94 protein-coding genes and 4 pseudogenes (2 of these 98 running past the window's edge) are annotated in these 113842 nt (G+C 70.3%); 43 read left to right on the top strand and 55 right to left on the bottom strand.

The genetic code is table 11. The annotated features are described in order from the left end of the window. The 5 genes from QE438_RS15855 to QE438_RS15835 all read right to left on the bottom strand — a co-directional run. Positions 1-864: the 5' portion of an MFS transporter gene (locus tag QE438_RS15855; RefSeq protein WP_307184084.1), read on the bottom strand. Its footprint begins 375 nt before the window's first position; 864 of the gene's 1239 nt are visible here — the first part of the coding sequence; the start codon lies at positions 862-864; the stop codon falls past the left edge of the window. Positions 865-940: 76 nt separating this feature from the next. Beyond that, positions 941-3160, bottom strand: a complete 2220-nt coding sequence (locus QE438_RS15850; RefSeq protein ID WP_307184085.1) for a TonB-dependent receptor — start codon at positions 3158-3160, stop codon at positions 941-943. Between the two features lie 79 nt (positions 3161-3239). After that, a complete protein-coding gene (locus QE438_RS15845) occupies positions 3240-4094 on the bottom strand; it encodes a nitrilase-related carbon-nitrogen hydrolase (protein WP_306994282.1) in 855 nt (284 codons plus the stop codon). Then, the gene (locus QE438_RS15840) at positions 4091-5014 is read right to left on the bottom strand and encodes a proline iminopeptidase-family hydrolase (protein ID WP_306994284.1); all 924 of its coding nucleotides are present in this window, start codon (positions 5012-5014) and stop codon (positions 4091-4093) included. The genes QE438_RS15845 and QE438_RS15840 overlap by 4 nt, the downstream gene beginning before the upstream one ends. A 183-nt stretch (positions 5015-5197) precedes the next feature. Next, positions 5198-5980 (bottom strand): LuxR family transcriptional regulator, encoded by a 783-nt coding sequence (locus QE438_RS15835; protein WP_306994286.1) that lies wholly within the window; start codon positions 5978-5980, stop codon positions 5198-5200. A 477-nt stretch (positions 5981-6457) separates the two neighbouring features. Between QE438_RS15835 and QE438_RS15830 the strand changes: the two genes are divergently transcribed. From QE438_RS15830 to eutC, 5 genes are read left to right on the top strand one after another with little or no spacing between them, the layout of a single operon-like run. Next, a complete protein-coding gene (locus QE438_RS15830; RefSeq protein WP_306994289.1) occupies positions 6458-7144 on the top strand; it encodes a hypothetical protein in 687 nt (228 codons plus the stop codon). After that, positions 7137-7940 carry an aldolase/citrate lyase family protein gene (locus tag QE438_RS15825; RefSeq protein ID WP_306994291.1) on the top strand — a complete coding sequence of 268 codons (804 nt, stop codon included), beginning with the start codon at positions 7137-7139 and terminating at the stop codon, positions 7938-7940. The genes QE438_RS15830 and QE438_RS15825 overlap by 8 nt, the downstream gene beginning before the upstream one ends. Then, positions 7937-8623: an RraA family protein gene (locus QE438_RS15820; protein ID WP_306994293.1), complete on the top strand. Its 687-nt coding sequence runs from the start codon at positions 7937-7939 to the stop codon at positions 8621-8623. Before QE438_RS15825 ends, QE438_RS15820 begins: the two co-directional genes overlap by 4 nt. Then, positions 8620-10023, top strand: a complete 1404-nt coding sequence (locus QE438_RS15815) for an ethanolamine ammonia-lyase subunit EutB (protein ID WP_306994296.1) — start codon at positions 8620-8622, stop codon at positions 10021-10023. The genes QE438_RS15820 and QE438_RS15815 overlap by 4 nt, the downstream gene beginning before the upstream one ends. After that, positions 10020-10799 (top strand): ethanolamine ammonia-lyase subunit EutC, encoded by a 780-nt coding sequence (gene eutC, locus QE438_RS15810; RefSeq protein ID WP_306994298.1) that lies wholly within the window; start codon positions 10020-10022, stop codon positions 10797-10799. The genes QE438_RS15815 and eutC overlap by 4 nt, the downstream gene beginning before the upstream one ends. Before the next feature lie 28 nt (positions 10800-10827). Here the strand turns inward: eutC and QE438_RS15805 are convergent, their stop codons facing one another. After that, entirely contained in the window at positions 10828-12831 is a 2004-nt protein-coding gene (locus tag QE438_RS15805) for a bifunctional 2',3'-cyclic-nucleotide 2'-phosphodiesterase/3'-nucleotidase (RefSeq protein WP_306994300.1), read from the bottom strand. 161 nt (positions 12832-12992) lie between these two features. On the opposite strand from QE438_RS15805, the gene QE438_RS15800 reads away from it, so the two are divergent. From QE438_RS15800 to QE438_RS15790, 3 genes are all read left to right on the top strand, one after another. After that, positions 12993-13625, top strand: coding sequence for a LysE family translocator (locus QE438_RS15800; protein WP_306994302.1), 633 nt, complete (start codon positions 12993-12995; stop codon positions 13623-13625). A 103-nt stretch (positions 13626-13728) separates the two neighbouring features. After that, a complete protein-coding gene (fabV, locus tag QE438_RS15795) occupies positions 13729-14934 on the top strand; it encodes an enoyl-ACP reductase FabV (protein WP_130553966.1) in 1206 nt (401 codons plus the stop codon). A gap of 323 nt (positions 14935-15257) precedes the next feature. Continuing rightward, entirely contained in the window at positions 15258-16547 is a 1290-nt protein-coding gene (locus tag QE438_RS15790; protein WP_130514642.1) for an MFS transporter, read from the top strand. 63 nt (positions 16548-16610) lie between these two features. On the opposite strand, the gene QE438_RS15785 is transcribed toward QE438_RS15790, so the two are convergent. The 5 genes and pseudogenes from QE438_RS15785 to QE438_RS15765 form a co-directional block, all read right to left on the bottom strand. Further along, positions 16611-17492, bottom strand: coding sequence for an ABC transporter permease subunit (locus QE438_RS15785; protein ID WP_306994304.1), 882 nt, complete (start codon positions 17490-17492; stop codon positions 16611-16613). A 44-nt stretch (positions 17493-17536) separates the two neighbouring features. Further along, positions 17537-18295 (bottom strand): annotated as a pseudogene (locus QE438_RS15780) (ABC transporter ATP-binding protein); the annotation flags it as partial. Between the two features lie 19 nt (positions 18296-18314). After that, a complete protein-coding gene (locus QE438_RS15775) occupies positions 18315-19385 on the bottom strand; it encodes an ABC transporter substrate-binding protein (protein ID WP_306994306.1) in 1071 nt (356 codons plus the stop codon). Positions 19386-19435: 50 nt separating this feature from the next. Further along, a complete protein-coding gene (locus tag QE438_RS15770) occupies positions 19436-20326 on the bottom strand; it encodes a TauD/TfdA family dioxygenase (protein ID WP_306994308.1) in 891 nt (296 codons plus the stop codon). A gap of 138 nt (positions 20327-20464) precedes the next feature. Further along, entirely contained in the window at positions 20465-20818 is a 354-nt protein-coding gene (locus QE438_RS15765) for a hypothetical protein (protein WP_306994310.1), read from the bottom strand. A 139-nt stretch (positions 20819-20957) separates the two neighbouring features. Here QE438_RS15765 and QE438_RS15760 point away from each other — a divergent pair, with 139 nt between their 5' ends. Further along, positions 20958-22784: a family 43 glycosylhydrolase gene (locus QE438_RS15760; RefSeq protein WP_306994312.1), complete on the top strand. Its 1827-nt coding sequence runs from the start codon at positions 20958-20960 to the stop codon at positions 22782-22784. Positions 22785-23257: 473 nt separating this feature from the next. Here the strand turns inward: QE438_RS15760 and QE438_RS15755 are convergent, their stop codons facing one another. After that, a complete protein-coding gene (locus QE438_RS15755) occupies positions 23258-23575 on the bottom strand; it encodes a hypothetical protein (protein ID WP_306994314.1) in 318 nt (105 codons plus the stop codon). A 234-nt stretch (positions 23576-23809) separates the two neighbouring features. After that, positions 23810-25978 (bottom strand): diguanylate cyclase, encoded by a 2169-nt coding sequence (locus QE438_RS15750; protein WP_306994316.1) that lies wholly within the window; start codon positions 25976-25978, stop codon positions 23810-23812. A gap of 332 nt (positions 25979-26310) precedes the next feature. Here QE438_RS15750 and QE438_RS15745 point away from each other — a divergent pair, with 332 nt between their 5' ends. Both QE438_RS15745 and QE438_RS15740 read left to right on the top strand, forming a co-directional pair. Next, on the top strand, positions 26311-26910 hold the full coding sequence (locus QE438_RS15745) for a nitroreductase family protein (RefSeq protein WP_306994318.1): 600 nt from the start codon (positions 26311-26313) through the stop codon (positions 26908-26910). Between the two features lie 164 nt (positions 26911-27074). After that, complete coding sequence (locus QE438_RS15740; protein ID WP_306994319.1) at positions 27075-28166, top strand: HDOD domain-containing protein; 1092 nt, start codon at positions 27075-27077, stop codon at positions 28164-28166. Positions 28167-28176: 10 nt separating this feature from the next. On the opposite strand, the gene QE438_RS15735 is transcribed toward QE438_RS15740, so the two are convergent. Together QE438_RS15735 and QE438_RS15730 are read right to left on the bottom strand one after the other, a co-directional pair. Beyond that, a complete protein-coding gene (locus QE438_RS15735) occupies positions 28177-29664 on the bottom strand; it encodes a porin (RefSeq protein WP_306994321.1) in 1488 nt (495 codons plus the stop codon). A 43-nt stretch (positions 29665-29707) separates the two neighbouring features. Continuing rightward, positions 29708-30661 (bottom strand): alpha/beta hydrolase, encoded by a 954-nt coding sequence (locus QE438_RS15730; RefSeq protein WP_307184087.1) that lies wholly within the window; start codon positions 30659-30661, stop codon positions 29708-29710. A gap of 628 nt (positions 30662-31289) precedes the next feature. Here QE438_RS15730 and QE438_RS15725 point away from each other — a divergent pair. After that, positions 31290-31997: an outer membrane beta-barrel protein gene (locus QE438_RS15725; RefSeq protein WP_130523985.1), complete on the top strand. Its 708-nt coding sequence runs from the start codon at positions 31290-31292 to the stop codon at positions 31995-31997. Positions 31998-32280: 283 nt separating this feature from the next. On the opposite strand, the gene QE438_RS15720 is transcribed toward QE438_RS15725, so the two are convergent. Beyond that, positions 32281-33114, bottom strand: coding sequence for an oxidoreductase (locus tag QE438_RS15720; protein WP_307184088.1), 834 nt, complete (start codon positions 33112-33114; stop codon positions 32281-32283). A gap of 91 nt (positions 33115-33205) precedes the next feature. On the opposite strand from QE438_RS15720, the gene QE438_RS15715 reads away from it, so the two are divergent. Next, entirely contained in the window at positions 33206-34168 is a 963-nt protein-coding gene (locus QE438_RS15715; RefSeq protein ID WP_306994328.1) for an AraC family transcriptional regulator, read from the top strand. Positions 34169-34273: 105 nt separating this feature from the next. On the opposite strand, the gene QE438_RS15710 is transcribed toward QE438_RS15715, so the two are convergent. From QE438_RS15710 to QE438_RS15695, 4 genes and pseudogenes are all read right to left on the bottom strand, one after another. Next, positions 34274-34555 (bottom strand): hypothetical protein, encoded by a 282-nt coding sequence (locus QE438_RS15710; protein WP_306994330.1) that lies wholly within the window; start codon positions 34553-34555, stop codon positions 34274-34276. A 71-nt stretch (positions 34556-34626) separates the two neighbouring features. After that, positions 34627-35010 carry a hypothetical protein gene (locus QE438_RS15705; RefSeq protein ID WP_306994332.1) on the bottom strand — a complete coding sequence of 128 codons (384 nt, stop codon included), beginning with the start codon at positions 35008-35010 and terminating at the stop codon, positions 34627-34629. 64 nt (positions 35011-35074) lie between these two features. Continuing rightward, a complete protein-coding gene (locus QE438_RS15700) occupies positions 35075-35569 on the bottom strand; it encodes a hypothetical protein (protein WP_307184089.1) in 495 nt (164 codons plus the stop codon). Positions 35570-35744: 175 nt separating this feature from the next. Continuing rightward, positions 35745-36729, bottom strand: a pseudogene (locus QE438_RS15695) (AI-2E family transporter). A 200-nt stretch (positions 36730-36929) separates the two neighbouring features. Between QE438_RS15695 and QE438_RS15690 the strand changes: the two are divergent. After that, positions 36930-39470: a DEAD/DEAH box helicase gene (locus tag QE438_RS15690; protein WP_306994336.1), complete on the top strand. Its 2541-nt coding sequence runs from the start codon at positions 36930-36932 to the stop codon at positions 39468-39470. Between the two features lie 317 nt (positions 39471-39787). After that, positions 39788-40645 (top strand): ribonuclease H-like domain-containing protein, encoded by an 858-nt coding sequence (locus QE438_RS15685; RefSeq protein WP_306994339.1) that lies wholly within the window; start codon positions 39788-39790, stop codon positions 40643-40645. Between the two features lie 12 nt (positions 40646-40657). On the opposite strand, the gene QE438_RS15680 is transcribed toward QE438_RS15685, so the two are convergent. Together QE438_RS15680 and QE438_RS15675 are read right to left on the bottom strand one after the other, a co-directional pair. After that, positions 40658-41989 carry an XVIPCD domain-containing protein gene (locus tag QE438_RS15680; RefSeq protein ID WP_306994341.1) on the bottom strand — a complete coding sequence of 444 codons (1332 nt, stop codon included), beginning with the start codon at positions 41987-41989 and terminating at the stop codon, positions 40658-40660. An 8-nt stretch (positions 41990-41997) separates the two neighbouring features. After that, positions 41998-42645 (bottom strand): hypothetical protein, encoded by a 648-nt coding sequence (locus QE438_RS15675; protein WP_306994343.1) that lies wholly within the window; start codon positions 42643-42645, stop codon positions 41998-42000. A 419-nt stretch (positions 42646-43064) separates the two neighbouring features. Here QE438_RS15675 and QE438_RS15670 point away from each other — a divergent pair, with 419 nt between their 5' ends. From QE438_RS15670 to QE438_RS15660, 3 genes are all read left to right on the top strand, one after another. Beyond that, a complete protein-coding gene (locus tag QE438_RS15670) occupies positions 43065-43862 on the top strand; it encodes a DUF4198 domain-containing protein (protein WP_306994345.1) in 798 nt (265 codons plus the stop codon). A gap of 20 nt (positions 43863-43882) precedes the next feature. After that, a complete protein-coding gene (locus QE438_RS15665) occupies positions 43883-44791 on the top strand; it encodes an EF-hand domain-containing protein (protein ID WP_307184090.1) in 909 nt (302 codons plus the stop codon). 202 nt (positions 44792-44993) lie between these two features. Next, positions 44994-47339, top strand: coding sequence for a TonB-dependent hemoglobin/transferrin/lactoferrin family receptor (locus tag QE438_RS15660; protein ID WP_306994350.1), 2346 nt, complete (start codon positions 44994-44996; stop codon positions 47337-47339). A gap of 76 nt (positions 47340-47415) precedes the next feature. On the opposite strand, the gene QE438_RS15655 is transcribed toward QE438_RS15660, so the two are convergent. From QE438_RS15655 to QE438_RS15600, 12 genes and pseudogenes are all read right to left on the bottom strand, one after another. Continuing rightward, the gene (locus QE438_RS15655; RefSeq protein ID WP_306994352.1) at positions 47416-47862 is read right to left on the bottom strand and encodes a glyoxalase superfamily protein; all 447 of its coding nucleotides are present in this window, start codon (positions 47860-47862) and stop codon (positions 47416-47418) included. After that, positions 47859-49250: an MATE family efflux transporter gene (locus QE438_RS15650; RefSeq protein WP_306994354.1), complete on the bottom strand. Its 1392-nt coding sequence runs from the start codon at positions 49248-49250 to the stop codon at positions 47859-47861. The genes QE438_RS15655 and QE438_RS15650 overlap by 4 nt, the downstream gene beginning before the upstream one ends. Positions 49251-49735: 485 nt before the next feature. Continuing rightward, positions 49736-51568: a M56 family metallopeptidase gene (locus tag QE438_RS15645; RefSeq protein ID WP_306994356.1), complete on the bottom strand. Its 1833-nt coding sequence runs from the start codon at positions 51566-51568 to the stop codon at positions 49736-49738. A gap of 2 nt (positions 51569-51570) precedes the next feature. Then, entirely contained in the window at positions 51571-51957 is a 387-nt protein-coding gene (locus tag QE438_RS15640; RefSeq protein WP_306994358.1) for a BlaI/MecI/CopY family transcriptional regulator, read from the bottom strand. 99 nt (positions 51958-52056) lie between these two features. Beyond that, on the bottom strand, positions 52057-52839 hold the full coding sequence (locus tag QE438_RS15635) for a DOPA 4,5-dioxygenase family protein (protein WP_306994360.1): 783 nt from the start codon (positions 52837-52839) through the stop codon (positions 52057-52059). A gap of 237 nt (positions 52840-53076) precedes the next feature. After that, on the bottom strand, positions 53077-53790 hold the full coding sequence (locus QE438_RS15630) for a response regulator transcription factor (RefSeq protein WP_306994362.1): 714 nt from the start codon (positions 53788-53790) through the stop codon (positions 53077-53079). Then, positions 53774-56431, bottom strand: coding sequence for a sensor histidine kinase KdpD (locus QE438_RS15625; RefSeq protein WP_286576124.1), 2658 nt, complete (start codon positions 56429-56431; stop codon positions 53774-53776). The genes QE438_RS15630 and QE438_RS15625 overlap by 17 nt, the downstream gene beginning before the upstream one ends. A 333-nt stretch (positions 56432-56764) precedes the next feature. Further along, positions 56765-57355, bottom strand: a complete 591-nt coding sequence (gene kdpC / locus QE438_RS15620; RefSeq protein ID WP_306994366.1) for a potassium-transporting ATPase subunit KdpC — start codon at positions 57353-57355, stop codon at positions 56765-56767. A 56-nt stretch (positions 57356-57411) separates the two neighbouring features. Further along, positions 57412-59455 (bottom strand): annotated as a pseudogene (kdpB, locus tag QE438_RS15615) (potassium-transporting ATPase subunit KdpB). A gap of 12 nt (positions 59456-59467) precedes the next feature. Beyond that, positions 59468-61171 carry a potassium-transporting ATPase subunit KdpA gene (kdpA, locus tag QE438_RS15610; protein ID WP_306994368.1) on the bottom strand — a complete coding sequence of 568 codons (1704 nt, stop codon included), beginning with the start codon at positions 61169-61171 and terminating at the stop codon, positions 59468-59470. A 13-nt stretch (positions 61172-61184) separates the two neighbouring features. Next, positions 61185-61277 carry a potassium-transporting ATPase subunit F gene (locus tag QE438_RS15605; RefSeq protein ID WP_130514578.1) on the bottom strand — a complete coding sequence of 31 codons (93 nt, stop codon included), beginning with the start codon at positions 61275-61277 and terminating at the stop codon, positions 61185-61187. 216 nt (positions 61278-61493) lie between these two features. Further along, positions 61494-62237: a transporter gene (locus QE438_RS15600; RefSeq protein WP_306996257.1), complete on the bottom strand. Its 744-nt coding sequence runs from the start codon at positions 62235-62237 to the stop codon at positions 61494-61496. Positions 62238-62674: 437 nt separating this feature from the next. Between QE438_RS15600 and QE438_RS15595 the strand changes: the two genes are divergently transcribed. The 4 genes from QE438_RS15595 to QE438_RS15580 all read left to right on the top strand — a co-directional run bounded on the left by QE438_RS15595 (position 62675) and on the right by QE438_RS15580 (position 64176). Further along, positions 62675-63076 carry a type II 3-dehydroquinate dehydratase gene (locus QE438_RS15595; RefSeq protein ID WP_130530036.1) on the top strand — a complete coding sequence of 134 codons (402 nt, stop codon included), beginning with the start codon at positions 62675-62677 and terminating at the stop codon, positions 63074-63076. 11 nt (positions 63077-63087) lie between these two features. After that, complete coding sequence (locus QE438_RS15590) at positions 63088-63534, top strand: 3-dehydroquinate dehydratase (protein WP_306994372.1); 447 nt, start codon at positions 63088-63090, stop codon at positions 63532-63534. Beyond that, the gene (locus QE438_RS15585; RefSeq protein ID WP_306994374.1) at positions 63521-63760 is read left to right on the top strand and encodes a hypothetical protein; all 240 of its coding nucleotides are present in this window, start codon (positions 63521-63523) and stop codon (positions 63758-63760) included. Before QE438_RS15590 ends, QE438_RS15585 begins: the two co-directional genes overlap by 14 nt. A gap of 101 nt (positions 63761-63861) precedes the next feature. Next, positions 63862-64176 (top strand): hypothetical protein, encoded by a 315-nt coding sequence (locus tag QE438_RS15580; RefSeq protein WP_130524008.1) that lies wholly within the window; start codon positions 63862-63864, stop codon positions 64174-64176. A 69-nt stretch (positions 64177-64245) separates the two neighbouring features. Here QE438_RS15580 and QE438_RS15575 read toward each other — a convergent pair whose 3' ends face one another. Further along, the gene (locus QE438_RS15575) at positions 64246-65295 is read right to left on the bottom strand and encodes a DNA topoisomerase IB (RefSeq protein ID WP_306996259.1); all 1050 of its coding nucleotides are present in this window, start codon (positions 65293-65295) and stop codon (positions 64246-64248) included. A gap of 165 nt (positions 65296-65460) precedes the next feature. Between QE438_RS15575 and QE438_RS15570 the strand changes: the two genes are divergently transcribed. The 5 genes from QE438_RS15570 (at position 65461) to QE438_RS15550 (ending at position 74802) form a co-directional block, all read left to right on the top strand. Then, positions 65461-65823: an I78 family peptidase inhibitor gene (locus QE438_RS15570; protein ID WP_165394609.1), complete on the top strand. Its 363-nt coding sequence runs from the start codon at positions 65461-65463 to the stop codon at positions 65821-65823. 222 nt (positions 65824-66045) lie between these two features. Next, the gene (gene gltB / locus QE438_RS15565) at positions 66046-70503 is read left to right on the top strand and encodes a glutamate synthase large subunit (RefSeq protein ID WP_306994377.1); all 4458 of its coding nucleotides are present in this window, start codon (positions 66046-66048) and stop codon (positions 70501-70503) included. Positions 70504-70618: 115 nt separating this feature from the next. After that, entirely contained in the window at positions 70619-72064 is a 1446-nt protein-coding gene (locus QE438_RS15560) for an FAD-dependent oxidoreductase (protein ID WP_306994380.1), read from the top strand. A 303-nt stretch (positions 72065-72367) separates the two neighbouring features. After that, positions 72368-73549 (top strand): benzoate/H(+) symporter BenE family transporter, encoded by a 1182-nt coding sequence (locus QE438_RS15555; RefSeq protein WP_306994383.1) that lies wholly within the window; start codon positions 72368-72370, stop codon positions 73547-73549. Between the two features lie 194 nt (positions 73550-73743). Further along, on the top strand, positions 73744-74802 hold the full coding sequence (locus QE438_RS15550) for a glycoside hydrolase family 5 protein (RefSeq protein ID WP_306994385.1): 1059 nt from the start codon (positions 73744-73746) through the stop codon (positions 74800-74802). Positions 74803-74850: 48 nt separating this feature from the next. On the opposite strand, the gene bphP is transcribed toward QE438_RS15550, so the two are convergent. The 3 genes from bphP to QE438_RS15535 all read right to left on the bottom strand — a co-directional run bounded on the left by bphP (position 74851) and on the right by QE438_RS15535 (position 78699). Then, positions 74851-76758: a bacteriophytochrome BphP gene (bphP, locus tag QE438_RS15545; RefSeq protein WP_306994388.1), complete on the bottom strand. Its 1908-nt coding sequence runs from the start codon at positions 76756-76758 to the stop codon at positions 74851-74853. Then, positions 76755-77348, bottom strand: coding sequence for a biliverdin-producing heme oxygenase (locus QE438_RS15540; RefSeq protein ID WP_306994391.1), 594 nt, complete (start codon positions 77346-77348; stop codon positions 76755-76757). Before QE438_RS15540 ends, bphP begins: the two co-directional genes overlap by 4 nt. A gap of 94 nt (positions 77349-77442) precedes the next feature. Further along, positions 77443-78699 carry an ATP-binding protein gene (locus QE438_RS15535; protein WP_306994393.1) on the bottom strand — a complete coding sequence of 419 codons (1257 nt, stop codon included), beginning with the start codon at positions 78697-78699 and terminating at the stop codon, positions 77443-77445. Positions 78700-78992: 293 nt separating this feature from the next. Between QE438_RS15535 and QE438_RS15530 the strand changes: the two genes are divergently transcribed. Beyond that, complete coding sequence (locus QE438_RS15530; RefSeq protein ID WP_306994395.1) at positions 78993-79589, top strand: hypothetical protein; 597 nt, start codon at positions 78993-78995, stop codon at positions 79587-79589. A gap of 88 nt (positions 79590-79677) precedes the next feature. Further along, the gene (locus QE438_RS15525; protein ID WP_306994397.1) at positions 79678-80100 is read left to right on the top strand and encodes a hypothetical protein; all 423 of its coding nucleotides are present in this window, start codon (positions 79678-79680) and stop codon (positions 80098-80100) included. A gap of 50 nt (positions 80101-80150) precedes the next feature. On the opposite strand, the gene QE438_RS15520 is transcribed toward QE438_RS15525, so the two are convergent. The 6 genes from QE438_RS15520 to folE all read right to left on the bottom strand — a co-directional run bounded on the left by QE438_RS15520 (position 80151) and on the right by folE (position 84735). After that, on the bottom strand, positions 80151-81008 hold the full coding sequence (locus QE438_RS15520; RefSeq protein WP_307184092.1) for a D-hexose-6-phosphate mutarotase: 858 nt from the start codon (positions 81006-81008) through the stop codon (positions 80151-80153). 67 nt (positions 81009-81075) lie between these two features. Continuing rightward, positions 81076-82137: an NAD(P)-dependent alcohol dehydrogenase gene (locus QE438_RS15515; RefSeq protein WP_306994401.1), complete on the bottom strand. Its 1062-nt coding sequence runs from the start codon at positions 82135-82137 to the stop codon at positions 81076-81078. Between the two features lie 166 nt (positions 82138-82303). Further along, positions 82304-82702 (bottom strand): YchJ family metal-binding protein, encoded by a 399-nt coding sequence (locus QE438_RS15510; RefSeq protein ID WP_306994403.1) that lies wholly within the window; start codon positions 82700-82702, stop codon positions 82304-82306. Further along, positions 82695-83279 carry a manganese efflux pump MntP family protein gene (locus tag QE438_RS15505; RefSeq protein WP_130530005.1) on the bottom strand — a complete coding sequence of 195 codons (585 nt, stop codon included), beginning with the start codon at positions 83277-83279 and terminating at the stop codon, positions 82695-82697. The genes QE438_RS15510 and QE438_RS15505 overlap by 8 nt, the downstream gene beginning before the upstream one ends. A gap of 238 nt (positions 83280-83517) precedes the next feature. Further along, positions 83518-84057 (bottom strand): cytochrome b, encoded by a 540-nt coding sequence (locus tag QE438_RS15500; protein ID WP_306994406.1) that lies wholly within the window; start codon positions 84055-84057, stop codon positions 83518-83520. 75 nt (positions 84058-84132) lie between these two features. Next, entirely contained in the window at positions 84133-84735 is a 603-nt protein-coding gene (folE, locus tag QE438_RS15495; RefSeq protein WP_130514534.1) for a GTP cyclohydrolase I FolE, read from the bottom strand. Positions 84736-84956: 221 nt separating this feature from the next. Between folE and QE438_RS15490 the strand changes: the two genes are divergently transcribed. Then, positions 84957-86774, top strand: a complete 1818-nt coding sequence (locus tag QE438_RS15490) for a glycoside hydrolase family 15 protein (protein WP_306994408.1) — start codon at positions 84957-84959, stop codon at positions 86772-86774. Between the two features lie 380 nt (positions 86775-87154). On the opposite strand, the gene QE438_RS15485 is transcribed toward QE438_RS15490, so the two are convergent. Genes QE438_RS15485 through QE438_RS15475 form a run of 3 tightly spaced genes read right to left on the bottom strand, consistent with a single transcriptional unit; the run spans position 87155 to position 90912 of the window. Beyond that, positions 87155-87958: an SDR family oxidoreductase gene (locus QE438_RS15485; protein ID WP_130514531.1), complete on the bottom strand. Its 804-nt coding sequence runs from the start codon at positions 87956-87958 to the stop codon at positions 87155-87157. A gap of 30 nt (positions 87959-87988) precedes the next feature. Beyond that, positions 87989-89512 carry a GMC family oxidoreductase gene (locus QE438_RS15480; protein WP_306994411.1) on the bottom strand — a complete coding sequence of 508 codons (1524 nt, stop codon included), beginning with the start codon at positions 89510-89512 and terminating at the stop codon, positions 87989-87991. Next, positions 89509-90912: an alpha/beta hydrolase gene (locus QE438_RS15475; protein WP_306994413.1), complete on the bottom strand. Its 1404-nt coding sequence runs from the start codon at positions 90910-90912 to the stop codon at positions 89509-89511. The genes QE438_RS15480 and QE438_RS15475 overlap by 4 nt, the downstream gene beginning before the upstream one ends. 416 nt (positions 90913-91328) lie before the next feature. Here QE438_RS15475 and QE438_RS15470 point away from each other — a divergent pair, with 416 nt between their 5' ends. Beyond that, positions 91329-92435, top strand: a complete 1107-nt coding sequence (locus QE438_RS15470) for a catalase family protein (protein WP_306994415.1) — start codon at positions 91329-91331, stop codon at positions 92433-92435. A 513-nt stretch (positions 92436-92948) separates the two neighbouring features. Here the strand turns inward: QE438_RS15470 and QE438_RS15465 are convergent. Next, positions 92949-93809 carry an SDR family oxidoreductase gene (locus QE438_RS15465; protein ID WP_307184093.1) on the bottom strand — a complete coding sequence of 287 codons (861 nt, stop codon included), beginning with the start codon at positions 93807-93809 and terminating at the stop codon, positions 92949-92951. A 281-nt stretch (positions 93810-94090) separates the two neighbouring features. Beyond that, complete coding sequence (gene glgX / locus QE438_RS15460) at positions 94091-96217, bottom strand: glycogen debranching protein GlgX (RefSeq protein ID WP_130520580.1); 2127 nt, start codon at positions 96215-96217, stop codon at positions 94091-94093. A gap of 228 nt (positions 96218-96445) precedes the next feature. Here glgX and QE438_RS15455 point away from each other — a divergent pair, with 228 nt between their 5' ends. Continuing rightward, entirely contained in the window at positions 96446-96856 is a 411-nt protein-coding gene (locus tag QE438_RS15455) for a MarR family transcriptional regulator (protein ID WP_309735224.1), read from the top strand. Between the two features lie 605 nt (positions 96857-97461). Here QE438_RS15455 and QE438_RS15450 read toward each other — a convergent pair. Together QE438_RS15450 and QE438_RS15445 are read right to left on the bottom strand one after the other, a co-directional pair. Continuing rightward, positions 97462-99411 carry a peptidase M61 gene (locus QE438_RS15450; RefSeq protein ID WP_306994418.1) on the bottom strand — a complete coding sequence of 650 codons (1950 nt, stop codon included), beginning with the start codon at positions 99409-99411 and terminating at the stop codon, positions 97462-97464. A gap of 543 nt (positions 99412-99954) precedes the next feature. After that, positions 99955-100656: an SDR family NAD(P)-dependent oxidoreductase gene (locus QE438_RS15445; RefSeq protein WP_306994420.1), complete on the bottom strand. Its 702-nt coding sequence runs from the start codon at positions 100654-100656 to the stop codon at positions 99955-99957. Between the two features lie 131 nt (positions 100657-100787). Between QE438_RS15445 and QE438_RS15440 the strand changes: the two genes are divergently transcribed. From QE438_RS15440 to QE438_RS15430, 3 genes are all read left to right on the top strand, one after another. Then, positions 100788-101696 carry a LysR family transcriptional regulator gene (locus tag QE438_RS15440; protein ID WP_306994422.1) on the top strand — a complete coding sequence of 303 codons (909 nt, stop codon included), beginning with the start codon at positions 100788-100790 and terminating at the stop codon, positions 101694-101696. A gap of 247 nt (positions 101697-101943) precedes the next feature. Beyond that, positions 101944-102561, top strand: a complete 618-nt coding sequence (locus QE438_RS15435) for a glutathione S-transferase N-terminal domain-containing protein (RefSeq protein WP_306994424.1) — start codon at positions 101944-101946, stop codon at positions 102559-102561. A 130-nt stretch (positions 102562-102691) separates the two neighbouring features. Further along, positions 102692-103645: an IS5 family transposase gene (locus QE438_RS15430; protein ID WP_306991040.1), complete on the top strand. Its 954-nt coding sequence runs from the start codon at positions 102692-102694 to the stop codon at positions 103643-103645. An 828-nt stretch (positions 103646-104473) separates the two neighbouring features. On the opposite strand, the gene QE438_RS15425 is transcribed toward QE438_RS15430, so the two are convergent. After that, complete coding sequence (locus QE438_RS15425) at positions 104474-106138, bottom strand: diguanylate cyclase (protein ID WP_306994426.1); 1665 nt, start codon at positions 106136-106138, stop codon at positions 104474-104476. 385 nt (positions 106139-106523) lie between these two features. On the opposite strand from QE438_RS15425, the gene QE438_RS15420 reads away from it, so the two are divergent. The 4 genes from QE438_RS15420 to QE438_RS15405 all read left to right on the top strand — a co-directional run bounded on the left by QE438_RS15420 (position 106524) and on the right by QE438_RS15405 (position 109822). Continuing rightward, positions 106524-107417, top strand: coding sequence for a type II toxin-antitoxin system RelE/ParE family toxin (locus tag QE438_RS15420; protein WP_130524032.1), 894 nt, complete (start codon positions 106524-106526; stop codon positions 107415-107417). Between the two features lie 278 nt (positions 107418-107695). Beyond that, on the top strand, positions 107696-108235 hold the full coding sequence (locus QE438_RS15415; protein ID WP_306994428.1) for a GNAT family N-acetyltransferase: 540 nt from the start codon (positions 107696-107698) through the stop codon (positions 108233-108235). A 230-nt stretch (positions 108236-108465) separates the two neighbouring features. After that, positions 108466-109437, top strand: coding sequence for a peptidoglycan recognition family protein (locus QE438_RS15410; protein WP_306994430.1), 972 nt, complete (start codon positions 108466-108468; stop codon positions 109435-109437). 52 nt (positions 109438-109489) lie between these two features. Next, positions 109490-109822: a hypothetical protein gene (locus tag QE438_RS15405; protein WP_306994432.1), complete on the top strand. Its 333-nt coding sequence runs from the start codon at positions 109490-109492 to the stop codon at positions 109820-109822. Between the two features lie 275 nt (positions 109823-110097). Here QE438_RS15405 and QE438_RS15400 read toward each other — a convergent pair whose 3' ends face one another. After that, positions 110098-110841 (bottom strand): SDR family NAD(P)-dependent oxidoreductase, encoded by a 744-nt coding sequence (locus QE438_RS15400; protein WP_306994433.1) that lies wholly within the window; start codon positions 110839-110841, stop codon positions 110098-110100. 52 nt (positions 110842-110893) lie between these two features. Here QE438_RS15400 and QE438_RS15395 point away from each other — a divergent pair, with 52 nt between their 5' ends. Continuing rightward, positions 110894-111082: a hypothetical protein gene (locus QE438_RS15395; protein ID WP_309735206.1), complete on the top strand. Its 189-nt coding sequence runs from the start codon at positions 110894-110896 to the stop codon at positions 111080-111082. Positions 111083-111125: 43 nt separating this feature from the next. Next, positions 111126-111335, top strand: coding sequence for a hypothetical protein (locus QE438_RS15390; RefSeq protein WP_309735203.1), 210 nt, complete (start codon positions 111126-111128; stop codon positions 111333-111335). A 202-nt stretch (positions 111336-111537) separates the two neighbouring features. On the opposite strand, the gene QE438_RS15385 is transcribed toward QE438_RS15390, so the two are convergent. Together QE438_RS15385 and QE438_RS15380 are read right to left on the bottom strand one after the other, a co-directional pair. Next, entirely contained in the window at positions 111538-112152 is a 615-nt protein-coding gene (locus tag QE438_RS15385; protein ID WP_235873253.1) for a DUF2306 domain-containing protein, read from the bottom strand. A gap of 370 nt (positions 112153-112522) precedes the next feature. Further along, positions 112523-112780: pseudogene (locus QE438_RS15380) on the bottom strand (hypothetical protein); the annotation flags it as partial. 129 nt (positions 112781-112909) lie between these two features. Between QE438_RS15380 and QE438_RS15375 the strand changes: the two are divergent. Both QE438_RS15375 and QE438_RS15370 read left to right on the top strand, forming a co-directional pair. Then, positions 112910-113158 carry a helix-turn-helix transcriptional regulator gene (locus QE438_RS15375; protein ID WP_306994439.1) on the top strand — a complete coding sequence of 83 codons (249 nt, stop codon included), beginning with the start codon at positions 112910-112912 and terminating at the stop codon, positions 113156-113158. A gap of 166 nt (positions 113159-113324) precedes the next feature. Continuing rightward, a protein-coding gene (locus QE438_RS15370) for a restriction endonuclease (RefSeq protein ID WP_306994441.1) crosses the window boundary here: on the top strand, positions 113325-113842 show its 5' portion. Its footprint extends 316 nt past the window's final position; only the first 518 of its 834 coding nucleotides appear in the window; its start codon is at positions 113325-113327; the stop codon falls past the right edge of the window.

Below are 113842 nucleotides of genomic sequence, written 5' to 3'. Positions count from 1 at the left end.
GCCGCGCTTGAGCAGGTGATCGGCGAAGAAGCCGTAGGCGGTCACGCTGGCATACAGCGCCAGCCACGGCATCGCGTTGTACCAGCCAGAGGCGGTGAGCGTGACGCCGCGTTCGCCGGTGAGGTACAGCGGCAGCCAGCTGAGGAAGAAGGCCTGCACGCTGATCAGGCAGAAGTAGAACGAGGACAGCAGCCAGGTGGTGCGCGAGGCCAGCATCTGGCGCAGCTCGGGCCAGATGTGCGTCTGGCCGTCGGCCGACGCGACCGGCCCGCCGGGCTGGCCGCGGGTGAGCAGGCACCACACCCCGCACAGGCCGACGCCGATCAGCGCATAGGCGTAGAAACACACCCGCCATCCATAGCGATAGGCCAGCGCGCCGGTGAGGATCGAGCCCACCACCGGCCCGAGGTACTGACCCGACAGGGCGATGGAGGTGAAGCGCGAGCGCCGCTCGGCGGGGAACCAGCGCGCGATCGCGGCCACCGAGCTGGGCCAGTCCGGCGCCTGCGCCGCGCCCAGCAGCAGGCGCAGCAGCAGCATGGTCCAGAAGCCGGCCGCCAGCGGCATCAGCCCGATGGCCAGCGACCAGCCGAACAGCGCGATCGCCAGCAGCCTACGGAAGCCATAGCGCTGGATCAGCCAGCCCGAGGGCAGCTGGAACAGCGCATAGGTCCAGGAGATGGCCGCCAGGATGTAGGACATCTGCGCCAGTCCGAAACCGAACTCGCGCTGGATCACCGGCGCCACCATGACGAAGGCGTTGCGATCCACCGACAGGATCAGATTGATCGGCGCCAGCGCGAAGAAGAACGGCACCCAGGGCCGGATCCCTGCGCTGGTGGTACGCGCGCTCTGCTCACCCATGCTCATTGCATCCTCTGGTAGGGGGAACCGGACCTGGCATCGGGCCGACGGAACGATGCCAGGCCATGGCGCTGGATCAGAAGTCGAAGGTCACGTTGGCGAAGAAGGTGCGCGGATCGCCGAGGAAGATGTACGTGGCCGAGCCGCCGATCCAGTAGGTCTTGTCGAACAGGTTGCTCACGCCCGCACGGTAGGTCACCGCGTGGCTGCCGACCAGCTGCTGGTACTTGGCCGTCAGGTCGTAGAGCGTGTAGCTGGGCGTGCTGACGGTGAGCTTCAGGGCGGTGTTCTGGTAGGCCACGGTCTTGCCGGTGTAGCGGGCCTGGGCCGAGAACGAGAGCCCTTCCACCGTCGGCACCGTGTAGTCGGCGTGCAGCGAGGCGCTGGTGCGATACGCACCGGGCACGCGCTTGTTGAGCAGCCAGGGAAAGGAGGCGTTGAGGTAATCGGCCTTGTCCAGCCACACGGCCGAACCGCCGACGACCAGATCGTCGCTGAGCTTCAGGTCCAGCTGGCCGTCCAGGCCCTGATAGCGGCTGATGCCGCTCTGCACCCAGACGTTGCGCTCGTTGCCGTAGCCGGTGGCGCGGTCCACGCGGAAGGCGGCCAGCGCGGTGCGCACCAGGCTGCCATCGTTCTTGAAGCCCAGCTCCCACTGCTTGCTGGTGCCCGGCTCCTTCAGCTCGCCATAGTTGACGTACTGCGCGCCGACCGCGCTGCCCGGCTCCAGGGCCTCCGAATAGCTGGCATACACCGTGGTCTGCTCGCGCGGCTTGTACATCAGCGCCAGGGTCGGGGTGGTCTCGTCGGTGGTCACCTCGAGACTGGACTTGGTGTAGCTGGTGGGCGAGGCGAAGGTGTAGCGGCTCTGCTGCTGGCTGTAATGGGTGAAGCGCACGCCGGCGATGGCCAGCCAGTGCGGCGTCAGCTGCACGGTGTCGCTGACGAACAGTGCCTGCTGCCGGTTCCAGTTGTTGGGGAAGCGCGCCTGGCCGTCCACGTCGATCGGCGTGTAGTTGAAGTCCTGATCGACATACAGGTTGCGATAGCCGTAGTTGCGATAGCCCGGCAGCTGATGCGACAGGCCGCGCGTCTCGCGCTGCTTGATGGTGGTGCCGCCCAGCACCAGCCGGTTCTCCAGGCCGAACACGTCCACCGTGCCGGTCAGCAGCAGCTGCACCGCGTCGTTGTTGTAGATCTGCAGCCCCTCGAAGGTCCGGTCCTGATAGCGGCCGGCGGCGTTGATCAAGCTCAGGTAGTCCTTGGAGAACACCTGGTCGGTGCGGCTGTGGGTCAGGCGCAGGTCGGCGCTCCAGTCCTGCGCGAACTTCCAGTTCAACCCCGTGCCCACGTAGAGGAAGCGCGGGTTGTCGTAGGCCTGGTCGGCCTGCGGATTGCGCACCACGCCTTCGGGCGAGGGCAGCCGCTCCTGGTTGTAGGAGGTCAGGAAGACCATCGGCGCAGGCTTGCCGAAGCGCGACTTGACGTAGATCGAGTCGAACGACCAGGTCAGCGCATCGGTGAGGTTGGCGGTGGTGGCCAGCGACAGCGCGCGCCGCTTGACGTCGGTGCCGGTCGGCGTGGTGCCGTCCTCGTTGACCGCGTTGAGGCGGAAGCCCAGGCCGCTGCCGTCCGAGGCGCCGCGGCCGATGTCCACGTGCTCCTTGAGGATGTTGTTCGAGGTCCAGCCCACATCGGCGCTGAGCAGGCTGCCCTCGACCGGCTTCTTGGTCACATAGTTGACCGCGCCGCCCGGCGAGGTGAAGCCGTACATGAAGCCCGAGGCGCCCTTCATCAGCTGGATCTGGTCCATGACCTCGATCGGCAGGCTCAGGCCCCAGGTGGTGACCGGCACGCCGTTGAGCTTCTGGCTGCCGTCGGTGGAGGAGATCGCGATGCCGCGCACCGAGATGAAGGACGACCAGCCGGTGTAGGCGCTGCCGGCCTGGCGGGTCACGCTGGCGTCGCCGCCGAAGGCGTCGTACAGCGAGGCCGGCTGCTTGTCCTGCAGGGCCTCGGAGGACACGGCCGAGATGGAGAACGGCGTGTTGAGCTTGGACACCACGCCCAGCGCGCCGCCGGTCACGTCCTTGATCTGGCGGGTGCCCTTGGTGATGACCTTGCCCAGTTCCTTGACGTTGTCCTCGCCGCCATCGGCGGGCGTGGCGCTCTGCGCGGCAAGCGGGCCGGCCGCGCCCAGCAGCACGGCGGTGATGACACAACACAGCAGGCGGGGCCGCGCGAGGGCGCGCCGCGCAGGGGCATGAGACACGACGGGGAGGGCGGAGCGGGTCATGGGGAGGTGTTCCTGAGAAGGCTGACAGGGAGGGCTGGCGAGCAGTGGAACGGCGGGAGGAGCGGGCGCGCTGAGCGGGTCAGTCGCCGATGCGGATGCAATGCGTCGGCGGCAGCTGCCGCCGTTGGGACAGGGTGGGCAGGCGCTGGCGCGCGTCGATGACCTCGGCCGGATCCAGGCGCGCGCCAAGCACGGTGGGGGCATCGCCGGCGGCCGCGATGACCTGCCCGAACGGCGCGACGATGCGGCTGTGGCCGTAGGTGTAAACGCCATCGCGCTGGCCGCACTGGGCCGGCGCGACCACGTAGCTGCAGGTCTCGATCGCGCGGGCGCGCAGCAGGACCTCCCAGTGCAGCGGGCCGGTCACCACCGAGAACGAGGCCGGGATCAGCAGGACATCGGCCCCGGCCTGGGCCAGGGCCTCGTAGAGATAGCCGAAGCGCAGGTCGTAGCAGATCGACAGCCCCAGGCGCAGGCCCAGCGGCACGATCTCCACCACCGTCGGCGCGCCCTGGCCGGGGCGCACGCTGGCCGATTCCTGGAAGTCGCCGGCGCCGCCCAGGCGCACGTCGAAGGTATGCAGCTTGTCGTAGCGCGCCACCACCTCGCCGCGCGGATCGATCACATGGCTGCGGTTCCAGATGCGCGTGCCGTCCTCGGTGCGCAGCAGCAGCGAGCCGGTGTGCAGCCAGATGCCGAGCTCGCGCGCCAGGCTCGCGCACAGGGCCAGCGTGGTGTCCTGCGCCTCGGGCAGGCAGGTGCCCGGATAGTCGCGGTTGTCGCGCAGCAGCAGGTTGGCCGCTTCCGGCAGGCACACCAGCTGCGCACCGGCCTGCGCCGCCGCGCGCACCGCCGCGGCGATGGCGGCGTTGTTGGCGGCCACGTCCGCGCCGCTGCACAGCTGCACGGCGGCCACCTGCACCGGCGCGCTCATGCCGCGCCTCCACCGACGCGGTCATGCGCGGCCAGGAAGGCATCGATATGCCGCATCGTCGCCTCGCGCTCCTCGACATGGCACATGTGCGAGGACGCTGGCATGCACACCCAGCGCGCGTCGGGGATGCGTTCGACATAGGCGGCCACGCAGGCCGGCGTGGCCTCGTCATGGGCGCCGGAGATCACCAGCGTCGGCGCCTGCACCTGGTTCAGGCGCGCGCCGATGTCCCAGTCGCGCAGGCTGCCGATGACGTGGAACTCGGTCGGCCCGTTCATGCTGAAGTACACGGTGGGATCGTCGGCCATCGCGGCGAAGGTGCGCTGCACTTCCGCCGGCCACGGGTCCAGGCGACAGACGTGGCGCTGGTAGAAGACCTGGGTGGCGGCCTGGTAGTCCGGATGCTGGTAGTCGCCGGTGGCCTCGTGGCGCTCCAGCGCCTCGCGCACGTCCTGCGGCAAGGCCTTGCGCAGCCGTTGCGCCTCGCGCACCCACAGCGGAAACGACGAGGGCGAGGAGGCGATGACCAGGGCGTTGAGTCCGGCCGGCCGGCGCACCGCGTGCTCGGCCGCCAGCATGCCGCCCCAGGACTGGCCCAGCAGGTCGTAGCGCTGGGCGATGCCCAGGTGTTCGAGCAGCGCATCCAGCTCGTCCAGGAACAGCTGCACCGTCCAGAAGGCGTCCGGCGCCTCACGCAGGTGCGTGGAGCGCCCGTTGCCCAGCTGGTCGTAGAACACCACCGCCCGGCCGCCCTGCGCCAGGTCGGCGAAGGCCTCCAGATAGTCGTGCGTGCAGCCCGGCCCGCCGTGCAGCAACACCAGCGGGACCAGGCCGGAGCGCAGATCGCCGATCACCCGATACCACGTGGCATGCCCCCTGAAAGAGACATGGCCTTCGCGGGGGACACTGCGCTGGTGCATCGATCGTTCCGGTTGCGGGGACAGTCCCCTTCGCAACCAAGACTCGCGATCCGGCGGCCTTGCGACAACTGTAAGAAATTGCAGTTTTATTGCGCGGGCCGGTCGCTAGCATGGATCCGCAACCCGCCAGACCCCGCCGGCCTCACCGCCGCGGCGACGGCCCGCTCTTTGAGAATCCGCACATCAATCCAGCGGCTCGCGCAGATAGCCGAAATGCGCGGCACGGGCGATGGCCTGCGCCCGGTTGCGCCCGCCCAGCTTGCGCGCGGCGCTCTGCAGATGCAGTACCACGGTGGACTCGGAGCGCTTGAGCTTCCAGGCGATCTGCTTGGAAGACAGGCCCTGGGCCGAGAGCACGATGCACTCCTGCTCGCGCACGCTCAGGCCGATGCCGACCGGGGTGAGCTCCTCGCGGCCGAACAGCTGCGCCAGCCGATCGTTGGTCGCATGCGCCAGGTAGGCCAGGCGCAGCACGTGCAGGTCCAGCGCCTGGCGCGCCTCGGCGAAACACGCGTCGTGCCACAGCGCGGTCATGGTGGCGAAGCGGTTGCCGGGCATGTGCAGCGGCACGGTGACCCCGCGCGTGTAGCGCCAGTCGTGCAGCACTTCGGCCACCGCGTGGCTGTCCTCGTCCAGATGCGGCTGCAGCGCAGAGGCTTCCTTGCGGTGATAGGACCAGAAGAACGGGCAGGACCCGCGCAGCGCCAGCGCCTGCACCGGATCCTTCTGGTAGAGGCCCTGGTGGACCCACAGGTCGCGCATGTCCGAGGGCACGTTGCAGGGCTCGATCACGCTGGGCGTCATCAGCACGCCTTCGGGCGTGGTCGGCACCGGGGCGAAGTCGTAGATGAGCGCGTCGAAGCCGAAGCGACGCGCGATCTGCAGCGCATTGCGCAGGCAATCCTGGACGCTGGTCGCCGCGGGCACCATGTCGGGCAGTTCCCACGAATTGTCGATGGCGTGCATGAGCCGGATGTCCCCAAGCATCTCGCCCCGGCCCGCTGCGGGCCAGGAAGCGGCAATGGCGAACCCGGTCGTCCTGTCCGGGCGTGGAGCGCCCCTCCCCAGGGTCGCTTGCGGGGTCCTGGCCGGTCACGGGCCGATGCTGCGGCCCACCGTGCGCCTTGCGTCGCGCTGCCTCGTGCATCCGTGCCGACCGATCGCCAGGGCCGCGCTGGTTCAACCCCGAGCGCCTGCGTCCGGATCATAGCGCGGTTTTTTCGGCGCACGCGCGCGCAGGCCCCGACGGATTGATGTGCACCGATCGCCCTGGATTTCCCCATTTATTTCCGGAGTCGCGTCATCAACATCACCGTCAACAACAGCAAGCTGTTCACCCGCGGCCGCACCCCGCAGCTCGCGTGCCGCTACGACCAGCGCTTCAGCTACTGCCTGTATCTGCCGCAAACGCCGTACACCACCGCCTCGCGGATCGTGGTCGCCATGCACGGCAGCGAGCGCAGCCACCAGGACTACTGCGATGGCTTCGCCCAGCTGGCCGAGCGCTCCGGGGCGGTCGTGCTGGCGCCGCTGTTTCCCTGCGGCATCGGCGACCCGGACGACATGGACAACTACAAGTACATCCGCTACCACGACATCCGCTTCGATCTGGTGCTGCTGCGCATGGTCGAGGAGGTGCGCCAGCGCTACGGCCTGCAGCCGGCGCCGCTGCAGCTGTTCGGCTTCTCCGGCGGCGCCCACTTCGCGCATCGCTTCCTCTACCTGCATCCGCGCACGCTGGAGGCGGTGTCGATCTGCGCCCCGGGCCATCCCACGCCGCTGAACCTGCACGCGCCGTGCTGGCTGGGCGTGGCCGATCTGGAGCGGCAGTACGGGCAGGCCGTGGACCTGCCGGCGATCCGCCAGGTCGCCATCCACCTGGCCGTGGGTGAACTGGACACCGCCGAGCTGCCGCCGCTCTCGCCGCGCGCCGCGCCCGGCGTGCCGACCCTGCAGCATGGCGCGGGCCAGACCCGCATCGAACGCCTGCAGGCGCTGTCGGCCAACTACCGCAGCTGCGGGGTCGATCACCAGTTCGAACTGGTGCCCGGGGCCGGCCACCAGCGCGCGCCGCTGCAGGCCGCCGCCGCGCGCTTCTTCCTGCGGCAGCGGGGGCTGGGCGATGAATGAGCTGCCGACCCATCGCCTGGCCCAGCGCCTGCGCGCAGGCGCGGTCTCGCGCGGCGCGTGGCTGTTCACCCCCAGTGCGGATGTCGCCGAGATCCTGGCCGGCTTCGCCCTAGACGCGCTGATCCTCGACCTGGAACACACGCCGACCAGCCTGGACCTGGCGCTGGCCCAGCTGCGCGCCATCGGCGCGCGCGGCCCGACGCCGCTGGCGCGGGTGGACGCGGCCGACAGCCGGCTGATCAAGCCGCTGCTGGATGCCGGCGTGCAGGGCATCCTCGCGCCGAACGTGGAGTCGGCCGAGCAGGCCGCGCAGCTGGTCGCGCACTGCCGCTATCCGCCCGCCGGCCGACGCGGCCTGCACTACACGGTCTGCCGCGCCGCCGGCTGGGGCGCGCAGGCTTCGGCCTATGCCGCGCAGGCCGAGGCCAACACGCTGGTGGTGGCGATGATCGAGTCGTCGCGCGGCGTGGCCGCCATTCCCGAGCTGGCCCAGGTGCCGGGCCTGGACATGCTGTTCTTCGGCCCGCTGGATCTGTCGGCCAGCATCGGCGTGCCCGGCCGCTACGACGCGCCGGAGTTCCTCGAACTCTGGCACGAAGGCGAGCGCCGCTGCCGCGAGGCCGGGCTGGCCCTGGGCGGCACCGTGCTGCCCGGCCACGGCGCCGCGCGCCTGGCCGCGCGCGGCTACGGGCTGGTCACGCTGGGCGCGGACGTGGGCTTCCTGCGCGCCGGCGTGGCCGCGACGCTGGAGGACCCGGCGCACCGGCTGGCCTCGACCGCGGAGGCCAAGGCATGAGCGCCCTGCCCCGCTATCGCCTGGGCGACTTCCCCGAGCCGCTGGACGCTCCCCTGCGCGCCGCACTGGCCCAGGTGGAAACCTCCACCGTCGGCCATGGCGTCCCGTGGGGGCTGATGCGCCGCGAGCTGCGCCCGGTCGCGTCCGGGCTGCGCCTGGTGGGGACCGCGGTCACCCTGGCCATCCCGGGCGCCGACTCGACCCTGCTGCACCACGCCTTGGGCCTGCTGCGCCCCGGCGATGCGCTGGTGATCGACCGCCTGGGCGATCGCGACCATGCCTGCCTGGGCGGCATCGTCGCCGCGGCGATCCAGCGGACCGGCGCCGCCGGCGTGATCCTCGATGGCCCCTGCACCGATCTGGAGCAGCTGCAGGCCAGTGGCCTGCCGGTGTGGTGCCGCGGCACCTCATCGGTCACCACCCGCCTGCTGGACTGGGGCGGTCGCCTCAACCACCCGGTGAGCTGCGCGGGCGTGGTGGTCCAGCCCGGCGATGCGGTGGTCGCCGATGCCGACGGCGTGCTGGTGCTGCCACGCCAGGAGGCCGCGGAGATCGCGCGCGCCGCGCTGGCCCTGCAGGCGCGGGCCGACACCCTGCTCGACGCGGTGCGCGCCGGCCAGGCGCTGGGCCTGCACAGCGGCGCCGGCGCGCTGGTGATGGCCGGCGCCGGGCCCACGCGATGAGCTATCGCCACGTCATCGACGGCACGGTCTGGGACTTTTGCGATCTGCGCACGCTGCTGGCCAAGGCCAGCCCGCTGCGCTCGGGCGACCAGCTGGCGGGGCTGGCCGCCGACTCGGAACTGGAGCGCATGGCCGCGCGCCTGTGCCTGGCCGAGGTGCCGCTGCGGCGCTTCCTGCACGAGGCGCTGATCCCCTACGAGCAGGACGAGGTGACGCGGCTGATCCTGGACACGCACGACGCGGTCGCCTTCGCACCGGTGGCGCACCTGACCGTGGGCGAGCTGCGCGACTGGCTGCTGTCCGAGCGCGCCACGACCGCGGCGCTGACCCAGCTGGCGCCGGGCCTGACCCCGGAGATGGTGGCCGCGGTCAGCAAGCTGATGCGCAACCAGGACCTAATCCTGATCGCGCGCCGCTGCGAGGTGGTCACCCGCTTCCGCAACACGCTCGGGCTGGCCGGCACGCTGTCGGTGCGCCTGCAGCCCAACCATCCCACCGACGATTTGCGCGGGATCGCCGCCAGCATCGTCGACGGCCTGCTGTACGGCGCCGGCGATGCGGTCATCGGCATCAACCCGGCCAGCGACGATCCGCGCGGCTTGGCTGCGCAGGTGCGCATGCTCGACGACATCATCGCCGGGCTGGAGATCCCCACCCAGAGCTGCGTGCTGACCCACATCACCAACAGCCTGCGCATGATCGAGCGCGGCGCGCCGGTGGACCTGGTGTTCCAGTCCATCGCCGGCACGCAGGCGGCCAACGCCAGCTTCGGCATCGACCTGGCGCTGCTGGAGGAGGGCTACCAGGCCGCGCGCGCACTGGGGCGCGGCAGCGTGGGCCAGAACGTCATGTACTTCGAGACCGGGCAGGGCAGCGCGCTGTCGGCCGGTGCGCACCATGGCGTGGATCAGCAGACCTGCGAGGCGCGCGCCTACGCGGTGGCGCGCCGGTTCCAGCCGCTGCTGGTCAATACGGTGGTGGGCTTCATCGGCCCCGAATACCTGCTGGACGGCAAGCAGATCATCCGCGCCGGGCTAGAGGACCACTTCTGCGGCAAGCTGCTCGGGCTGCCGATGGGCTGCGACGTCTGCTACACCAACCATGCGCAGGCCGACGCGGACGACATGGACACGCTGATGACCCTGCTGGCCGCCGCGGGCCTGACCTACATGATGGGCGTGCCCGGCGGCGACGACATCATGCTGATGTACCAGAGCAGCGCCTTCCACGACGCGCTGTACCTGCGCCGGCTGCTGGGGCTGCGGCGCGCGCCGGAGTTCGAGCGCTGGCTGCAGCGCGTGTCGCTGGCGGACGCCAACGGCGCGCTGCTGCAGCACGGGCGGCAGCCGGAGATGATGCAGCGCCTGCTTGAGCGCATGCCGCCGCAGGCCGGCCCATGAGCGGGGACACCGATCCGGACCTGCGCGCGCCCCTGCCCGACCCCTGGCAGGCCCTGCGCGAGCACACCCCGGCCAGGATCGGCCTGGGCCGCAGCGGCACCAGCCTGCCCACGCGCGAGGTGCTCGCCGCCGGCGTGGCGCATGCGCGGGCGCGCGATGCGGTCCACGCCGCGATGGACTGCGCGGCCCTGCGCGCCGCGCTGGCGCCGCTGGGCCTGCAGGCGATCGAGGTGGACAGCGCCGCGCCCGATCGCGCCCGCTATCTGCGCCGTCCCGACCTTGGACGGCAGCTGTCCGCCGAGAGCCGCCAGGCGCTGGGCCAGCAGCCGCGCCTGCGCCAAGACGACGCCCTGCTGCTGGTGATCGCCGATGGCCTGTCGGCCACCGCCATCGCGCGGCACGCCGTGGCGGTCTGCGCCCAGATCCTGGCCCAGCGCCCGGCCGACTGGTCGGTGGGCCCGGTGATCCTGGCCCGGCAGGCGCGCGTGGCGTTGGGCGATGCCTGCGGCGATCTGCTCGGCGCGCCGATGGTGGCGGTGCTGATCGGCGAGCGCCCGGGCCTGAGCACCTGCGACAGCCTGGGGATCTACCTGACCCACACCCCGGGCCCGGGCCTGACCGATGCCGACCGCAACTGCATCTCCAACATCCACGCCGCCGGGCTGTCGCCGGCCCAGGCCGCCGCCAAGCTCTGGTGGCTGATCGGCGCTGCGCAGCTGTTGGGCGCCACCGGCGTGGCGCTCAAGGACGAAAGTCAGGGCCTGCTGCCCGGCTGAGGGCCCGGGCCGGCAGGCCTGTGTTGGCCTACTTGCGCGCGGACAGATCGATCGCGCACACCGCCGCGCCGTCGCCGCCGCCGGAGAGCTCGCGGATCGGCGGCAGCTGCTGCGCCCGGGCGATGTCGAGCTTGCCGGCCGGGCAGTCGAAGGTCAGCGGGCCGGCGGCCTTGACCGGGGCGAAGTGCCAGGAGGTCGGCTCGAGGTCGGACGGCGTGATCCTGCCCTTGGCCTTGATCCAGGCCGCCAGGATCTCGCGGCTGCCGTCGGGCGCGGCCAGCACGATGTTGCGGCCATCCAGGCCCGGGAAGCCGCCACCGCCGCTGGCGCGGTAGTTGTTGGTCACCACCACGAACGGCTGCTTCGGGTCGATCGGCTTGCCCCGGTAGGTCAGCTGGGTGATGCGCTGGCCGGCCGGCTTGGTCACATCGATCACATAGGCCACGCCGCCCTGCAGCTGGTCGACGTTGTAGGGCACGTAGCGGGTGTTGATCAGCGCCTGCGGGCCGGGCTTGGCCGGGTCGATGGTGTTGTAGCGCTGGGCCGAGGTCTCCAGCCAGGCCTTGACCCCGGCGCCGTCGGTCTTCACCGCCGTCAGCGTGTTGGGATAGAAGTACAGGTCGGCGGCGCTGCGCAGGGTCAGCGTGCCGGCGGGCACGTCGGTGTAGTCGTCCGGCCCGCCGAAGCCGGTGCGGAACGGCGCGGCCGCCGACAGCACCGGCACGTCCTTCAGTTCCGGATGCTGCACCGGCAGCTCGCGCAGCACGTAGTCGCGCTGGGCGGCGTTGACCACGGCCAGCGCGGTGCTGTTGCCGACATCGGCGAAGTAGCTGGAGAAGTGCACGGTGCTGGTGCCGATCGGCGTGTCGACATAGGCCTGCGCGGCCGCATGCGCACGCGCCACCAGCGGTGCGATGGCCGGATCCACCGGCACGCACTCGGTCTTGGACGTGCAGATCGGGCGCACCTCGCTGTGCGTGCCGGCCGGATCGATCGCCCAGCGCCCGTCGCGGCGCACCAGCTTCAGGTCGATCACGCCCAGGTCCTTGCCGAAGAAGCCGCCCATCACCGCCGGCTTGCCGCGCACGAAGCCGCGCGTGGCGTCGGTCTGCGGCAGATCCTTGTAGCGCGGCCCCGGGAATTCCGTATGCGAATGGCCCAGCAGCAGCACGTCGATGCCGGGCACGCCGGCCAGGTGCCAGCCGCCGTTCTCCATGTCCGGCGTGTACGGCGCGGCGTTGAGCCCGCCGTGCAGGATGCCGACCACCAGGTCCGGATGCTGCGCCTGGATCTGCGGCAGGTAGCGCTGCGCGGCCTCGACCACGCCGGTCACGGTGACCTTGCCTTCCAAGTTCTGCTTGTCCCAGTCCAGGATCGGCGGCGGGGTGAAGCCGATGATGGCCACCCGCAGCGGCACGCGCGCCGGCTTGCCGTCGGCGCCGGTGACGGTGATGTCCTTGGACACGATGGTCCAGGGCTGGAAGATCGGCTGGCCGTCGCGCGCGCTGAACACGTTGGACAGCACCAGCGGGAAGTCGGGGCCCTTGCACTTGGCCTTGGTGCCGCCCTCGACGTTCATCGGCGTGCCGGTGACCTGCGACAGGAAGCCCAGGCCGTAGTTGAACTCGTGATTGCCGGCGGTGCCGCCGTCATAACCCATCGCGTCGAAGGCCTGGTAGATGCCCAGCTCCTCCTCGCAGCCGACCGGCTGCACCTTGGCCTGGAAATCGGCCAGCACCGAGCCCTGGATGGTGTCGCCGCTGTCGAACAGGAAGGTGTTGGGAAACTCCGCCCGCGCGCGGCGGATCAGCGTGGCCACCCGCTCATAGCCCAGCGTCGGGTCTTCCTTCTGCTTGTAGTAGTCGTAGCTGAGGATGTTGGAATGGACGTCGGTGGTTTCCAGGATCGCCACCTGCGCGGTGGCGCCATCGGCCAGCGCCGAGCGCGTAGCGGGCGCCGAGGCGCAGCCGGCCAGCGCGGCGGGAACGGAACAGGACAGCAGGAGCAGGCGTTTTGAGATCACGAGCGTCACGCGGCGGAGCGGGCGGGCGGGCGAAAGTAGCAGATCGCGTTGGCCTGCCAATGTCACACCGGCGCATCGGGTGCGATTGAGGCGGGGACGCAGTGATGCACTCGCTATACTGGACGCCTGCGCGCAGCGCTCCGGCTCCTTCCGCTCCAGGGACGTCCCCGATGCCCGAGATCAGCCATCTGCTTGCCTTCGCCCTTGTCGCCTTCGGCATGGTCCTGACGCCGGGGCCGAACATGATCTATCTGATCTCGCGCTCGATCAGCCAGGGCACGTCCGCTGGCCTGATCTCCCTGATCGGCGTCGCGCTCGGCTTCGTGTTCTACATGCTGTGCGCGGCGCTGGGCATCACCGCCTTCGTGGTGGCCGTGCCCTACGCCTACGACACCTTGCGCCTGGCCGGCGCGGCCTATCTGCTGTGGCTGGCCTGGCAGGCGCTGCGGCCCGGCGGCCGCTCGCCGTTCCAGGTGCGCGACCTGCCCAAGGACGATGCCCGCAAGCTGATCACGATGGGATTTCTCACCAATCTGTTCAATCCCAAGATCGCGGTGATGTATCTGTCCCTGCTGCCGCAGTTCGTCGATCCCACGCGCGGGGATGTGCTGAGCCAGTCACTGGTGCTGGGTTCCACCCAGATCGTCATCAGCGTGGCGGTCAACGCCGTGATCGCCATGTTCGCCGGCCGCATCGCGCAGTTCCTGGCGCAGCGGCCGACCTGGCAGCGCGTGCAACGCTGGCTGATGGGCACGGTGCTGGCCGCGCTGGCGGTGCGCATCGGCACCGAATCGCGCCGCTAGCCTGCGGCGCCGGGCCGCGCCATACGCCGGCGCACGTGGCCGTGGGGCGATGCGGGGCTTAAGATGCCGCGCGCAACGTGTTCCCCATTCGAGAGGCATCGTCTTGATCATCCATCCCAAGGTCCGCGGATTCATCTGCACCACCACCCATCCGCTGGGCTGCGAGCTCAACGTGCGCGACCAGATCGCAGCCACGCGCGCGCGCGGCGTGCGCCAGGACGGTCCGAAGAAGGTGCTGGTGATCGGCGCCTCCAGCGGCTACGGCCTGGCCGCGCGCATCAGCGCGGCGTTCGGCTTCGGCGCCGACACGCTGGGGGTGTTCTTCGAGAAGCCCGGCAGCGACAAGAAGGCCGGCACCGCCGGCTGGTACAACGCGGCCGCCTTCGACAAGTTCGCCAAGCAGGCCGGGCTGTACGCGCGCTCGATCAACGGCGATGCGTTCTCCGACGAGGCGCGGGCCAAGGTCATCGAGCTGATCAAGACCGAGATGGGCGGCCAGGTGGACCTGGTGGTGTATTCGCTGGCCTCGCCGGTGCGCAAGCTGCCGTCCACCGGCGAACTCAAGCGCTCGGCGCTCAAGCCGATCGGCGCGCCCTACACCTCCACCGCCATCGACACCAACAAGGACACCATCACCACCGCCAGCATCGAGCCGGCCACCGAGGAGGAGATCGCCGACACGGTCACCGTCATGGGCGGCCAGGACTGGGAACTGTGGATCGATGCGCTGGCCCAGGCCGGCGTGCTGGCCCCGGCGGCCAAGACGGTGGCCTTCAGCTACATCGGCACCGAGATCACCTGGCCGATCTACTGGCACGGCGCGCTGGGCAAGGCCAAGGCCGACCTGGACGCGACCGCGCAGCGGCTCAACGCCAGGCTCGCCGCGACCGGCGGCAGCGCCAACGTGGCCGTGCTCAAGTCGGTGGTGACCCAGGCCAGCTCGGCCATCCCGGTGATGCCGCTGTACATCTCCATCGTCTTCAAGGTGATGAAGGAGTTGGGCCTGCACGAGGGCACCATCGAGCAGCTGGACCGTCTGTTCCGCGAGCGCATGTACCGCGCCGACGGCGCCGCGCCCGAGCTGGACGACGAGCAGCGCCTGCGCCTGGACGACTGGGAGCTCAAGCCCGAGGTGCAGACCGCGGCCAAGGCGATCTGGCCGCAGGTCACCAGCGAGAACCTGTTCGAGCTGACCGACTACGCCAACTACAAGCGCGAGTTCCTCAAGCTGTTCGGCTTCGAGCGCGACGATGTGGATTACGACGCCGATGTGGATCCGGACGTGAAGTTCGATGTGATCGAGCTCTGAGGAGCGTTGCGCAGGAACGGGTAGGGAGGAACGAGGGACGACGGGTAAGCGCCTCCCTTGAACCTCCCACCGTCATTCCCGCGAACGCGGAAAATGCTTTTCGGCAGACGCACGTCTGACCATGCAGCGCCGCTGGCTTCACCGCGCGAACGTCCATGGATTCCCGCGTTCGCGGGAATGACGGTAGCGGGTTGGTCGCCGGCTTCTGCTCGTTTCTGGCTCCTCTCCCCTCGTCCCTCGCTCCTGTTTCTCACGGAACATTTCCCCGCGCGGCGTATGTTTGCCGCTTCCGCTCTCTCCCTGTCTCCCCCACTTCCGCCACGATGAATCCAGCCTCGCCCCCCCACGGCGCGCCCGCAGTGATCCGTGTCACCGCCGGCAATTTCCTCGAGATGTACGACTTCATGGTCTATGGCTTCTACGCCACGACCATCGGTCACACCTTCTTCCCCTCTCAGAACGCCTTCGCCTCGCTGATGCTGTCGCTGGCGACCTTCGGCGCGGGCTTCCTGATGCGCCCGCTCGGCGCGCTGGTGCTGGGCGCCTACATCGACCGCCACGGCCGGCGCAAAGGTCTGCTGCTGACGCTCGGGCTGATGTCGCTGGGCGTGCTGCTGATCGCCTTCGTGCCCGGCTACGCCACGCTGGGCGTGCTGGCGCCGCTGCTGGTGCTGCTGGGCCGGCTGCTGCAGGGCTTCTCGGCCGGTGCGGAGCTGGGCGGCGTGTCGGTCTACCTGTCCGAGATCGCCACGCCCGGCCACCGCGGCTTTTACGTGGCCTGGCAGTCGGCCAGCCAGCAGGTGGCGGTGGTGTTCGCCGGCGCGCTGGGCGTGGCGCTGCACGCGTGGCTGGCGCCGGCGCAGATGGACGCCTGGGGCTGGCGCATCCCGTTCTTCATCGGTTGCCTGATCGTTCCGGTGATCTTCCTCATCCGGCGCTCGATGGAGGAGAGCCCGGAGTTCGCCGCGCGCACCGAGCGCCCGGACGGCCGCGCGGTGCTGCGCTCGCTGCGGCAGAACACCGGCGTGGTGCTGGCCGGCGTGGGCATGGTGATGATGACCACGGTGTCCTTCTACCTGATCACCGCCTACATGCCGACCTACGGCCGCGACGCGCTGCAGCTGTCCGACCTGGACAGCCTGCTGGTGACCTGCTGCATCGGCCTGTCCAACTTCGTCTGGCTGCCGGTGTTCGGCGCGCTGAGCGACCGCGTCGGCCGCCGCCCGCTGCTGGTGGCCGCGTCCCTGGCCACCCTGCTCACCGCCTGGCCGCTGCTGCACTGGCTGGTGGCCTCGCCCTCGTTCGTGCGGCTGCTGATCGCCGGCGAATGGCTCTCGCTGCTCTACGGCGCCTACAACGGCGCCATGGTGGTGGCACTGACCGAGGTGATGCCAGCCTCGGTGCGCACCACCGGCTTCTCGCTGGCCTACAGCCTGGCCACGGCGACCATGGGCGGCTTCACCCCGGCGGTCTCGACCTGGCTGATCCACGCCACCGGCAGCAAGGCGGCCCCGGCGCTGTGGCTGTCGCTGGCCGCGCTGATCGGCCTGGTGGCCACGCTGGTGCTGTTCCGCCGCGCGCGGGTGCAGGTCGGCGAGCCGACGCCTTCCTGAGCCTGGTGGCGGGCGTGGGCCAACGCTCGGCGGTGCGCTCACCGCCCCGCTTCGCCCGCGTTGCTAGCTGCGCTGCATGCCCCAGCGCCGCACGGTCAGCCGCTCCAGGCCGCTGAAGACCACCACCTCCACCAGCAGCCCCAGCACGATCACCATCGCCAGGCCGGCGAACACCTTGTCGGTGTAGAGCTCGTTGCGGTTCTGGAAGATGTACCAGCCCAGCCCGCCCTGTCCGGAGGTGGCGCCGAATACCAGCTCGGCGGCGATCAGCGTGCGCCAGGCGAAGGCCCAGGCGATCTTCAGCCCCGACAGGATCGAGGGCAGCGCCGCGGGCACCAGCAGCTGCACGACATAACGCGGTCCGCGCAGGCCCAGGTTGCGCCCGGCCATGCGCAGGGTCTGCGGCACCGCCTCGAACCCGGCGAAGGTGCTCAGCGCCAGCGGCCACAGCACCGAGTGCACCAGCACGAACACCAGGCTGCCGGTACCCAGCCCGAACCACAGCAGCGCCAGCGGCAGCAGCGCGATGGCCGGCAGCGGATTGAACATCGCCACCAGCGTGCCCAGCACATCGCGGCCGACGCGCGTGGAGGCCGCCAGCGCGGTCAGCGCGAACGCGCCGAGCACGCCCAGCGCATAGCCCTGCGCCAGCACCCACAGCGAGGCGGCCACGCGCCGCAGCAGCTCGCCGGAGATCAGCCCGTCGTAGAAGGCGCGCGCGGTCTGCAGGAAGCTCGGCAGCAGCAGGTCGTTGCCGACCAGGCGCGCGGCGATCTCCCAGACGACGGCCAGCACCACCAGCACCAGCGCGCGACGCAGGCGGTCCGGCCAAGGCCGGCGCCGCGCCTGCGGGATCGCGCGCGCGGCCTCCACCGGCACCACGCTGCGCGTGTATTCCGGGCGCACCGGCGGCTGCCGGCGCAGCGGCGTGGCCACCGCGCTCATGCCTGGGCCTCGGTGCGCGTGCGCAGCGGCGTCGGCGCGGCATGCGGCGCCTCGAACAGCAGGTGGTGGATATGCGCGCTGGCCTGCTGGAAGGCGACGCTGGCGCCGCTGCCGGCATCGAACTGGTGCGCGTTGAGTTCGGCGCGCACCTGGCCCGGGTGCGGCGAGAGCAGCAGCACCCGGCTGCCGACTACCAGCGCCTCGTCGATGGAATGGGTGACGAACAGCAGGGTGAAGCGCACCTGCTCCCACAGCTCCAGCAGCTGGGCCTGCATGCGCTGGCGGGTCAGCGCGTCCAGCGCGGCGAAGGGCTCGTCCATCAGCAGCACGCGCGGCTGCATCGCCAGCGCGCGGGCGATGGCCACGCGCTGCTTCATGCCGCCGGACAGGGTGTGCGGATAGGCGTCGGCGAAGGCGGTCAGGCCGACCTTCTCCAGCGCATCGCCGGCGCGTTCGCGCGCCTCGGCCCGGCCCAGCCTGCGCGCGACGCGCAGGCCGAACTCGACGTTCTGCCGCACCGTCTTCCACGGCGCCAGCTGGTCGAACTCCTGGAACACCACGCCGCGATCCGGCCCGGGCGCGGCGACCGGCGTCCCGTCCAAGCGGATCTGGCCCTCGCTCGGCGTCAGGAACCCGGCCACCGCCTTGAGCAGGGTCGACTTGCCGCAGCCCGACGGCCCCAGCAGCACGAAGCGGTCGGCCTCGTGCACGTCGAAGCTCACCCGATGGGTGGCGCGCACCACGCGCCCGGCCTCGGCGTACTCCAGGCTGACGTGATCCACCTGCAGCATCGGCTGCGGCAATGCGTGCACGTTCACCGGCCTAGCTCCCGCCCGCGATCAGCGGGTCGTCGAAGAAGTAGTCGCCCACCGCGCCCGGCGCCTGCTTGATCGCGCCGACCTGCTGCATGAAGCGGCCCAGCCCCAGCGTGTTCTGCGGCGCGATGGTGAACTGCACCTGCGGATCGCGAAGCACGGCCAGCACCTGCTCGCGCTCGCTGCCCGGATTGCGCTGCACGTAGACCTCGGCCGCCTCCTCGGGATGGGCGACGATGAACTTGGCCGCCTGGTCCAGCCCGGCCAGGAAGGCGTGGTACAGCGCGGGATTGTCCTTGCGGAACTTCGCCGTGGCGTACAGCACCGTGGCCGAGGACGGACCGCCCAGCACCTGGTAGGAATCCAGGATCACGTGCGCGGCCGGATTGCGCGCCAGCTCCTGCTGCTGGAACGGCGGAGTGGAGAAATGCGCGGTGATCTCGCTGCCGCCGGAGATGATCGCCGCCGCCGCGTCCGGATGCGGCAGCGCGACCTGCTGCGCGTCCAGCTTCAGCGCCTGCGCCTGGCCCCAACGCTGGGCCGAGGCGTACTGGAGGATGCGCGCCTGCACCGACACGCCGACCGCCGGCACGGCGATGCGATCGCTCGGGCGCAGATCGTCGATGCTGCGCACCGACGGCGCGTTGCTGATCAGCTGATAGGGGAAGTTGCCCAGCGAGGCCACGCCGCGCACGTCCTGGCGGCCGCGCGTGCGGTCCCACAGGGTGAACAGCGGCCCGGTGCCGGCGCCGGCCACGTCGATGGCGCCGCTGAGCAGCGCGTCGTTGATCGCCGCGCCGCCCGACAGCTGCCGGGTCTCCACCTTGACCGCCAGGCCCTGGGCCTTGGCCTGCTCGACGATGAAGCCCTTGGCGTCGGCCACGTCCAGCAGCAGGTAGACGATGCCGAACTGCTTGCCGATGCGCAGCGTGGCCTGCTGCGGCGCCGCGCCCGCCGGCGCCTCGCCCTGGCCGGCGTTGCCGCAGGCCGCCAGCAGCGCGGCGCACAGCAGCAGCGCCGTGGCGGGCAGCAGGCGGCTGCGCAGGAACGCGCGGGTCGATGCGGAACGTGGGGGCATTGGACAGGCTCGGGATTGGGGATTCGGGATTAGGGATTGGGCGCGCCGCTTCAGAACGGCACGTCGCCCTCGATGGTGGTGCGGTAGAGCAGGCGGCGTTCGCTGTCGGGCGTGCCGGCGGCCAGGTGCATGACCGAGCGGTTGTCCCAGAACACCAGGTCGTGCGGCTGCCAGCGATGGCGGTACACCAAGGATTCCCGCGTGCTCAGCGCGAACAGCTCGGCCAGCAGCGCATCGCTTTCGTCCTGCGGCAGGTCGACGATGCGGGTGGTGAAGTGCTCGCTGACGAACAGCGCGCGGCGGCCGGTCTCCGGATGGGTGCGCACCACCGGATGCCGCACCGGCACGACCTCGTCGATCTGTTCCTGGGTCAGCGCCGGGCGATAGGGATTGCGCGCACGCAGCTCCTCGTACTTGGCCAGGTAGCTGTGCTCGGCGAGGCGGCCGTCGATGGCGCGGCGCAGCTCGGCCGGCAGCGTGTCGAAGGCCAGGTGCTGGTTGGCGAACAAGGTGTCGCCGCCCTCGCGCGGCAGCTCCTGCGCATGCAGCAGCGAGCCCAGGCTGGGCCGCTCCTTGTAGGACAGGTCCGAATGCCAGTAGTGGCCCGCATCGCCCAGGCCGATCGGCTTGCCGTCCTGCTTGATGTTGGACACCACCAGCACCTCCGGATGCCCGGCCAGCTGGAAGTTGCGCAGCACGTGGATCTGCAGCGGCCCGAAGCGGCGGCTGAAGTCCACCTGCTGGGCCGGGGTGATGCGCGCATCGCGGAACACCAGCACGTGGTGGTCCAGGTGCGCGCGGTGGATGCGCGCGAAGGTCGCCGCGCTCAGCGGGCGCGACAGGTCCAGGCCCCAGACTTCCGCGCCCAGTGGCGCGTCGAAGGGGACGATCTCCACCGCATCGGCGATGGCATGGGAAACGGCGTGGGCAGCGACAGCCATGGGCGGCTCCGGGAGGGATCACGTCCAACGGCGCCGTGCGCCGCCGGACCTGCCACCCTAGGGGCCGTCAGACGGCGACTGAAATAGCCATCGGGCATGTCGTCCGCCTTCGATGGCATATGCCGCGCACGGCGGCCGTCAGGAACGGGCCGTACCCTGCCCGCCGGGCGCCCAGGCCGGCAGCGTGCGGCCGCGGGCGACCTTGAGGATGCGGCCCCAGATGCGGGCGAACAGCTCGGTCAGCTGCGGATGATCCATGCCGTGCGGATGGCCGCGCGATCCGGCCTCGTAATGCGCCAGCGCCTCGATCAGCGAGGCGCGCGGGTAACGCACGTACAGCGTGTAGACCAGCTCGATCAGCGGCCAGCAGCGGTGGATGTCGTCGCCCGCCTTGGCGCAGGGCAGGTCCATGAAGCGCGTCCGCCAGTATTCCTGCTCGACCTCGAGGTCCAGCCAGTCTGGCCAATCGCGGCGGCTCGGGTCCTGATCCATGGGATGAACGTTACCTGGCGGCCGAGAAGCCGGCGTGACGGCAATCCCACTCCCCCGCCGCCCGGGCGTGCTGCGCCGCGCCAGCCGTCGCCGCGATCCTGCGGCACCATGCGCTTCCCCAACGCGCGCCGGGAGCGCCATGTTCCGTCCCCTGTTCCTGCTGGCGTGCACGACGCTGTGCGCCAGCGCAGCGCTCGCCCAGCAGCCCCCGGCGCGCACCTGGGCCAATCCGGTCGACCTGGACTATCGCTACAACTTCGAGCAGCTCAACGAAGGCATCAGCTACCGCACCGGCGCGGACCCGGCGATCGTGCGCCATGGCGACGCCTGGTACCTGTTCCTGACCATCGCCGACGGCTACTGGCGCTCCACCGATCTGCTGCACTGGACCTTCGTCCGGCCCAGCCGCTGGCCGTTCGAGGCCCTGGTCGCGCCTGCGGCCGTGTCCGACGGGCAGCGCCTGGTGCTGATGCAGTCGGCCTTCGCCCCGCGCGCGGTGCTGCAGAGCACCGATCCGGCCAGCGGCCAGCTGGACTTCCTCACCCGCCTGCTGCCCGAACTGCCCGATGCGGTGAAGGAGAACTGGGACAGCCACGTGCCGCCGGGCATGATCCCGTCCGGCCCCTGGGACCCGGATCTGTTCATCGACGACGACGGCCAGTGGTATCTGTACTGGGGCAGCTCGGACGTTTATCCGCTCTACGGCATCGCGCTGGACCGCACCGCGCGCGGCCTGGCCTATCGCGGCCATCCCCAGGCCCTGCTGGCACTCGACCCGGCGCACCACGGCTGGGAGCGCTTCGGCCAGGACCATCGCGGCGCGGTGTTCCCCGACGGCCGGCCGGTAGGCAACTACCTGGAAGGCGCGTGGATGACCAAGCACGCCGGGCGCTACTACCTGCAGTACGCCGCGCCAGGCACCGAACACAACAGCTACGCGACCGGCACCTATGTGGGCGATGCGCCGCTGGGGCCGTTCACCTATGCGGCGTACAACCCGGTCGCCTACAAGCCGGGCGGCTTCGTCCAGGGCGCCGGACACGGCTCGACCTTCCAGGACGCGCACGGCAACTGGTTCAACAGCGGCACGCCGTGGATCGGGGCGAACTGGACCTTCGAGCGGCGCATCGCCCTGTTCCCGGCCGGCTTCTACCCCGATGGCCAGATGCGCGTGTCCACGCGCTTCGGCGACTTCCCGCACTGGATGCCGGACGGCCCGGTCGATGATCCCGAGGCGCTGTTCACCGGCTGGATGCTGCTGTCCTACCGCAAGCGGGCCACGGCCTCGTCCGACGACGGCACCCATCGCGCGGCCAGTGTCACCGACGAGGATCCGCGCACGTTCTGGGTGGCCGCCTCGGCCGACGCGGGCCAGACGCTGAGCGTGGACCTGGGCGGCGAGCGCACGGTGCGCGCGGTGCAGGTCGACTTCGCCGACTTCCGGTCCGGGGTGTTCGGCGACGGGCCGCAGGTGTACACCAGCTTCCGGCTGCAGCACTCGCACGATGGCCGGCACTGGGCACCGCTGGCAGAGGTCGGCGACGACCCGGCCACGCGCCGCGACCGCCCCAACGCCTATCTGCCGCTGCCCGAACCGGTGCGCACGCGCTACATCCGCTACGTGCACGGCCACGTCGGCGCGCAGCACCTGGCGATTAGCGACCTGCGCGTGTTCGGCAACGCCGACGGCCCCGTTCCGCCCGCGCCCACCGGCCTGCGCGCCACGCGCGAGACCGATCGCCGCAACGCGACCGTCCATTGGAACCCGGTTCCCAGCGCGGTTGGCTACAACGTGCGCTGGGGCCTGCGCGCCGACCGGCTGACCCTGACCTACCAGGTCTTCGCCGACCGCGGCACCACGCTGGAACTGCGCGCATTGAACACCGACCCGGGCTATGCGGTGTCGGTGGAAGCCTTCGACGAACGCGGCGTCTCGCCGCTGGCCGCGCCGGTCGTGCTGCCGTAGCCGCGGCGCGCGGGCAAAAAAAAGGCCGGGGGGAACCGGCCAGAAGGAGAACGCCACCGGCCCTGCGTGCGACTTGCTCAGGGTCGCGCCCATGGTCCTTGCGAGCGGCGTTCCTTGCCGTTGCGAGGGCTGCTGCCGGGGCGGATCGAGCATCGCCCGTCTCGCCTGACGCAGGCCGTCGGGCGATATCCCGCTACGGCGTAGGAAAAGTCCGAATGCGCGCAGGACTGCACACCCGGTCACGAGCTTCGCCCCGGATCACAGGACCTGGCCGCTCGGTGGGAGCAACTGTCTCCTCAAATCCCGCAGTGGCCTGTCTGTAGAGCGGAGCTTGCTCCGCTGGGGCCTTCCCTACGAACCGAACGAAACGCAGCGGAGCTTGCTCCGCTGGGGCCTTCCCCACTATCCGAACGAAACGCAGCGGAGCAAGCTCCGCTCTACAGGGGGGGAGCGGAGAGCTGCGATGGCCCGCCTCAGGCCGCCGACGACCAGCGGCCGCCGCGCATGCAGCTCCAGCGCGGGCGGCCGCAGCCGACCAGGATGGTATCGGTGGCGATCTCGAAGGCCTCGGTCTGGGCGACGCTGAAGTTGCGCGTCAGGTCTTCGTAGACCTCGTCGAACGCGCTCCACCAGTCCTGCCCTTCGGGCGCCTGCTCGGTGTGCGTGGCCACGTACTCGGCCACCAGATCGATGGCCTGGCGCACTTCCTGGTCGCTCACGCCCCGGCGGAAGATGCGCTCCTCGATGTCGCGGGCCGCGGCCGACAGAGGCTGTTGTCTTACTGCGTTCATGCGATGCGCTGCCTGGCGGCGGGTCAAAACCGGGCGGCATGGTGGGCACAGCGATGTTTACGAGGGGTGTAGGCCAGATGCCATCCGCATTGCAGGGCGTGCAACCCTTGCCACCACGGCGTTTGCCACTGAACAAGCGGTTGGGAATGTGATCGCCGGGCTGCACCGGACGCCTTCGCTGGCGCAGTCAAGCCGCACTGCGGCAAGCACTTGCGCGATGACCCTACATGAGGGTCAGGCCTGCGCGGCGTGCGCGCGCTTGACCTGGTACATGGCGACGTCGGCCTCGCGCATCAGCGCCGCGATGTCGTAATGCGGCCCGTACTGCACCGACACGCCGATGCTCGGCGTGACCTGCAGCGCGTGCGCGTTGGCCAGCAGCGGCGTGCGCATGGCGTACTCCAGCTTGCGCACCACGGCCTCCGGGTCCGAGGCATCGTGCACGTGGTGCAGCAGCACCACGAATTCATCGCCGGCCAGGCGGGCGACGAAGTCCTCCGGGCGCAGCGTCTGGCGCAGGCGCTCGCCGAAGCCGCACAGCACCGCATCGCCGGTCTCGTGGCCGTAGGTGTCGTTGATCGGCTTGAAGCCGTCCAGATCGATGAACAGCACCGCCAGCGGCTCGCCGGTGGTGCGCGCACGGGCCAGGGCGATGTCCAGCTCGACCATCCAGGCCAAGCGGTTGGGCAGGCCGGTGAGCGGGTCGGTCAGCGCGCGCTCCTGCAGCATGCGCGAGAGCCGGGTCTGGGCGGTGACATCGTGCACGGTCAGCAGGAAGCCGGCGCGGCGCGCATCGCCGGGCGCCCGCGGGGTCGCGTCCGGCACGTAGATGGCGTGCATGTGGCGCAGCTCGCCGTGGCGGTCGACCACGTCAAGGTCGAACTCGGCCGTCTGCCCGGCCAGTGCGACATCGGCGTGCGGCAGGAGGCTGGCGAAGTGCTCGGGGGCGAGCACCTCGGCCATGTGCCGGCCGATGACATCCCCCGGCGGCCGCCCCAGCCAGTGCGCGTAATGGCTGTTGACGAACTCGTAGCGCAGATCCTGGCCCACCCGCGCCACCAGCGCCGGCACGTTGTCGGTGATGGTGCGCAGGCGCTGCTCGCTTTCGCGCAGCGCGGATTCGGCCTGACGCTGCTGGGTGAAGTCCTGGATCTGCGAGACCAGGTGCAGCGGCGCGCCGTGCGCGTCGCGGATCAGCGACACCGACAGGTGGGCGTGGAGCAGGTGGCCGTCCCGGTGGAAGTAACGCTTGTCCAGCTGGTAGCTGGTGCGCTCGCCACGCAGCAGTTCGTCCAGCAGGTCCAGATCGACATCCAGGTCCTGCGGATGGGTCAGCCGCTGGAAGTCCAGCCGCATCAGCTCGGCGCGCGTGTAGCCGAAGATCGCGCACACCGCGTCGTTGACGTCCAGCCACTGGCCTTCCAGCGACACCAGCGCCATGCCCTGCGCGGCGGCGGAGAATGCCTCGCGGAAGCGCTGGCCTTCCACCAGCGCCGCCTCCTGCGAGGCGCGCAGCCGGGTGATGTCGTGCATCACCACCACCGCGCCCAGCAGCGAACCGTCCGGCGCGCGCAGCGGGTCGCCGTTGCACAGCACCGAGCGCGAGGGCTGGCCGGCGGCCAGGATCACGATCTCGGCCTCCTGCACGTGTTCGCCCGATAGCGCGCGCACCAGCGGGATCTGGTCGGTGCTCAACGGCGTCCTGCCGTCGGCCTGGAATAGGTCGAAATGCCGGGCCCACTGCGCCTGCGGCACCTTGGCCGGGTCCAGGCCGTGCCAGGCGCGCGCCTGGCGATTGAACTGGCCCAGCTGGCCCTGCGCGTCGCAGGTGACCACCGCATCGGGCATGGACTCGAGCAGGCGTTCGAGGGTCTGCTCGCGCGCCTCGGCGTGGTGCAGCACGCTGCGTGTCTCCAGCGCGCCGGTGGTGCGCGTGGCCAGCCGCAGCAGGCCCTCGCGCTGGGCCTCGGTGAGCTGGCGCGGGACCGTGTCGATGACGCATAGCGCGCCGTAGACATGGCCGCCGCTGCCCACCAGCGGCGCGCCGGCGTAGAAGCGCATGTGCGGCTCGCCCAGCACCAGCGGGTTGTCCACGAAGCGCGCATCGGCGCTCAGGTCGGACACTTCCAGCAGCCCGCCGTGCTCCAGCGCGTGCGCGCACAGCGCCATGTGCCGGGGCGTCTGCGGCAGGCCCAGGCCGACGCGCGCCTTGAACCACTGCCGCTCTTCGTCGACCAGGCTGACCAGCGCGATCGGCGTCTGGCACAGGCAGGCGGCGAGCCAGGTCAGATCATCGAACATCGGCTCGGCCGGGGTGTCCAGCACCTGCAGCGCGCGCAAGGCGGCCAGTCGATCGGGTTCGTGCGGGGGCGTCGGCTTGGCAGGATCGGCGGGTGCGGACATGCGAACGTCTCGTGGAAGACCGTCCGGCACGGCGCCGGCCTCGAGGAATTATCGGGCCAGCGCGCCCGGTTCGGAACACAGCCCGCTGCAGCCTGCCTGCACCGGCGGCATGCCGTGGTGAGCGCGGGCGGACCTGCCTGAACGTCCGTACAGGCAGGCCGGGCGCGGCCCCGCATCGCGCCGACGGCCGACCCCGCGCTGGCAGGGCCTTGGCGTCCGAGGCGATGTGCTGTTGCAGCATCGGCAACGGACTTTGTCGCACAGCGGGCTGTCTGCGCGGCGCGGGGCTGTTTAGGCTGGCCGCTGGATTCTCACCTTAAGGCCCTGCCGCCATGACCAACGCCTTCCTCGACGCGCACAAGACGCGTCGCACCCAGTACGCCCTCGGCAAGTCGCTGCCCGTCTCGCGCGAAGAGATCACCGCGCTGATCCAGGACGCGGTCAAGCACGCGCCGTCCTCGTTCAACTCGCAGAGCTCGCGCGTGGTCATCCTCTACGGCGCGCAGAGCGACAAGTTCTGGGACCTGGTGCGCCAGGAGCTGAAGAAGATCGTGCCGGCCGATGCGTTCGATGCGACCGAGAAGAAGCTGGCCAGCTTCGCGGCCGGCGCCGGCACCATCCTGTTCTACGAGGACCAGGACGTGGTCAAGGGCCTGCAGGAGAAGTTCGCCCTGTACGCCGACAACTTCCCGGTGTGGTCCGAGCAGTCCAGCGGCATGGCCCAGCTGGCGGTGTGGACCGCGCTGGCCACCGTCGGCGTGGGCGCCAGCCTGCAGCACTACAATCCGCTGCCCGACGCCGCCGCGGCGGCCGAGTGGAACCTGCCGGCCAGCTGGAAGCTGCGCGCGCAGATGCCGTTCGGCTCGCACGAGGCCGAGATCGGCGGCAAGGACTTCATCGACGACGCCCAGCGCTTCCGCGTCTTCGGCTGAGCCCGCACGCCCGGCCGACCCCCGGTCGAAGCGATCCAACACCGCGCCCCCGCAGGCCCCCTGCGGGGGCGCGTTCGTTTGCGCCGACGCTGCTTGAGCCCTTGCCGGCACCGGCAAGGCAACGGATAGTGACGCAGCTCTAACTTCTGCGTCAGGCGAACGCCATGACACTTGCGCCGTTGCTGCTGGGTCTCGTGCTGCTGCTCGTCGTTGGCGTGTGGTGGGCGGCACGGCGTCGCCGACCCGGCAAGACCCTCGCCGTGGTCGCAGCCACGCCCGCGGCAGCGCAGGCGCCTCCGCCTTCGACCCTGGCCGAGGTCCCGCGCCTGCATCCGCTGATGCGCAGGCTGTACGCGGCGACCATGCACCGGCCGGACCTGGCCGACGCGACCCAGCCCATCGAGGGCCTCCAGGCGCAGGTGCTGCACCAGGCCGACTCGATCCTGGACTGCCTGGACCTGCAGCCGCAGTACATGCCGCGCCGCCCCAACCTGCTGCCGCAGCTGATGCGTGCGGTTAACGATCCGGCCGCCGACGGCCGCGCCATCGCCGCGATCATCGCCCAGGACCCGGCCCTGGCGACCAGCCTGCTGCGCATCGCCAACAGCGCGCTGTACCGCGCCGCCGGCGCGCCGCCGGTGGACACGCTGGAACGCGGCGTGGCGCTGATCGGCACCGACGGCATCCGCCGCATCGCCGCGACCGCCCTGATGCAGCCGGTGCTGAGCCTGGAGGGCGGCATGTTCGCCCAGCTCCCCGCCGCGATCTGGGGCTACGCCCTGCACGCGGCCACCGCCGCGGCCGACCACGCCGCGCGCCACGGGCGCGGCGAGGACGCGCTGTCCGCGCAGCTGCTGGGCCTGCTGCAGGGCCTGGGCGCGGTGGTGGTGCTGCGCGTGCTGCAGGAGACCTACGCCCGCCACGACGGCGCCGCGCCGGAGCTCGCGGTGGCCGCCGCCCTGCTGGACCGCCATACCATCGCCACCGCCCGCACCGTCACCGCCGGCTGGGACCTGCCGCTGCCGATGGCCGAGGCGCTGATGGAGCAGCGCCCGCAGCGCGATGGCCAGGCCCCGGCCACGCCGCTGGGCATCGCCCTGCGCTACGGCCGCCTGGCCGCCGCGCTGGCCGCGCTGGCGCGCCTGGACCAGCTGACCGACGCCGACGCCCTGGCCCAGCTGGCCGCGCTCGAACCCGACGCCCGGGCCAACGCACGCCTGTGGACGCGCCTGCGCGCCGAAACCCCGACCGACTGAAGGCCTCGGCTCAGAACGAGACCTGCGCGCGCACGCCGACCGTATTGCCCGAGTCCGGGCCCTGGTAGCTGCCGACCTTGTTGTCGGTGCGCCAGTGCACGACGTTGAGCATCAGCCGCGCGAAGCTGGTCAGATACCAGTTGACGCCGAAGGTGAAGGCCTCGCCCTCGCCGCCGCGCGCGGCGTCGGTGAAGTCGTAGTCGTCGTAGCGCGCCAGCACCTCGAACGCGCCCCAGCCGCCCTCGGTCACCGGACGCAGCACCTTGGTGGTGGTCCACACGCCCGAACGCGAGGAGAAGCCCGGCTTCTCGCCGGTCAGCAGCCAGCCGGCGTAATAGCTGCTGGCCTTCTGCTCGCGCGAGGCCTCGGTGGAGGAATTGATGGTGCGCACCGTGGTCTCGGCGAAGGCCCAGCCGCTGCGCCAGGTGCCGCCCAGCTCCGCGCCCCAGGCGCGGTCGTCGGTCACCCCGCCGATCGAACTGGCGGAGATGGCGACCTGGCCGTTCCAGCCCAGCGCCACGCGCGAGGTCTTGTTGATGCTGGTGATGTCCTTGCCCAGGTCCTCGTACCAGTACCAGCCGCCCACATGCAGGAAGCCGGCGCTGGTCTTGATCGGATTCCAGTGCGCGCGCGCGGTGTAGGCGATGGTGTCGCTGGCGCTGCTGTCGCCGCCGATGTCGTCGCCGGTCACCGCCAGGCTGGCGTGCCAGTTGCTGCCGTAGAGCTTGGTCGTCACGCCCAGGCCGAAGAAGCCGCTCTGCATGCCGCCCACCGAGCCGACCGCGTTGCGCTCCATGAAGGGCGTGGTGGTGCCGCCGGTGGCGCCGTCGATGCTGCGGTCCTTGAGCTTGCTGCCCACGTAGACCTCGGCCGGCAGCCCGCCCAGCTTGGTGTCCCAGGACAGGTAGACGTCCTTCATGCTCACTTCGTTGCCGGCGAAGTCGGCCTCGATCTTGTAGCCCAGCGGGCCGGCCTCGCCCTCGGCGCCGAGGCGGCCGCTGGCCATATCGGTGCCGGTGACGTTGCGCGCGTCGAAGCGCGAGCCGTGCGTGCTGGTGAAGTCCATCAGCACGCGTCCACGCGGATGGAAGGTGAAACGGCCATCGGCGCTCTTGAACTCCGGACCACCGTCGCTCCAGCTGACGTTGCCGTCGCTCTTGGCGCCGCCACCGGCGACCGCCATCTGCGCGACCTGGGCCTTGAGGATCGCCAGCTCGTCGTCGCTGCGCGTGTCGGCCACCGCCGCGGCGACCTGGGCCTGGGTGGGATCGGCCGACGTGCCGGCCACCGCCGCGCCCGGCTTGCCGCCTTCCAGCGCCGACAGGCGTGCGTTCATCGCGCTGAGCTGTTGCTGCTGCTGCGCGATCTGCTGCGCCTGCAGCTCGATCATCTTGCGCAGCTGCGCCTCGGTGGCGCTGTCGGCCAGCGCCGGGGCGCTGAGCGCGGACAAGGCGCTGGCGATCGCCGCGGCCAGCGCGGCGTGTCGGACGTGCTTCATGGTGAGGATTCCCCGTAGAGGTGCGGCCCGCGGGCCGCGGGTGTCATTCGCCGTCGGCGGCGCCGGACGCAGCAGGATCGGCGCCGGACGTGCCGGCCGCCTGCATGAAGCCATGCATGCGCGCCCAGGTGGCGAACAGGCGCGGCCACTGCGCCGGTTCGGTGCCCGGCTTGCCCAGCCCCCAGCTGTGGCCGCCGCGTTCGAAGATGTGCAGTTCCACCGGCACCTTGGCCTTCAGCGCGGTCTGGTACATCAGCAGGCTGTGGCCGACATCGACGATGGGGTCGTCCACCGCCTGGGCCAGGAACACCGGCGGCATGTCGGCGCGCACGTGGTCCTCGACCGAATACGCGGTGCGGTAGTCGGCCTGGGTGGACAGCTCGCGCGCGCTGCGGGTCTTGTCCAGCGGCGGCTTCATCGACACCACCGGATACAGCATCCCTAAGAAAGCCGGACGCGCGGACAGCGCATCGGCCGCATCCACGCGCGGATAGAAATCGTAGTCCCAGCGCGTGGCGATGATGCCGCTCAGGTTGGCGCCGGCCGAGGAGCCGATGATGCCGATCCTGTCCGCATCGAAGCCCCACTGCGCCGCATGCTGGCGCATCAGCCGCATCGCCCGCTGCGCATCCTGGAAGGGCGCCTCGGCCTTCCAGCCGTCGGCCGGCAGCCGGTAGTACAGCACCGCGCTGGTCACGCCGATCGAGGCCAGCCACTGCGCCATCGGCCGCGCCGCAGTGCCGACCTGGATGCGGAAGTAACCGCCACCGCCGACGATCAGCGCCGCGGTGCCATTGGGATGCGCGGCGCGATAGATCTCGATGCGCGGGTTGGAGATCTGGCTCACCGAACCGGTGGCGCTGCCCTGCTTGCCGATCTTCTCCGGGCCCTTGACTACTTGCGGCAGGCTGCCTTCGGGCCAGAGCGCCAGGGTCTGTGTCGCCGTCTCGCCGGTCTGCGCCCATGCCGGCATCGTCGCCAGCAGCAGACAGGCCATGCACCCGCGCATCGCATGCATCAATCGTCGCATCGTCCACCCCTCCCAAGGCTGTCGTGCCCTGCGCGCCTGACATCGAAGACAGACGCGAAGAGCCGGTGCGGAGTTATAGACCAGCGCGACGACGCGGCAGATAGCCCATTGGAGCTAATGCCTTGGTGCTAGCGGTGTCCCGGGCGACCGGTCCTGCCCGCACGACGCTCTGTCGGCAGCTGTGGGGTCGAGGTCGTCGCTGCGCCAGGAGCGGGCGTCATGGAGGCCTTGCGATATCGCGAGATCGTGCGCGGACAGGACAGCCTCAACGTCCTGGATATCGGGAGCCGTCATGTCGCGCTTCCTGCCTCGCCCATGAGTGCTGAGCACCGGCGACGGTATCCCGTGGCCGCAATCGCTGGTGACAGCTCGTACGTACAGTGCGCTTCTTCGCACGCTTCTCACCCGCATAACTCCCGCTTGAACCCGCGCGTTAAATCCGTCTGAGGCAAACGTGAAGGTTTGGATGCGCTTCAGATGCGAAGCCTCCTACTGGTTTGTGTCGCACACGGCGCACCTGCGCCAGCGACGGTTCTGAAACCGGCGATCCCTGTGGACATCACCACGTTCGCCCCCCAGTCGAAAGGTCATTTGTATGAAGAAGATTTTCCTCCCTGCGGCCATCAGCGCAGCCCTCATCGCCCCGTCCGCGTTTGCGCAAAGCGGCGGCGATACCTATCGCCCGGACCTGCAGGTCGGCCAGGGCAACTGGTTCGTCTCGGGCAGCGTCGGCCGCACCGATGGAGGCACCGCGGGTCGCTTCGGCAGCGGCGACTTCAACGTGTTCGAAGGCCGCCATGGCCGCCGCACCGGCTATGACGGCAGCGTGGGCTACCGCTGGAAGGTCGGCCCGCAGTGGGGCCTCGGCGTGGAAGGCGGTTACGCCGACCTCGGCAACCTCAAGGTCTCCAACGCGTTCAACAGCGATGAGGTCAACCAGCGCGACAGCGAGAACGCCCTGCGCGGCTGGCACGTGGGCGGCAACGCACGCTTCAACGTGACCCCGCAGTGGTACATCGGCGCGCGCGGCGGCTACTTCCGCGCCTCGGACAACAACATCGACTACTACAACTCCGTCGGCCAGAACCTGGGCCTGAAGAGCGGCGGCGACAGCGGTCGCAACAGCTACTACGCCGGCATCGGTACCGGCTGGAACGCCACGCAGAACTTCAGCGTCGGCCTTCACTACGATTACTTCCGGGCCAAGGCCGGCGAGGTGCGCGACCCGGCCACCGGCATCCGCTTCGATGGTCCCAAGCGCTCGACCGCCCTGCTGGGCCTGACGGCGGAGTATGCGTTCTAGGTCCTTTCCGCAGCGCATTGAACCACCCCCATCGCGGGCGTCGAAGCCGCCTGCGATGGGGCTTACTGACTAATACCTCTTCGATGAGTGTCTGCTGGGCTTGGGCGTGACCAAGGCAGCACGGCGCGACCTCGCACGCGCGCAGCAGCGTGGTGGGAGCGCCAAGGACGATCGCATCGGGTCGCCGACATCGGGATTGCTCCGCAGCTCTTGGCCACGGCGCCAACGACCTTGGTTTTGGCTCCGGCGACGAGCTTGGGTTAGCGCTTGGGGCGCACCGCTTTCAGCCGTCGGTCGAGACCGTCAGTGCTTCCCACTGCGCCAGCTCGGCCTCCAGCGCCTTCAGCTTCTCGCGCACCAGCCGCAGGGCGTCGCTGCCCAGCAGCAGATGCGCGGGCGGCGCCGGTGCATCGATGACCGCCAGCATGGCGCGCGCGGCCTTGCGCGGGTCGCCCAGCTGCTTGCCGCTGACCTCCTGCCGCCGCTGGCGGATGGGATCGAACAGCGCGTCGTAGTCGCCGATGCTGCGCGGCGTGCGCACCATCGAACGTCCGGCCCAGTCGGTGCGGAACGAGCCCGGCGCCACCGAGATCACGCGGATGCCCAGGTCGGCCACCTCCTTGCCCAGCACCTCGCCGATGCCCTCCAGCGCGAACTTGCTGCCGCAGTAGTAGGCGATGCCCGGCAGGGTGATGAAGCCGCCCATCGAGGTGATGTTGAGGATGTGGCCGGCGCGGCGCGCGCGCATGTGCGGAAGGACCGCCTGGATCATCGCCACGGCGCCGAACACGTTGACCTCGAACTGCCGGCGCAGCTCCTCCAGCGGCGACTCTTCCAGCACGCCTTCGTGGCCATAGCCGGCATTGTTGACCAGCACATCGATCGCGCCGAGCTCGGCCTCGATGCCCTCGACGACCGGCGCGATCGCCACGGTGTCGGTGACGTCCAGCACGCGGGCGACGGCGCGGCCAGGCGCCAGGGCTTCGAACGCGTCGGCCGCCTGCGCGCTGCGCACCGTGCCGACCACGCGATGGCCGGCGGCCAGCGCCGCCTGGGCGAGCGCGCGGCCGAAGCCGCTGCTGACACCGGTGATGAGCAGCTGTTTGGACTTGGACATGGGCGGGCTCCGGTCGTGTGAGGGGAGTGCACAATAGAAATCCGCACTCCTCCTTCGAAGGCCGATCCGCCTCCGATCCTTGCCTATTCCTATGAAAGATCCTCCATCACCGTCGGATGCGACCGGCGCCGGGCTGCTGCCGCTGGCGCCGCTGGTGCAGGCGCTGGCACCGCGCGAGGGCTATACGCTGACCGCGCTGGAGAGCGTGCGCCTGCTGCGCTCGGACCGGCCGCTGGCGCGCACGCCGGTGCTGTACGACCCCGGCATCGTCATCGTCTGCCAGGGCCGCAAGCGCGGCTACTTCGGCCGGCGCACCTATGTCTACGACGCGCACCAGTACTTGGCCGTCTCGGTGCCGGTGCCCTTCACCATGGAGACCGACGCCACCGCGCAAGCGCCGCTGCTGGCGCTGTACCTGCACCTGGACTTCCCGCTCGCCGCCGAGCTGATGCTGGAGATCGACCGCCACGGCGGCCCGCCCCGCACCGCCGCGCCGCAGAGCCTGCTGTCCAGCCCGATCGATCCGCCGCTGCACCAGGCCGTGCAGCGCTTGCTGCTGGCCCTGGCCACGCCGATGGAGGCGGTCATCCTCGGCCCGCAGCAGCTGCGCGAGCTGTATTACCGGCTCCTCACCGGGCCGCAGGGCCCCACGCTGCGCGCGGCGCTGGCGATGCAGGGCCGCTTCGGCCGGATCGGCAAGGCGCTGCGGCATCTGCATGCGGCCTACGCACAGCCGGTGACCGTGGCGCAGCTGGCCGAGGAAGCCGGCATGAGCGCGCCGTCCTTCCACAGCCACTTCAAGGCCGTCACCTGCACCTCGCCCATGCAATACCTCAAGTCCACGCGCCTGCACCAGGCGCGCCTGCTGATGGTGCGCGAAGGCATGACCGCCGCCGCGGCCTGCCACGCGGTCGGCTACGAGAGCCCCTCGCAGTTCAACCGCGAGTTCAAGCGCCTGTTCGGCCTGACCCCCGCGCGCGAGGTGCGCCGCATGCGCGACAGCTTCGCCGTGCCGCCCAAACAGGCGGTGGCGGAGTATGTTTCGTCGCACTGACTGACTGCGCGTGATCGCCGACTGGATGGCCGCCGAAAAGGCCAAAATCGCGACACCAGGATGCGCTTCAGTCCCTGGGGATATAGCTCTTGCGGCCAGAGGGCGTCAGGCAATAGCGTCCGCCGCGCGGGCCGGTACAGAACGTTGCGGTGCTGCAAGGGCAACTTCCTGAGGCAGCGGGGAAGGCGGCGCCAACTGCAGCGCATCCGTGGCGTCCCCACCACCACTACAGATGCGCTTGGAGGCACTGATCGAGCCGTCGTTGCAGACAAAGCGTCCGTTGGCGCAGTGACTGACGCCGCCCTTGGATGCGGAACACGGCGTATTGGCGACGACGGCCGAGGCGAGCCCCCAGGTGCAGAGCACCAGCAGTATTTTCTTGAGCATCCTGCCTCCCCCCTTAGGCCGCAGGACGATGCTGCAGCGGATGCCACCTTAGAGCAAAGCACTGAGCGCGGTTAATCGGTGACCCCTGACTCTTGCACCGCTCTGCGCATCTGTTCCTCCGTCAACGGCGGCGGGCGGGCGATGGCGGGGTGCTCGTAGGGGCGCATGCCGGTGACTTGCTTGATGCCTTTCCAGGTATGCCGCAGGCCCTGATTGATGCCGTAGATCACATAGCCGCCGTAGCGCGGATCGAGCGCCATCTGCTCGGGGCTGATGCCTGGGTTGTAGACCTTGTCGAACGTGTTGGGCTCGACGGTGACGGGATTCTTGAAGGTGTAGAGATCCAGCACCTCCTCGTCCGGGCGCAGAGACTGGACGCGATCGAGGGTGGTGACGGCGGTGGGCGGCGTTGCGGGCGGCGCGGGCGATGCCTGTTGGGCGAGGGCCGGTTCCATGCCGATGCCTGACGCCAGCCAGGCGTAGGCGAATAGCCGCGCACGCCGCGGCGCCCTCATGCGCTCACCTGCTCACATCGTTGGCCGACGCGCCGTCCGCACAGCCCTGGCCGTCCTCGCCGCAGGTGCGGGCGGCGCGGTCCATCTGCTCCAGGCTCAGCGGTGGCGGGCGCGCGGTCGGGGGGTGGACCTGACCTTTGACGCCGGGGATCGCCTGCAGGCCCTTGGCGGCGGCGCCGACCAGCTTGGAGAGGCCATAGGCCACATAGCCGCCGCTCTCGGAAATGTCCTTGACCGACGGCGGTGGCTGATAGGCCTTGGAGAAGGGATTCGGATCGACCTGGATCGGATTGCGGAAGCGATAGAGATCCAGTACCTCACCTTCTTCCGGCGGCAGCGCCTTGACCTCGCCCAGGGTGGGCACGTCGCTGCCGGCGCTCAGGCCGGGCGGCGGCGCGGCCGTGTCCTGCGTGTCCTGCGTGGCCTGCGTGGCCTGGGCGCCGGCGGAGCGGTCGTCGGGCACCTGCTGCGCAGTGGCCAACGGCGCGCAGGCCAGCATGGCCAGCCAGAGGCTGCGGACGATGGCGATCCTGCTCAGAGTGCTGCTCCTTGTCGGCCGTCAGTGCGAAAGGCGCCGTTGCACGGCGCGCCAGACTCTACCGCCATCGCCCGGGGCCGCGGGTTGGTTTTCCGTTGCGCGGCCGGCGAGCACGCCCGCCGCGCGCAGGGGCGGTTCAGGCCTGAGGCTCGACTTCGGTATCGCCCAGCGCGTGGCGCACATAGAGCTGCTTGACCAGCACGTACAGCACCACCGTCATCGGCGCGGCCAGGACCACGCCCATCGGCCCGAACAGGGCACCGATGCCGAACAGCGAGAACAGCAGCAGCGCCGGCGGCAGGTCCACCGCGCGCGCCTGGATCAGTGGCTGCAGCACATGGCCTTCGAGCTGCTGCAGCACCACGAACAGCGCCAGCGTGCCCAGCGCCACCTCCGGCGAGACGGTGAAGCCGAGCAGGATGGCCGGGATCGCCGCCAGCACCGCGGCCGACGATGGGAATGAAGTCCAGCAGCGCGGTCAGCAGGCCGATGCCCAGCGCCACCGGCACGCCCAGCGCCCACAGGCCCAGGCCGGTCAGCGTGCCGATCACCGCCATGGCCAGCAGCTGGCCGCCCAGCCAGGCGCGCAGGGCCTTGCCGCTGCTGCTCAGGGCCTCGTCGGCGACCGGGCGCTGGTCCAGCGGCAGCAGGCGCAGCACGCCGCGGCGGTAGAGGTCAGGCTGCGCGGCCAGATAGAGCCCGCCGACCACCATCAGCACCGCGTCGGTCACCCCGCGCCCGGCCGACATGACGAAGGCACCGGCGTGCGCGGCCAGGGTCGAGGCGCCCTGGCGCAGCTGCTCGGGCAGGCGCTCCAGCTGCGGGCCCAGCGGGCTGGCCTGCAGCCAGGCGTGGAACTTGTTCCAGGCCGCCGGCAGGGTCTCGCGGAAGGTGTCGATCTGCCCGGCCACCTCGGTGCCGAACAGGGTAAAGATCCCGGCCAGCACCACCACCAGCACGGTGACCACCAGGCCCAGCGCGGCCCAGTCGGGCACCCGGATCCAGCGCCGCACCAGCAGGGTCAGCCCGTGCAGCAGCACGGCCACCACCACCGCGCCGAACATGATCAGCAGCAGCTCGGACAGCTGCCAGGCCAGCAGCGCCAGCGCGCCGATCGCCAGCACGACCAGCACGCGCGCCGCGAAGGGCCGCAGCGGGGAAGAAGGCACAGGGGTGGCGGTCATCCAGGACATCCAGGTAGGCAAGTGCGCAGACAGTAGCCGCAACCCGGGTCGAAACGAAGCGAAGGCGCCCGCGCCGGTCTCGCCGGCTGAGACGCCGCCGTGCTCCCCTGCCTCGCCCTGACCGCCCGGGCCCTCGCATGACCTACTCCCTCGCCCCCCGCACCGAAGCCAGCGAACGCGCCCTGGCGACCACCCAGGGGCAGCCCTCGCGCGACGGCGCGGTGCTGGGCGCGCGCCTGGCCCAGCGCTATGCCGACCGCATCACCGGGCGCTTCACCCTGCCCGGGCGCGAGGGCCGCTACGCGCCGATCCCGGACGATGTGCCGCGTGCGCTGGCCGACGCACTGCGCGCGCGCGGCATCGAGCAGCTGTACGCGCACCAGGCGCAGGCCTGGGCCGCCACGCAGCGCGGCGAGCACATCGCCGTGGTCACGCCCACCGCCAGCGGCAAGTCGCTGTGCTACACGCTGCCGGTGGTGAGCGCGGCGATGCGCGGCAAGGCCAAGGCGCTGTACCTGTTCCCGACCAAGGCGCTGGCGCAGGACCAGGTGGCCGAGCTGCTGGACCTCAACCGCGCCGGCGAGCTGGGGGTCAAGGCCTTCACCTTCGACGGCGACACGCCGGGCGATGCGCGCCAGGCCATCCGCCTGCATGGCGACATCGTGGTGTCCAACCCGGACATGCTGCACCAGGCGATCCTGCCGCATCACACCAAGTGGGCGCAGTTCTTCGAGAACCTGGCCTTCGTGGTGATCGACGAGATCCACACCTACCGCGGCGTGTTCGGCAGCCACGTCACCAACGTGCTGCGGCGGCTGAAACGCATCTGCGCCTTCTACGGCGCCAACCCGCAGTTCATCCTGTGCTCGGCCACCATCGGCAACCCGCAGGCGCATGCCGAAAGCCTGATCGAGGACCGCGTGCATGCCATCACCGAGTCCGGCGCACCGACCGGGGACAAGCATGTGCTGCTGTGGAACCCGCCGGTGGTCAACGCCGACCTGGGCCTGCGCGCCTCGGCGCGCTCGCAGTCCAACCGCATCGCGCGCATCGCGATCAAGTCGGGGCTGAAGACGCTGGTGTTCGCGCAGAGCCGGCTGATGGTCGAGGTGCTGACCAAGTACCTGAAGGACATCTTCGACCACGACCCGCGCAAGGCGCCGCGCATCCGCGCCTATCGCGGCGGCTACCTGCCGACCGAACGGCGCGAGGCCGAGCGCGCGATGCGCGACGGCCGCATCGACGGCATCGTCTCGACCTCCGCGCTGGAGCTGGGCGTGGATATCGGCAGCCTGGACGTGGTGGTGCTCAACGGCTATCCGGGCAGCGTGGCGGCGACCTGGCAGCGCTTCGGCCGCGCCGGCCGCCGCCAGCGCGCCAGCCTGGGCGTATTGGTGGCCAGCTCGCAGCCGCTGGACCAGTACGTGGTGCGACACCCGGAGTTCTTCGCCGACGCGCCGCCCGAACACGCGCGCACCGCGCCGGACCAGCCGCTGATCCTGTTCGACCATATCCGCTGCGCGGCGTTCGAGCTGCCGTTCAATGCGGGCGAGGCCTTCGGCCCCATCGACCCGCTGATCTACCTGCAGGCCCTGGCCGAGAGCGAGGTCGTGCACCAGGAAGGCGAGCGCTGGGAGTGGATCGCCGACAGCTACCCGGCCAACGCGGTCAGCCTGCGCTCGGTGGCCGACGGCAACTTCGTGGTGGTCGACAAGACCAACGGCAAGCAGACCATCATCGCCGAGGTCGACTACTCGGCCGCCGCGCTGACCCTGTACGAGGGCGCGATCCACATGGTCCAGTCCACGCCCTACCAGGTCGAGCATCTGGACTGGGAAGGACGCAAGGCCTTCGTCACCCGCACGCACGTGGACTACTACACCGACAGCATCGACTACACCAAGCTCAAGGTGCTGGAGCGTTTCGACGGCGGCCCGGCCGGGCGCGGCGATGCCCACCACGGCGAGGTGCATGTGGTGCGGCGCGTGAGCGGCTACAAGAAGATCCGCTACTACACTCACGAGAACATCGGCTACGGCCCGGTCAACCTGCCCGACCAGGAGCTGCACACCACCGCGCTGTGGTGGCAGCTGCCGCAGGCCACGCTCGGCAAGGCCTTCGCCTCCAAGCAGGACGCGCTGGACGGCTTCCTCGGTGCCGCCTACGCGCTGCACGTGGTCGCCACGGTGGCGGTGATGGCCGACGCGCGCGATCTGCAGAAGGCGGTGGGCAATGGCGATGGCGCATGGTTCGCGCTGGCCGACCAGACCGGCCGCGGCCAGCTGCGCGGCGCCGATGGCACCGAAGGCGTGGTGGAGCTGGAACAGGCCTTCGTGCCCACCGTCTACCTGTACGACAACTTCCCCGGCGGCGTGGGCCTGAGCGAACCGCTGTGGCAGCGCCAGGCCGAACTGGTGCAGCGCGCCGGCGAGCTCGTGCAGCGCTGCGACTGCAGCGCCGGCTGCCCCGCCTGCGTCGGCCCGGTCCTGGCCGCGCACGAGGACGGCAAGGGCGCCTCGCCCAAGACCCTGGCGCTGAAGGTGCTGGCGCTGCTGTCGGACCTGGAAGCGCATGCACGGCGCGAAGCGTCCTTCGACGGCGAAGCGGTGTTCGCGCCGATCGACCCCGCGCCGCAGATGCTGGATGAAGACCGTCCGGCCCGGGAGGCGCGGTCGTGAGCATGAGCCTGGAGCGCCTGCGCGCGCTGCGCAGGCAGGCCGGCGATCCGACGGTCCGGCAGGCGCCTGCGGCGCCGAGCGCCGCGCCTGCTGCTGTTGAAACGGCACAGGACAGTGCCGCCAAGTCCCCTCGACCGTTGATCGCGTCGTCTAGCGCTGCTCCACCACGCGAGAGGCAGCGCGCATTCGACCCATCCGATCGCCCCAGCTCCGCTTCTGCCCACTCCCTTTGCGAAGCAAGGGGAGCTCGAGATCGCGGCGAGCGATTGAGGGGTAGGGGTCAAGCTTTTGATCTTGATCCAAAGTCCACACGCCCGATGCACCTGGGGACACCCTCGACACCCGCCGCCAACGACACCCAACCACCGCGCAGCCTGGACGCCCTGCGCCGACTGATCGCCACCCGCGAACGCAAACCCGGCACGACGCCGGTACCGGCACGCAAGCCGGCCTCACTGGACCGCAGCCTGCCCGGGCGCGAACTCTCGCCCGGCCTGCACCTGATCGAGGCCTTCCTGCCGCAACCCATTCCCCGCGCGGCCCTGTCGCTGGCCTTCGCCAAGCGCCACGAAGAAGCCGTGCATCCGCGCGACCTGCTGTTCTTCGATACCGAGACCACCGGCCTGGCCGGCGGCACCGGCACCCGCGCCTTCATGATCGGCGCGGCGGACTGGCATGTGGACGCCGACGGCGGCGAAGGCCTGCGCGTGCGCCAGCTGATGATCTCCACCATGGCGGCCGAAGCGCCGATGCTGCGCGCCTTCGCCGGCTGGCTGTCGCCGACCACGGTGCTGTCCAGCTACAACGGCCGCTGCTACGACGCGCCGTTGCTGAAGACGCGCTACCGCCTGGCGCGGATGGCCGAGCCCCTGTCCGCGCTCGACCATGTCGATCTGCTGTTCCCCACCCGCCGCCGCTATCGGGGCACCTGGGAGAACTGCCGCCTCGCCACCATCGAGCGCCAGCTGCTGCGCATCGTGCGCCAGGACGACCTGCCCGGCGCCGAGGCGCCGGCCGCGTGGCTGTCGTTCCTACGCGGCGGCAGCGCCGGCAACCTGCGCCGCGTCGCCGAGCACAACCACCAGGACGTGGTCACGCTGGCCCAGTTGTTCCAACGGCTGGTGCAGGCCGAAGCCGACGATCGCGAGGTGCTGTCGTTCGAAGAGGCGCCGTAGCGCGCGACGCGCTCAGCGGCCGAGGGCGCCCATCGACTCGTGCTGCTGCGGGGCCTGCCGCGCCTGCGCGGCCGCCTGCTGCTGCAGGGTTCGGCTCTGCTCGGCCTGGCTGAAGGACTGTTCGACCGGCGCCTGCACCGCCTCCTGCGTGGACACGGACGTGCGCAGATGCGCCGGATCGGCCGGATTGCCCTGCACGGCGAACACGCGTTCGCCGGCGCGGGACTGCGCGCCCTCGATGCTCAGATGCACGCCATCGACCCGGGTCATGCCCGACTCGACGGCCTTGGCGTAGAGGCTGGCGCTCATGCGTTCGCTGGCCGCATCCGGCGTGCGGCCCAGACTGGCATCCAGCCGGGCCACATGCCCCTGGATCTGCTGGAACATCGGGTCCAGCCGCAGATCCGCATGGCCAGGCAGCGGCACGGAGACCGGCTCGACCTCGCCACCGACCTGCCCATGGCGCGCCTCGCGCCCATGGCCCAGCACATCGGCCATGCCGTGGACGACGTTGCGCGGCAGGGCCAGGCCCTGATGCACCAGATGGATGTCGTTGCGGTACTTGTCGATCATCGGCCGATACTCGGCGTAACGCGCCGCGTCCTCGGCGTTGATGATCGAGCCGCCGCCTTCGGGATTGGTCGGCAGGAAGTTGCTGCTGTAGTGCGCGGCGACCCCGACACCGAGCGCCACGCCGAACGGATTGCGCAGATCGGTCAGCACGCGGTGGTCGTTGGCGTAGCCGTGGCCCTTGAGCGCGGCGATGTCCTGCTCGGTCGCGTAGGTGCGAACCTCGCCGTAATGACGGCTGGCGGCGCTCACGAAGTCGGTCGCGCGCACGTGATTGACGACGTCCTGGCCGCCTTCCGGGATGTGCCGCGTCAGGCCCGCCGCGCCGTATGCATCGAAGGTCTCGCCCTTGAGGCCGTACTCGTACGCGGTGATCTGGGCGAGCGTTCCGCCGAGGGAGTGGCCCACGACGATGGGACGCGACGTCAGGTAGCCGCGCGCCTCCAGTCGCTCGTACTCCTCGATGGCGCTGCGAGTGAACGCTGCGGCATCGGCCGCTTGGCTGTTGACGCCAGCGAGGACCATCCCGCCGTCCGCGACGATGCCGTCTTTCACCAGTTGCCGGTCGAACTCTGTCCCGCGATGGGCCACCACCAGTTCGCCCGTTTCGATGTTCTTGTAGAGCGTGCCTTGGTAGCCACTCGGCCGAGAGACTTGATCGACGATGGCATAACGCGCGCCATCGGCGGTCACGCCCTTTTCCCATTCCTCCCGGGGATGAAACTGGTATGCGTCCGCTGCCAGTATCGCTCTCGCTTCCGTCGAGACCGTCATGATCGTTCCTACTTGGTAGAGATGATCAGGGTGAAGAGCTGGTCGCGCACTTCGGGTTTAAAGCGCGACGGCGACTCCTCGCCTGGATATGCGATGCCGCTCCGGTCAGAACTGGCATAGGCACTCCTGGGAAAGTACGCACGGACCTCATGCGCGTGCTGAAGGTCCTCATGCCAGAGGTGGTAGGAAAAACTCGGCGAGTCCGGCTCCTCGCTCTTGAGCAACTTGAACTGCGTTGTCACCAGCGACCAATGGCAGACACCGAGTCCGTAGTAGTCCTCGTCCTTCAGAAGCCCGTCGTAGATCGTGCCGCGATAGGTGCCGTCGGCCTGCTTCGCCAGCTCGACGGGCACCCACTCCAGCAGGCTGGCGCGAGTGCCTGCCATGCCCCCGAGATCGGGACGACAGGCGGGGTCCAGCACTTCGTACTGCATGGCCGCCTTGACCACCTCGAACGGTCCCGGCGCATCCTTGATGGCCACGGTGACCTCGTACGCCGTGGGATGCGGATTGCGGTGGATGACCGGCTTCGGGGGCTGGTTGTCCTTGACGTCCACATGGGTGCGCGGGACTTGGCTTTGCATGGGCGTGGATCCACAGGCGGTGGCGACAAGCGCCAGAAGAAGGCCGGGCGCGATGACCGATGCGGATTTCATGGGCAGCGTCCTTGGCGACGAGGAGATCGGCCTGCTCCGAGCAGGCAGGCCGATCTAAGCGCACTTCTGGGGCGACTTCAACCTGCGCCGGGGCGCGTGTCGGGCCCCGGCCCGGCGGCGCCCTGCACGCATTTTCGCCAAGGCGGCGGCACCGACGACCCGCACTGCGTCGCCGCGCGCAGCCGCCCCAGGGCGGGCACGCGCATACGCCAGGTCTGGCGTCCTCCTGCGCAAAGAAGCCAAACCGAACTCGGGCCCGCCGAATCACAGCCCCGCACGAGCGATGGCATCCGCAGCGCATGGCCAGCTGACAAATTGGTCACTTAGCTGAACACGCCTCGGGTTGGCGCTAGACTGCGCCGCAGCAAGCATCTGGCCCTCCCCGCCAGCGAATCACACTCGCTCCTCGGGGATTGCACATGAAGACTTCCGCAGGCCTGCTGGCCCTGCTGCTCTGCCTCGGCGCCGCGCGCGCCGCCGCGCACACGCCTTATCTGGCGCCCAGTACCTTCTCGCCTCAGCCCGGCCAGACCATCGCGGTCGATGCCGCCTTCGCCGAAATGTTCTTCGTGCCCGAGGCAGCTTTCGACCAGACCACGCTTTCCGTCACCTCGCCGGACGGCAGCGTCGCCCCGTTCGAGCGGACGGTGACGATGAAGACGCGGGTCGCGGCCGAGCATACCCTGCCCAAGATCAGCGGCACCTATCGCCTGGACAGTGGGCTGCGCCACGGCGCGACCTTCCGAGTCTGGGAGGTGGACGGCAAGCAGGAATCCAGCCGTGACGCGCAGGCGCCCATCCCCGCCGGGGCCAAGGTGTTGTCCAACTTCCAGGCGCTGACCCGGGCCGAGGCCTATGTCACCGTCAAGGCGCTGGATCGCCGGGTGCTGGCCGCGCGCGGGCAGGGTCTGGAGTTCGTCGTATCGACCCATCCCAATGACCTGTACGTGGGCGAGTCGTTCGCGTTCTCCGTGCACTACGACGGCAAGCCGCTGGCCCACCAGGCCATCGAAGTCACCGAGGCGGTATGGACCTCGGACCGCGAGCCCGAGGTCGTCACGCTGACCAGCGATGCGCAGGGGCGGGTCGTGCTGCCGCTCAAGCGCGCCGGGACCTGGGTGGCGCTGGCCCGCCATCGCACGCCGGCCCCCGCCGGTGCGCCAGTGGCCGAGTACAGCAACAGCTACACGCTGACCTTCCGCGTCCTCAATCCCTGACCTGCCTCGAGACCACCCCCATGAAGACCCGCCTGCTGACCGGCGCCTGCCTGTGCGCGCTGCTGGCTCCGATGCTGTGCCATGCCCAGCACAGCGCAACACCCCGTCCGCTTGTCGGCGGACACGGCGAAGACGTCCAGCGCTTCATCGCCCAGCACACCGAGAACGGCGAGCAGCGCCTGACCTGGGAGGCGTTCGACGCCTTCCGTCGCGCGCGCTTCGATGCCACCGACGGCAACCATGACGGCGTGCTGGACGAGGCCGAGTACGTGGCCGAATTCGCCGCGCGCACGCGGCAGCAGCAAGCGCAGGAGTACCAGGACGCGCTCAGGCAGACCGACGTCCGCTTCAGGAGTCTGGATACCGACCAGGACGGCGCGATCAGCCGCGCCGAGTTCGACGCGGCCGGCGCGCAATCCTGGACGGCCGGGCAACGCGCGCTCAGCGCGCTGGACGCGCCCGGCGTGTTCCCTGCCGAGGAGCGCGCGGCGCGGCGCAATCGCCGCGCCATGCCCAGCAGCCACACTGCCGAGGGCTTCCTGGCGCTCTACGACACCGATCTGGATGGTCTGGTCGGCCGCCAGGAGTTCGACCTGGTGCGTGCCGCGCAGTTCGAGCGCGGCGACCGCGATGGCGACGGCCGGCTTTCGGCGCAGGAGTACCGCGAGGAATTCAAGGCGCGCCTGGATGCGCACCTGGCCGCCCTTCCGGTCGATGATGGCCGTCAGACCCGGGTGCGCTTCGGCGTGCTGGACAAGGACAAGGATGGCCGCATGACCTTCGAGGAGTACCAGGTCTCGGGCAAGCGCACCTTCGACCTGGTCGACCGCAATCACGACGGCGTGGTGGATCTGGCCGACGCCAGGCTGCCGGCGCCGCCACGTCCGCCGCGCCCGGCGGCACCCGCTGCCGCGCCCGAGCCGTCCTGAGCCAACGCGCCTCACCGACCGTCAGGTCGGGGCCGTGATGCGCGTACGCCGTACGCGCGTCGGGGTCCTTCCATGTCTTGCCCATGCCCGTGGCGCCGCCATGGGTATGCCACCGCTCGCCACCGCCACGCCCCGCGACCGATCGCGCCGCAGCCAGAACCGCCGCAAGGCGCCCCTTTTCCTCTGACTGTGGAGCCCTCCCATGAAACCCTCCCCCCGCGTGCTGGCGATGGCCATCGCCTCGTGCCTCGCCCTGCCCAGCCTGGCCGCCACACCGGCCGACGCCGATGATCCTCAGACCCTGGACACCATCGCGGTGAAGGCCAAGCGCGAGAAACAGCGCTCGACCAACCAGAACGTCGTCCAGATGGACGCGGCGCAGCTGCAGCAGGAACAGGCCGAGAGCATGGAGGACATCGTGCGCTACATCCCGGGCGTGAGCATCGCCGACATGGGGCGCTTCGGCGAGAACGGCTTCAACATCCGCGGCCTGGAAGGCGACCGCGTGGCCATGACCATCGATGGCCTGTCCATGGCCGAAGGTCTGGAGACCGCGCGCAGCTACGAGTTCTTCCGCGCCGGCCGCGGCGGCGTGGACGTGGATTCGCTCAAGAGTGTGGAGATCATCAAGGGTGCCGACTCGATCACCGCCGGCAGTGGTGCCCTGGGCGGCGCGGTGGTGTTCACCACCAAGGACCCGTACGACTACCTCAAACCGCAGGGCAACGACACCTACCTCGGCTTCAAGGCGGGCTATACCGGCTACAACGACCAGAAGCTGGGCTCGATCAGCTTCGCCAACCGCACCGGCATCGTCGAATCGATGCTGCTCTACACCCGGCGCAAGGGCCACGAAGCCGAAGGCTGGTACGACAGCACCGCCGTCAGGACCGGCAGCGCGCGGCGCACCCCCGACCCGATCGATCACGACAGCACCAACCTGCTGGGCAAGGTCGATGTCGTGATCAGCGATGCGCATCGCCTGGGCGTGGTCTATGAACGCAATCGCGTGGACAACCTGGTGAACAACCTGTCCCGGGTCAGCGCGCCGAGCTACCTGCAACGCTGGGGCGACGATCACAACGACCGCGACCGCTACGGCCTACGTTACCTCTGGACCGCCAACGCCGCCGGGTTCGACACGCTGGAGCTGCAGGCTGATCGCCAGCAGACCCAGAGCCGTGGCATCACCCGGATCGTCACCGGTTCGGGCATGTCGTCCACGCCAGCGACGAGCAAAAGCACGCGTTGCACGCTCGCGGTCACGTGCTGGCGTGCGGAGAACCGCCACACCGACCAGACCCTGGATCGGGTGTCCTTGAACCTGGACAAGCAGTTCGGCGCCGGCGTCGCCCAGCACCGCCTGGCCTATGGGGCGGCCTGGCAGCAGCGCGCGGTGGATTTCTCCGCCATCGATTACCGCTGGAACAACACCGGTGCGCTCGACACGGCGACCGTGGACCCCTCACAGGTCCCCAAGACCGATGCCGACACCTGGAACCTGTTCCTGCGCGACCGCCTCGGCCTGCATGGGGACAAGCTGCAGCTCACCCTGGGCGCGCGTTACGACCACTATCGCTATTCGCCACGCCTGTCCGAGACCTTCGTCGATCCCACCGGGACCGTGCGCGAGGTCACCTTCTCCGCGCCCACCTGGCAGACCGGCATCAGCTACGCCTTCCTGCCCGAACACACCTTGTGGTTCCAGGCCGGACGCGGCTTCCGCGCACCCACCACCGGTGAAATGTATGCGCCCACCAGCACCACCGAGCTGACCGTGGCGAGCACCGGCCAGACCGTCTCGGTGCCCACCATCGCCGCCAACCCCGACCTGAAGGCGGAGAAGAGCCTGAATATGGAACTGGGCTGGCGCTGGGAGACCGCCAGGGTGTTGCTGGGCGTGTCGGTGTTCCGCGACCGCTACGACGATTTCATCGACACCCTCGCCAGCACGATGAATGCCGAGACCCAGTATCGGAGCTGTAACCGTGGTGTGTGCACCGTGCGCAACGGCTACAGCGTCACCTCCACGGTCAACGTCGGCCAGGCCGTGATCAAGGGCGCCGAGCTGGAAGGGCTGTGGCGCCTGGACGACCACTGGCTGCTGCGCGGCGCGTGGACCCACAACCAGGGCGAGCTGCACAACGGCACGCCGCTGAACGCGATCAACCCAGACCGTGGCGTGGTGGGGCTGAGCTGGCAGGGCCTGGACAACCGTGTGCGCGTCACCGGCAACCTGACCCATTCGCTGGCCAAGAAGCGCGCGGACGTGGCCGAGACCAGCACGGTTTCCGGCGGCACCGCCGAGCCGTTCCTGAGCGATGCCTACACCGTGTTCGACCTGTTCGGCAGCTATCGCATCAACGACCACGTGCGCCTCAACGCCGGCGTCTACAACCTGTTCGACGCGCGCTATTACCAATGGGCACGGATCCGCAACGTGACCCGCGGCGATTTCCCCCTGTACGGCTATGCCACCGACGCGGGCATCGGCCGCTACAGCGAGCCGGGCCGCAACGTGCGCTTCACGGTCTACGTGGACTTCTAAAGGCCTGCAGCGCACGGCGCGCACGCCGCGCGGGAGGGCCTTGCATCACGGCCCGGGCATCTTTGCCTTGCATGCACTAGGCAAAGCGCCCGGGCCAGCGACCGGTCGCGCCCAGCACCAGATGCGGCACGCCGTCGGAGGTCTTCTGCGGCGATCGCCCGTGCGCATCGACCGTGGCGCGCACCAGGCTGCGCAGGTTGGAGAAACTGGCGAACCGCACCGTATCCACCGGCGCATCGAGCCTGATCTCGATCCGGAACAAGTCGCCGACGGCAGACAACGTCACGACGCGGCCGGTGAAAGGCTGCCCCAGGTAGCGCCCATGCACCCGCGCGTTCAAGTCCAGGGCGGGCAGCCCTTGCTGCCGCGCCAGACGCGCATGCAAGGTGTTCCAGTCCTTCGCGCCGTGCTGGGCGGCGATCGCCTCCAGCGCCTGGGCATGACGGATCGCCGTCCCCTGCGCCTGCAGCGCCAGGCGCAACGCCTTGGCCTGGCGTTTGGCTTCGACGAGGGTCAGGGTCATGGCGTCCCCTCGCGGGTCGCATCGCCAACCGGACCTCGCCCACGGCGCAGACGCCAGACGACAAACACGGCGCACAGCAGCATCGCGTCCGCCAACGGAAACGCCCACCACAGCGCGCGGCTGCCCCACGCCGCGACGCAGATCAGGACCAGTGCCGGCGTGAGCACCCAGGGCTTGAGCAGCGTGAGCAGCGCCGCCTCGCGCGCCCTGCCCGCCGCCTGGACGGACAGCGCCAATACCAGCAGCGGCCCGGAGCAGACGTAGAACAGCAGCTGTGCGTGCAGGATTCTGGCGACGTCGTGGGCGACCTCGCGCGAGGGGGTGAACCACCACCCCAGCTCGGCACCGCCGGCCAGCAGCACGACCGCCACGCACAGGCACCAGGCCGCGGCGGCGACCATGCCCAGACGCACGCACGCCGTGGCGCGCTGCGGGAGGCCCGCGCCCAGGTTATGGCCCACGATCGTCTGCACCGCCAGCGCCATGGCCATCTGCACCAGGAAGGCCAACCCCATCAGGCGGGTCACGATGCCATAGGCCGCCAGCGTCGTCTCGCGATCCGGCGCCGTGCGCAGCGCCAGGATCACCGTCGCCGACACCACGACGGTGCCCAGCAGCCCCAGGCTGACCGGCAGGCCCAGCAGCAGCATGCTGCGCCAGGCCTGCGCGGGAATCGCGCCGGGTCGCGGGGGCGTCGGCAACCCCCGCACCGCGCGCCGGCGTGCGGCGACCAACAGGACCAATCCCACGGCCTGCGCCAGCAGCGTGCCGAGCGCGGAACCGGCCACGCCCAGGCCGCACCCTGCGATCAGCACCGCGTTGGCCGCGATGTTGACCAGGTTCATCACGACCGAAAGCCGCGCGATCAGGGCGGCGCGGCCCTCGGTGCGCGAGGCGTCGGCGTAGACGCCGAGCAGCAGCTGCAAGGGCGCGGCCAGCGCGATGACGCGCAGGTAGTCGTGACTCAGCTGTGCCACCCGCGTGCCACCGCCTGCCAGCGCCGCCGCAAGCGGCCTGCCGCACACCAGGAACAGCGCCATCAGCCCGAAGCCGATGACCACGGCCAAGGCCCGCGCCGCGCGCAGGTCGTCGGCCGCTGCGGCGTGTTGCCCGGCACCCAGGTGGCGGGCCATGCGGCTGGACAGGCCACCGCCCACCAGCGCGGACAGCGCCGTGGTCAGCATGACCAAAGGAAAGAGCGCGCTGACGGCCGCCAGTGCGTCGGGGCCGACAAAGCGCCCGACGAAGACGCCATCGACCGCATTGAGCAGGCCGCCCAGCGACAACACGATCGCCATCGGCAGGGCGTTGGAAACGAATAGACGGCCAACCGGCGCCGTCAGGAACGGCTGCGCCGCTCCGGCTTGCTGGGCGTGTCGGGACGACATCGCTCACTCCTCATCTGAGGCATTTCGATGGAGGTGGGCGCTTGCGTTGCCCACCTGCGAAATGCTTCGAGGGTGAGGGTTCACTGCTTCGGGGCTTCACCGTGACATGGCGTCAGCAAGCGGCCGGTGCCCGAGACCGGCGCGCATCTTACCCGACAAGCCGCCGCCGCTGTCGCGGCGAAGCGGATGGAAGCCGCTGCGGGACGCTGGTTCATGCCCGAGGGCTGACGAGGACGGCCCCTGAGCGTGCCGCTCAGGTAGATCGCTCCAAGCTTCGATTCGCGACGCGTTCCGTCGCCGCTGCTCGCCTCACTGACGGGATGCCGGCCTGCAGCGTCTGCTTCGCTCTCACCGTCGCCGTGGCCCAGCGAGTGCCGAGACCGGCCGCGGTGCCGCGATTCGAAGAACCCGGAAAGCATTCGGCACCCGCATCATGCGGGTGCCGAAGCCTCGTTCACGACCCGCCCGCTTCTCGCACCAAGCACTCAGCCGTCGATGGGCTGGGCGAGGCCGCTCTGGAGGGTCTGGTTGATGATGAGCTCCGCCTCGCGTTGCGCGCGTGCGCTGGCGGCGGCCTGCTGTTTGCCCAGCACGGCCTGCTGCTGGCCCAGCGCCTCCTGCTGGCGGGACAGCTCGGCCATCTCGCGTTGCATGGCCGGGTCGTCCATTTCCGCGCGGGCCTTCTCGGTGGCGCGGTGGGCGTCCTCGATGGCCTTGCGTGCGGCGGCGCTGTCGCCGCCGGCCAGGCTCAGCTGCGCCTCGCGCACAGCGAGATCACCCAGGCGACTGCCGATCTCGCCCATGCGCCCGCCGATGCGGCCCTGCCGTTCGCCCAGCGCGCCCTGTTGCTCGCCAAGCTTGCCCTGGGCCTCGCCAATGCGAGAGGTCTCGGCATACACCGCCTTGAAGCGCGACAGGGTGGCCGCGTCGCGGATCACGTAGCTCTTGCCGGCGCGACGCACGAACAGCACGCCCTTGCCGTCGTCCAGCGCGCGCGCCCGGCGCAGATCTTCGGAAGACCCGCTCATCGTGCTCTCATTGCCCTGCACCAGCACGTAGGCGTCGCGGCTGGCGTCATGCGACTGGTGGAACAGGCCCCGGGTGCTGAACGCCGTGGCCGGCGGCTTGGGCGGGGCCGGCGGCGCAGGAACCGCGTCTGCCGGCGGCGCGGGCGGCGGCGGCGGCGGCGGAGCGGGAGGCGCCAGCAGGGCACGCATGCCGGCCGCCCGGGCCGCAGGTGCCGCGGGCGCGGCGGCGGCGGCCGGTTGCGCGGCGGCAGCGGGCTTGGCTTCGGCTACCGGCGTCTGCGGGGCCGGCGCGGCCGCCACCAGCCGCAGCGGAGTGACGCCGGCCACCGCAACACCGGCCAGGATCAGGGCCGCGCCGATGCGCGGGAAGGAGTGTGTGTTCTGCAGCATGAGCAGTCTCCGTTTGAGGCTGAGGAAGGACGGCGATGCACTGGCCAGGCCCGCGCCCGGTCTCGGCGCGACGCCGAGGCGGACCAGCAGGCGGCCGTAATCGCCGCGACAGTGACGGTTGCCGGCGATCACCGCGGCATCGACGGCGGCCTCGCGGGCCACGCCGTATTCGCGCACCGCGTAATGCACCAGCGGATGGAAGAAGGCCACGTGCTGGGCCAGCGCGGGCAGCAGGCCCCACCACAGGTCGCGGCGACGCAGGTGGACCAGCTCGTGGGTGAGGGCCATGTCCAGCTCGTCGTCGCCGATGCGGGCGGCTTCGCGCGTGGGCAGCAGCAGCACCGGGCGCAGCACGCCGACCAGCTGCGGCGAGCTGATCTGGCGCGACAGCCGCAGCGGCGGTGCGGTGCGCAGGCCGTGGGCCTCGGCCGCCAGGCGCAGGGCGCCGGACAGCACCGCGTCGTCGCAGGGATGCGAGGCGCGCACCAGCGCGCGGCTCGCGCGCCAGGCCAGCGCCGTGCGCAGGCCCATCACGACGATCCCGGCCAGCCACAGCGCCAGCAGCACCGTCTGCCAGGTCGGCAGCGTCCACAGCGGCGCGCTGATGGGCACAGAAGCAAGCGGCGCGACCGGCGCGAGAACGAGCGGCGCGGTCGCTTCGGTCGCAGGCATGAGGACGGCCGATGCGCTTGCGGCGGCCGGCAGCCACGGCAGCTCCAGCGGCGCGGCGACCAGGCCGATCACCGCCTGCAGCGCCACCGTCCACCACAGCCAGCATTGCGTGGACGCCGGCAGGCGCGGCAGCGCGCGGCACAGCGCCCACACCAGCGCGACCAGCAGCGCGGTCTGCACGCTGGTCGTGGCCAGGCGCGTGATCAGTTCCGAGGCGAAGGCGTCCATGCTCAGCCCCCCTTGCGCTGCGACTGCAGCTTGGCGACCAGCGCCTCGAGTTCGGCCAGCTCATCGTCGCTGACCTCGCTGCGCTGGGACATCCACGCCACGAACGGCGAGACCGAGCCCTGCAGCGTCTTCTCCACGAAGCTCTGCACCGCGCCCTGGACCACCGCGTCCTGGCCGGCCGTGGCGGCGTAGCGGTACACGCCGTCGACCTGCTTGCGCCGCAGGTAGGCCTTGGTGCGCAGGCGCTCCATCATGGTCAGGACGGTCGAGCGCGCCAGCCCGCGCGCCTCGCCGAAGCCAGCGGCCACCTCGCCTACCGTCGCTTCGCCCTGCTCGCCGATGTACTGGAGCAGCGCCAGCTCCTGGTCCCCGATGCTCTTGCGGCGCATGGCCGTCTCCGGTTGCCTACATTTGTAGTCAACCTAGCCATGACGACAACTGTAGTCAACCCTGCCGGAGGTCATGGCCGACGAACGGCCGTGGGGGGGTTAGGTCTCTAAGGGAACAGTCGGCACGATGTTCGGGTAGATCCGCTCCAGGTGCGGCTCGCCGCCCTTCTCCAGGTCGGGCATCAGATAGCCGTTGACCGGCTGGGAGCGGTTGACCCACAGTGCGTAGTACAGGTGATCGGCGCGCTCGTCGCCGGTGTTGGGGTGCAGCAGGATGGTCAGGCCCAGGCTGTTCAACTGCAGCCACGGCACCACCACGGGCAGCAGGTCGTTGGTGAAGCCGAAGTAGAACGATGGGGTGACGTGCGGGCCGCGCGGCTCCAGGTTCCAGTTGCCCAGCTCCACCGGGAAGCGCTCGGCGGTCCAGCGGCGGATCAGCGCGGCCTTCTCGTAGGTGTCCTCGTCGAAGTAGATATGCGCGTGATAGCTCTTCACGTCGGTATAGGCGCGCGGCCTGGCCGGCAGCGTCTTCTCGCCGGGCCGGATGCTGCGCGGACGCGGCGTAGGCTCGGCGGCGGTGTGCTCGCCCCAGGGGCTCTTGCCCGCGTCCGGCGGCGGCACGAGGGCGCGGAAGCCGGGCTTGCCCGGCGCGGTGAAATTTTCGCCAGCCGCCGGCGCCGCCGCGGCGCCCTGTGCCGACAGCGCCAGCCCACCGGCGGCCAGCGCGCTCGCGCCGATCAGGCGCCGCCGCGCCGGCGACAGCAGATCGGCCCAGTCCTGATCCTGCGGCGTGTTGCGCACCAGGCGCCCGTGGCGGTCCACCAGGCGGTGGGCGTGTTCCTCATCCTGCGGGCGCAGGGCGTCGTCGTGCGTGGCAGACATCGTGCAGGTCCAGGGCTTGTGCACGCACCCCATGCGTGCTTCGCGGCCATGGTAGGCAGCGCATCGGACCGCCCGATATGGCGATCGCGCATGAGCTCATGCGTTGGGCATGCCCAAGTCGTCGCCTCCAAGTTGCCTTGAGTCCGGGCGGCTTGAGCTCGGCTCATTCAAGTCAGACTGAAGATCGACCCTGCATCGCGAAGCCCGATCCGGGCGAGTGGAGGAGCGACCCGCCGCTCAACACCCCAGAAAGCGCAGCCCCACCCCTGGCTCGGTCGCCAGGTACTTCGGCGCCAGCGCCGAATCGCCGAGCTTGGCGCGCAGCTTGCCGACCAGCACGCGCAGGTAGTGGGTGTCCTCGGTGTGGGTGGGGCCCCAGACCTCGCGCAGCAGCTGCGGCTGGGTGACCACGCGGCCGGCGTTGGCCACCAGCAGCGATAGCAGGGCGAACTCCTTGCGGGTCAGCACCACGGGGGCGCCGTCCAGGTGCACTTCGCGGCGGACCAGGTCGATGTGCAGGTGGCCGTCGTCGAACAGCGGCGGCGCGCTGGCGTCGGCCACCACGTGCTGGCGCAGCAGGCCGCGCACGCGCGCCATCAGCTCCTGCGTGCCGAAGGGCTTGGTGACGTAGTCGTTGGCGCCGCCGTCGAGCGCGGCGACCTTCTCGCTCTCGGCGGCGCGCACGCTGAGCATCAGCACCGGCACCTGGCTCCACTGGCGCAGCTGCGCCAGCACTTCGTGCCCATCCAGATCGGGCAGGCCGATATCCAGGATCACCAGGTCCGCGCCCTGCGTGGCCAGCGTCTCCAGGCCGGCGCGGCCATCGGCCGCCTGCAGCACCACGTAGCCCTGCGCCCGCAGGGAGATGTCGAGGAAGCGGCGGATCTGCGCTTCGTCGTCGATCACCAGCACGCGCGCGGGCGTGGTGGGGGGTTCAGTCGTCGTCGGCATCGTTGCGGGGCGGTGGCTGCAGCAGCGGCAAGGTGATGCGGATCAGCGTACCGCGCCCATCCTGACCGGGAAGTGCCTCCACGCTGCCGCCGTGCGCGCCGATCATGCCCTGGCAGATGGTCAGCCCCAGGCCGGTGCCGTGGCGGCCACGGTCGCCGCGCTCGACGCTGTAGAACATGTCGAAAATGCGCGCGCGCTCGTCCTCGGGGATGCCCGGGCCACGGTCGGCCACATCGATGCGCAGGCCGCCGGGCGCCAGCTGGGCCGACACGCGCACCGCTTGGTCCGGTGGGGAGAACTTGGCCGCGTTCTCCAGCACGTTGAACACCGCCTGCTCGACCAGCGCCGGATGCACCCACAGCATCGGCAGCTCCGGCGCCAGCGCGGTCTCCACGCGCACGCCGGGCTGGTAGCGCTGCAGCCGGCGCACGGCCGAACCGATCAGCTCGTCCACGCCGATCCAGTCCCGGTTGAGGGTCAGGCCGGTGTGGCCCAGGCGGGTCATGTCCAGCAGGTTCTGGATGTAGCGGTCCAGGCGCTCACCTTCGGTGAGGATGGTGTCCAGCAGCGCGCGCCGGTCCTCGACCGGCATGGCCTGGCCGTAGCCGGACAGGCTGCTGGCCGAGCCGATCATCGCCGCCAGCGGCGAGCGCAGGTCGTGGCTGACCGAGGACAGCAGGGCCGAGCGCAGGCGCTCGGTCTCGCCGCTCATGCGGGCATTCTCCAGGTCGCCGACCAAGCGCGTGCGCAGGGCGGCCTGGGCGATGTCCTCCACCATGGCCTCGGCCAGGCGGCGGCGCTCCAGCCCCGGGGGCGAGGGATCGTCCATGCGCAGCCCGGCCACGCCGATGGTGGTGCGCTCGCCGGCGGTCATCGGCACGAACCACCAGCCCGCGCCGGCCAGGGTGTCGGTATGCCGGCCGCTGGGCGCGCCGTGGCGCTGGGTCCAGGCCGCGGCGGCATGGTCGGTGTCGCCCAGCGCGGCGGTGGGCGCGGCCTCGACCTGCTCGCCCACGCGCAGCCAGGCCTGCGCATCCAGCGCGCGCTCCAGCGCGCGGCGCCCGGCCTGCAGCACCTGGCCCAGGTCGGCCGCCGTGGACAGCTCACGCCCCAGCTGCTGCATCGCCGTGGCGTGGCGGTTGGCCGCCGCCAGCGCCAGTACCTGCATGCGCAGGCGCGAGGCCAGGCGCCCGGCCACCAGCGCGGCGGCCAGGAACAGGAACACCGTCACCACGCCCTGCTCGGCGCTGATGTGCAGGGTGAAGCGCGGTTCGATGAAGAAGAAGTTGTAGGCCAGGAAGCACAGCACGGCGCTGAGCACCGCCGCGGCCATGCGCGTGCGCGCGGCCACCACCACCACCGCGACGATGAACACCATCGACAGGTCGTCCAGCCCGACCCAGCGCTGCGCGATCCAGGCCAGCGCCACCGCGGCGACCGTCGCCAGCAGCGAGAAGCCGGCATCGTGCCGGCTCAGCCGCTGCGGCAGCGCATGCAGGCTGCGCCGCGCCCGGGCGCGCGCGGCCGGCGTGCTGACGATGTTGATCTCCAGGTGCGCGCCGCGCTGGATCAGTTGCTGGGTCAGGGTGCGGTTGACCATGCGCGCCAGCGGCCGCTCGCGGGTGCGGCCCAGCACCAGGGTGGACACGCCCGTATGGCCGGCGTGGTCGAGCAGGGCGTCGGCGATGTTGGGGCCGTGCAGCAGTTCGGCCTCGCCGCCCAGGCGGCGGGCCAGGGCGAAGGCGCGGTCGATCTCCTGCTGGCTCTCGGCATCGAACCCGCGCCGCTGTACGGTGACCACGGTCCACGGCGCGCCGCGGCGTTCGGCGATGCGCCGGGCCACGCGCACCAGGTATTCGCTCTGGCCGCCGCCGTCGATGGCCACCAGCACGCGCCGGCGCACGGGCACGCCGGCCTGGCCGCGCGCGGCGGCGTCCTCGCGCAGCGCGTTGTCCACGTGCTCGGCCGCGGTCTGCATGGCCAGCTCGCGCAGCGCGGTCAGGTTGGACGGCGAGAAGAACGCCTGCAGCGCCTGCGCCGCCTGGTCGGGCAGATAGACCTTGCCCTGCTGCAGGCGTTCGACCAGCTCGCGCGGCGGGATGTCCACCAGCACGATGTCGTTGAGCCGGTCGAACACCGCATCGGGCACGGTCTCGGACACGCGCACGCCGGTGATGCGCAGCACCATGTCGTTGAGGCTTTCCAGATGCTGGACGTTGATCGTGGTCCACACGTCGATGCCGGCATCGAGCAGTTCGACCACGTCCTGCCAGCGGCGCTCGTGGCGGCTGCCCGGCGCGTTGCGGTGCGCCAGCTCGTCCACCAGCACCAGGGCCGGCTTGCGCGCCAGCAGCGCGTCCAGGTCCATCTCCTCCAGCACCCGGCCCTGGTACTCGACGCGCTTGCGCGGCTGCTGCGGCAGGCCTTCGGCCAGGGCGGCGGTCTCGCTGCGGCCATGGGTCTCCACGATGCCGACCACCAGATCGGTGCCGCGCCGGAGCTGCTCGCGCGCGCGGCCGAGCATGGCGTAGGTCTTGCCCACACCGGGCGCCGCGCCGAGGAACACGGTGAGCTGGCCGCCATGCTCGCGTTGCAGCCCCTCGATGAGGGCGTCGGCCTGGCGGGTGCGGGGGTCGGTCATGGGGAGATTTTGCTTGGGTTGCTTTGGGTTTTGGTGGGTTGGAGCGCTTTCGATCTGCGCGGAGCCAAGCGCCGGCACGGGGCACCAACCTGAAATCCGTCATTCCCGCGAACGCGGGAAATCCAGGGACTTTGCGCTTTTGCCCTTGCCTTGGGCTCCCTTATTCCACGTCAGTACCCCGCGAAGCTTTTGATCCGCGGTCTGCCGCTGGGAGGTGCGCCGCATGCTCAAAGCGAGAAGCAACGTCCCTGGATTCCCGCTTTCGCGGGAATGACGGATTTGGGGGAGCCGACGCCAATGACGGATGGGGGGGAGCCGACGCCGGCCTCGATCTCAGCGCTTGGAGGCGTCCTCCAACGCCAGGTTCAGCGCCACCACATTCACCCGCGGCTGCCCGAACACGCCGAACTGTTTGCCGGTCGTATGCGACTTCACCAACGCAGCCACCGTCTCCACCGGCAAGCCGCGCGCACGGGCCACGCGGGCGATCTGGATGCGCGCCGCGGCCGGCGAGATGTCCGGGTCCAGCCCGCCACCGGACTGGGTCACCAGGTCCGAAGGCACCTGCGCGGGTGTCACTCCCTCGCGCGCGGCGACCTGCGCGATCGCGTCGTCCACGCGCTTGATCGCGTCGGGATTGCTGCGCGCCTGGTTGCTGCCGGCGGCCGACATCGGGTCGTACTTGGCCGCCGAGGGGCGCGGCTGGAACCACTGATCGCCGGCGAACGGCTGCGCCACCAGCGCCGAGCCGATCACGGTGTCGCCGCGCCGCAGCAGGCTGCCGGTGGCCTGCTCGGGAAACGCCACGCGCGCCAGGCCCGTGCCGATCAGGGCGTACAGCAGCCCCATCACCAGCAGCGCGACCAGGGACAACACCAGGGCCGGCCGCCACGCGGCGCGGTCCTGCAGAACGTGGGAAGACATGGCAGCTCCTTTTCCGGAAGGGCGGGACATCAGGGTCTGGGCGAGGTCGACGCGGCTCATGCGCCCACCACCGCGGCCAGGACGAGATCGATCAGCTTGATCGCCACGAACGGCAGCACCACGCCGCCCACGCCGTAGATCAGCATGTTCCGGCGCAGCAGCACGGTGGCCGTGGCCGGGCGGAAGCGCACGCCGCGCAGGGCCAGCGGGATCAGCGCCGGGATCACCACCGCATTGAAGATCAGCGCCGCCAGCACCGCATTGCGCGGGCTGGACAGGTGCATCACGTTCAAGGCCGCCATCGAGGGAATCGTCGCGGCGAACAGCGCCGGCAGGATGGCGAAGTACTTGGACACGTCGTTGGCCAGCGAGAAGGTGGTCAGCGCGCCGCGCGTGATCAGCTGCTGCTTGCCCACTTCCACCACCGCCAGCAGCTTGGCCGGATCGCTGTCCAGGTCGACCATGTTGCCGGCCTCCTTGGCGGCCTGGGTGCCGGAGTTCATCGCCAGGCCCACGTCGGCCTGGGCCAGCGCCGGGGCGTCGTTGGTGCCGTCGCCGACCATGGCCACCAGCCGCCCGCCGGCCTGCTCGGCGCGGATGCGGGCGAGCTTGTCCTCGGGGCGGGCCTGGGCGATGTAGTCGTCCACGCCGGCCTCGGCGGCGATGGCCGCGGCGGTGAGCGGGTTGTCGCCGGTGATCATCACCGTCTTGATGCCCATCGCACGCAGCTGGGCGAACTTCTCCTTGATGCCGTGCTTGACCACGTCGGACAGCTCGATCACGCCCAGCACGTGCCGGCCTTCGGCCACCACCAGCGGGGTGGCGCCGCCGCGCGCGACCTGCTCGACGCGGCCGGCCAGTTCGGAAGGCACGCTGCCGCCCAGCGCGGTCACGTAGGCGGCGATGGCATCCACGGCGCCCTTGCGGATCGCGCGACCGGCCACGTCCACGCCGGACATGCGGGTCTGCGCAGTGAAGGCCAGGTACTCGGCCTGGTCGGGCTCGGTGGCGGTGCAGCCCTGCTCGCGCGCCAGCCGCACGATCGACTTGCCCTCCGGCGTCGGGTCGGCCAGCGAGGACAGCAGCGCGGCCTCGCGCAGCTGGGTCGCGTCGATGCCGGCCAGGGTGTGGAAGTGCGTGGCCTGGCGATCGCCGTGGGTGATGGTGCCGGTCTTGTCCAGCAGCAGCACGTCCAACGTCGCCCGCAACTTCCACCGCCTTGCCGGACTTGGCCAGTACGTTGGCCGCCAGGGCGCGGTTCATGCCGGCGATGCCGATGGCCGGCAGCAGGCCGCCGATGGTGGTCGGGATCAGGCACACCAGCAGCGCGATCAACAGCAGCGGGTCGACGCGCACGCCGACGAACGCACCGATGGCCGGCAGCGTGGCGACCACGATCAGGAAGGTCAGCGTCATCGCCGCCAGCAGCAGGGTCAGGGCGATCTCGTTGGGCGTCTTCTGTCGGTTGGCGCCTTCGACCAGGGCGATCATGCGGTCCAGGAAGCTGTTGCCCGGCTCGGCGGTGACCTTCACCACGATCTCGTCGGTCAGCACCTTGGTGCCGCCGATCACGCCGCTGCGGTCGGTGCCGGCCTCGCGCAGCACCGGCGCCGACTCGCCGGTGACCGCGGCCTCGTTGATGGTCGCCAGGCCGCGCACGATCTCGCCGTCGGCCGGGATCTGCTGCCCGGCTGAGACGATCACCAGATCGCCCGGGCGCAGCTGCGCGGCGGGCAGGCTGCGTTCGCTGGCATGGCCCTGGATGGCATCGACCTTGCGCGCGATCAGGTCCTGGCGCGCGGTGCGCAGCGAGGCGGCCTGGCCGCGGCCGCGCGCCTCGGCGATGGCCTCTGCGAAATTGCCGAACAGCACCGTCAGCAGCAGGATCGCGCTGACCGCCAGGCCGAAGCCCAGCGGCGCGTTGCCGGTCAGCGTGACCAGCAGCGCGACCAGGGTGCCGGCCATGACCACGGCCATGACCGGGCTGCGCACCAGCTTGGCGGGATTGAGCTTGAGCACCGCATCGCGCAGCGCGGCACGGATGGCCGCGCCATCGAGCAGGCGCTGCGGCGCGCGGTGGGAATGGACTTGGGAGTTCATGTTCAGCGTCCTTCAGTGCGCCATCAGCGCCAGGTGTTCGGCGACCGGGCCCAGCACCAGCACCGGCATGAACTGCAGCACGGTCAGCACGGCGATCACCGCGATCAGGGTCAGGGCGAAGGTGGGGGTTTCGATCTGCAGGCTGCCCGGCGACTCGGGCGCGGCGCGCTTGGCCGCCAGCTGCGCGGCGACCACCAGCGGCACGATCAGCGCCGGGTAGCGGCCCAGCAGCAGCACCAGGGTGCAGCTGAGGTTCCACCACGGCGTGCTGTCGCCCAGGCCCTCGAAGCCCGAGCCGTTGTTGGCGAAGGCCGAGGCGTACTCGTAGAACACCTGGCTGATGCCGTGGAAGCCGGGATTGGAGTTGGCGGTCAGCGCGGGCACCGCCAGCGCGATGGCGGTGAACAGCAGCAGCACGATCGGCTGCAGCAGGATCAGCAGCGCCAGCAGCTTGACCTGGCCGGTCTCGATCTTGCGCCCGAACAGCTCCGGCGTGCGCCCGGTCATCAGCCCGGCCAGGAACACGCCCAGCAGCAGATACACGATGAACTGCTGCAGGCCGCAGCCGATGCCGCCCCAGATGGCGTTGATCAGCATGTCGATCATGGCCACGCCACCGCTGAGCGGGCTGAGCGAGTCGTGCATGGCGTTGACCGAGCCGTTGGAGGTCTGCGTGGTCAGCGCCGCCCACAGCGCGGAGGCATCGGCGCCGAAGCGCACCTCCTTGCCTTCCATCAGCAGCGGGCTGGCGGCGCTGGCCGAATGGCCCTCGGCCCACACCAGCGCGGCGGTGGAGGCGGCCGACATCGCCACCATGCTGCCGAAGATCAGCCCGGCCAGCTTCCGCCGGCCGGTGAACGCGCCGACCATCACCACCACCGCGATCGGGATCAGTACCAGCGCGATGCATTCCAGCGCGTTGGAGAACGGGGTCGGGTTCTCCAGCGGCATCGCGCTGTTGGGCCCGTACCAGCCGCCGCCGTTGGTGCCCAGCTGCTTGACCGCGACCATCGCCGCGACCGGGCCCAGCGGCAGCTTCTGCGCGCTGAAGTCCGCGCTCTGCGCGATCGGCGTGGCGGTGGGACCGGCCTGCAGCGTGGACGGCACGCCCTGGCTGCCGAGCAACAGCGTCCACAGCAGGCACAGCGGCAGCATGAAGCGCACGCAGGCGCGGATCACATCGCTGTAGTAATTGCCCACATCGACCGCGCGCGCGTCGCCTTCCTGGGCATCGGCGGCGCGGCCCTTGCCGAAGAACGCCCGCAGCGTGGCCACCGCCAGCCCAAGGCCCATCATCGGGGTGATCACCTGCAGCCCGGTGATGGCCACCATCTGCGACAGGTAGGACAGCTGCGCCTGACCCGAGTAGTGCTGCTGGTTGGTGTTGGTCAGGAACGAGACCATGGTGTGCAGCGCCAGGTCCCAGCGCATGTTGGGCACGCCGTCGGGATTGAGCGGCAGCCAGGCCTGGGTCATGAACATCGCCCACACCAGCACGCCCACCACCACATTGCTCAGCACGAAGGCGCCGGCATAGCCGCGCCAGGACATGCCGCGCGCCGGGTCCACGCCCAGCAGCGCATAAAGCGGCCGCTCGACGAGGCCGAACAGGGCATCGCCGCGCATCGGCGCGCCGCGCATCACCCGGGCCAGGTACAGACCCAGCGGCCAGGCCAGCAGCAGCGCGGCGGCCAGGATCAGGAAGATCTCAAGCATGTCGTGGGTTCCTTCAGAAGTCTTCGGGTCGCAGCACGACGTAGAGCAGGTAGGCGGCGGCGAGGATCACCAGCGCACCACAGGTCAAAGCTAGCCAGCCAGGCATGGTTGTGTCTCCATGGACTGCGGTCGGCGGCCATGCGTGCCGCGCGATCCGCAGGGGAATGAGGGAAGGGGGCATGCAGCTCCCTGCATGCGGCACCCGCCCCGGGTGTGCCGGAACGGGCGAAAGTGTCGAGCGCGTGCCGGTAAAGGCGCTAGGCGCGATGCGCCGCCCTGCGTAAATTCTTCATCAAATCTCCGCCCGGGCAGGCCGCGCGGCTCAGAACCGATGCGCGAATCCGACATAGCCCTGGACATCGGGCGTCCGGTCGTTCAGACCGAAGTTGGCGCCGAGATCGACCTGGAACTTCGGAGCCAGCAGGTAGCTGACCGCCACGTCCGCGGAGGCCTGCCTGATCGTGCCGGACGGGTCCTTGTTCACCGAGGACCACAGCTCCACCGCCACGCCCAGTCGCGGGGTGAGCGCACGGGAGAGGTTGACCAGATTGGTCACGCCCAGGTGGGTGCCGCTGCCGTCGCTGTCGGCCAGCGCATCCAGCTCCGGCCCCAGCAACAGGGTGAAGCCGCGCGGCAGGCTGAGGCTGATCGGCAGGGCCACGCCCCCCTCCCACTTGTCGTTGCCCAGGCCGTCGGCGGCGGTCGGCATCTTGACGAAAGGAATCACCGCCACACTCACCGATGGGCCCTCGTAGAAGCGGGTCTTCAGGCGCAGGGTCGCATCACCGCCGCCGGACAGGCGTGACATGGCGCCATCAGTGCGATCCAGCGTCCGCACTTCCACCTGCGGGGACCAGTACAGCTGGAGGTCGGTGTTGTCGCTCAGTCCGTACTTCAGCCCGGTATTGGCGAAGGCGAAGGTCTCGGTCCTGGTCGCGGGCTGGGTATCGCGGGTGTAGCTGGTGACATCCGCTTCCACCTGCCAATCGCCGGCGGGAACGGTGCAGACCGCATTGCTCTTGGTCGGGCGGTCGGTGCAGAGCGGCGCGTCGTCGCCGGCCGCCATGGCCGGGGCCGCACAGGCCAGGCCGAGCAGCACGAGTGCGCCAGAGGCCAGCGGCGCGCGCCCACGCGGCGCGTTGAGTGAGGTCTCGATGTTCAAAACGAAGCTTCCTTGGCGTCGCCCGGCAATCAGCGGACGCGCGGTATGACGACCTTCCACGGCCTTTGCACGGGAGGTCGATCTGCTGGGTTGGGTGCGTGAGTGGCCTCGCCACGCCACGCTGCAAGGCCAGCGCAAGATAGGAAGGGGCGGCGTAAAGACACCATCCGCGCCCGCTGCCTCTGACATAAAAACCGCATCAAATCGCCAGGCGCGCGTGCTGCGCGGCGCAGAGATTGCGAAGAATTTATGCCGCAGGCGCCAATGCGCATGGCGCGTTGATGCGCTCAGCGCGAACCATGCGCGTCCCGCACCGTGGTGCGCTGTCAGCTGCCATGTTCATGTCCATCGTGTTGCTCCAAGGGCCGGCCGCCGGCCCGGTCTCACTGCCCCCGCATGCCGCGCTGTCCATCGACCTGATCCAGTGCGACACGCTGCCGGCCATGGTCGGCGGCCTGCACCTGGCCCGCCGCCAGCGCGCGCCGCTGGTGGTGCTCGACCCCGGCGCGTGGTCCGCGCGCGACTGCGCCCTGCACGGCGCAGCCTTGCGCGACGCGCTCGATGCGCTGGACGCGCCGTATATCGAACTGCACGACCACAGCGCCCAGGAGTTCGCCCACTGGGCCCATCCGCAGCACGAGGCGCTGGCCGTGTTCAACGTCGACCGCGACGCCGCCGCGCGCCTGACCATGGCGCTGGCCGTGGCCGCGCGCCTGGTCGCCGCGCCGCTCGACCCGCACTGAGGGCCGCCGCCATGTCCATCGTCATCGTCCGCGGCCCCGACCGCCTCCATGCCCCGCCGACGCCGCCGGCCTCCCTGCCCTCACCGGTGATGCACGGCCTGGCCGAGCTGGCCTGCTGCGCCGGCAAGACCATCGCCCTGCGCAGCTGCGCCAGCGAGCGCGAGCTGCTGCAGACCCTCACCCTGTGCCGGCGCACCCAGGTCGAGCTGGTGCTGCTCGATCCCGGCGCCTGCAGCGCCAGCCCGCGCCTGCAGGCGCTGCTCGCACAGCAGCCCCTGCCCTACATCGAAGTGCACGACGACCCGCCCGGCCAGCCCGAGGCCTGCCTGCCCGACGCCAGCGGCCGGCGCGTCGGTCGGGCCCAGGGCTACGGCGCGCACAGCTACACCCTGGCCCTGTCGCTGGCGCTGGAACACCTGGGCTGCAGCGAACTGGACGATGTCCATGTGGGCACCTGAGCCGGCCACGGCGCGCACGCCGGTCGCGGTGCGCTACTTCGTCGATTACGAGGTGTGGGTGGGCGGCCAGGCGATCGCCTGGGGCCAGCTGATCCAGGCCGGGCCGCCCGGCGACCCGCTGCCCGGCGCGGACGCGGCCTGGCTGCACGACCTGCAGCAGCGCGCGGCCGACCGCCACGGCGTGGGCGCCGCCGAAGTGCGCATCCGCACGCTGGCGCGGCTCTAGGCCACGCCGGGTCCGCTGACATGAGATGACACGCGGCTTCATCACGCCGCAACACGATCGCGGCAATGCTTGGCTCCGCTGCCCACCGAAAGAGAGCTCCCATGCGTCTTGCCCTGACCGCCGCCGCCATGTCCCTGGCCCTGTCCGCCTGCGCCTCGGCGCCGCTGGCGTTCCAGCCGCTGGACGGCACCATCTCCGGCACCTGCCATACCGACATGGTCAAGGGCGCGGTCGGCCTGGCCGCCGCGCAGCCGACGCTGGAGCGCATCCGCGTGGACAGCGACAGCACCGCGCTGTCCACCGGCGATCAGGCCGCGACCGCGACCGAAGGCGGCTCGACCGTGCACGTGCAGGTCGGCGAGCACAACGCGATCACCGCCATCGGCTGCAGCGGCACCACGGTGGCGATGCAGTAAGCCGCTCGCGGGCGCATCCGCTGTCCCGACGCCGGCGCTCGCGCCGGCGTCGTCGTGTCCGGGTCCGGATCAGGCCGCGGCCGCGCGCTTGGCCTTGCCCAGCGAGACCTTGTGGACCTTGGCCATCAGCTTCAGCGCGGCCTGCTCCCACTGCCGCTCGCCGCGCGCGTCGCCGGCGATCTTCTGCAGGCGCCCGTCCTCCCAGGCCACGAACACGCAGGGGTCGATGTACGCCTTGCGGCACACCGCCGGCGTATTGCCCAGCGCCCGGGCGACCTCCTTGATCACCCCGTTCTTGGCGCGGTTCAGCGCGGCCTTGCTGGGCGGCTCGGGCAGCGGCGTGGCCGCCAGCAGCTTGAACGCCGCCAGCGTGCCGCCCCAGGTGCGGAAGTCCTTGGCGGTGAAGTCCTCGCCCATCACCTCGTGCAGGTAGGCGTTGACCTGCCCGGAGTCGACCGGCTGCAGCGTGCCGTCGTCGTCCTGGTACTGGAACAGCGCCTGCCCCGGCAGGTGCTGCACCGCGCGGATCAGCTTGACCAGGCGCGCATCGTCGATGCCGATGTCGTGCTCCAGCCCGCCCTTGCCGCGGAACTTCAGCCGCACCCGGTCACGGGCAAAGGCCACGTGCCGGTTGCGCAGCGTGGTCAGGCCGAAGGAGCGGTTCTCGCGGGCGTAGGTGGCGTTGCCGATGCGCACCAGCGTCTCGGCCATCACCGCCACCACGATCGCCAGCACCTTCTCGCGCGGGAAGCCGGGGCGCTTGAGATCCTGGCGCAGGCGCCGACGCAGGCGCGGCAGGGCGGCGCCGAACTGGACGATGCGGTCGAACTTGCCCTCGCCGGTGACCTGCATCCAGTCCGGGTGATAGCGGTACTGCTTGCGCCGGCGCGCATCGCGCCCGGTAGCCTGCAGATGGCCGCGCTCCTGCAGGCAGATCCAGACCTCGGTATAGGCCGGCGGGATGGCCAGCGCGCGGATGCGGGTCAGGGTCAGCGCATCGCGCACCGCGCGCCCTTCCGGGTCGCGATAGCCGAAGCCCTTGCCGGCGCGTCGCCGCGAGTAACCGGGCTCGGCATCGCTGACATAGACCAGGCCGGCCAGCTTGGCCACGTCGGCCATCGGCGGCGGGACCACGGGCGGGGCGGGGGTGCGCTTGCGGGAATTGGGAGAGGCAGCCATGCCGGCGGCACGTTGTCTGCTCGTGCATGAAAGCGCCGTCAACCGACGCATGCGCGGGCGCGTCGGCTGGTTAACATGAAGCCCTCATCGTCACGGAGCCTTCGCATGTCCCCCCTCTCCGCCTCCTCGCTGATGTTGCTGCTCGCGCTGGCCGGCTGCGCCGCGCCCAATCCCGACGAACAGGAACAGGCCGTGGCCCAGTCCGAGCAGCGCGCCGATGCCGCCGCCACCCCGACGCCGGAAGCCGCGCCGCCGGCCGACGCCAGCGCCTGCGACGCCACCCAGGCGCAGTGGATCGTCGGCAAGACGCCGGCCCAGGCCGACGTGGACCAGGCGCAGAAGGACGCCGGCGCCAAGAGCGCGCGCACGCTCAAGCCCAACCAGCCGGTGACGCTGGAATTCAACGAGAGCCGGCTCAACATCGAGGTCGACGAGAAGGGCGTGGCGGTGTCGGTGCGCTGCGGCTGAACGGCCCGCCCGCGCCCGGGTCGGCCCCGGGCGCGGAACCCCTGAAAAAGCGGCGGTTTCGTTGCCCCTGAAACCGTCACTGCACCAAGGTGGCGCAGGCGTTGCGGCGGCGCACCAAGTTGTGGTGTCATCGCAAGTCCGGTGACACCTTCTTCACGTCTGCGCCGCCCATCGAAGGGCTCGGGTGCCGCCTGCCCCTCCTTCGTTTTCGAGGTAGCACCAATGGCCCCCCGCAACCGCCACGGGCTGTACGACCCCAACGACGAACGCGATGCCTGTGGTTTCGGCATGATCGCGCAGCTGGACGACCAGCCCTCGCGCCAGCTCGTCGATACCGCCATCACCGCCCTGTCGCGCATGACCCATCGTGGCGGCGTGGCGGCCGATGGCCTGACCGGGGACGGCTGCGGCCTGCTGATCCGCAAACCGGAAGGCTTCCTGCGGGCGCTGGCGCGCGAGGCGCATATCGAGGTCGGCGCCCGCTTCGCCGCCGGCCTGGTGTTCCTGCCGGGCGACGGCGATGCCGCGCACGACTGCCGCGACCGCCTGGAGGCCGAGCTCACCGCCACCGGCGTGCGCGTGTGCGGCTGGCGCGTGCCGCCGACCGACGAATCGGTGTGCGGCGAGCTGGCCCAGGCCACCCTGCCGCGCATCGAGCAGATCTTCGTCGAGGCCGGTGCCGAGCAGGACGTGGAGGCCTTCGCCCTGGCCCTGTTCCTGGCGCGCCGCCGCGCCGAGCAGGCCCTGCGCGAGACCACGCCCGACTTCTACGTGGTGACCCTCTCGCCGCACGTGATCGGCTACAAGGGCATGGTGCTGCCCGACAAGCTGCCGGTGTTCTACCCGGACCTGCAGCGCAACGACCTGACCTCCAGCGCGGTGGTGTTCCACCAGCGCTTCTCGACCAACACCATGCCGCGCTGGCCGCTGGCCCATCCGTTCCGCCTGCTGGCGCACAACGGCGAGATCAACACCATCGAGGGCAACCGCTCCTGGGCGCAGGCGCGCAGCAAGGTGTGGAAGACGCCGAAGTTCGACATCGCCCAGTTCGATCCGGTGATCTCCATGCACGGCTCGGATTCGCAGAGCCTGGACAACATGCTCGAGCTGCTGGTCGCCGGCGGCATGGAGCTGATCCAGGCGCTGCGCATCCTGGTGCCGCCTGCGACGGCCTCGCTGGAGTTCAAGGACGCCGACCTGGCCGCGTTCTACGAGTTCTACGGCCTGAACACCGAGCCGTGGGACGGCCCGGCCGGCATCGTCGCCTGCGACGCGCGCTATGCGGCGTGCATGCTCGACCGCAACGGCCTGCGCCCGGCGCGCTGGATGCTGACCTCCGACCGCCACTTCCTGGTCGCCTCCGAGGCGGGCGTGTGGGAGCTGCCGGCCGAGCGCATCACCCGCAAGGGCAAGCTGGGCCCGGGCGAGATGATGGCCATCGACCTCAAGCGCGGCGACCTGCTCGATTCGGACGCGATCGATCGCATCAACCGCGGCCGCGCGCCGTTCAAGCAGTGGCTGCAGCAGGGCGTGACCTATCTGCAGACCGAGTTGATCGACCCCTCGCTGGTGGAGGAGCCGTTCGACGAGAAGACCCTGCGCAGCTATCACAAGCTGTTCCAGCTCAGCACCGAGGAAGTGGAGCAGATCCTGCGTCCGCTGGCCGAGACCGAGCAGGAGGCCACCGGCTCGATGGGCGACGACACGCCCATGGCCGTGCTGAGCCAGCACACCCGGCCGCTGTACGACTACTTCCGCCAGGCCTTCGCGCAGGTGACCAACCCGCCGATCGACCCGCTGCGCGAAGGCATCGCCATGTCGCTGTCCACCCAGCTGGGCCGGGAGACCAACATCTTCCACGCCGGCCCGGAGACGGTGAACCACGTCATCCTCAACTCGCCGGTGCTGTCCCAGCGCAAGCTGCGCCAGCTGTTGAAGATGGACCAGTACGCGCACAAGAACCGGCTGATCGATCTGTCCTATGCGCCCGAGGAAGGCCTCAAGGCCGGCATCGAGCGCATCTGCCGGGAGGCGGAGGCCGCAGCGCGCGAAGGCATGGTCATGCTGCTGCTGTCCGACCGCTATCCGGTCGCCGACCGGCCGATGGTCCACGCGCTGCTGGCCACCGGCGCGGTGCACCACCACCTGTCCAACGTCGGCCTGCGCTGCGACGTCAACCTGATCATCGAGACCGGCACCGCGCGCGATCCGCACCACATGGCCTGCCTGCTGGGCGTGGGCGCCACGGCGGTGTATCCGTACCTGGCCTACCAGACCCTGTTCGACCTGGGCCGGCGCGGCATCCTGCTGCTCAAGGCCGGCGGCGAAGTGGCCCAGATCGGCCGCAAGTACCGCAAGGGCGTCTACAAGGGCCTGTCCAAGATCATCTCCAAGATGGGCATCTGCACCATCGCCAGCTATCGCGCCGCGCAGCTGTTCGAGGTGGTCGGCCTGGACCGCGAGGTGGTGGAGCTGTGCTTCCCCGGCGCGGCCAACCGCGTGGGCGGCGTGGGCTTCGAGCGCCTGGACACCGAGGCCCGGCAGCTGACCCGCAACGCCTGGAACGACCTGCGCAAGCCCGAGGTCGGCGGCCTGATCAAGTACGTCCACGGCGGCGAGTACCACATGTACAACCCGGACGTGGTCATGACGCTGCAGCGCGCCACGCGCACCGGCGATGCCAAGGACTGGCAGGCCTATACCGACGCGGTGCACAACCGGCCGGTCTCGACCCTGCGCGACCTGCTGCAGCTCAAGCTGGCCGATACGCCGCTGCCGCTGGATCAGGTCGCCGAGGCCGGCGACGTGCTGCGCCGCTTCGACACCGCCGCCATCTCGCTGGGCGCGCTCTCGCCCGAGGCGCACGAGGCCCTGGCCATCGCCATGAACCGGCTGGGCGGGCGCTCCAACTCCGGCGAGGGCGGCGAGGATCCGGCCCGCTACGGCACCGAGAAGCGCTCCAAGATCAAGCAGGTGGCCTCGGGCCGCTTCGGCGTCACGCCCGAGTACCTGGTCAATGCCGAGGTGCTGCAGATCAAGGTCGCCCAGGGCGCCAAGCCCGGCGAAGGCGGCCAGCTGCCCGGACACAAGGTCAACGAGCTGATCGCGCGCCTGCGCTATGCCAAGCCCGGCATCGGCCTGATCAGCCCGCCGCCGCACCACGACATCTATTCCATCGAGGACCTGGCCCAGCTGATCTTCGACCTCAAGCAGGTCAACCCGAAGGCGCTGGTCTCGGTGAAGCTGGTCAGCCATGCCGGCGTGGGCACGATCGCCGCCGGCGTGGTCAAGGCCGGCGCGGACCTGATCACCATCTCCGGCCACGACGGCGGCACCGGCGCCTCGCCGATCAGCTCGATCCGCTATGCCGGCGTGCCGTGGGAGCTGGGCGTGGCCGAGGCCCACCAGGCCCTGGTGCAGAACCAGCTGCGCGAGCGCACCGTGCTGCAGACCGACGGCGGCCTGAAGACCGGCCTGGACGTGATCAAGGCCGCGCTGCTGGGCGCGGACAGCTTCGGCTTCGGCACCGGCCCGATGATCGTGCTGGGCTGCAAGTACCTGCGCATCTGCCACCTCAACAACTGCGCCACCGGCGTGGCCACCCAGGACGAGCGCCTGCGCGCGGACCACTTCACCGGCCTGCCCGAGCGCGTGGAGAACTACTTCCGCCTGCTGACCGAGGAAGTGCGCGTGTGGCTCTCGCGCCTGGGCGTGCGCTCGCTGGACGAGATCGTCGGCCGCACCGACCTGCTCGAACAGGTCGTCCACAGCCCGCGTCCGGGCGTGCACGTGGACCTGACGCGGCTGCTGGCCGGCGCCCAGGTCGACGGCGGCACCTGCGCCGCGCAGCGCATGTACGAGCCGCCGGACAGCCTGGCCACGCAGCTGGATTCGGAGCTGGCCCGGGCGATCGCGACCAAGGCCGGCGGCGACCACCGCCACCTGATCCACAACACCGACCGCTCGATCGGCACGCGCCTGTCCGGCGCGATCGCCCGCGCCCACGGCAACCACGGCATGAGCGATGCGCCGATCCAGCTGCGCTTCCGCGGCACGGCCGGGCAGAGCTTCGGCGCGTTCAACGCCGGCGGCCTGAACATGGAGCTGGAAGGCGAGGCCAACGACTACGTGGGCAAGGGCATGGCCGGCGGCCGGCTGGTGGTGCGCCCGCCGCGCGGGGCGCGCTTCGAGGCGCGCAACACCGCCATCCTGGGCAACACCTGCCTGTACGGCGCCACCGGCGGCGAGCTGTTCGCCGCCGGCCGCGCCGGCGAACGCTTCGCGGTGCGCAACTCCGGCGCGTTGGCGGTGGTGGAAGGCGCGGGCGATCACTGCTGCGAGTACATGACCGATGGCATCGTCATGGTGCTGGGCCGGGTCGGCCTGAACTTCGGCGCCGGCTTCACCGGCGGGCTGGCCTATGTGCTGGACGTGGACCGCGATTTCGTGGACCGCTACAACCACGAGCTGATCGACATCCACCGCATCAGCGGCGAAGGCTTCGAGAGCTACCGCCAGCACATCCACACCCTGATCCAGCGCCATCGCGAACTCACCGGCAGCATCTGGGCCCAGCAGATCCTGGACGAGTTCCGCGACTACATCGGCAAGTTCTGGCTGGTCAAACCCAAGGCCGCCAGCATCGAGTCGTTGACCGACGCGTTAAGGCGCGCCGCCTGATGGCGGCGGGATTGGGGATTGGGGATTCGGGATTGGCGGAAGCGATCCCTCCCCGATCCCCCCGCCCGGTCCCGCTTCTTCGAATCCCCAATCACGAATCCCGAATCCCACCCCAATGAGCCGCAAGCACGCCTTCCAGTTCCTCGACCTGCCCCGGCAGATGCCCTCGCGCATTCCGGTGGAGCTGCGCACGTCCGGCGACTGGGGCGAGCTGTACGGCAAGTTCGACAAGGCCGACGCGCAGTACCAGGCCGGCCGCTGCCTGGACTGCGGCAACCCGTACTGCAGCTGGAAGTGCCCGGTGCACAACGCCATCCCGCAGTGGCTGCAGCTGGTGCAGGAGAACCGCATCCACGAGGCCGCCACGCTGTGCCACTCGACCAATCCGCTGCCGGAAGTCTGCGGCCGGGTGTGTCCGCAGGACCGCCTGTGCGAAGGCAGCTGCACGCTGGAGGAGTTCGGCGCGGTCACCATCGGCGCGGTGGAGAAGTACATCGTCGACACCGCGCTGGCCACCGGCTGGCGCCCGGACCTGTCCAGCGTGCAGCCCACCGGCAAGCGCGTGGCGGTGATCGGCGCCGGCCCGGCCGGCCTGGGCTGCGCCGACCGGCTGGCGCGCGCCGGCATCCACGCGGTGGTGTTCGACCGCTATGAGCAGATCGGCGGGCTGCTGCAGTTCGGCATTCCCAGCTTCAAGCTCGACAAGAGCGTGATCGCCCAGCGCCGCGAGGTGCTCGAGGGCATGGGCGTGGAGTTCCGCCTGGGCGTGGAGATCGGGCGCGACGTCACCCTCGATGCGCTGCTGGAGGAATTCGACGCGGTGTTCCTGGGCACCGGCGCGTACCGCTACACCGACGGCGGCCTGCCCGGGCAGGACCTGCCCAATGTGCTGCCGGCGCTGCCCTTCCTGGTGCAGAACAGCCGCATCGTCACCGGCAGCGACGGCTGGGGCCGGCCGATCGCCGGCTGGGAGGACAAGATCACCCTGCCCGATCTCACCGGCAAGCGCGTGGTCGTGTTGGGCGGCGGCGACACCGGCATGGACTGCGTGCGCAGCGCCATCCGCCTGGGCGCGGCCAAGGTCACCTGCGCCTACCGCCGCGACGAGGCCAACATGCCCGGCAGCGCGCGCGAGGTCGCCAACGCGCGCGAGGAAGGCGTGCGCTTTCTGTTCAACCGTCAGCCGCTGTCGATCGAGGCCGGCGCCGACGGCCAGCTGGTCGGCGTGCGCGTGGCCGAGACCCGCCTGGGCGAGCCCGACGCGCGCGGCCGTCGCAATGCCGAACTGATCGAAGGCAGCGAATCGCTGCTGGACGCCGACGTGGTGATCATCGCCTTCGGCTTCTCCCCGACCCTGCCCGCATGGCTGTCGGCCGTGGGCGTGGAAGGCCAGGCCAACGGCCGCATCGTCGCCGGCGGCGGCGAACGCCTGCCCTACCAGACCACGCACCCCAAGCTGTTCGCCGGTGGCGACGCCGTGCGCGGCGCCGACCTGGTGGTCACCGCCGTGGCCGAAGGCCGCGACGCCGCCCAGAGCATCGCCGAGCTGCTGCTGGGCTGAGCGCGCCTGACAGCCCTCCATCGTCATCCCCGCGAACGCGGGGATCCATGGGCGTCCCGTCGGTCCAAGCAACGTCCATGGGCTCCCGCGTGCGCGGGAGCGACGTGTGACTTGCGGACGCGTGTCTTGCGATCACAGCGGCGGACTGCATCGCCCGCAGCCAACAACCCTTCGTCATTCCCGCGAAGGCGGGAATCCAGCGGCCTTCCACGTCCTGCATCCGGTTGCCGATGCAACCGAACTGGGCGTCGTTGAAGCCGCCCGTTAAGCTCAACGCTTCCTTCCCCTCGTTTCGCCTCGAACATGCCTGCCTTGCCTGCGCGCGTGCTGCGCGATTCTTCGCTCTCGGCCATGGCGGCCGGCTTCGTCACGGTGCTGGTGGGCTTCGCCAGTTCGGTGGTGATCGTGTTCCAGGCGGCGCAGGCGGTGGGGGCCAGTCAGGCGCAGATCGGCTCGTGGATCCTGGCGCTGGGGCTGGGCATGGGCGTGAGCTGCATCGCGCTGTCGCTGCGCTACGGCGTGCCGGTGGTCACCGCGTGGTCGACGCCGGCGGCGGCGATGCTGGCGGCCAGCCACACCGGCCTGCCGCTGCCCGAGGCGATCGGTGCCTTCGTGGTGTGCGCGGTGCTGGTGGCCGTGGCCGGGTTCTCCGGCCTGTTCGAGAAGACGCTGCATCGCATCCCGCTGCCGCTGGCGGCCGGCATGCTGGCCGGGGTGCTGCTGCGCTTCGGCCTGGACACCTTCGTCGCGCTCAAGACCCAGCCGCTGCTGGTGCTGGCGATGCTGGTCACCTACCTGGTGATGCGCCGCTGGTGGGCACGCTATGCGGTGATCGCCTGCCTGCTGGTCGGCGTGCTGGTGGCCGCCGCCAGCGGCACCCTGCATCTAGAACAGGCGCATCTGACCCTGGCCCAGCCGGACTGGGTGACGCCGCGGTTCTCGCTGGCCGCGCTGCTGGGCATCGCGTTGCCGATGTTCGTGGTGACCATGGCCTCGCAGAACGTGCCGGGCGTGGCGGTGATCCGCGCCTCGGGCTTCGAGGTGCCGGTCTCGCCGGTGATCGGCTGGACCGGCGTGCTCACCGCGCTGCTGGCGCCGCTGGGCGCGTTCTCGTTGAACCTGGCGGCGATCACCGCGGCGATCTGCATGGGCCCCGAGGCGCATCCGGACCGCACGCGGCGCTACATGGCCGCGGTCTGGGCGGGGCTGTTCTATCTGGTCGTCGGCCTGTTCGGCGCCACGGTGGTGACGCTGCTGGCGGCGTTCCCGAAGGAACTGGTCATGGCCATCGCCGGCATCGCGCTGCTGGGCACGCTCGGCGGCGCGCTGGGCACGGCGGTGAAGGACGAGGGCAGCCGCGAGGCGGCGCTGGTGACCTTCCTGATCACCGCCTCGGGCCTGAGCCTGGCCGGCATCGGCGCGGCGTTCTGGGGTCTGGTCGGCGGCGTGCTGACGTTGCTCGTCCTGAAACCCCGCAAGGCATGACACCTGCGTCAGTCGCCGCCGGTTTCATGCTGCGGTCGCACACGATCGCCTAGGCTCGGGATCACGATGCGGCCGTTCCCCCACCTGCCGCCGATGGCTGCTCGCAGCCGTGAGTCTTTCGCATCGTGGCCTGTCGTGCTCCGCGCCCGCGCGGAACCGCCGGCGGCCGGCGGCGCCTGATCCGGAGACGTCCCATGCGCCCGATCCGCTATCGCCCCGCCGGCCTGCTGCTGGCGACCGCCCTGGCCTTCGCCCCCGTGGCCCACGCCGAACAGGCCCTGCGCTACGCCGGCGTCAACCTGGCCGGTGCCGAGTTCCAGTCCAGCAAGAAGCCCGGCACGCTGTACAAGGACTACACCTATCCGTCCGAATCGGACTTCGCCTACTTCGCCGCGCAGGGCATGAACGTGGTGCGGCTGCCGTTCCTGTGGGAACGCCTGCAGCCGACGTTGAACGGCGAGTTCGACCGCGCCCAGCTGGACCTGCTGCGCAAGACCGCGCAGACCGCGAGCAAGCACGGCATCACCCTGCTGCTGGATGTGCACAACTACGGCGGCTACAACGGCCAGACGATCGGCAGCGCGGCCGTGCCGGTCGCGGCCTTCGCCGACCTGTGGCGGCGGCTGGCCAGCGAGCCGGCCTTCGCCAACAACGACAAGGTGCTGTTCGGCCTGATGAACGAGCCGCACGACATCAGCGCCAACGACTGGGCCGCCGCCGCGCAGGCGGCGATCGATGCGATCCGCGGCACCGGCGCGAAGAACCTGATCCTGGTGCCGGGCACGGCCTGGAGCGGCGCGCACAGCTGGACCAATGCCTCGGCCGGGCGCGGCGTCTCCAACGGCGATGCGCTGGCCAGCTTGAAGGATCCGGCCAACCGCCTGGCCTTCGAGGCGCATCAGTATCTGGACCGCGATTCCTCCGGCACCAAGCCCGAGTGCGGCGACGATCCGCAGATCGGCGCGCGCCGGCTGGAAGGCTTCACTCGCTGGCTGGAGGCCAACAAGAAGGTCGGCTTCCTGGGCGAGTTCGGCGCCAGCGCGGAATGCATCCCGGCGCTGGACGCGATGCTGGCCTACATCCAGGCCCATCCGCAGCAGTGGCTGGGCTGGAGCTACTGGGCGGCGGGCGCGTGGTGGGCACCGAGCTATCCGTTCAACGTGCAGCCCAATCGCGATGGCAGCGCCAAGCCGCAGCTGCCGACCCTGCGCAAGTACGCCGGGCAGGTCACCGGCAAGCCCGCCTCAGACTGAGCCGGTCGGCGGGCGCGGCGGACGCGAAGTCCGCCGCGGCGCGTCGGCTCAGTCCGGGTCGCGCAGCTGCAGCAGCCAGTGGCTGACCTGACCCCGCGTGGCCGGCAGGGGCTCGAAGTCGAACTGCTGCAGCACCGGGTCGGCATTGGCCACGCGTAGCGGCAGCACCGCATTGCTGGGTTCGCGCGCGTGCAGGCCCTGCTTGAGCGCCTGCAGCTGCGCCTCGGACACCGAAGGGTCGAGCAGGGCGCGCATGTCGCGGCCGATCATGCCGCTGGCGTCCTCGTCAGCCAGGTGGGCGAAGGCGTCGTTGGCGAACAGCACCCGGCCGATCCCGGTCGGCCCGCGCTCGATGATCGCCACGCCCTGGCGCAGGCGCGCCAGCGAGGCTTCCAGCAGGCTGAAGTCCTGCTGCACGCGCTTGCGCTCCATCAGCTCGATCAGCACGCGCAGGCTGCGCGCCGATTCCAGATGCAGCAGCGACCACGGCCGCGCCTGGCCGCGCACGGTCTGCTGCCACAGATCGAAACTCTTGCGCGGCGACAGGCGCGAGTTGGGGATGTCCACCAGCTTGGCCAGCTCCGGGTTGCCGGCCCAGTTGATCGTCTCGATCTGCTCGCGGCGCGTCCACAGCAGCGCGCTGCGCGCCTGCGGCATCAGCGGCACGAAGATCAGGCCGGCCGCCAGCGGCGCCAGGTCGGCCAGTTCCGGGAAGGCGCTGCCGATGGCGTCCACGTGCAGCGCGCCGACCACGCCCTCGCGCAGGACCTCGTCGTCGCGCGCTTCGATCTGCTGGCGGATGCGCACCAGATCCTCGACCGACGGCAGCGTGCCGTAGCCGATCACCTCATCGCCGTTGTAGATCGCCACGCCGTCGGCATCGACCACGTCCATCAGTTCCGGCGCCAGCTCGGTCAGCATCTCGGTGGAGAGCGTGTCGGCATTGTTGAAGGCGGTGATCAGCTTCTCGCGCACGGTCAGCAGCACGGCCTCGGTGCGCGCGCGCTCGACCGCCTGCAGCGCGCCGATGCGCGCGGCCAGGCCGCGGGTCAGCGCATCGGCGACATCGCGCATGGCGTGGCTGGCGAACAGCGGCGCGTAGTGATGGCAGGCGATCAGCCCCCACAGCACGTCGTTGACCACGATGGAGGTCACCAGCGTGGCGCTCACGCCCATGTTGCCCAGGTATTCCAGGTGCACCGGCGAGACGCTGCGGATGCTGACGTCGCTCAGATCCACCGGCGCGTGGTCGCGCGGGTCCAGCGGCGGTTCGATCGGCGAGGGCCGGTAGCCCACATGCGCGATCTGGCGCACGCGGTTGCGCAGGTACAGCGCGCGCGCCTGCGCCGGGATGTCGGTGGCCGGGTAGTGCAGGCCCAGGTAGGCCTCGAGCTCCGGGCGTCTGGCCTCGGCGATGACGTCGCCGTTCCACTCATTGTCGAAGCGGTAGACCATCACCCGGTCGTAGCCGAGCTGGGCGTGGATCTCGCGCGCCACGCGCAGGCTGGCCTCGTGGATGTGGCGGTCGCGCTCGACCAGACGCAGCACCGGCAGCACGTCGCGCACGCCGACGTCGGAGGCCTGCGAGTCGCGCGGCTCGATCTCCACCAGCCACTGGCTGGGCGCCAGATGCCAGGCCGCCACGTAGACCTCCGACGGCGCATCGGCGCGCTGGGGGAAGCCGACGGCTTCGTGCGCCAGGTGCAGGGGCTCGCGTACCTCGTCGGCCGCCGGCAGCGAGCGCGCCTCCAGCGTCAGCAGCGCGTCCCAGCGCTGGCCGATCAGCTGCGCATGCGGCACGCCCAGCAGGTCGGTGGCGCTGCCGCTGGCCTGCAGCACCTGCCCGCTGGCAGGCTCGATGACGAGCAGCGCGCCGTAGGGCTGGACCGAGCCGGGGATATGGATCGGCTCGCGCGCGCAGGCATCCATGTCCACGGTGTCCGGCGACAGGCTCATGCGGCCACCCCGGCGGCGAGCTGCTGATGGAAACGGGCGAACATCGACTGCGCGCCGCCGATGGCGGCCTGGCGCTGCGCAGCGGAGGGCAGCGCCGTCTCCAGGCAGGCCTGGAACTGGCGCCATGCGCCGGGCGCCTCGCTGCCCAGGTCGAAGTAGGCCAGCGCGGCGGACAGCGCCGGCTGGGCGGCGCGGAAGGCGCGCGCGATCAGGCGCCCGCCCAGCAGCGAGCCTTCGATCACATACAGCTGGCCCCAGGCCGCGGCCGCCGGCTCCGCTTCGGTCAACGGCGCGGCCGCGGGCGCGGCGACGCCGAGCGTGGCCAGGTCGGCGCGCAGCGCCGGCCCGCGCGCACGGTAATGCCAGCCCTGCGCCGCCAGCGTCTGCAGCCAGGCCGCATGCGTGCGTTCCCAGGGTTCGACCAGGGCCAGATGCTGTTGCAGCACCCGCACGTACTGGTCGCAGGGCAGCGCGCCGTGCGCGAGCGCGTGCATGTGCGGCAACGCCTCGACCGCGGCGTGGGCCTGGGCGGTCGCCTCACGCAGCGCGCGCGCCAGGGGAACGGGGGCAAGGGCGGCGTCAGCGGGCATGCGGGGTCGGACGAGGGTGGGAGGGCATCGCGCCAAGCCTACCAGCGCGGTCAGCGGCGCCATACCCGGACGTGTGGTCGCAGCGCATCGAGGCTCACGCCTGCAGCGCGGGGAAGTACAGCCGCACGCAGGCGCCCTGGCCCGGCTCGGACCGCACGGTGGCGAAGCCTTCGGACTGGCGCATCAGCCCGGACACCTGGGCCAGGCCCAGCCCGGTGCCCATGCCTTCGGGCTTGGTGGTGAAGAAGGGTTCGAAGATGCGCGCGCGGGTGGCCGCGTCCATGCCGCAGCCGTCGTCGCGCACCTCCACGTAGGCATAGCGCCCGCCGGCGCGCTGCAGCGTGCCGTCCTGCCCGGCGGCGACGTCTTCGAGGCCCAGCGCGACGTCGATGCGGCCGTGCCCCTGGCAGGCGTCGCGCGCGTTGACGCACAGGTTCATCAGCGCCTGCTCGATCGAATGCCTGTCCGAGCGGATCGGCAGCGCCACCTCGGCCGGCGCCAGGGCCATCGTCATGCGCGCGCCCAGGCCATGCGCGATCAGCGGCAGCATGTCGGTCACCACCTGCGCCAGGTCCAGGGCCTCGGCGCGGTAGGGATGCTCGCGCCCGAACGCCAGCAGACGCCGGGCCAGGTCCACCGCGTGACCGACGGCCTCCTGCGACCGGGCCAGCAGGCGCGCCTGGCGCGGATCGGTCGCGGCCTGCAGCGCCATCATGTCCAGCGTGGTCTGCACGATCTGGAGCATGTTGTTGAAGTCGTGCGCGATGCCGGCCACCAGCTGGCCCATGGCCGCGCGCTTCTGCGCCTGGCGGCTGATCTGCTCGGCGCTGTCGCGGGCCACGGTGGCCAGATCGAGCTGGTCCTGCAGCGCCTGTTCGCGGCGCACGCCCAGGGCCGCATCGTCGCGGGCACGCAGCAGCCGATGGTCGGCCCTGTGCCGGTCGGGCTCGCGCTGTAGGCCATCCTCGGCGGCCGCCGCTGCGGCCTGCAGAAGCGTGCCCGCGTACGGAAGGGCGTCGTGGGCGTACGCCGCCGCCTGGTCGTGGCGCTCCTCGCTGATCCGGCGACTGATCGCGACCACCGCGTCGATCGCGCCGTGGACATCGCGCAGCGGGGCCATGTAAATCTCCCAGCCGTCCGCTTCGCCGTCCGCGGTCTGGGCCTGCGGTGCGACGCGGCGTTCCGGCTCCCCGGTCCAGGCTGCGTCCAGCGCCTGTCGCAGCTGAGCGCGCTGCGCCTGGTCCCAGCGCGCCAGCCAAAAATCGCCGGGCTGGGGATCGGGATGCGCCGCGCTGGTCAGGCGCACCCGGCCGTCGGCATCGACGATGTCGATGCGCTCCGTGGCGCGCATCGTGCCCTGCGGTTCCCTCGCCCCGGACGGGGAACGCACGCTGTCTTCCATCTGATCGAACGCCGCAGAGACGGTGGTTCAGTGTAGGTGCGCGCCGCGGCGTGTCCGTTGCAGCGCTGCAACGTCGGCAGGCAAACGCGGCAGATGTACAGAACCGGTGACGGTGCCTGCGTCCCCCGCCTCGGCCTGTGCCACGGGCCAGAAACGTGACAGGTGTCCTGAATTGGCCGCTTTTGGTGTTAGCACAGGGACAAGCCGGGATTCCCCCGCCCGGCGCCACGCCGGAGGTCCGCGTGTCTCCTGCCCTGCTGCATGCCCTGCGTTCGTCGTCCTTCGCGCTGGTCCTGATCCTGGCGGCGTGCTCGCGTCCGCCGCCGCCTGCCGCCGCGCCCGTCGCTGCGCCGCCGTCCACGGCGCCGGTGGCCGCGGCCAAGGCCGAAACGGTGTGCGACCTGATCACCGCGGACGAGCTGGAGACCGTCTTCAGCGGCACCTCCACCGCCACGCCCGAGCACCACCAGACCTTCGGCATCAAGGCCTGCGAGTGGAACGGCGACTTCGGCCGCCTGCTGGTGCAGCAGTGGCCTTCCAAGGGTCATACGCCGCAGGATGAGGTCAGCGACCTGGTGACCGGCTTCATCGACGCGAGCAAGCCCGGCGCGCGCGCCAGCGTCCGCCTGGTCTCGCCCCCGGGCCTGGGCCACTACGCCACCGCCGTGGTCGAGCCGCGCGATCTCGAGCGCGGCGTGCTGGCCGATATCGCGGTGCTGTCCATCGCCCGGGACGGGCAGACGCTGGTCTTCCTGACCAACGGCCTGGAGGGCATGGAGCGTCAGGCGGCGCTGGCCAAGCTGGTGCAGCTGGGGCGCTTCGCCTATCCCAGGCTGTAAGGGCCGCCGGCCGCCGATGGCCGGTTCCCGACGCAATCGAGGTTCTTCCAGCTGTGCGGTCCGAAGTGTGGACCGCCGGGAGGCTCGGATGAGGGAGTGGAAAGCGGCGGGCGCCGGGCTGGGCGGCCTGCTGATCGCCGTCGGCCTGTGCGGCTGTCGGCCCGAGGCCGACGCGCGCGCGCCCTCGCAGATCAGCCCGTCACCCGCGGCGAGCCGTGCACCCAGCGACAGCCTGGTCTGCGCGCTGACGACCGATGCCGGGCTGGGCGCGGCCGAGCCGCTGGCCGGACGCGGACGCGTCGCCCTGCTGCGCCGGCGGTTCGGCGAGGTCGGCTGCGAAGCCAGCGGCGCGGCCGATCTGGCCGGCACGCACCAGTGGATCCCGCGCGCGCTGCCGTCGCCGGACGCGGCGGCCGGCGTGCCGGTGTCGATGGACGCGGGCCGACGGCTGAGCCTGGTCGCGCCTGCCTGCGGCGCGCAGCGGACCTGCGCCACGGCGGCCGTGCCCTGACGCCAGGCCGCGCATCTTCAGGCGGGCGGCCTGCGTGAGGCGGACGCCGCCTAAGCGGGCAGCACTTCCACGGCCTGGCCGAGGGTGTGGCTTGCGCCGGGGGCCAGCTTGATGACATCGTGCCCGGCATTGGCCGCCTCGACGCAGACGAAGGCCGGCCACGCGTCATCGGGCACGTCGGCCATGGTCTGCGCCCCGGCCTGGCCGGGGTTCCACACCACCACCGAGCGGCTGCCCGTGGTGCTGATGCGCAGCTGCCGGGACAGCACCGGATCGTGCAGCACGTAGTGCCCGCCGGCATCGTGGTAGATGCGGTCGCTGCGGCCGGGATCGCGCGGGTCGGACAGGGTCCAGTCGCCGGACTGGGGGAAGGTCCGCCCGGTGAACTTGTCGTCGTAGTCCAGCCCGTCCAGTCCGCTCAGCCGGACCCGGCGCACGTCGCCGACGTGGAAGTAGCTGTGCAGCGCATCGGTGAAGGCGACCGCCTCCGCGGAAGGGTTGTGCGTGGTCAGCGCCTGCTGCAGGCCTGCGCCGAGCACCAGGGTCTGCTTCAGGCGCAGCGGTGTGGAGGCGTGCGCCGGCAGGTCCAGCGTCAGGTGCACGTTGCCGTCGCCGTCCTCGCGCGCCTCGGCCAGCGTCCACGGGCTGATCCGCGCGAAGCCATGCTGGATCGCGTCGGCCGGCTGATGCTCGCGGGCGAAGTAGGGCCAGCACACCGGCACGCCGCCGCGGATCGCCTTGGGCGCGCCCTGGGCCAGCGGCGACAGCCACAGCACATCGGCGCCGCCGGCGGGCACGAACGACAGCAGCTGGCCGCCGTAGCGCGAGAGCTGCGCGGTGCACAGCGGCGTTTCGATCCGCAGCACGGGCAGGCCGTGCAGCGTAGTCTCGGTCAGCGTGTGGGTCATGACATCGCCCATGAAGACGGGCGGCCAGTGTAGCCGCCCGTCGCTTCGCCGCCTGTCGTATGAGGCCTTAGGCGGCCTTGTCCAGCTTGGCCAGATCCATCACGAAGCGGTACTTCACATCGCCCTTGAGCATGCGCTCGTAGGCCTCGTTGACCTGCCGGGGCTCGATCATCTCGATGTCCGACACGATGCCGTGCTTGGCGCAGAAATCCAGCATCTCCTGGGTCTGGGCGATGCCGCCGATCAGGGAGCCGGCGATGGTCCGGCGGCGCATGATCAGGTTGAACACCGTCGGCGTCGGATGCGGATGTTCCGGTGCGCCGACCAGCACCATGGCGCCGTCGCGCTTGAGCGCATTGAGGAACGGATCCAGGTTGTGCGAGGCGGCCACGGTGTTGAGGATGAAATCCAGCTTGCCGGCCTGCGCGGCCATCTGCTCGGGATCCTTGGAGATCACCACCTCGTCGGCGCCCAGGCGCTCGCCGTCCTCGCGCTTGCTCTCCGAGGTGGTGAACAACACCACGTGCGCCCCCAGCGCCTTGGCGATCTTGACCGCCATGTGGCCCAGGCCGCCCAGGCCGACCACGCCGACCGACTGGCCCGGACCGACCTGCCAGTGCGCCATGGGCGAGTACACGGTGATGCCGGCGCACAGCAGCGGCGCGACCGCGGCCAGGTTGTCGGTGCCGTGGGTCACGCGCAGCACGTAGCGCTCGTCGACCACGACATGGTCCGAGTAACCGCCGTAGGTGTTCTCGCCGCCGCCGAACAGCGGGCCGTTGTAGGTGCCGGTGAAGCCGTTGTCGCAGTACTGCTCCTCGCCCGCCGCGCAGGAAGGGCAGGTGCGGCAGCTGTCCACCATGCAGCCGACGCCGGCCAGGTCGCCGACCTTGAAGCCCTTGACCTCACTGCCGACGGCGGTGACACGGCCGACGATCTCGTGGCCCGGCACCGAGGGAAAGATCGTGTTCTGCCATTCGTTGCGGGCGGTGTGCAGGTCCGAATGGCAGATGCCGCAGTACAGGATGTCCATCTGCACATCGTGCGGACCGGGGGTGCGACGTTCGAACACGAACGGCGCCAGCGGCGCATCGGCGGAAGTCGCGGCATAGCCGTGGGCTTGGGACATGGGGGAGTCTCCTTGGCGAAGTGTCGAAAAAAGCGCGCGCACTAAAGCGCAACGTCATGCGACAGATGCTAGACCCGTTGCGCGAGAAACCCACCGCAGCACTGCAACGCTGCATCACGCGCGGCTGGTCTTGACCGCCACTTCGTGCGCGCGCGCCACGCCGCTTTCAGCCGACGTCGCCGTCCACGTAGAACCAGTGCCCGCCTTCGCGCACGAAGCGGCTGCGTTCGTGCATGCGCTGGGCCGAGCCGCCGCCCACGCGCAGCCGCGCGGTGAACACCACCTCGGCGGTGTCGGCGCCGGTGACGGTGTGCGATTCCACCTTCAGCCCCAGCCAGACGGTGCGCTGGCCGGGCGCGTCGGCCAGCGACAGCTGCGCCGGACGCGTGGACGGATGCCAGCTGGCGCGCAGGTAGTCGGCCTCGCCCAGCACATAGGCGCTGTAGCGCGAACGCATCAGCGCCGCGGCATCCGCTGCCGGCGCGCCGCCGTGCAGCGGGCCGCAGCAGCGCGCGTAGGGCGCGCCGCTGTCGCAGGGGCATACCTTCGGTGCCGGCTTAGCCACCGGCCGCGCCGCTGAGGTGTTCGTAGAGGATCGCCGCGCCGACCAGGATCAGGATCACGCCGCCGACCAGCTCGGCGCGGCGGCCGATCACCGCGCCCAGCGCGCGCCCGGCCATCACGCCGATGGTGACCATGGTGAAGGTGCACAGGCCGATCACGCCGGCCACCAGGTAGATCGGCACCTGCACGAAGGCCAGGCCCACGCCCACGGCCATCGCATCGATGCTGGTGGCCAGGCCGGTCAGGGCCAGGGTGACGATATTGCCGTGGCGGTTCTCGCCGGCCTCGGCGGCGTCCTCGCCGTCTTCGTGCAGCGCCTTCCAGATCATGTGCAGGCCCAGCGCGCCGAGCAGGACGAAGGCGATCCAGTGGTCGAAGCTTTCCACGTACTTGGAGGCGGCCGAGCCGATCAGCCAGCCGATCACCGGGGTGATGGCTTCGACCACGCCGAAGATCAGGCCGACGCGCAGCGCCTGGGCGAGCGTGGGCTTGGCCATGGCCGCGCCCTTGCCCAGGGCGGCGGCGAACGCATCGGTGGACATGGCCAGACCGAGCAGGAGGATGGAAATCGGGTTCATGGGGGTTGGGACACCAGGCCGGGAATGCGGACGACACGAACCGCCCAACACGCCGGCCATCAGCCGTGCTGGACTGCTCGTTGGTCTCGCCAACCGGTGTGGTTGCATCCGCCATGGCCGGTACAGGCCAAGTGTGTTGACGGCTACGCGTGCGCTGTTGGGCGACGCTGGCTACTCCCCAAGGAGACCCCGTCAGCCGCACTGAGCGCCTTTCGGGGCGCGCAGTATACACACCCGATCAGGTCATGCGTTGCAGCGCGTTGTCCCGCCGCACCAGCAGGTGGAACAGGGCCGCCAGGATGTGCAGGCCGATCACCCAGTAGAACGCCTCGCCCAGCCAGACATGGGCCGATTCCAGGGTATGCGCCAGGTGCTCGTGGGTGCCGAAGAAGGACGGGATCGCCCAGTCGGTGAACGGCAGGCCGATGCCCTTGCCCTCGGCCAGGCGCGCGACGATGCCCAGCAGCGGCTGCACGATCAGGAAGGCATAGAGCAGCACATGCGTGGCATCGCCGGCGCGCTGCATCCAGCGCGGCAGCGGCGGCGCGATCGGCGGCGCGCGCTCGCCCAGCCGCGCCGCCAGCCGCGGCAGCACCACCAGCAGCACCGCGATGCCGATGAGAAAATGCGACTCGACCACCAGCATGCGCGCGTCGCTGCCGCGCTCGAAGGCCTTGCGCAGGTTGATGGTCACGTAGGCGGCGACGACCAGGGCGAAGGTCGTCCAGTGGAAGATGCGGGCGCGCCGGCTGTAGCGCGCGGTCTCGACCTGGGTCATGGCGATTGCCTGGGCGGTGGGGGGCTCCAGCGCGATCCTAGCCAGCGCGGCGCCGATGCGGCGCTGACGATCCGGTCAGCGCTTGCCGCCGACCTCGATGAAGCGCAGGAACTCGGCGCGGGTGCGCGCGTCCTCGCGGAAGGCGCCCAGCATCTTGGAGGTGACCATGCTGACCCCGCGCTTGTGCACGCCGCGGGTGGTCATGCATTCGTGGGCGCCCTCGACCACCACGCCCACGCCGCGCGGCTGCAGCACGTCCTGGATGCATTGGGCGATCTGCGCGGTCATCTTCTCCTGCACCTGGAAGCGCCGGGCGTAGGCATCGACCACGCGCGCCAGCTTGCTGATGCCCACCACCTTGCCGTCGGGCAGGTAGCCGACATGGACCTTGCCGATGATCGGCGCCATGTGGTGCTCGCAATGGCTTTCGTATTCGATGTCGCGCAGCACGATCAGCTCGTCGTAGCCGGCCACTTCCTCGAAGGTGCGCGCCAGGTACTCGTGCGGGTCGCGCTGGTAGCCGCTGAACCAGTCGCCATAGGCCTTGGCCACGCGCTTGGGCGTGTCCAGCAGGCCTTCGCGCTGCGGGTCCTCGCCGGCCCAGCGCAGCAGGGTGCGCACGGCATCCTCGGCCTGGTCGCGGCTGACGCCGCCACGGGTGTTGTCGGATTCGCTCATCGGAACAGCCTTCTGCTGCACCACCAAAGGGGGCGGGCATCGTACCGGACCGGCCGGCGCCGCGCCCGCGCGCGCGGCGCAACGCCGTGTTGCCCGGCCACCTTCACCCGGCCTGGGCGGCGGCGCCCCTAACGTCCAGGGCCCACCCGCCCAACGAAAAGATGCCGGCATGACGCCCTCCCCTGCCCGGTGCCCGCGCACCTCCCGCACCGGCCCGCGCCATGTCGGCTGACGCGCGCGGGGCCCAGACCGGCGCCATCGCGCCGGAGCGCGAGGAGGGAGTGCTGCCGATCGCGCATTACGGCGCGCTGGGCGAAGGCCGCTCGGTGGCGCTGAGCGGGCTCGATGGCGGCCTGGACTGGTGGTGCGCGCCGAACATGGACAGCCCGCCCCTGTTCGACCGGCTGCTCGACGGCCCCGAGGGCGGCCACTTCACCCTGGCGCCGGAGGGCGCGTTCACCGCCCGGCGCCGCTACCTGCCGGACAGCAACGTGCTGGTGACCACCTTCACCACCGACACCGGCGAGGCGACGCTGACCGAGTCGCTCAACAGCGGCAACGCCGGCCGCCTGCCCTGGTCCGAGCTGGCCCGGCGCATCGACGGCGTGCGCGGGCAGGTGCGCTTCGGGCTGGAGATGAAGCTGGGCATGCGCGCGCGCAACGCCAACCCGTACCACTCGCGCATCGGCCCGCACACCGTCTTCCATGTCGAGCGGCTGCTGGGACTGATGATCCACCACGACCGCCTCGACATCGCCTGGTCCGACGCCGGCGCCTGCGGCACGGTGGAGGTCAGTGCCGGCGAGCGCATCACCGTGGCGCTGGTGGTGGGCGAGGAGGAGCCGCTGGTGGCCCCGACCATCGAGGAGATCGACGGCCGCATCGACCTGACCGACCGCGAGTGGCGCGACTGGGCGCGCAACGTGTCCTTCGACGGCGACCAGCGCGAGGCCTTCGTGCGCAGCGCCCTGGCGCTGAAGCTGCTGTTGTACTCGCCCTCCGGCGCGATCGCCGCGGCCGCCACGACCTCGCTGCCCGAGCGCATCGGCGGGCACAAGAACTACGACTATCGCTACGCCTGGATCCGCGACGCGGGCTACACCATCCAGGCCTTCCTGGCGGCGGGGCTGGAGGCCGAGTCCAAGGCCGCCTTCACCTGGCTGCTGCGCCAGCTGCGCCGGCATGGCTCGCGCGTGGTCTTCACCCTGGACGGCGCCCTGGTGCCGGACGTGTCGGAACTGCGCGCACCGGGCTATCGCGGCAGCCAGCCGGTGGTGAGAGGCAACCTGGCCGGCGCGCAGCACCAGCACGGCATCTACGGCGACATCTTCGAGACCGCGTACTGCTTCGTCGACTGCGGCAACATCCTGGACCCGGCCAGCGCCGAGCTGCTCTCGCACATCGCCGACGAATGCGCCGACCGCTGGCGCCTGCCCGACTCAGGGATGTGGGAACTGCAGGAGCTGCAGGACTACACCATGTCCAAGGTCAGCTGCTGGCAGGCGCTGGCGCGCGCGGTCGAACTGGCCGACCAGGGCCAGCTGCCGACCACCTGCCGCGACCGCTGGGGCCGCGAGCGCGATCGCATCAAGGACTGGATCGAGACGCACTGCTGGTCCGAGGACCTGCAGGCCTTCGCGATGTATCCAGGCAGCGACAAGCTGGACGCGGCCATCGCGCTGGCGGCGCGCTTCGGCTTCGACGGACCGGAGCGGTTGAAGCTGACCATGGCGGCGCTGGACCGGGAACTGGGCGCCGGCGATTTCCACTATCGCTACAGCGGCATGGATCAGGAGGAGGGCTGCTTCCTGGCGTGCTCGTTCTGGATCGCGGAGAGCTACGCGCGCTTGGGCGATCCGCAGGAGGCGCGGCGCCGGCTGGATCGCCTGGGCCAGGCGCTGACGCCGTGCAATGGGGTGATGAGCGAGATGATCGACCCGGATACCGGTGCGCTTTTGGGCAACACGCCGCAGGGGCTGAGCCATCTGGCGCATGTCATGGCGCTGTCGACGCTGGCGGAGATTGAAGGCGGGGGATGAGGGGTGGGATGTGCCGCATGTGCTTCGTATTCGAGTACGAGGCAACCCGCGATCCACGGCTTGGCCCTCTAACCCAGCGGCTCTCTAACCGCTCCTCGCCATCCAACTCACCGTCACTCCCGCGAACGCGGGAGTCCAGCGACTTCGCGCGATCGGACAGAAAGTCCCTGGATCCCCGCGTCCGCGGGGATGACGAATATCAGTGCTTCGCGGGTGGCGCAGCCTCCTTCTGCGACATCCAAACGCTCGTCACTCCCGCGGAAGCGGGAGTCCATGGACGTTGCGCGACCCGGCCGGACGTCCATGGATCCCCGCGTTGGCGGGGATGACGGCGTGGAGTTGGAGGGGGATAAAAGGCGACCGCGCGCCTCCGCGCGCGCTCACCCCGCGATGGTGAACACCGAGCCCGAATCCACGCGCAGTCCGGCGCCGTTGATGAAGCTGGCGCGCTCGGAGCACAGGAAGGCTACCGCCGCGGCCACTTCCTCGGCGCGGCCGCGGCGCTTGAGCACCATGCCGGGGCGCTCCTCGTCCAGGAAGCTGGCGATGGCCTCCTCGAAGCTCACGCCCTTCTCCTTGGCGCGCTTTTTCATCATCGCGTCGGTCATGGGCGTGGCGATGAACGCCGGCGAGACCGTATTGACCAGCACGTTGTCGCACCCATAGGCCTTGGACAGGCCCTTGGCCAGGCTGAGGATGCCGGCCTTGGAGGCGCAGTACGGCAGTTCGTCCACATAGGGCTGCACGGCGTCCTCGGAGGCGAACAGCACGATGCGGCCCCAGCCGCGCTTTCGCATCGCCGGGATCGCCTGGCGGCACATGCGCACCGCGCCCATCAGATTGATGTCCAGGGTCTGCAGCCAGCCGGCATCGTCCACCTCGAGGAAGTCGCCGGTGGCGCCGGTCACGCCGGCGGCGTTGACGTAGATGTCCGGCTCGCCCAGCCGCGCGCGCACCTGCTGCCAGATGTCCTCGACGTCCTGCGCCTGGGTGACGTCGCCGGGTACCGCGATGACCTCGCCCAGCGGCGAGAGCTCTTCCAGCGCCTGCGGCAAGGTGCCGTCGGCGCGGTCGGTGATGGCCACGCGCACGCCGGCCTGCAGCAGCAGGCGCGCGGTCTCCTTGCCCATGCCGGAGTCGGCGCCGCTGATCAGGGCGATGCGGCCGTTGATTTCGAGATCCATGCTGTGCTCCTCGTGGTGGATAGGGTGAAGTCAGGCCGCCAGGAAGCGCTCGGCCGTACGCAGGCCCAGCGCCATCTGGGTCAGGGCCGGGTTGGCCGCCAGCGCGCTGGGGAAGGTGGAGTTGTCGCAGACGTAGAGGTTGTCGATGTCGAAGCTGCGGCCATCGGCGTCGACCACGGCGTGCTCGGGATCGCTGCCCATGCGGCAGGTGCCCAGCGTGTGCGCCGAACGGTCGGCGGCGAGGATGTCGCGCGCGCCGGCGGCCTCCCAGATGGCGGTGAGCGTGCGCCGGGCATGGGCGTCGAGCGCGCGTTCGTTGGGGCCGTAGCTGAAGTCGATGCGCGCCTTGCGCAGGCCGAAGGCATCCACCTCGTCGGACAGCGTCAGGCGATTGCCCTGCGCCGGCAGGCAGTCGCCGTTGATGCCGATGCCGGCCAGCTGGTTGTAGTCGCGCAGCCGCGAGGTCAGCGCACGGCCCCACAGCCCGGCGCCGCGCGCCAGCGTGTTGGCCAGGGTCAGCGGCTGCACGCCGAGGCTCTGGATCAGATAGCCGCCGGCGAAGTCGGCATCGGCCGGCGCGCGCATATCCTCGCTGATCAGGGACGAGGGGTAGCCGCGGTTCATGCGCATGTCCGCGTCGAACCTGCCCCATACCTGCGTGGCCACGTGCGCCATGAAATTGCGCCCGACCTGGCCGCTGGAATTGGCCAGCCCCAGATTGAGCAGCAGGCGCGGGGTCTCCACGCCACCGGCGCACAGGAACAGCGCGTCGCAGCCCACGCTCACTTCGCGCCCGTCATGGCGATAGACCACACCGGCGATGCGACCACGCGCGTCGCGGTGCACATCGACCACGCGGCAGTTGGCGCGCACCTGCGCACCGTGTGTGCGCGCCAGCGGCAGCCAGCTGGTGTCGGTGGCGGCCTTGGAGGCGTAGATGCAGCCCTGATGGCAGGCGCCGCAGTTGGTGCAGGCGCGCCGCGTGCCCCAGTGCGGCTGCGCGTGCGCGGCGGTGACCAGCGCGGCGGGGCTATCGGTGGCGGTGATGCCCAGCGCCGCGCAGCCGCGCGCCATGGCCTGCGCCGGCGCGTTGCGCAGCGGCGGCGCGTACGCATAGACGCGCGCCGGGTCCCAGGGATAGGGCGAGGGGCCGGACACGCCGATGAAGGCCTCGACCCGGGCGATGTAGTCGATCAGCTCGGCGTGCGCGATCGGCCAGTCCCAGCCCTGGCCGCTGCTGCGACGCAGGCGCAGCTCGGCCGCCTCTGGACGCGGGCAGAACGCACCCCAGTGCAGGGTCGAGCCGCCCACGCCCTGGCCAGAGTTGTTGGCCCCGAAGGCGGTCGGCGTGGCGCCGCCGCTCAGCCGTTCCTCCATCCAGTACAGGTCGGTGGTCAGCTCGTCGGGCAGATGATCGGTCGGTGCGAACGCCGCACCCGCTTCCAGCACCAGCACCGAGACACCCGCCTGCGCCAGGCGCGCGGCCAGCGGCGCACCGCCAGCGCCGCTGCCCACGATCACCGCTTCGACGCGGTCCGTCCGCGCCACCGTCATTCGCGCGTGTCCGGCAGCCGCTGCCAGGGCTCGCGCTGGTCGGCGCCGGCCAGGATATAGCCTTCGCCCTCGCCTGGCGCGCTGCCGGTGGCGAAGCCGTCGTAGCCCATCGCCGCCATCGTCGCCGGCAGGCTGGCCCAGGTACGCGCGATCTCGGCGCGCACGTCCTCGAACCAGCGCGCCAGCTGCGCGCCATCCAGCGCGCTTTGCGGGCCGGGCTGCGCGTCACCGCGCGCGATGCGGGTCAGCCACGCCTCCTGCGCGAGCGAATCGCGCGCGCACCAACCGCCAGTCATCGCGTCGAGCGCATCCAGCCCGAGCGGCCAGGCCTGCGCATCGGCCGGCAGATCGGCGAAGCGCCAGCCATCGCCGGCCTGGGTGGCCAGGCCCACGTCCATGCGGCGGGCCAGGTCGGCCGCCTGCGGCGCATCGTCCAGCGCCAGCACGCTGGCCACCACGTCGGCCAGCACCGCGCGCTGCGCATCGGACAGCACGCGCGGCGCATCGCGCGGCGGGCCGCGATGGCGCGCCAGCAGCGTGGCGCGCATGCGCGGCTGCACGCGCGGCAGGTTGAGCAGGTCGATGAACGCGGGCGGCAAGGCGCCGGCTTCCGCCCACTGCAGCAACGCGTCGATGTGCGCGGCCAGCGCATCGGGCTGTTCGTAGGGGATCAGATGCGCGGCATCGGCGATGGCGACGACCTCGCCCGCCTCCGGGTAGTGCGGCAGGTTCAGGCGCCGCTGCGCATCGGCGTCCAGGTCGCCGTCCTCGGCGCCAGCCAGGAGCAGCGCCGGCAATGCGATCCGGCCCGCCTGGGCGGAGGCATCTTCCTTGCTGCCCTGCTCCAGCCAGGCGCGCCAGGCGCGCGGATCGCTGCGCCGCACATCGGCGATGGCCTGCTCGCGCGGTGCCTCGTCCAACCGGCGCGCGCTGTTGTCGTCGACGAACTGCGCGGCTTGCCCGGGCGTGGGCGCGCCATCGGCGAACCAGTCCAGCATCTGTTGGCGGCGCTGCTCCTCCATCGGCTCGGGCGATGGCGGCGAAGCGGCGACCAGCACCACCCCACACAGGCCGGCCAGGCCCGGCGCGCCCTCCCGCGCGCGCGCGGCGGCGAGCGTGGCGATCTTGCCGCCCATGCTGTGGCCGACCACACACCAGCGCGAGGGCGCACGCGCGGCCACGGTGGCGCAGAACCAGTCCACCAGCGCCGGCACATCGGTGCATTCGCCCGCGGACGTGCCGCCGAAGCCGGGGATATCCAGCGCGATGCAATCGGCCCGGTCGCCCAGCCGCGCGATCACCCGCTCCCATTCGCCCGCACTGGCACCGAGCGCGTGGAGGAAGAACAGCTGGAGCTGGGGCATGGCCTGGCCGGGGCGGTTGAGGTGGAGCGCGAGCATTGCGTCCGCCTGGTGTGGGGCGTGTGCAGGTTGGCTTCGCACGGCGTGTACATCGCGTGGCCGAGGAAACGGCCTCAGCTAAACTCGGCACGTCATGTCCGCGAACGCGGGGCTCCATGGACGTTCGGTCCGGTGGCGCAACGTCCATGCGCTCCCGCGTGCGCGGGAGCGACGAGGATTTGGATCGCGCGACAGTTCAGAGCCCGGCGAAGGCCAGGTCTACGGCAGCGTCCCACGGTGCTTAGTTCGACAAGCAGTCGGTTGGAGATCCGGCGGGTCTCTACCCGCGCCAAAGCCCCGCGCTCGCGTAACGCCGGGTGAGGCCTGCCCGCCGCTTGCTTCGCAGCGCATTTACCGCACCCGGGCAAGGCTCGCGCGATCTCGCTCGCCTCCGCCGGCCACAGGACCGCCCCGCCATGTCAGACGCCCGCCGCTATGCCGCCTACTCACCGCAGATGGCCCTCGCCCATCCGGACGAGGCCGCGCTGGCCGAAGAGATGAGCGAGGTCCTGCTGCGCATCTCGCAGCAGACCTGGGAGGACAGCCACCATGCGCTGCGCAGCGTGCACGCCAAGAGTCACGGCCTGCTCGGGGCCACGCTGGAGGTGCTGCCCGACCTGCCGCCGGAACTGGCCCAGGGCCTGTTCGCGCAGCCCGGCCGCTACGAGGCCGTGATGCGCTTCTCCACCACGCCGGGCGACCTGCTGCCCGACCGCGTGTCCACGCCGCGCGGGCTGGCGCTGAAGTTCCTCGATGTCCCGGGCGAGCGCCTAGAAGGCAGCGAAGCGGCGCACTGCCAGGACCTGCTCATGGTCAACGGCCCGCAGTTCAACGCGCCCAACGCCAAGGCCTTCCTGCGCAGCCTCAAGCTGCTGGCGCCGACCACCGACCGCGCCGAGCGCACCAAGCAGGTGCTCTCCGCCCTGCTGCGTGGCACCGAACGCGCGCTCGAAGCGGTCGGCGGCCAGAGCGCCAAACTCAAGGCGATGGGCGGCGAGCCGCCGCACCACATCCTGGGCGAGACCTTCTTCACCCAGCTGCCGCTGCGCTACGGCACGCACGTGGCCAAGCTGCAGCTGGTCCCGGTGGACCCCGCGCTGCTGGCACACCAGGACGAACGGATCGATCTCAAGCAGGCCAATGCACTGCGCGACGCGGTCAATGCGCACTTCGCCTCGCAGGGCGGCGTGTGGGAACTGCGCGCGCAGCTGTCCACCGATCTGGAGCGCATGCCCATCGACGATGCCACCGGGGTCTGGGACGAGGACGAGAGCCCGTTCCGCACGGTGGCGCGCCTGACCGCATCGCCCCAAGTTGGCTGGAGCCAGGACAGGGCCCGCCTGGTCGACGATCAGATGGGCTTCAGTCCCTGGCACGGCGTGCAGGACCACCGCCCGCTGGGCGACATCATGCGCATCCGCAAGCGCGCCTACCAGGCCTCACAGGACTTCCGCGCCCGCAAGTCCGGCTGCCCGCTGCACGATCGTCCGCTGTCAGCCGGTGCGCAGGGCGAAAGCGAATAAGCCAACCCCGCTCAGGCATTGCCGATAGCGCTTCATTGACGCCATTGGCCGAAAAGGTCACAACGGCGGTGCCCACCTGTAGAGCGGAGCTTGCTCCGCTGAGGCCTTCCCCACGAACCAGAAGTAGCTGAGCCTGCTCAGCTGGAAGCTTCCCACGAACCGAGCGGAGAGCAGCGGAGCGAGCTCCGCGCTACAGGTGAGGCGCTGTGCCTTACAGCACCGCCTGCGCCCCGGCGATGGTGATCAACGCACCCGAGGGGTAGCTGGAGCTGTCGCTGGCCAGCATGACGAGAGCGAACAAACCGACCTCGCTGAGACATTGCCGATAGCGCTTCATTGCCGCCATTGGCCGAAACGGCCACAACGGCGGCGCCGCCCTGTAGAGCGGAGCTTGCTCCGCTGAGGCCTTCCCCAAGAACCAGAAGCAGCTGAGCCCGCTCAGTTGGGGTGATTACCACGAACCGAGCGAAGAGCAGCGGAGCAAGCTCCGCTCTACAGTTGGGGCGCTGCGCCTTACAGCACCGCCTGCGCCCCGGCGATGGTGATCAACGCACCCGAGGTATAGCTGGAGCTGTCGCTGGCCAGCATGACGTAGGTCGAGGCAAGTTCCGCCGGCTGGCCCGGACGGCCGAACGGCGTCTGCGAACCGAAGTTCTTCACCTTGTCCTCGGCCATGCCGGCCGGAATGAACGGCGTCCAGATCGGACCGGGCAGCACCGCGTTGACGCGGATCTTGCGCTCGGCCAGCCACTGCGCCAGGCCCAGGGTGAGGTTGGCCACCGCGCCCTTGGTGGTCGAGTACGGCAGGATGTTGGGCGTGGGGTCCTTGGAATTGACCGAGGCCGTATTGATGATCGACGCACCCTCGCCAAGCAGCTCGAGCGCGCACTTGGTCAGGTAGAACGTGCCGTGCACGTTGGTATCGAAGGTCTTGCGCCATTCCTCCAGCGTCACCTCGTCGATGGACTGGAAGTACTTCTGGTAGGCCGCGTTGTTGACCAGCACGTCGAGGCCGCCGAAGGCGGACTTCACCTCGCCCACCAGACGCTCGACCTCGCTCGGCTGGCTGATGTCGCAGGCGACCTTGAGCACCTTGACGCCGTCCTGCTCCATCAGCGAGGCGACCTGGTCGGCATCGTCCTGCTCACTGGGCAGGTAGGCGATGGCCACGTCGGCGCCTTCGCGCGCGAAGGCCAGCGCCACGGCCGCACCGATGCCGCTGTCGCCACCGGTCACCAGGGTGCGCTTGCCCTTGAGCAGGCCGTGACCCTCATAGCTGTCCTCACCGATATCGGGCTTGGGATCCATCTTGCTGGTCTTGCCCGGGAAGCTCTGCTGCTGCGGCGGGAACGGCGGGCGGGGATAGTCGGGCATGGCGAGACTCCTGCGGTCGATGTGTCGATGGGGCACGGCGATGCGCGTGCGCGAGTGACCTATCCTCACGGCTCGCGTAAAAAGCGACCGTGAACTTATCCGCGGCGATTCGTCATGCGGGCATGACAAAGCGCTGCGACACGAGCGCAGCGCGTGCGCGAAGCCGCACCAGGCAACAACGCGCGCACAATGCAAGAAGCGCCGCCCTTGCGAGCGACGCCTCACCTTGCATTTTCAGAAGAAGCGCGCGGCGCCGATCGCTCAGCGTCCGCGCCCGGCGCTCAGCTCTTGCACTCGAACACACTGATGCTGCGCGGCGGAGCCAGGAAATCCTGCGCCCCCTCGGGCACCACATCGGTGCCGAGCGCATCGTCGGTGGACAGCACCAGCTCCCACTTCAGATGCGTCTCCGAATCGGGCAGCCTGAAGTTGACGCCCTCGTGATACGCGTTGATCAGGATCAGCAGCGTCGCGTCCTGACCGTACTCGCGCACACCGGACACCTGCGCCTTGCCTTCCAGCAGCAGGCCCACCGACCGCGCGCCACCATCGCTCCAGTGCGCGTCCTCCATCTCGCTGCCGCCCGGGTTGAGCCAGGTCAGGTCGCGCACCCCGGCCTGTTCGTTGTACTGGCCATTGAGGAAGCGGCCACGGGTCAGGATGGGATAGCGACGACGCAGCGCGGTGAGCTGGCGCACGAAGTCGGCCAGGCGGCCCTCGGTCGGGTCGGCGTCCCAGTTGATCCAGGTGATCTCGTTGTCCTGGCAATAGGTGTTGTTGTTGCCACCCTGGGTCTGCGCGCGCTCGTCGCCGGCCAGCAGCATCGGCGTGCCCTTGGCCAGCAGCAGCGTGGCCAGCAGGTTGCGCATCTGCCGCTCGCGCAGCGCGTTGATCTGCGCATCGTCGGTCGGCCCTTCCGCGCCGTAGTTGCACGAGCCGTCGTTGTTGGAGCCGTCCTGGTTGTTCTCGCCGTTGGCCTCGTTGTGCTTCTCGTTGTAGCTGACCAGGTCGCGCAGGGTGAAGCCGTCATGGGCGGTGATGAAGTTCACCGACGACCAGGGCCGCCGCCCGCGTCGGTCGAATAGATCGGCAGAACCGGTGAAGCGCGTGGCGAATTCGGCGAGCTTGCCCTCGTCGCCGCGCCAGAACGCGCGCGCGTTGTCACGGAACTTGTCGTTCCATTCGGCCCAGCCCGGCGGGAAGTGACCCACCTGGTAGCCACCCGGCCCGCAGTCCCAGGGTTCGGCGATCAGCTTGACCTGGCTCAGCAGCGGGTCCTGGCCGCAGGCGTCGAGGAAGCCGCCGCGCTGGTCGAAGCCGCTGGGCTCGCGCCCCAGGATGGTGGCCAGGTCGAAGCGGAAACCGTCCACATGCATCTCGCGCGCCCAGTAGCGCAGCGAGTCGTTGACGAACTGCACCACGCGGAAGTTGCTCAGGTTGAGCGTGTTGCCGGTGCCGGTGTCGTTGATGTAGTAGCGCGGGTCGTCGGCCAGGCGGTAGTAGCTGGCGTTGTCGATGCCCTTGAACGACAGCGTCGGCCCCATCTCGTTGCCTTCTGCGGTGTGGTTGTAGACCACATCCAGGATCACCTCCAGGCCCTTGCGGTGCATGGCCTTGACCATGTCGCGGAACTCGTCGCGGTGGCCGCTGGCCAGGTAGCGCGACTTCAGCGCGAAGAAGCCCAGGGTGTTGTAGCCCCAGTAGTTGCGCAGGTCGCGATCCAGCAGGTGCTGGTCGTCCAGGTAGGCGTGCACCGGCAGCAGTTCGACCGCGCTGACGCCCAGCGACTTGATGTAGTCCAGCACCGGCGCCTGGGCCAGGCCGGCGAAGGTGCCCTGCAGGTCCTGCGGCACCTGCGGGTGGCGCTTGGTGTAGCCGCGCACGTGGGTCTCGTAGACCAGGGTCTGGCTCCACGGCGTGAGCAGCCGCTCGTCGTCCTCCCAGTCGTAGTCGTCCTGCACCACCACGGCCTTGGGCATGAACGGCGCGCTGTCGCGTTCGTCGAAGCTCAGATCGCCATCGGGGTGCCCGACGGTGTAGCCGTAGAGCTCGTCGGCCCAGATCAGGTCGCCCTCGATCTCCACCGCGTACGGGTCCAGCAGCAGCTTGTTGGGGTTGAAGCGGTGGCCCTCGGCCGGCGCGTAGGGGCCGTGCACCCGGTAGCCGTAGCGCTGCCCGGGGCCGACGTCGGGCAGATAGCCGTGCCAGATCTCGTTGGTGTACTCGGGCAGCTCGATGCGGGTCTCGTTGCCGGCCTCGTCGAACAGGCACAGCTCCACGGCGGTGGCGTTGGCACTGAACAAGGCGAAGTTGGTGCCCTTGCCGTCATAGGTGGCGCCGCGGGGAAAGGGGCGGCCTTCGCGCACGCGCGAGGGGCTGGCGTACTTCGGGGTTGGAGCGTTGGGCATCGTGGGGGGGCCGCAGTGGGGAGGACGGAGCATGTGGGCGCTCTTGTCGAGGTCGCGTCAGCACATGGCATCGCTCGCCCGGCGGTCGGCTTCGATCGTCGTCCGCGCCGCCCAGACAAAAAGAGCGTGAATTCGGCGTGACAAGCGTCGCGCAATCGATAGTATGTTCATCACTCCCCGCGCGTCCCCACCGCCCCGATGGCCGCCTCCGATCCGCTTCGTTTCCGCATGTCCTCCGGCCTGATGCAGGCCGGCCGTCAATGGCAGAAGGTGGTGGACGCGGCGCTGGCCGGCCACGGCCTGTCCAACGCGATGACCACGCCCCTGCTGATGATCGGCCGTGCCGGCGGCGGCGTGCGCCAGATCGAGCTGGCCCAGCTGATCGGCGTCGAAGGGCCCTCGCTGGTACGCATCCTGGACAAGCTGGCCGCCGCCGGCCTGGTCCGGCGCGAGAACGACGTCAGCGACCGCCGCGCCAACAAGCTCTGGCTGACCGAGGCCGGCGAAGCCATCCGCCAGCAGCTGGAGACCCAGTTGAACGCCCTGCGCAAGAAGACCTTCGGCGACATGAGCGACGCCGAGATGGAGGCCGTCCTCAAGCTCTACCGCATCGTCGAGAGCGCGGCGCGCGGCGGCTGAGCGCCAGGGCCGGACGGCCTACGCCGTCGTTCCGGCAAAGTCCGATCGCGTGCGCAGCGCAACGCCGCTTCAGCTCACGCAGACCGCTCTACCGTCATTCCCGCGAAAGCGGGACCTTTGCAAAACATCGCTGATCGGGAACGACGATTGCGCCTTGGTGGCTGGCCAGTTGATCGGGAAAGCCCCGACCCCCTCCCCAGCCCTCCCCTGCGCTGCGCGCAAGGGAGGGGGCAGTAGGTTGCTTGCTGTGCCACCGCCTACTGGGCTTGGCCCCCTCCCTTTCGCCGAAGGCGAAGGGGAGGGTTGGGGTGGGGTGCTTTTGCTTTTGGCTTTGACCTAGATCGGCGCAGTCAGCCGATGAGTGCCACCCGAACGCAGCCGAGGGGAGTTTTGCAAAGGTCCCGCGAAAGCGGGAATCCATGGACTTCCGCGCCAACGGCAAAGGCGCTGGATGGTCAGACATGCGCCTGTAACGCGCTGCGCAAACGTCCATGGGTTCCCGCTTTCGCGGGAACGACGGCTATGGCTACGCGGACGAATGAAGGTGTTCACCGGGATGACCGTGGCTTGTCCGCACCCGGCCACCACAACCCCGCCAGCCGCGCTCAACCCCTGGGCTGGATGATCTGACTCAAGTAGTCCGGCGTGCCCTCCACCCGCACCAGGTGCGGATACTGCAGCCCGTCGTGGTAGTCCACCTGCACCGTGCGCAACCCACCCTGGAACTGCAGCAGCAGGGTGATCGGCGTCTGGCCGCCCTTGGCGGCGGTGATCGCCTGGGCCAGCGTCTCGGTCGAATACTCCTGCCCGTTTACCGCCACCAGCTTGGCGCCGGTGCTGACCCCGGCCTTGAACGCCGGCCCGTTCCAGCGCACGTCGTTGATGCTGCCGTCCGGGTTCATGGTCAGGCCGATCGACCAGGCGAAGTTGTAGCGATGCCGCGGCGACTGCGCGGCGCGGTTGTACTGGGCCTCGTACTCGCTGGGCGTGTCGGTGTAGACCAGCTTCCAGCCGCTGGCGGCGATACCGTCCAGCAGCGGCGGGGCCACCGTCTGCACGCGCGTCTTGAGGAAGCCCGCCCAATCGTCGTGGGCCACGCCATCCAGCGTGTCGACCACGTCCTGGAAGGTGTAGGGATGGACCACGTAGCTGCCGTCGTCCACGCCGAAGAACGCCTTGGCGAAATCGTCCAGCGACTTGCGGTTGCCGGTGAGCTGGCGCAGGCGTGCGTCGATCTGCAGCCACACCATCTGCCCGGCGCTGTAGTACTCCTCGCTCATCTGCCAGCTGCGGTAGGGCAGCGCCTCGCGATGGGCGGCGGTGGGATCATTGGTGGTGTCCTCCAGCGTGCGCCACTGGAAGCCGACCCGGTTGCGGTCGTAGTTGGCCGCCACCATCGCCAGCGCGTCGCGGAACTGCTGCGGCGTCCACAGCCCGGCGCGCGCGGTCAGCACGAAGCCCCAGTACTGCGTGGCGCCCTCATACACCCACAGCAGCGAATCGCCCATCGGCTCGCTGAAGTTGGGCGTGGACAGGTCCGCGCCGCGGCGGAACTTGCCATTCCAGGAGTGGGTGAACTCGTGCGCCAGCAGGTCGCGGTCGGTCGGGTTGTCCTTCCAGCCGGTGAAGTAGCTGCGGTCCAGGCCGTTCTCGCTGGACTGGTGATGCTCCAGGCCGTTGCCGGCCAGCTCGTCGGACAGCGAGAACAGGAAGTCGTAGTGGTCGTAATGGTGCGAGCCGAACAGGCGCGTGGCCTGCACCGGCAGCGCGCGATGCGCGGCCAGCTGCTCGGGCGTGATCTCCAGGTCCTTGGCCTCGTCGGCGACGATGTTGAGCATCACCGGCGCGCCGCCCTTGGGCGTCAGATCGACCTGCTTGAAGTGCAGGCCGGCGTAGATCGGCGAATCGACCAGCGTTTCGTACGACACCGGGTTGAAGGTGGTGCTGGCGCCGTCCTTCGACGCCGCGCGCAGGGCGCTGCCGAACTGCCAGCCGGCCGGCAGCGTCACGCTGGGCTGCACCTGGATGCCGCGCGTGTAGTAGCCGGCCGGATACAGCGACATCTGGTCCCAGTCCAGCATCAGCATGCGGTCGGTCATCTGGAAACCGCCGCCGCGGCTGGACAGATACTGGAAATCCGCCTCCAGCGTGGTCGCGCCGGCCGGCACGTCCACATGGAAGGCATAGACGTCATAGGGATCGCGCTTCCACGGCAGCGGCTTGCCGTTGGCGCTGAAGCTCAGCCCGGCCAGCTGCGCGACCGGGCCGCTGGGCGAATGCGCGCCGGGGATCCACTCCGGATACAGCAGCGTGACCCGGCCGGCCTGCACCGGCAGGGACTCGTGGACGCGGAAGATGCCCTGGCGCGTGTCGCTGGCATCGACCTTGAGCTGGAGCTGGCCGGGATAGGCCACGTCCTGCGGCGGCGGGACATCGGCCTTGCGCACGATCTGCGCCGAGGCCGTGCCGGCCAGCAGCGCCAGGCCCAGCGCGGCGGCCAGTCGGGCACGGGGAAGGATCGAAGCGGACGCGGCGACGCGGCGAACCAGGGGCATGACAGGCTCCAGCAGGCAAGGGATCGGGACAGCGGCGCACCCTAGCACCGCAGCGGCGGAGCCGTCGCATGCCGAAGGTGCAGCGCGCGCATCCCCTGAAAGCCGCATGCGTCGCCCCCTCCCCTGCGCGCAGCGCAGGGGAGCTCGAAGTCGCGGCTAGCGACTGCGGGGGAGGGGTTGGCTGTTGCTGTTAGCTGTTGCTGTTAGCTGTTGCTGTTAGCTGTTGCTGTTAGCTGTTGCTGTTAGCTGTTGCTGTTAGCTGTTGCTGTTAGCTGTTGCTGTTAGCTATTGCTGTCAGCGCCTGCCGTTACCGCTGAGTTTTCGCTTCTCTTTGCTTAACCGCGAAGAGCACCCCTCCCCAACCCTCCCCTGCGCTACGCGCAAGGGAGGGGGCAGATCACCTGCGCTGACGCTTCCCACGAGTCCGAGCCCAAGCGCCATTCCCGATTCCCGAATCCCGAATCCCGAATCCCGAATCCCGAATCCCGAATCCACAAACTATCCCCCGCCACCGCACACCCGTCCCCCCCCCCCGGCCTCACCTCACCACGGCACCGTACGCCCCAGATAATCCAGATACTGCAGCCCGGCGCGGCCGCGCTGCGCCTCCATGGTGTCGAGCAGGTTCGGGATGCTTTCCTCGATGGTCAGCCGCGCATCCGGCCCGCCCATGTCGGTCTTGACCCAGCCCGGCGCCATCAGCAGCAGCGTGCGCGGGTCGTCGGCATGGCGCGCGGCGAAGCTGCGCATGCACATGTTCAGCGCCGCCTTGCTTGCCCGATACGCCTCATGCCCGCCCCGGGTGTTGTTAGCCAGGCTGCCCTGGCCCGAGGACATCAGCCCGATCGTGCCGCTTGAGGGCACCAGGTCCTGCAGCGCTTCGACCACGCGCATCGGGCTCAGGGTGTTGGTCAGCATCACCCGCAGGAATTCGTCGGTAGCCACGTTCGCCACGATCGCGTCGTCATCGGTGTTGACCACGCCGGCATTGACGAACAGCAGGTCGATCGCCTCGCCTTCCAGGCGTGCGCGCAGGGCGGCGACCTGCGCCGGCTCGGTGATGTCCACCGTCTCCACGCGCAACGCCCCGGGATGCCGGCGCGAAAGCGTGTCGAGGCGCTCGGTCGAATGCGCGCGAGCCGTGGCGATCACCCGCCAGCCGCGCGCCAGGAACTGCTCCACCATCGCGTAGCCAAGCCCGCGCGAAGCGCCGATCAGCAGGACGGTGTTGGATGAGGGTTTCATGATGCGACTCCCGTGCGGCGCCGTGCGCCAGTCCCCTCAGGCTAGGGGCGGCCCCACGCATGCGGAAGGCGCGCGGCATGCATTGATAGAGTGCACGGCATGCACGCGTCCCCGACCCGCCGCCGCACGCCATGTCCGTCCCCGACCTCAACCTGCTGATCGCCCTGGACGCGCTGCTGGCCAGCGGCAGCGTCGCCGGCGCCGCGCGCAGGCTGGGCCTGAGCCCCTCGGCGATGAGCCGCACGCTCACCCGGCTGCGCGATACCACCGGCGATGCGCTGCTGGTGCGCGCCGGCCGGCAGATGGTGCTCACGCCCTATGCCCAAGCGCTCCGCGACCGTGCGCGCACCGCGGTCGAGGACGCGCGCGCCGTCCTGCAGCCGCCGACGACGACACTGGACCTGGCCACGCTGCAGCGCGTGTTCACCCTCCGTGCCAACGACGGCTTCATCGAAGCCTTCGGCCCGCGCCTGATCGCCGCCGTCGCGCAGGTGGCCCCTGGCGTGCAGCTGCGCTTCGCGGCCAAGGCGCAGAAGACCGCCGCGCCGCTGCGCGCGGGCGAAGCCGATCTGGAGATCGGCGTGCTGAACGCGATGGGTCCTGAAGTGCGCGTGCAGGCGCTGTTCCGCGACCACTTCGTCGGCGTGGTCCGCGCGGGACATCCGCTGGCCAGGCCGCGCGAGGTCACGGCACAGGACTACGTCGCGCATGGCCACGTGGTCGCCTCGCGCCATGCGCGCGACCACGGCCCGGTCGATGACGCCCTGGCCAGGCTCGGCCTGCGGCGTCGCATCGTCGCGGTGGTGCCCGGCTTTCCCGCCGCGGTGGCCGTGGCCCGCGCTTCGGACCTGATCGCGCTGGTGCCCGCCTCCTATGCCGCCAGCCAGGGCACCGCGGACGCGGCATCGCTCCACGCCTTCAAGTTGCCGGTGCCGCTGGCCGGCATCACCGTCTCGCAGATGTGGCACCCGCGCCTGCACGGCGATGCGGCGCATCGCTGGCTGCGCGAGCTGGTCCTGGCGCAATGCCGGGAGCCGTAGGAACGCGGCACTGTTCACCCGAAGCAGGCGACCGGCACGGCAGCGATTGATGCTGCTGCTTTTGACGTCGCCGACCAGCAGCACAGTGGAAGAGCGGACGGCATGGCAGGAGGAAGCTCGGAATCCGCATCGACCATGCTCGATGACACGGGCCTGCAACGCCGCAGGGCACCCGACGACAGCAGATCGACCCGGCGCGTGGAATCATGCGGCCCGCACCCGCCGGCCATACGCAAGGAACAGTCCCATGATGAAGCTCTACTACGCCCCCGGCACCTGCGCCCTGGCCTGTTGGATCGCCCTGGAATGGGCCGGTGCCGACTACGAGGCGGTGAAGGTCGACCCGCACGCGGACGCCTACCGCGCCATCAACCCGCTGGGCACCGTGCCGGCGCTGGACATCGGCGGCGCACGCGCGATGACCCAGGCCGATGCCATCCTGCAGTACATCGTCCAGCGCCATCCCGAGGCCGGGCTGGGCGCCGACGCGGGCATCGAGGCGCAGTTCGTGTTCAACGAGACGCTGGCCTTCCTGACCGGCGACATGCATCCGGCGTTCTGGCCCTTCTTCACCCCTGAGCGCTACACCACCGACGCCAGCGAGGGGGCGCTGCAGGCGGTGCGCGACGCCGCACCGGCACGCATCGCGCGCGTGCTGGCCCACCTGGACGCGCTGATCGGCGACACCGACCACGTCTATGCCGGCCGCCGCAGCGTGGCCGACGCCTACGCCTTCGTCATGGCACGCTGGTCGGACAAGGCCGGCGAGAGCTGGCGCAAGTACCCCAACCTGGCCCGCTTCATGCAGGCCATGGCGCACGACCCCGCCGTCAAGACCGTGCTGGAACGCTCGAGCGGCCGCTGAGGACGCAAAGAACCGTCAATCCCGCGAATGCGGGCATCCGGCGCCTTGGGCGCTGTGCGCGAAAGTCCCTGGATTCCCGCGTTCGCGGGACCTTTGCAAAACTACCCTTGATCTTCCCGAGGCTCTTCCCATGCAGCGCGACCCTGCCCAGTCCAGCTTTGCCGATGCCCTGGTCTTGGGCAGCACCAACAGTCGCCTGCAGCGGATCGATGCCTTGTTGGATTGGCCGCAGTTGGTCGGCGCGCTTGGGCTGGAGCGCAAGGCCCAGACCGGCAGGCCGGCTTACCCGCCCACCACGATGCTCAAGGTGTTGCTGCTGCAGGCCTGGTATGGCTTGAGCGATCCGGCGATGGAGGATGCCTTGGGCGATCGGCTCTCCTTCCGGCGCTTTGTCGGGCTGTCCCTGGATCAGGCCGTGCCGGACCACTCCACGATCAGCCGCTTTCGCCAGCGCCTGCTCGAAGGCGATCGCTGGCAGCGCCTGCTGGCGCAGGTCAATGCCCAGTTGGATGCGCACCAGGTGATCCTGCGCCAGGGCACCCTGATCGACGCCACCCTGATTCCGGCGGCGGCCGCCGAACCGCCCAAGCAGGTGGGCGGTGGCCAGTCCCCGGTCGATCCGGATGCCAGGTGGACCAAGCGCCCCAACGGCATGGCGCGTTTTGGCTACAAGCTGCATCTGGCGGTGGATCGGGGTTCGCAGATCGCGCGTGCGATGGTGCTGACCTCGGCCAACATCAACGAGATCACCCAGGCCGCCAAGCTGGTCCAAGGCGATGAGGGCGCGGTTTGGGCGGACAAGGGTTACGTGGGTCCGAGCTTGCGGGAGAAGCTCGCCGAGCACGGGATCGGCAACCGGGTCCAGCGCAAGGCCAGTCGCACGCGCAAGTTGACCGTGTGGGAGAAGCGGCGCAACACGCTGATCGGCCGGGTACGGGGCAGGATCGAGGGCGTCTTTGGGGCTCTCAAGCGCTCCTATGGTTTGGCCCGGATGCGCTTCATGGGCCTTGAACGCAATGCCGTGGCCACCTGCGTGACGTTGGTGGCCTGGAACCTGGCCCGCGCGGCGGACCGCACGGTCTAACGCCACGAACCGAGCCCTGGCGGGCTAAACCACCTTCTGGCCCAAGCGCTTCTTCCCTCACTCTGCCGCTGCAAGCCAGGTCAGCCGCGCCATTTCACCTGTTGAATGCGGCGATGGAGGGTTTTTCAAACGTCCCGCGTTCGCGGGAATGACGGGGGGGATTGGCTGGCGGCTGTCAGTCACTGCACTTGCGGGAGCAACTGTCTCCTCAAATCTCGCGGCGGTCTGCCTGTAGAGCGGAGCTTGCTCCGCTGGGGCCTTTCCCACGAACTGAACGAAGAGCAGCGGAGCAAGCTCCGCTCTACAGGTGGGAGCCGCCCGTGGCGACGGGCTTTCCCCCCTTTCTCGGCCCTCCCAGCTGTACCCAGAAATCAGACTTTCCTTCCTGAGAAAACCCAACCCGTCGTTCCCGCGAACGCGGGAATGATGGGCGGAAGTAGCTGGCGGCTGTCAGTCACTGCACTTGCGGGAGCAACTGTCCCCTCAAATCTCGCGACGGTCTGCCTGTAGAGCGGAGCTTGCTCCGCTGGGGCCTTCCCTACGAACTGAACGAAAAGCAGCGGAGCAAGCTCCGCTCTACAGGGGAGCCGCCCGTGGCGGCGACGGGCTTTCCCGGGAGAGCCCCATCGCCGGCATGCGGGCTCCCACCACAAGCACTGCGCTGGCCTCAAATTTCGCGGTGCTGAGGTAGAACGGCCCGCAACCCCGCCGCTGCCAAGATCTTCCCCATCCGTCATTCCCGCGAACGCGGGAATCCATGGAAGTCGACGCTTTGATGCAAAGGTCCCTAGGTTCCCGCCTTCCCGGCAACGACGGTAGCCGCACCCATCACCCCTCCGACGCAAGCGTCTGGCGCACGATCACGTACTGATCGCGGCCGCGGCGCTTGGCTTCGTACAGGGCGGCGTCGCTGGCGGCCAGGATGGTCTCGACCTGGTCCGGCGCCGCATCGTGGCAGACCACGCAGCCGCAGCTGATGGTGAGGATGCCGGCTTGGGTCCCGGCGTGAGCGATGCCCAGCGCATGCACGCGCTCGAACACGCGCCGCAGGAAGGGCTCGGGGTTCTTCGTGCCGGCGAGCACGAAGACGAACTCCTCGCCGCCATAGCGCGCGACCAGATCGGTGGGCCGCACCGCATCGCCCAACGCCTGCGCCACTTGGCGCAGCGCGCGGTCGCCTTCCAGATGGCCGTGCAGGTCGTTGAACGCCTTGAAGTCGTCCAGGTCGATCATGCCCACGCACACCGGTGCGCCGCCCGCGCCGGCCAGCAGGTCGTCCAGCTGCCGGTCCATGCCGCGCCGGTTGGCCACGCCGGTCAGCGCGTCTTCCTGCGCCTCGCGGCTGAGGACATCGCGCTCGTGCCGCAGCCGGCGGTTGGCGTCGCGCAGGGCGTGCTCGCCGCGCATCGCATCGGTGACATCGACCGCGAAGCCCACCGCGCGCGGCGCGGCGCCGCCGCGGGTCTCCATCCGCGCGGCCGAACGGATCCAGCGCACCTCGCCGTCCGGACGCACGATGCGGTAGGCCGTCGAATACTGCTTGGCCCCGGTCAGCATCTCGGCGGCGAGGGTCTCCACCTGGGTGGCGCGCTCGCGATCGTCCGGATGGATCAGCCGCCGGAACTCCTCCAGCGTGGACACCGCCTGCCCCGGCGGCAGGCCCATGATCCGGCACCAGGTCTCGTCGCAGTCGAAGTGATCCTCGGACACGTTGTAGTCCCAGATGCCCAGCCCGCCGACCTGGGCGGCGACCACCAGCCGCGCCTCGCTGTCGCGCGCGGCCTCCAGCGCCAGCCGCTCGCCGGTGATGTTGCGCGAGATGCACAGGATCGCCGTGGGCTGCTGGGCCTCGTCGAGCATCGGCGTCAGCAGGTTGTCCCAGTATTCCGGCACCCCGCCCTCTACCTCGCTGCGGCCGGTGAAGCGGTCGGCGTGCCCCTCCCGCGCGCGCTCCAGGGCGCGCGCGCCGGGCCGATGCACGTCCTGCGGCAGCAGCGGCAGCCACGGCATGCCGAAGCCCGAGTCGGCCGCCACGCCCAGCGCCTGGCAGCCGGCCCGGTTCATGTGCAGCAGGCGGCCGTCCAGGGAGATGATCTTGATGCAGTCCTGGCTGACATCGAGCATGCGCGACTGCGCCGTGGTCAGCCGTTCCAGCTCGGCGATGCGCTGCTTGTAGCGGTGGATGTCGGTGCCCTGCCACAGCAGGGTGGGCATGCCGCCATCCAGCGCCGGCTGCGCGCCGACCTCGAACACGCACCAGCGCAGGCCGGCCGGCGTGCGCAGCGGCAGCTCCAGCGTCTGCGGCGCGGCGTCGGACGCCAGCGCATCCAGGGCGTCGCGCAGCCCGGGCCGCCCCTGCACCGCCACCAGGTCGAGCAGCGAGGTCGGCATCTCGGCCTCATCGGCCAGGGTCAGCCGCCGCAGGTCCTGGCCCAGCTGCAGCAGGCGGCCGGCGCGATCGGTGACGCAGGCCAGCCCGTGCAGGCGCGCCATCGCCAGGTCGGCACCTTGACCAAGGTCGGGGCCCCTTGCGGGGTCCTGGTGTTGCACGCTTTCGTCCTGCACTCGCCGCTCCTCCCGACACCCGGGCCGTTCCGCGCCGGGTTCGCATCGATCCAACGGCTGTCGTATACGTGGATCGCACACTGCGCGTCCAGAGCGTGTCTTGGCCCCGCCGTGCCGCGCCACGCCCGGCTCCCGAGGCGCGCCGGGCAGCCCGGTGCGAACGCCATTGCGCCGCCTGCGCCCGCCCCGACCCGCGCGGCCTTGCGTCAACGCCTGCCACGGAAGCCGCGCGCCGGCGCGCTACGATGCGCACACCCCACCGCCGCACGCACCAGAGCGCCATGAAGTCCCGCCCCCTCGACGCACCGACGGCATGAGCGACGCGTCGAACCCCGCGCGTGCGCGGACCCGGCCCTGGAACGACCGCGTCGACCCCTGGGTCGGCGCGCTGCTCAGCCTGCTGCTGCACCTGCTGATGCTGTGGGTGCTGCTGCATGCCGACGTGCCGGTGGTGCAGACCACCCAGGGCGCGCCGGCCGGCGGCCGCACGCGGGTGGACTTCATCGGCGAGAGCACCGCGCCGGCCGATCCGGCCCCGCCCAGCCCGCCGCCCTCGCGCCAGCCCACCCCGCCCACGCCGGTCCCGCCCAAGCCGAAGGTCGCGCGCAAGCCGCCGCCGGCCTCGCGCCTGCAGACCACGCGCGTGGACCACGCGGCCGACCCGCTGCTGACCGAGGCCGACACCACGCCCGCACCCAGCGCCACGCCCAGCCCGCCCGTGCCCGCGCCGGCGCAGACCCCGCCCCAGGCGTCCACGCGCCCGCCGGCCAACCCGCCGCCGACCGACCGCCGCTCGCCCAACTGGGGCCACCCGCCCGGCTACATCGCCCAGGACAGCGCGCCGGAGAACGCCGGCTTCGACGACAGCCCGGCGCTCAACCAGGGCCGCGGCCGCGACAGCGGCATGGATGGCGCCAGCCTGTCCGTCGGCGGCTACCAGGCCTATTACGAACCGCGCGTGGAAGAACGCGTGCGCACCTGGATGGCGCAGGGCATGAAGGAATTCTTCATCCCCCTGCCCGGCACCGAATACCTGATGGTGTGCCCGCTGGAGATCGTGCTGCGCAACGGCTCGGGCCCGTGCCGCGCCCTGCCGCCGGATTCGCCCGAGCTCAAGGGCATCGGCGACTCGCGCGACATCATCAACATGCAGCGCGTGTACCACCGCGGCGAGCTGGTGTGGAAGGGACCGGGACCGTATCGCTGAGGGCGGGGCGGGTGGGCTCAAGCGGATGATCGGATATGCGCTCCGGCGTTGGCCGATGGCCTGAGGCAGGCCGAAGATGGGGGTGCCGGCGCCTTCGCTTCGGCGCCCAGTCACGTGATTCGCGCACGAGTGCAGAGCATCGAACGCCTCGCCTGATGACAAAGCGAGCAGGCACTCGATCGCGCGTGCGCAAGACCGCAACACCGCGCACCACCTTGCACCGGATCGACACCGACTGGCCCAATACGGCTTCTCACCCGCCCGATCGGCCCGCTTCCATGTCGCCTGCCACGCCCACCGCCGCCGCGACCGTTCCCCTGCTGGAGACGCCGCGGCTGATCCTGCGCGAATATCGCGCCAGCGATTTCGAGCCCTTCGCCCGGCACCTGTCCGACCCGATCAGCGCCGAGTTCCTCGGCGTGGTCGACCGCCCCACCGCCTGGCGCTTCTTCTGCTCGCACGTGGGCATGTGGCAGCTGTACGGCGCCGGCTGGTGGTCGGTGACGCTGCGCGAGGGCGGCGAGCCGGCCGGCCATGTCGGTGCCTTCCTGCGCGAGGGCCGCGACGGCCTGGAACTGGGCTGGAGCATCTACCGCCCGTTCTGGGGCCAGGGCCTGGCCGGCGAAGCCGCCGCAGCCGTTCTCGACTACGCCTTCCAGACCCGCCGCGAGCCGCAGGTCCACGCCCTCATCGACCCCGGCAACATCGCCTCGCGGCGCGTGGCCGAGCGCCTGGGACTGCGCTTCGACGGCAACACCGAGCTGCACGGCAAACCGGTGGAGCGCTACGTGCGCAGCGCGACGTCCTCCGAGGCTTGAGGTCGCCAGCGGCTGCCCCGTCGCTGCCGCTCGCCGCAAGTAGGAGTCGACCGCAGACAGCCGCGCGCGCTTCCACTGCGCCGCGAAGACCCGCTGCACCACGTCCGTCGCACCGCATCGCGCTGCGGCGAATCAGGGACATGCATCTCGATTTGGCCCCGCCGGGCGATCGATCCCGTGCGCTAGTATCGAAACGAGGGGGACGCACCCCACCATGCAAAGGAGCTGACATGGCAGATCCGAACCGGATGCCCAGCGATCCCTCCCACCCCGACCACGCGCTGTACCAGCAACTCCTGCGCGGCGTCGAGGGATTGCACCGCTGGCAGGGCGACCAGAACGCCAACGTCGCCGCCGCACTCTATGCGCAGGTCAAGGCCGACCCGCGCTTCCCGGAGCAGATCAGCCAGGTGGTGCTGGGCGATCCGTCCGCGAAGGTCCCTTCCGTCTTGGCCACCTACACGCCGCCTTATGGGGCGGACCCCATGCGGGCCAGCGCGCCGACCTCGAGCGCGCAGACGCCAGCGGCGGACAGCCTGCGACCCTTCGCATTGCCTGCCTCCCAGGTGGACAAGGACGGCATGCTCACGGTCCCGGAGATCCGCAATGCGCGCGTCACCGCGCTTGAGCATGGCGCGCTGACCTCGCCGGAAGCCATCGTGATGCACCGCACCGAATCCTCCACGGCGAAAAGCACGCTGGATGGCTACAACGCTGGAGGGCAGCCTGCCGGCGCGCACTTCCTGATCGACAAGGACGGCACCATCTACCAGACCGCGAGCCTGGACCACCAGACTTGGCACGTGGGCAAGATCCGCTCGCGCGGGGCCGAGGAAGGCACGCTGATCGAGCCGGACAAGACCTGGCACGCGAAGACCGGCTTCAAGCCCACGGCCGTCAACAGCCACGAGAACGCGAACCCCTATCCCATCCGCTATCCCAACAACAGCGACAGCATCGGGATCGAGGTCGTGGGCGCCTACAACGCGACGACCAAGACCTGGGACGCGCCGACCGCCGAGCAGACCGCCTCGATCAATCGTCTGGTCGGCGTGCTGCAGCAGCAGTATGGATTGGACAACAATGACATCTACAAGCACGACACCATTTCCTACAAGACTGCGGGCGAGGGCGATGGCCTGTACGTGCCTGGCGCTGCCGCTGCTGGCGGCGTGCAACAGCCCGCAGGCCCGACCCGCTGACACCGGCGCTGGGCAGGCCGCTGCAGGCAGTGACAACGTCCAAGTGCTGAGCGTGGGCACATCGGTCTACGTGCCGGACGCGGGACGTGCAGCGGATCCGGGACTGGAAGCGGCCTGCAAGGCGTGGAAGCTGGATCGCGAAGGCGTCGCGCGCTTCTTCGGCGCCAGCCGCGAGTATCCGGACGGCACGGGCGATGCGTTCTACGCTCTGCCCTGCACCATCAGCGGCCAGCTGCAGGCGGACGGCAAGACCTGGTCTTATGCGATCAATGCTGCCGCCACAGCGACGTGGACCCGTGGCAACGTGGTACGCACCTTTGGCTGTTCCGTCAGCGCGTGTACGCCGCTGGTGCTGATGATGCCCGACAACAATTCAGGCCAGTAGCGTTACATCCGCGGCGCCATCGAGGCCGCGCTGCTGATGCCGATGCGACGCGGGACTGCAGACCCGCTCGTCCATGACCTTTCCCACCGGGCCGGATCCGCCGAGGCTGGCGCTGCACCCTCGATGCAGCCGGCTCTTGCGGGGCGGAGCGCAATCTCACGAGCGCCGATGCCGACATGGCACCTGTGGAACATCCACAACCAGGCACCGCCGCGCCAATCGTGTTTCAGCAGACGATCGAGCCCGACGCCGGCATGACGTGCCGACCCGAGCGCCTAGCCGTTACGCCGGGCGAACGCCTCGAACCGCGCATGCTCGGCGGACAGGCTCTCGCGGAACTCCGCCGTGTCGGTGGGCCCGAACCCGACCTCGGCCTCGCCGCGCTCGATGCGCGGGAACACCGCATCGCAGAACGCGTCCAGATCCGCGCCGTGCGCCCGTCCCGGCCCGGCCAGGGCGGTGGCCACCGCCGGCGGGATCAGTTCGGTGACCGTCACGCCGGTCCCGGCCAGTGCCCGGCGCAGATTCATCGTGTAACTGTGCAACGCCGCCTTGGCCGCGCTGTAACCCGGCGCGAAAGTCTGCGGATTGAAGGCGCCGCCTGAAGTGACGTTGACCAGCTGCCCACCCTGGCGGGCCTCGCGCAGAAGCGGGACCAGCAGCGTGCCCAGGTGGATCGGCGCGCAGAACAGCAGATCGATCTCCGCCTGACGCTCGGGCCAGGCCGCGGTGTCGTGGGCGATGTCGACCCGACGCTGGAGGCCGGCATTGTTCACCAGCACATCCAGGCCGCCCAGCTCGGAGACGATGCGGTCGGCCAGGCGCTCGCGCGCGTCGGCGCGCGCCAGGTCGCCGGCGATGGTCACGCAGCCGGGCAGCGCGGCCCGCGCCTGCTTCAGGCGCTCGGTGGAGCGGCCGGTAATCACGACCCGCGCGCCGCCTTGGGCATAGCGCCTGGCCAGCCCCAGTCCGATGCCGGACGTGCCGCCGGTGATGAGCACTGTGCGTTGTGTTGTCATGTCAACAGCATGCGTCCGCTATTGTTGCCGTGTCAACAACGCGGAGATGCGCATGAGCAGGCTTTCGGAACAGGACATGCAGCGATGGATCGCCTGGAAGCGCGCCACCGAGGCCGTGATGGCCGCGGTCGTCGCGGAGATCACCGCACACACGGGCCTGTCGGCGGCGGACTTTTCCGTGCTGACGCGCGTGGTCGAAACGCCCGCGCGGCCAGATCCGTCAGCAGCGCCTGTCCGATGATCTGGGCTGGGAGCGCAGCCGGCTCTCGCGTCAACTGAGCCGCATGGAAACGCGCGGGCTGCTGCGCCGCGAAGGCTCGACCGCCAACTGGCAGGTCGTCGCCACCGCCGACGGGCGCGACGCCGTCCGCGCCGCCCGCCGCGTCCACGCCGACGCCGTGCGGCGCGCCCTGATCGGCGCCGTGCCCCCGGAAGATGCCGACGCGTTCTGGCGCGGGGTGGCGCGGCTTGGGGCGGGCGATCCGTCGCCCTGACCACCTATGCATTGCCTCCAGCTTTCCCTGCGCCAAGGCTTTTATCCCTCAGCAGGCGGATGGATTGGAGTTCAAGCCAGTAGCGTCACACCCGCGGCGTGATCAGCGCCGTGTCCATCGAACACGCCGATATCCGCGCTGGACGGTGCACGCCGTCGACCTGACAAGGCCGCCCGGCGGATGCGCTTGCCAAACGCCTGAGCTACGCGCGGTCATGGCGCAGCGCGGCGCCCTCCGCCCATGACCCGCGATGCGCCGCGCCGGCCAGCTTGCGCCACAGCGCATACAGCAACAGCGGCATCGCCCAGCTGCCCCACAGCATCCACGCAATCAGATCCGGCGATGGCGCCACGCCCTGCGCCACCACGCCCGCAAGCGACAGCCGGAACACCGCCGGGGCCAGCGTGACCAGATACGCGCCCAGCATCCAGCGGCGATGTGCGGCCACGTTGCGACGCAGGATCGCCACCAGGCCCGCACCGCCGGTGACCAGCCACGCCAGCAAGGTGGAGCCGAAGGCCACGCGGATGCCCATCGGGGCCGGCGAGGTCGCGATCAGGCCGACCGCGCCGACCATGGCCACCAGCATCGCGGCGAAGTACACGCGGCCCGACACGCGATGCACGCGCCACAGCCTCGGCCAGCGCTGAGTCAGCAGTTGCACCAAGCCCAGCACCACACCCAGCCCGCCACCGGCCAGGTGGCACCACAGCCAGCCCCGCCGCAGCAGGAACATCGCGTACGCCGGCGAATCCAGCGCGGCGTACTTGAGATACGCCGCATGCAGAAAGCCGATGCCCAGCCAGCCCAAGGCCAGCGCGACGGCCGCGGAGGCCGCCACCGAGATCCCTCGCCCGCTCCGCCCGCCTTCCCATGCCATCGCGCGACTCCCGTTCGCGGTGCTGCCGGTGCTTCGTTTCCTGGCGCCGGCAGGCGAAATCACCTGGCCTTGCGGACTAGCTCCACCCCCACCGGAAAAAGAAGCGGCGAGGCGGGCGGATCGCAAGGTGTCCCCGCGCTTCAGCGGCGCGGTGCTGCCGCCGATGCTACGCGGGATTGCGGGCCCGCTCATCCGTGGCCTTGCTCATCCGGGACGGATGGCCGACGCCGGCGCTGCCCCCTCGCTGCGCCCGGCGCTTACGGGGCGGAGCGGAACCCGCGAGCGCCGAAGCCGACAGCGGCTCCCCGCCGCACAGCCGCTGCGCGTAAATCGTATCGACCAGCACACGCACCTCGTGCGCCGCATGGAAGATGCTCTCCCCCAACGTGCCCAGGCTGGCGTCGTCCAGCTGCGCGCCCGCGCACACCGCCACCATGTCGCTGTGCGCACTGATCGTGCGCAGCAGCTGATGGCATCGGTCTATCTGCGCCAGCGTCGCGCCGAATGCGTAGGTTGCGCTGGGCGGCGCGGCGGCCTTGGCCCGGGCTTTTGCGGACTTTTTCAAGGCCTTAGAAGTTGTCACGGCATCCTTCCTCGACAGGGCGGACAGAGCATCCGCAAGTCGAACTTATCTGTTTTTCGGATATTTGAAAAGGGGATATAGCTTCATTGCTCCCGCGCGACTTTCCCCGTCATGTCCACCAAGTCGATCCATAAAGCGGAGTACGCGATCCTGCTGCAGCAGCTGCGCGATCTCCGCTTGGCTGCGGGGCTGACGCAGGTGGGCCTAAGCGTCGCACTGGGCCGTCCCCAGTCCTACGTGAGCGATGTCGAACGCGGTGAGCGGCGGATGGATCTGCTGCAATTGCGCGATTTCTGCACCGCCTGTGGAACCTCTCTAAAGGCATTCGTTTCGAAGTTCGAGCGAGCACTGGCCAGCTGACCACAGCTGGCTTTTTTGGTGCGGCGCCGCACTTGATCGTTCACGGCAACATCTTGGTAGTCGCGATCTCTTAACCGCTCCGTCTACTCACTGGGGCAATCTTGCTCACCGCTGACAGGAGGCCTGCCGAAGGCTATTGTTCGGGCAAGGACTTGGGGGGTCTTGCATGGGACGCAGACGCAAGCAGAACGGGATCGAAGTATTCGCCGCGTTGCCGTGGCCAATCGGCGTCGCCGCTGGTCTGATCGGCTTTATCGGGGTCCGGTACGGCTTCGCCTGGTGGATGGGTCGGCAAGGCGGGCCGCTCGCCCAAGGTTTCTATCAGGGCGTGGGCACCATGCTCTCGCCGCTGGCGTGGATGGTGCTGGCCATCTGCTGGATCGGCGCGATGGCGTCTTTCATCGGCAGCCGCCATCGCCGCAAGCTGCTCGACACGCGCACCGATCTGGAAAGTCTCAGCCAAGGCGGCTGGCGCCAATTCGAGCTACTGGTGGGCGAAGCCTTCCGCCGCCAAGGTTATATCGTTGAGGAAACCGGCCTGGGCGGCGCCGACGGCGGCATCGACCTCATCCTGCGCAAGGACGGCCGCCGCACGCTGGTGCAATGCAAGCAATGGAAGCGCCAGCGAATCGGTGTCAGCGTCGTGCGCGAAATGGCCGGCCTGCTCGCCCACCACCAGGCCCA

The sequence above is a fragment of the Pseudoxanthomonas sp. SORGH_AS_0997 genome, assembly GCF_031453535.1.
Classification (GTDB): Bacteria; Pseudomonadota; Gammaproteobacteria; order Xanthomonadales; family Xanthomonadaceae; genus Pseudoxanthomonas_A; species Pseudoxanthomonas_A winnipegensis.
The sequence above is the reverse complement of the archived record's forward strand: the minus strand, read 5'-3'. Positions and strand labels throughout refer to the sequence as shown.

Bases quoted from the DNA above. Each gene is read 5' to 3' on its own strand.
- QE438_RS15520 (WP_307184092.1), bottom strand. From the start codon at position 81,008: ATGACCCACACGCTGACCGAGACTACGCTGCACGGCCTGCCCGTGCTG.
- QE438_RS15840 (WP_306994284.1), bottom strand. From the start codon at position 5,014: ATGCACCAGCGCAGTGTCCCCCGCGAAGGCCATGTCTCTTTCAGGGGG.
- QE438_RS15765 (WP_306994310.1), bottom strand. From the start codon at position 20,818: ATGGATCAGGACCCGAGCCGCCGCGATTGGCCAGACTGGCTGGACCTC.
- eutC (WP_306994298.1), top strand. From the start codon at position 10,020: ATGAGCGGGGACACCGATCCGGACCTGCGCGCGCCCCTGCCCGACCCC.
- QE438_RS15645 (WP_306994356.1), bottom strand. From the start codon at position 51,568: ATGGACGCCTTCGCCTCGGAACTGATCACGCGCCTGGCCACGACCAGC.
- QE438_RS15410 (WP_306994430.1), top strand. From the start codon at position 108,466: ATGGCAGATCCGAACCGGATGCCCAGCGATCCCTCCCACCCCGACCAC.
- QE438_RS15535 (WP_306994393.1), bottom strand. From the start codon at position 78,699: ATGCGCGCCACGGAGCGCATCGACATCGTCGATGCCGACGGCCGGGTG.
- QE438_RS15685 (WP_306994339.1), top strand. From the start codon at position 39,788: ATGCACCTGGGGACACCCTCGACACCCGCCGCCAACGACACCCAACCA.
- bphP (WP_306994388.1), bottom strand. From the start codon at position 76,758: ATGAGCCTGTCGCCGGACACCGTGGACATGGATGCCTGCGCGCGCGAG.
- QE438_RS15735 (WP_306994321.1), bottom strand. From the start codon at position 29,664: ATGAAGCACGTCCGACACGCCGCGCTGGCCGCGGCGATCGCCAGCGCC.
- QE438_RS15655 (WP_306994352.1), bottom strand. From the start codon at position 47,862: ATGACCCTGACCCTCGTCGAAGCCAAACGCCAGGCCAAGGCGTTGCGC.
- QE438_RS15400 (WP_306994433.1), bottom strand. From the start codon at position 110,841: ATGACAACACAACGCACAGTGCTCATCACCGGCGGCACGTCCGGCATC.
- QE438_RS15430 (WP_306991040.1), top strand. From the start codon at position 102,692: ATGCAGCGCGACCCTGCCCAGTCCAGCTTTGCCGATGCCCTGGTCTTG.
- QE438_RS15540 (WP_306994391.1), bottom strand. From the start codon at position 77,348: ATGCCCGCTGACGCCGCCCTTGCCCCCGTTCCCCTGGCGCGCGCGCTG.
- QE438_RS15815 (WP_306994296.1), top strand. From the start codon at position 8,620: ATGAGCTATCGCCACGTCATCGACGGCACGGTCTGGGACTTTTGCGAT.
- QE438_RS15580 (WP_130524008.1), top strand. From the start codon at position 63,862: ATGCGTCTTGCCCTGACCGCCGCCGCCATGTCCCTGGCCCTGTCCGCC.
- QE438_RS15755 (WP_306994314.1), bottom strand. From the start codon at position 23,575: ATGAACGCAGTAAGACAACAGCCTCTGTCGGCCGCGGCCCGCGACATC.
- QE438_RS15670 (WP_306994345.1), top strand. From the start codon at position 43,065: ATGAAGACTTCCGCAGGCCTGCTGGCCCTGCTGCTCTGCCTCGGCGCC.
- QE438_RS15740 (WP_306994319.1), top strand. From the start codon at position 27,075: ATGACACTTGCGCCGTTGCTGCTGGGTCTCGTGCTGCTGCTCGTCGTT.
- QE438_RS15600 (WP_306996257.1), bottom strand. From the start codon at position 62,237: ATGGCGGCCGGCGACGACGCGCCGCTCTGCACCGACCGCCCGACCAAG.
- QE438_RS15785 (WP_306994304.1), bottom strand. From the start codon at position 17,492: ATGAGCGCGGTGGCCACGCCGCTGCGCCGGCAGCCGCCGGTGCGCCCG.
- QE438_RS15425 (WP_306994426.1), bottom strand. From the start codon at position 106,138: ATGGCGCGCCTGCACGGGCTGGCCTGCGTCACCGATCGCGCCGGCCGC.
- QE438_RS15705 (WP_306994332.1), bottom strand. From the start codon at position 35,010: ATGGAACCGGCCCTCGCCCAACAGGCATCGCCCGCGCCGCCCGCAACG.
- QE438_RS15475 (WP_306994413.1), bottom strand. From the start codon at position 90,912: ATGCTCGCGCTCCACCTCAACCGCCCCGGCCAGGCCATGCCCCAGCTC.
- QE438_RS15710 (WP_306994330.1), bottom strand. From the start codon at position 34,555: ATGCTCAAGAAAATACTGCTGGTGCTCTGCACCTGGGGGCTCGCCTCG.
- QE438_RS15415 (WP_306994428.1), top strand. From the start codon at position 107,696: ATGTCGCCTGCCACGCCCACCGCCGCCGCGACCGTTCCCCTGCTGGAG.
- QE438_RS15455 (WP_309735224.1), top strand. From the start codon at position 96,446: ATGTCCTCCGGCCTGATGCAGGCCGGCCGTCAATGGCAGAAGGTGGTG.
- QE438_RS15660 (WP_306994350.1), top strand. From the start codon at position 44,994: ATGAAACCCTCCCCCCGCGTGCTGGCGATGGCCATCGCCTCGTGCCTC.
- QE438_RS15790 (WP_130514642.1), top strand. From the start codon at position 15,258: ATGAATCCAGCCTCGCCCCCCCACGGCGCGCCCGCAGTGATCCGTGTC.
- QE438_RS15835 (WP_306994286.1), bottom strand. From the start codon at position 5,980: ATGCACGCCATCGACAATTCGTGGGAACTGCCCGACATGGTGCCCGCG.
- QE438_RS15665 (WP_307184090.1), top strand. From the start codon at position 43,883: ATGAAGACCCGCCTGCTGACCGGCGCCTGCCTGTGCGCGCTGCTGGCT.
- QE438_RS15650 (WP_306994354.1), bottom strand. From the start codon at position 49,250: ATGTCGTCCCGACACGCCCAGCAAGCCGGAGCGGCGCAGCCGTTCCTG.
- QE438_RS15625 (WP_286576124.1), bottom strand. From the start codon at position 56,431: ATGACCGACCCCCGCACCCGCCAGGCCGACGCCCTCATCGAGGGGCTG.
- QE438_RS15700 (WP_307184089.1), bottom strand. From the start codon at position 35,569: ATGCTGGCCTGCGCGCCGTTGGCCACTGCGCAGCAGGTGCCCGACGAC.
- QE438_RS15635 (WP_306994360.1), bottom strand. From the start codon at position 52,839: ATGTCTGCCACGCACGACGACGCCCTGCGCCCGCAGGATGAGGAACAC.
- QE438_RS15680 (WP_306994341.1), bottom strand. From the start codon at position 41,989: ATGACGGTCTCGACGGAAGCGAGAGCGATACTGGCAGCGGACGCATAC.
- QE438_RS15745 (WP_306994318.1), top strand. From the start codon at position 26,311: ATGACCAACGCCTTCCTCGACGCGCACAAGACGCGTCGCACCCAGTAC.
- kdpA (WP_306994368.1), bottom strand. From the start codon at position 61,171: ATGCTTGAGATCTTCCTGATCCTGGCCGCCGCGCTGCTGCTGGCCTGG.
- QE438_RS15715 (WP_306994328.1), top strand. From the start codon at position 33,206: ATGAAAGATCCTCCATCACCGTCGGATGCGACCGGCGCCGGGCTGCTG.
- QE438_RS15830 (WP_306994289.1), top strand. From the start codon at position 6,458: ATGCACGGCAGCGAGCGCAGCCACCAGGACTACTGCGATGGCTTCGCC.
- QE438_RS15420 (WP_130524032.1), top strand. From the start codon at position 106,524: ATGAGCGACGCGTCGAACCCCGCGCGTGCGCGGACCCGGCCCTGGAAC.
- QE438_RS15525 (WP_306994397.1), top strand. From the start codon at position 79,678: ATGAGGGAGTGGAAAGCGGCGGGCGCCGGGCTGGGCGGCCTGCTGATC.
- QE438_RS15730 (WP_307184087.1), bottom strand. From the start codon at position 30,661: ATGGCCTGTCTGCTGCTGGCGACGATGCCGGCATGGGCGCAGACCGGC.
- QE438_RS15845 (WP_306994282.1), bottom strand. From the start codon at position 4,094: ATGAGCGCGCCGGTGCAGGTGGCCGCCGTGCAGCTGTGCAGCGGCGCG.
- QE438_RS15500 (WP_306994406.1), bottom strand. From the start codon at position 84,057: ATGACCCAGGTCGAGACCGCGCGCTACAGCCGGCGCGCCCGCATCTTC.
- QE438_RS15515 (WP_306994401.1), bottom strand. From the start codon at position 82,137: ATGTCCCAAGCCCACGGCTATGCCGCGACTTCCGCCGATGCGCCGCTG.
- QE438_RS15435 (WP_306994424.1), top strand. From the start codon at position 101,944: ATGATGAAGCTCTACTACGCCCCCGGCACCTGCGCCCTGGCCTGTTGG.
- QE438_RS15800 (WP_306994302.1), top strand. From the start codon at position 12,993: ATGCCCGAGATCAGCCATCTGCTTGCCTTCGCCCTTGTCGCCTTCGGC.
- QE438_RS15605 (WP_130514578.1), bottom strand. From the start codon at position 61,277: ATGCCTGGCTGGCTAGCTTTGACCTGTGGTGCGCTGGTGATCCTCGCC.
- QE438_RS15690 (WP_306994336.1), top strand. From the start codon at position 36,930: ATGACCTACTCCCTCGCCCCCCGCACCGAAGCCAGCGAACGCGCCCTG.
- gltB (WP_306994377.1), top strand. From the start codon at position 66,046: ATGGCCCCCCGCAACCGCCACGGGCTGTACGACCCCAACGACGAACGC.
- QE438_RS15825 (WP_306994291.1), top strand. From the start codon at position 7,137: ATGAATGAGCTGCCGACCCATCGCCTGGCCCAGCGCCTGCGCGCAGGC.
- kdpC (WP_306994366.1), bottom strand. From the start codon at position 57,355: ATGTCTTCCCACGTTCTGCAGGACCGCGCCGCGTGGCGGCCGGCCCTG.
- glgX (WP_130520580.1), bottom strand. From the start codon at position 96,217: ATGCCCAACGCTCCAACCCCGAAGTACGCCAGCCCCTCGCGCGTGCGC.
- QE438_RS15720 (WP_307184088.1), bottom strand. From the start codon at position 33,114: ATGTCCAAGTCCAAACAGCTGCTCATCACCGGTGTCAGCAGCGGCTTC.
- QE438_RS15575 (WP_306996259.1), bottom strand. From the start codon at position 65,295: ATGGCCGACGTGGCCAAGCTGGCCGGCCTGGTCTATGTCAGCGATGCC.
- QE438_RS15450 (WP_306994418.1), bottom strand. From the start codon at position 99,411: ATGCCCCTGGTTCGCCGCGTCGCCGCGTCCGCTTCGATCCTTCCCCGT.
- QE438_RS15750 (WP_306994316.1), bottom strand. From the start codon at position 25,978: ATGTCCGCACCCGCCGATCCTGCCAAGCCGACGCCCCCGCACGAACCC.
- QE438_RS15390 (WP_309735203.1), top strand. From the start codon at position 111,126: ATGGAAACGCGCGGGCTGCTGCGCCGCGAAGGCTCGACCGCCAACTGG.
- QE438_RS15550 (WP_306994385.1), top strand. From the start codon at position 73,744: ATGCGCCCGATCCGCTATCGCCCCGCCGGCCTGCTGCTGGCGACCGCC.
- QE438_RS15395 (WP_309735206.1), top strand. From the start codon at position 110,894: ATGAGCAGGCTTTCGGAACAGGACATGCAGCGATGGATCGCCTGGAAG.
- folE (WP_130514534.1), bottom strand. From the start codon at position 84,735: ATGAGCGAATCCGACAACACCCGTGGCGGCGTCAGCCGCGACCAGGCC.
- QE438_RS15770 (WP_306994308.1), bottom strand. From the start codon at position 20,326: ATGGCTGTCGCTGCCCACGCCGTTTCCCATGCCATCGCCGATGCGGTG.
- QE438_RS15505 (WP_130530005.1), bottom strand. From the start codon at position 83,279: ATGAACCCGATTTCCATCCTCCTGCTCGGTCTGGCCATGTCCACCGAT.
- QE438_RS15470 (WP_306994415.1), top strand. From the start codon at position 91,329: ATGTCAGACGCCCGCCGCTATGCCGCCTACTCACCGCAGATGGCCCTC.
- QE438_RS15560 (WP_306994380.1), top strand. From the start codon at position 70,619: ATGAGCCGCAAGCACGCCTTCCAGTTCCTCGACCTGCCCCGGCAGATG.
- QE438_RS15640 (WP_306994358.1), bottom strand. From the start codon at position 51,957: ATGCGCCGCAAGAGCATCGGGGACCAGGAGCTGGCGCTGCTCCAGTAC.
- QE438_RS15590 (WP_306994372.1), top strand. From the start codon at position 63,088: ATGTCCATCGTCATCGTCCGCGGCCCCGACCGCCTCCATGCCCCGCCG.
- QE438_RS15555 (WP_306994383.1), top strand. From the start codon at position 72,368: ATGCCTGCCTTGCCTGCGCGCGTGCTGCGCGATTCTTCGCTCTCGGCC.
- QE438_RS15465 (WP_307184093.1), bottom strand. From the start codon at position 93,809: ATGCCCGACTATCCCCGCCCGCCGTTCCCGCCGCAGCAGCAGAGCTTC.
- QE438_RS15375 (WP_306994439.1), top strand. From the start codon at position 112,910: ATGTCCACCAAGTCGATCCATAAAGCGGAGTACGCGATCCTGCTGCAG.
- QE438_RS15675 (WP_306994343.1), bottom strand. From the start codon at position 42,645: ATGAAATCCGCATCGGTCATCGCGCCCGGCCTTCTTCTGGCGCTTGTC.
- QE438_RS15760 (WP_306994312.1), top strand. From the start codon at position 20,958: ATGTTCCGTCCCCTGTTCCTGCTGGCGTGCACGACGCTGTGCGCCAGC.
- QE438_RS15850 (WP_307184085.1), bottom strand. From the start codon at position 3,160: ATGACCCGCTCCGCCCTCCCCGTCGTGTCTCATGCCCCTGCGCGGCGC.
- QE438_RS15445 (WP_306994420.1), bottom strand. From the start codon at position 100,656: ATGAAACCCTCATCCAACACCGTCCTGCTGATCGGCGCTTCGCGCGGG.
- QE438_RS15725 (WP_130523985.1), top strand. From the start codon at position 31,290: ATGAAGAAGATTTTCCTCCCTGCGGCCATCAGCGCAGCCCTCATCGCC.
- QE438_RS15820 (WP_306994293.1), top strand. From the start codon at position 7,937: ATGAGCGCCCTGCCCCGCTATCGCCTGGGCGACTTCCCCGAGCCGCTG.
- QE438_RS15775 (WP_306994306.1), bottom strand. From the start codon at position 19,385: ATGCCCCCACGTTCCGCATCGACCCGCGCGTTCCTGCGCAGCCGCCTG.
- QE438_RS15585 (WP_306994374.1), top strand. From the start codon at position 63,521: ATGTGGGCACCTGAGCCGGCCACGGCGCGCACGCCGGTCGCGGTGCGC.
- QE438_RS15440 (WP_306994422.1), top strand. From the start codon at position 100,788: ATGTCCGTCCCCGACCTCAACCTGCTGATCGCCCTGGACGCGCTGCTG.
- QE438_RS15490 (WP_306994408.1), top strand. From the start codon at position 84,957: ATGTCGGCTGACGCGCGCGGGGCCCAGACCGGCGCCATCGCGCCGGAG.
- QE438_RS15570 (WP_165394609.1), top strand. From the start codon at position 65,461: ATGTCCCCCCTCTCCGCCTCCTCGCTGATGTTGCTGCTCGCGCTGGCC.
- QE438_RS15630 (WP_306994362.1), bottom strand. From the start codon at position 53,790: ATGCCGACGACGACTGAACCCCCCACCACGCCCGCGCGCGTGCTGGTG.
- QE438_RS15480 (WP_306994411.1), bottom strand. From the start codon at position 89,512: ATGACGGTGGCGCGGACGGACCGCGTCGAAGCGGTGATCGTGGGCAGC.
- QE438_RS15485 (WP_130514531.1), bottom strand. From the start codon at position 87,958: ATGGATCTCGAAATCAACGGCCGCATCGCCCTGATCAGCGGCGCCGAC.
- QE438_RS15595 (WP_130530036.1), top strand. From the start codon at position 62,675: ATGTCCATCGTGTTGCTCCAAGGGCCGGCCGCCGGCCCGGTCTCACTG.